The organism is Ornithinibacillus proteolyticus (genome assembly GCF_039581225.1).
Taxonomy (GTDB): domain Bacteria; phylum Bacillota; class Bacilli; order Bacillales; family Amphibacillaceae; genus Ornithinibacillus; species Ornithinibacillus massiliensis.
Map to the genome: position 1 here is coordinate 1 of NZ_JBCPXV010000007.1, position 108,481 is coordinate 108,481.

Genomic DNA, 108,481 nt, shown 5'->3' on the forward strand with positions numbered 1-108,481 from the left:
ATTTTTGAAGGCTAATTTGCGCTTCACTCGAATGTCAGTGAGGGGCAAATCCAAAGTAGAAAATGAATTAGGATTTGCGTTAATGGCGGTGAATCTAAGGAAGTACACCGCCTCTAAAGCGAGTTAAATTAAAAAAATGACAATAGCCTAATGAAAATGGTTCCAATCATCCAAAAACGATGATCGGAACCATTTTTTTATTATTCTTGGCTAGTTATGTCCCAGCCCCTTTATTTAAAGTATTCTGTTTTCCTCGAATCTTGCTACTTATTTTCTTCATTGTAGTTCCCCTAATTCATTTGGCAAATATTATCTCTAGAAAAGTATCATTTATTAATGGCGAAATCAGGTAATCTAAATCTCTTAATATAGTGTTCGACTTTTTTAGTCAGTTTCTGTCCAACTTTTTTAGTACTGAACAATACTTGCGAAAACTACAAGCAAGGTCATTTGACAATTTCAGCATAACCAGATAAAATATACTTAATTAAAGATATTTAAATTCATAATAATTAAATTAAAAATAAGAAGGTGTAAACATGAGCGAGAATCTTTCATTAAAAGCATTTGTTGTTCTAATGAAGGCTTCCAAGTCTCTACAAGAGGTTATTAAGCACGATATTAGCAATCATGGAATGCGTACCTCTGACTTTGAAATTCTTGAAGCACTTTATCATAAAGGCAGACTTACCGTAAAGGAAGTATCCGATGCCGTTCTCATAAACACAGGTTCCATTACCTATGTCATTGATAAATTAGAGAAAAAAGGATTACTAGAAAGAAGTCATTGTAAAGACGACCGAAGAGTAGTCTATATCCATATAACAGATGAAGGAAAAAAACTAATGGACGAAGTATTTCCACAGCATCAGCAAGTAATAGAAAGCTTATTCGAGGGCATCTCTGATGAAGACAAAGAGACACTTATTAGCGTACTAAAACAAGTCGGACAAAAAGCAGGCCAATGAAAGGCGGATGATGAACAATGAAAAAGACAGCAGGAATTCACCATATCACGGCAATCGTAGGACACCCTCAAGAAAATGTTGATTTTTATGCTAGTGTTCTTGGCTTACGGTTAGTTAAAAAGACAATAAACTTTGATGATCCAGGCACTTATCATCTCTATTTCGGAAACGATGGCGGTCGACCAGGGTCCATTATTACATTCTTCCCTTGGGCAAATGCATACCAAGGAAAGATAGGGGATGGCCAAGTAGGTGTCACTTCTTATGCTATTCCTACCGGCTCCATGGATTTCTGGGAACAAAGACTAGCGAAATTTAATATCACATACACGAAATCCAATCGCTTTCACGAAACCTATCTAGCATTTGATGATGTTCACGGTTTAAAGCTTGAATTAGTAGAACGTGAGGATGGCGAGATTAATAATTGGACTATTGGTGATATAACTCCTGACGTTGCAATTAAAGGTTTTGCTGGAGCCACATTATTATCCTCCCAACCAGAAGAAACAGCACGTTTACTTGTTGATGTCATGGGGCTTGAAAAAATCGGGGAGGAAAATGACCTTATTCGATTCCAATCTCATGGAAGCCTCGGAAATATCATTGACCTAAAAAAGACTACGACTGGTAAAGGGCAGATGGGAGTTGGCACGGTTCACCATATCGCCTGGAGAGCAACAGATGATGCAGATCAACTGGATTGGAAAAAGCATGTAGAGAGTAATGGTTACGGGGTGACCCCAGTACGAGATCGGAATTACTTTAATGCCATTTATTTCAGAGAACATGGCGAAATTTTATTCGAAATCGCAACAGACCCACCAGGCTTTGCACATGATGAATCGTATGAAACGATGGGGACAGCGTTAAAACTTCCTTCCCAATATGAAATGTATCGGGAAAAGCTAAATGATCATTTGATTCCAATTCAAGTTCGAAATTTAGATAACTAATTTGGGGGGATTGTTGTGCTTTCCTTTTATCCAGAAAGCCAATCAGAACGCGAGAATTATAAATTGCTTATTGGCTCCATCATTCCAAGACCTATTGCATTTGTCACAACAAAAGCAGCAGATGGGACAATAAATGGAGCGCCATTTAGTTATTTTAATATTGTATCCTCCAACCCACCTATCGTTTCATTAGCCATACAGCGTAAGAATGGCAAGATGAAGGATACAGCACGAAATATAACGGAAAATGGGGAGTTTGTTATTCACATCGTCGACGAACAAAATGTTGATAACATTAATAAAACCGCCGCCACTCTCCCACCAAATAAGAGTGAAATTACTGTAGCCGGCCTTACCCCTGTCCCAAGTGAAAGAATCTCTGTACCTGGTGTACAGGAGGCAAAAGTAAGATTCGAATGTAAGCTAGAACAAATCATCGCACTAGATGCAGCAGATGGCGAAAAGGGTTCCGACCTAATCCTTGGTAAAATCATTACGTATCATATTGACGAGGAAATCTATGAAGATGGGAAAATTAACCCGGTAAAGTTAGCAGCGATTAGTCGATTAGCAGGGGCTAACTATGCTAAAGTCGGGGAGATTTTTTCCATCGAAAGACCAAAATAAAAAGGAGCTTTTCATATGAAGCATATTTTCCAAAAGGGAACAAATTCCGATAAACCAACTTTATTATTACTGCACGGAACTGGCGGGACTGAACAAGATCTTCTTCCACTTGCAGAAATGATTGATAAAGAAGCCAATATCCTAAGTGTTCGTGGTAATGTACTGGAAAATGGTATGCCACGATTCTTCAAACGGTTAGCAGAAGGTGTCTTTGATGAGGAGGACCTAATATTTCGTACAAAGGAACTAAATGAATTCTTGGATGAAGCCGCGGAAAAATATGGCTTTGCTCGTAACAATATAATTGCTATCGGGTATTCTAATGGAGCAAATATTGCCGCAAGTCTTATGTTCCACTTTCAAGATGCGCTACGTGGTGCAAGCCTCCACCATCCAATGGTACCAAGAAGAGGAATAACATTACCAAATCTAGCTAATAAAAGGGTATTTATTTCGGCTGGCACGAATGATCCTATTTGTCCTGCCCAAGAATCAGAAGATCTTCAATCATTATTAGAAAATGCTGGTGCAGATGTTACGTTACACTGGGAAGACAAAGGTCACCAATTGACCATCAGTGAAGTAAGAGCAGCAACAGATTGGTATCATAAATTATAAGTTGAAAAATGAGATCTACGCTTTTAGTAGATCTCATTTTATTATCCACAGGTTATTCACTAATGCGTAAATGAATGGTATTAGACGCAGGGTCTTTTACCCCATAGTAATCTTCTATCCGAACAACCTCGGCCCCGATATTTCGAAGACTGTCGATTCTCTTCTGTCTTGTTTCTTCATCTGGCAGCACTAAAGTAAAGTAATGTAGTCCAACACTATGAGTGCTAGGCGCTGGTGCACCCACGCCATTCCATACATTTAATCCGATATGATGATGGTAACCACCAGTAGAAGCAAATAACGCTCCCGGATATCTCGTCACGATATTGAATCCAAGCCCGTTCACATAGAAATGTTCAGTAGCTTCCAAATCGGCAACATGTAGATGGATATGCCCCATTACAGACTCCTCTGGTATGCCATCCCACTCCTTATCACTTTCCGCCAACAGACTCTCCGCATCTAAAGCGACCGTACCCATGTCCACTGTACCATCATCCCAATTCCAGGAAGCAGACGGTCTATCGCTTGCCACCTCAATACCATTACCATCTGGATCATCAAAGTAAAGCGCCTCACTTACATAGTGATCTGAGGCTCCTAGCCGGATATGGTGCCCCTCTGTTTGTACTAAATGCTTAAGAAAGTTGGCTAAATCTCTCCTTCTTGGTAATAATATGGCAAAGTGATAAAGTCCTGTTGTCCGAGCTTGCTTTCCCCTTACCTCTTCTGGTTGTTCCAAGATAAGAATGGGACGAACACCATCTGGAGATAAGACTACCTTACTGTCCGTCTGCTGCATGATTTGAAATCCAAAGACACGTTGATAGAAGTCCAAAGACTTCTGCAGGTCACTAACATATATGTTTACTTCCCCAACGAATGTGGTTGGCTTTTGAAAAAATTTCTGTTCCATTTTACAACTCCCTTTATGTTACTTTTTAAAATCTAGTTACTTTATGTAAGTATAATATCTATTTCTGTTGATTGTCAATAAAACCATGTCATCGCTATTATTAGTTCTAAGACTAGAACCATTCCATACTATAGAAAAGTAAAATTAACTTTCTATTTTTGCGGAGTTGTACTATACTAGATAAGTTGCTTGGAAGACGTGGTTCGAAACCATCCCACGTAAAAAAACTAAGGGAGAGATTAATATGAAAGCAAGAACATTAGTTGTAAATGCTCTGATTGCAGCATTGTACATTGCTGTTTCAGCGCTAATCGTTCCATTCGGATTTACGAATGTACAGTTTCGTATTTCCGAGGTGTTCAACCATCTTATTGTTTTCAATAAGAAATATTTCTTCGGGATTGTGATAGGGGTACTGTTATACAACCTATTATTCTCACCTCTAGGTTGGTATGATTTAGTATTTGGTGTTGCCCATTCTGCCATATCACTTGGTATCATCATCCTATTAGGGAAATATGTGAAAAACATCTTAGCGTTATTAATAGCAAATACATTGGTATTTACATTTAATATGTTTATTATTGCATTTGAACTCAATTTAGCATTAGAGCTACCATTCCTATTTACATGGTTAACAACCGCAGTAGGAGAGTTCGCTGTACTAGCTATCGGTATACCAATTATTTATGCACTTAATAAGCGAATCAATTTCAACAAGCTTATATAATATAGAGAAAGACCTTCACAATCACCTAGACTGTGAAGGTCTTTTTTTATTTAATCTTATCTTGTAATGCTCGCATTTCTTTATCTAATTGTTGCATTAAAACTTCCATACCTTCTTTTTTGGACATACCTTCTGGAAGCTGAATCGGTTCCCCGTAGATTAATCTCGGTTTAATTCTTTTGAACAAATCTTTAAAATTATTTGGTCCGACATAAGCAGCAGGCACAATTGGTACATCAGAATGCGCAGCGATAGTCACTGCACCACGTTTCAAAGGTACATCCTCACTAGATCGTGTACCGCTCGGGAAAATCCCAACAACCTTCCCTTCCTTTAATAGCTTACGTGGTGTTTTAATGGCACTCGGACCCGGATTCTCACGATCGACTGGGAATGCGTGTAAGTTCTCCATTAACCACTTTGTAAATTTCGTTTGAAAAAGCTCTTTCTTTGCCATATAATGAATTTCTGTTGGCAAAGTCGCAATACCAAGCCATAAAATATCGACAAATCCAGTATGTGTACATGCAATAACATAACTACCCGACTTCGGGAGATTTTCTTTTTGATATACTTTTATTCTTCCGAAAAGGCTCAGAAAACCCTTTACAACATTTGCAGCAAATTTATACATTTCTTCATCCTCTATTCTCAATCAACTTACTTTTATTATATTTTACCACAAACTCATATTACCTGATACTAATTTCATTAAATTTGAATGGTGAATTTCCAACTTTACAAGTCTTTAATAAACGTAATCAATCGTCCAGCTTCTTTAAAGCCAAGGCTCATATGAAATGGATAACTATCTTGATTATCAACTTCCATATCAGAGCCTACTTGCGTACAACCATGTCTTTTAAACCATTTCTTCCCTTCATGAAAAAGCTTAGTTGATATTCCCTTTCTTCTGTACTCTTGCTTCACATAGACTCCCTCTATATAACCTGTAGGGCTGGTTTCCGAACCTTGAACATAATCAGTACGTATGGACAAATGCATAAACGCAATTGGTTGCTCATCCTCTACATACAATAGAAATCTATGATTAGAATTTTCTAACATTTGCTTTAACTCATTTTCAAGTGCCTCAGAATTATTTCCGTTATATAGTTCTGACGCTAGATTGGTAAGGTCTTTCAGTTGTTCCGTTGTAGCTTCTATTATGGTTCCCATGCTTTTTCACCCCTCTATTAATCATATTATTTAAGCTAAGAATAGCTTTTTATCGTTAGTTAATCCATCCTCTATGTTTTATTTGTAATATCTATCAAAAACTGGATTATTTTATTGCATACTTGGTAAGCATAATTACTGTGAATAAAGTACATATGAAAGAGGCGATAGAATGGATAAATCCAATGAAACACCAGAAACGAATATTGAGCACGATGACACACTGACTACCAGACAAGGACATCCTGTCACCAATAATCAAAACATTCGTACAGTCGGTAATCGTGGACCAGCTACATTAGAAAACTATGACTTTATCGAGAAGATTAGTCACTTTGACCGCGAAAAGGTTCCAGAAAGAATCGTACACGCTCGCGGGGCTGGTGCTCATGGGTACTTTGAAACATATGGAACAGTTGGTGATGAGCCTGTGTCTAAGTACACACGTGCAAAAGTGTTCCAAGGAAAAGGAAAACGCACACCGGTATTTGCTCGTTTTTCCACAGTTGTTGGTGGGAATGACTCTCCTGAAACAGCACGTGATCCAAGAGGATTTGCCATTAAATTCTACACAGAGGATGGGAACTGGGATTTAGTTGGAAATAATCTAAAGATCTTTTTCATCCGAGATGCGATGAAATTCCCTGATATGATTCATGCCTTCCGTGCTGATCCGGTAACGAACATGCAGGATCCACGAAGATTTTTCGACTTTTGCGCTAATTCTCCAGAAACCTTCCATATGGTGACCTTTGTTTATTCACCTTGGGGTATCCCAGCTAATTACCGGATGATGCAGGGGTCTGGGGTTAACACGTATAAATGGGTCAACAGCGAGGGAAAAGCTGTATTGGTTAAATACCACTGGGAACCAAAGCAAGGCATCAAAAATTTAACCGTAAAGGAAGCAGCAGAAATCCAGGCAAAGAGCGTTAACCACGCTACCCAGGATTTATATGAAGCGATCGAACGTGGCGATTACCCAGAATGGGAACTATTTGTTCAAATCATGGAGGATGGCCCACATCCTGAGCTAGACTTTGATCCGCTGGATGACACAAAGCTTTGGCCTGAAGACCAATTCCCTTGGCTACCGGTTGGGAAAATGGTCTTAAATAAGAACCCAGAGAACTATTTTATGGAAGTAGAACAGGCTGCTTTCGGTACCGGGGTACTTGTAGATGGTCTGGACTTCTCTGATGACAAGATGCTTCAAGGTAGAACCTTCTCCTACTCCGATACCCAGCGCTATCGTGTTGGAGCAAATTATTTACAATTACCAATTAATGCAGCTAAGAAACGTGTAGCAACAAACCAAGAGGGTGGTCAGCTTCGTTACCACAATGATAAGGCACCAGGGCAGAACCCACATGTTAACTATGAACCGTCCATCTTAGGTGGACTAAAGGAAGCCGAGCAGATTGGAACCGAGCACACCCCACATGTAGAAGGAAATCTTGTAAGAGAATCTATCGAAAGACAAGATAATACAAAACAGGCTGGTGAAACATACCGCCGTTTCGAACAATGGGAAAAAGATGAGTTAATCAATAATCTAGTGAATGATTTAGCTATTTGTGATAAACGAATCCAAGATAAGATGATTGCCTTAGCAGAAGAGGCTGATGAAGAATATGGACGTCGCCTTCGTGAAGGAATCGCTGCCAAAACAAAAGAAATGGGCGACATGAAAATGGAAGCCGGCGAGGAATTCCGTCCTTTAGGTAAAGCAAACGCACCAGAAGCAGTAGATGATGCCATGAAAAAATCCCACGATGCTGATCCATATTAATTTATTGGAGGTACTAGTTTAGCTAGTGCCTCTTTTTTGTTTGGTAGGATAGGGAGGCAGCCTTTACTTGGGTTGGGCGCATCTCTCTTTCACTCGGGCTTATCTCCCTCCGCTTTTGGACCATCTCCTTCTCCCTTGGGCGCATCTTTCCCTGGTTTGGGCTCATCTCCCTTTCTCTCGGGCTTATCTTCCTCCGCTTTTGGACCATCTCCTTCTCCCTTGGGCTCATCTTTCCCTGGTTTGGGCGCATCTTTCTTCCTTTTGGGCTCATCTTCCCTCGCTTTGGGACCATCTCCCTTTCTCTCGGGCTTATCTTTCCCTGGTTTGGGCGCATCTCCTTCTCCCTTGGGCTCATCTTTCCCTGGTTTGGGCTCATCTTCCCTCGCTTTGGGCGCATCTCCCTTTCTCTCGGGCTTATTCGCCTCCGCTTTGGGACCATCTCCTTCTCCCTTGGGCTCATCTTTTCCTGGTTTGGGCGCATCCTCCCTCCCCCTCTCCCCCCTCCCCAAACCCAAAAAAAGACAAGGATCCAATGACCCTTGCCTTAAGTAATTTTAATGATGATGTCCTTTTTTAGGATTAGTGATTACTAATTCTTCCTGCGGAACATAGAAATACTGAATCCATACACCATCTAACCACTCATTATCTTTTTCCAAAATGATATCAATATCTTTATCCGTTTTCACTACTTCATCATTTTCTGAAGGTGTGTCTAATCGAATATCGTAATGAGCATGATCACCATGTAGATGGGTTACGAGCACTCGAATCATTTTTCCTTGTGCTTCTTCTGTTTCAAGCATTTTCTTCAAATACTTTGCTGCATTGCGATTTATTTTACATTGCATAGTATGTGGCCCCTTTTATTTAATGTTTACTACTATATTGTTTCAGTTTTCTCGAAAAAAGACAAATTAAACATCTTGGAGACAAATCAACATATTCATAAAAGTAGTTTTCATGTATACTGGAAATAAACAGTTTTTTTAGAGGAGGGGAATAATTTGCCGGTACCTGCAAATCATTCTAAGCCAGTTCGAACAACAGCAAAGGAAAGCGCGTACAAGCAAATCCTTCATTGGATAATTGATGGAACTTTATATCCTGGGGAAAAGTTAAATGATACAGAGCTAGCAGAAGCACTCGGCGTTAGCCGTACACCGATACGGGAGTCTTTACAATTACTTGAATCACAAGGATTAGTTAAAATGTATCCCGGTAAAGCTACTCAAGTTACCGAGGTAGAAAAAGAGTCCATTAAAGATTTACTACCTCCTTTAGCCGTATTACAAGCTTTATCAACAGAGCTTGCCATCGATCATATATCAGATAAAACGATATCTTCTTTAAAGAATATTAATCAAGAATTCGCCAATGCTCTTTATCAAAAAGACTACCACGCCGCGTTAAACATTGACGAGCAATTTCATCAACTAATTGTTGATACTGCCAATAACTCTTACATAAGTGGGATAGTAGAGAATCTACAGGCACATGTGCGAAGATTGTTCTTCCATAACTCCATTATACTTTCCGAAAGCTCCATCGAGGTTCATGACACTATCATTCATCATATAGAGAATGGGGATAAAGAGAAAGCCTCTGCCTTAATGAAACAAAACTGGCTCGATATTTCAAAGGATTTCAATTTATCCAATACCATTAATCAACAATAAAGAAAGTCGGTCTCCTAAGTAAGGAAACCGACTTTCTTTATAGATTTACAGCTACTTTTCTCATTCTTGCAATGATTCCTGTTATGAGAATGACAATGATAGCAGGGACAAGCCATCCTAGTCCTTCATCATAAAAAGGTAACCAATTTTTATAGAAGGATACAACCGGTTCTAATAGTCTAAAGCCATCTATTCCAAGAGATTCCTGTAGTACTTTCCAACCATCAAAAATACTGATTAAAAATGTTATGGAAATGGTAGACATGTATACGATTCTTGAATGATTAAATAATGGTGATAAAAATACCAAGATCATCAAAACAATGGCAAGTGGATATAACAACATCAACACTGGTACAGAGTACGTAATAATATTCGTTAATCCAAAATTAGCGATGATAAAAGTTATAACCGTAAAGAACGTCACAAGGGTTTTATAACTAACCCTTGGTATCAATCGTTGAAAATATTCTGCACACGCCGTCATTAGACCGATATTGGTAGTTAAACAAGCTAAAATAATCACTACACCGAGTAAAATCGTCCCCACTGTACCAAAATAATATTTTGCAGCACTACTCAGGATCAATCCCCCAGTGTCCAATAGCCCAAATTCCTCTACACCGACAGCGCCCAGATATGCTATACCAACATAGATTAAGCCTAAAAGTATAATCGCCACAAAGCCCGTTTTAAAGGTTGCGGATACAATTTCTTTCCTAGATGATACGCCTAAAGCCTTTATCGCATTTATTACGATAATCCCGAATACTAACGAGGCAAGTGCGTCCATCGTATTATATCCCTCTAGGAAACCTGTGACAAAGGCATTGCTTTGATAGGACTCTAATGGTGCTTGTGCATTCCCCATTGGATTGACAATAACCATTATTAAAAGGATTGCCAGTAGCACTACTATTCCTGGCGCTAATAACTTTCCAACCCGATCTACAATCTTCGCTGGATTTAATGAAAACCAAAGGGATATAGCAAAGAAAAGGACCGTAAATAGGAACAGGGCAAGCGAAGATTTGTTCTCCAAATGAGGTGCTATTGCTATATCAAAGGCCACTGCTCCCGTTCTAGGTGCGGCAAAGAAAGGACCGATTGTTAAATATAATACGGTTGTAAACAATACACCATAAATAGGACTGACCCTACTTGCAAGGTCCTGTAGGTCTTTACTCCCTGAAAATCCCATCGCAATAATTCCCAATAAAGGCAACCCAACACCTGTAAGGAGAAACCCTACGGCAGCTGGCCACATATTCGTTCCTGCTGCTTGTCCAAGTTGAGCAGGAAAGATTAAATTGCCCGCTCCAAAAAATAGAGCAAACAGCATGACTCCTATTATTATATATGAAGAATTCGGTAACTTATCCTTCAATTCTCTCTCTCCTCGTTATAAAATCATAATTATCAGACTATTTTTTTTTTACTGTGCTTCATTTTGCACGAGAATTCATCATACTATCTTTCCGGACAATATGCAATATATTGCAATAATTTTTTAGACAATTTTAAAATAATAGTTACTTCCCAAATAAAAAAGCTAAACAAAGAAAGGCTTTTACCTTCCCCTGTTCAGCCTAGTAATCCTTTGGTACTTCTGTCAACCTTCTTAGCCGGTACGCATTCATAGCTGTCTCTCCTAAGTGATCTAAGAGGTTATAATTTGCATACGCCCCAACAATAGCTCCGAAGCCCGGAATTAACTGTAACATTTTTACTAAATCAATATAATCCCGATATTCTTGCTGAAATACTCTCCAATCCATATCCATTAACTTTTCTTTCTGTTCGTCCCAATGATCAATCACAAAAAAGGTTTCCTTCTTTTTATCATCACTTGAAAAAGCTAACTGAAACACATGTAATAGAAAAAGTCTTTCTTCATATTCTTTCGTATCAAAACCATAAATGGATGCTGCTTCAAATAGAAATTTTATCTTGATTGATAACAATAATGGGAAGTCAGCAAGACCTAAGAAAATACCACCTGCTCCAGTCCCAGCACCTTCTACGGTCGCTGTTTTCCGATACTTCGACAACTTCTCTTTTAAAAGTTCATCTCTTTCATATAAAGTCATGCCACTTTTAGGCTTCTTCGTCGTCATATCTGATCCAACTAAGGTGGCCTTCACCATATTTTTAATTGCTTCCGTCATAACTAGATGTGCTTTTTCTGGAATCAATCCATTGATTTTATTTTGGGCTTTCTTCCCCATTCGGTTTACAAAACTCGGTGACTTCAGTAGCTTCATCCGCCATTTTTGTAAATCATGATAAACCTTGCTTTCATATTCTTTCATAATCTATATATAGCACACCCATCTATAGGTTCTCGATTTCATCTTATTACTATCATACCTTACTAACTTACGAAAAACGATACTAATTTATTCAAGAAACTACACGAGTTGGCCTGTTTAGCTTGGATAGTAAACCATGCTTCGGTGAGCCTATAAAGCTACATAAGAATACGATTCCTGTTGCAAATGCCATCGATGCCGAGATAGAAGTATCTATCCAGGCAGCGATATAATAGCCACCGACTGCAGAAACTACGCCAAATAGTGCACTAATCACTAACATCATCGACAATTTATCTGTCCATAAATAGGCTGATGCGGCAGGTGTAATAAGCATTGCAACAACCATAATAGCCCCAACAGCATCAAAAGAGGCAACTGTAGTAATCGATACAAGGCTCATAAAGAGATAGTGTAAAAACACTACCGGTATTCCTAAGCTAGCAGCCAGTGCTGGATCGAAGGAGGTAATCTTCCATTCTTTATAAAAGAAAATTATACAAATCAAAACAATTATCAGCACTAGTGCTAAAATAGCGGTGGCTTCCGGGACCTGACCAACTATAGGAAGTGTCATCGTATTCCAGGGGATAAAGGTTATTTCTCCCATTAATGCATGCTGAACATCTAGGTGAGCATTGCCAACAGATGTCGAAATCAAAATGACACCGATAGCAAATAAAGTTGTAAAAACAATCCCAATTGAAGCATGCTGTTCAATATTTAATTGATTCAACCATTGCACGAATAAAGCTGTTAGTAGTCCTGCAATAATTGCACCAATTAACATATGGGGACCATTTAACTCCCTTGTTATCATAAATGCTACAACAATTCCTAATAAAACCGTATGACTGATAGCATCTGCCATCATCGCCATCTTTCTTAAAATAAGAAATACACCAATAAGACTACACGAAAGCCCTACAAGAGCAGCAGTAAGGATAATCCATGCTGTATAGGCCATACTAGTTCACCCCTTTTGTATCCAGTTTAGTTGGATTGTGCATTTTCTTACGCTCAGCATGTAACTCGAGACGCAGGACTAATATACCTTTTTCTTTACCAAATACTAATGAAACTATAAAAAATATAGCTGCAAAAATAACGATAAACGGACCTGTTGGCCACCCACTACCAATAGCACTTATATACGTTCCAAGTACACCAGAGAGACCACCAAAACAGGCCGACAAGACTAACATCTTTCGAAAGGAATTCGTCCAATACCTAGCACTTACTGAAGGGATAATTAATAATGCCGCAATAAGAATAACACCAACAGCTTGAATGCCTACAACAATCGTAGTTACTAATACTATCGTATACATTACATGCATCCCTCTAATCGATAATCCGATTCCTTTAGCAAATTGCGGGTCAAATAAATAAAGCTTCCATTCTTTGAATGCCACAAATACGATTGCTATAACCACTATTGCTAATGCTAATATAGTAAACACATCGGATTTCACCATGGAAGCTGCCTGCCCAAAGATAAAGCTATCTAATCCACTTTGATTTCCTCCAACCGAACGGTTTACCACTGTAAGAAGCATAATTCCTAATCCGAAAAAAATGGATAATACCATCCCCATCGCGGTGTCTTCTGTTATTCTTGTTGTAGACTGTATCCCTTGAATAAAGAAAGCACCAATCAGTGCACTGATAGCAGCACCAATAATTAGAACGAGTACATTTTTCTCACCAATTAAGAGAAAGGCAATAATGACTCCAGGTAAAGAGGCATGACCTAGTGCATCACTCATCAAACTTTGCTTTTTCCAGTAGGCTAAACATCCAACCAACCCAGCTGCTATCCCTAGAATCATCGTACAAGCCAAAACCCACTGAAAGTTACTACTACTAAGGATGGGCCACATGAGACCCCTCCTCTAATGTCCAACGCATATTCCCACCATAGGTTCGTGCAATATTTTCCTTCGTAAACACAGTTGGTGTTTTCCCGTACTCCATCACTCTTCGATTTAGAAATAGTACATGGTCAAAGTACTCTGCCACTGTTTGTAAATCATGGTGCACAACCATTACCGTCTTTCCTTTTCCTTTCAATTCCTTCAAGATCGCCATTATCGCTTGTTCCGTTGCTGCATCTACTCCAGCAAGTGGCTCATCCATAAAGTAAAAATCAGCATCTTGTACGAGGGCACGAGCAAGAAAAACACGCTGCTGTTGCCCTCCTGATAATTGACTAATTTGTCGGTCAGCATAATCGGTCATTCCCATTTTGTTTAATGCTTCATATGCGAGCTTTTTGTGGGAACGGGATGGCAATTTTAGCCATCCGATTTTCCCATATAATCCCATTAACACTACATCTAATGCATTCGTTGGGAAATCCCAATCCACCGAACCACGCTGCGGTACATAGCCAATCGCCTGCTGAGCTTTCTTAAATGGTTGACCAAAGAAGTCGACCGTTCCCGATAAAGTAGGATGTAAATTTAATAGGGATTTAATTAAAGTAGATTTCCCTGCACCATTCGGGCCAACAATTCCTGTTAATGAGCCTTGCTCTACTGTGAAACTCACATTCTCTAGAACGGTGTTTTTACGATAGGATGCAGATAACTCTTTTACTGTAAGCACTGTTTTAACCATCTAATTTCCATCCCCCATTAATGCTTCGTAAATAGTCTCTACATTATGTCGATACATTCCTAAGTATGTCCCTTCTACCGTTCCTGCTTCCCCCATTGCATCTGAGAAGAGCTCACCACCTAGTGCGACCTTAACTCCTTCACCCTTTGCCCCTTCGATTACAGCTTTAATTGAGCTGTCATTAATGCTACTTTCGATGAAGACAGCTGGCACATTGTATTCCTTTATAATTTGAATGGTTTCTTGAATATCTGATACTCCAATCTCACCATCCGTACTTAAACCTTGTAATCCAACAACCTCTAAGTTATGCATTCTTCCAAAGTAACCAAACGCATCATGAGCTGTTACTAAGTATCTTTTGTTTGACGGAATTTCGGAAAGCTTCATAGCCTCATCTTTTACTTCGTCCATCTCAGCAAAGTATCCTTGCTTATTCGCTTCAAAATCATCCGCAAAATCTGGAGCATACTCCTTTAATTCTTCTACAGCGGCTTCTAGTCCTTGCTTCCAAAGATCAAGATCAAACCAGACATGTGGATCGACTGCACCTGTTTCGTCTTCCAGTAGCTGATTCTCTGGTAGTACTTCTCCTATCGCAAGCACAGGCTTTGAAGCTGATATTTCATCAAAAATATCCACCATATTTGCCTCTAGATTCAGTCCGTTATAAAATACCACATCTGCATTCGTAATCTTCGTAATATCACCATGTGTTGCGTTATACAAATGCGGGTCTACCGATGGCCCCATTAAACTCTCTACCTCAACATGCTCCCCACCAATAACGGATAACGGTTCTGCTATTTGGGCAATCGTCGTGACAATCTTAATTTTCCCATCAGGATTTGCAGAAGTTTTATCATCTGCCGAACAAGCTCCTAAAACAAAGCTAATGCTAAGTACAAACCAAAACCACCTTTTCATGAAAATCCCCATTTTTACCTCTCCCTTTTATTTTTCCCTAAGGAAACTTTATTAGTTACTAACAATATAATAAGTATAGTTTGTATAAGTCAAGTGTTTTTTATACAAACTTAAATTTTTCCTAAGGGAAACTTTTTAGGCGTTATTAGGATAGTATGTAAAAGGAGTTAAATTGTTCATTTAAACTATAACTCTAGTACTCGATTACAGATTAAACCCCTCTATTGTTTAGATAATGCTGAATCACTAAATGATTTGGTTGAAACCATTTCCATCATAAGTTACCATTTAAAGCCCAATAACAAAAACACCACAGTGACGTTCACTGTGGATAAGCTTTTACTTTGGAAAAGCAGCCAAGGCAATAATCACCTTGGCTGCTGCTAAATTATATTTGAATAGTAGCCTTACGTTTTTGAAAATCAACGTCCTTGTAATAAGCGTTCTTAACTAGGAGATTTGGCCCTAAGCACTTTACAGCTGGACAATGACAGTTTAAACTTTTAGCAGTCTTAGAACCCATCCACTTGTCATAGGCACTTTCAAGTGTTGTATCTTGTATATTTCCTAAGGATGGCTCTTCATCACCAAAATCCGTAACGATAATATCCCCGGTGAAAATATTTACATTTAGGCGCGACCTTCCGTCCGGATCATTCCGAACGGTTACATTCTTCTCCTGATATAACCGTTTGATTAAGGCTAATTCTTCCCGTGAGGAACTACATGCATAAAAAGGTAACGTACCAAATAGCATCCAAATGTCTTGATTTCGATGGTCTAGTAATCTTGTAATCCCATCGCGTATCTCATCAAGTGTTAAGGTTTTTAGCTTACTAGCAAAATCTACTGGGTACATTGGGTGAACCTCATGCCGTGTACATCCCATTTCAATAATATGATCATGTATCTTCTCTAGGTATGGGTAGGTACGCTTATTTAACATCGTTTCCGCTGAGACCATTACACCTTGTTTAGATAGAGCTTGTGCATTTTCTACCATTCTTGCAAAGTATTTTTTCCGATTTTCTGCTGTAGGCTTCCGCTCCATATGTGCAAAGCCTACTTCAGCAAATTCATCCTCGGTTCCCCAATTGTGGGAAATATGTAACACATCTAAATATGGGATGATCTCTTCATAGCGTTCATATGGTAATGTTAAATTAGAATTAATCTGTGTTCGTACCCCACGCTCATGAGCATATTTCAGTAGTGGAACAACATAGCTCCGGACTGACTTTTTATTCATCATCGGTTCGCCACCCGTAATACTCATTGTTCTTAGGTGAGGAATCTCCTCTAATCGTTGGATTAACAAATCAATTGGGAGGGCGTCTGGGTCCTTATTCTGAAGCATGTATCCAACTGCACAGTGTGCACAACGCATATTGCACATATAAGTAGTAGTAAATTCTATATTCGATAGTGTCATTTTTCCATGTTCTTCTACATCATAATAAGCTTCCCACGGATCATACTTTGGTGTAATTTGTTTTTGCTTTGTGTCATTCATAAAGAAACTCCTCTCGGTTATTCCTGCTAGTTCATTCCATTTAACCTTTATGACGACTATTATTCTATCACTTTCTGTAGAAAAGTACGAAGCCCTGTAGCAAATCAATTTCGCAACAGGGCTTTTTGCTATTTAACCTTGTATATCTCGCTTACGATATCCGACAAAGCCTATAATCATAATTCCAACAGCTGTAACGATTAATAGAATACTAGAGACCCAATCCATCTCCTCAATAGGTAACTGTGGAATATATCCAAATGGAGATAGCTTCCCTACCCATTCAGAAAACTGAAAGAGATTCCCTAGATATAGTACAAAGAAGGAATAACATACATACAACCAAATTAGACTCGTTCTTCTTGGTAACCAACCAATTAGGAATACTGCCACACTAATCATTACTAGAATGGCTGGGTAGTAGACAATTGCTGCCCCGTAGATCGTAGCGAAGTCTAACCCACCTTCAACTACTGCATCTCCAGCAATCCATAACCCTATGCCAGCAAGAGATAGCATGACAAAACCATTAACGATAGACGTGATAAGATAACTCGCCATAAGTTTCGTACGGGAGACAGCGCGACTTAGTACATGGTCCATTCGCTGCTTTTTCTCTTCTCCATATAGTTTATTCATAGACATAACAGCAGGAACTGTAGCTAGAATAGCCATGACCATCATTAACATCGGGATAAATTGCTCTGTTAAGGTATACCCTTCCGCTGCCACTAGCATATTCTGCATTTCTTCGCTACCGGCAAAGAATGCCTCTAAATCACCTAAGACAGAACCATAAGAGGCTCCCATTACGAACATCCCAATTGCCCAAGCAATCAAACCGGTTCGTTGTAGCCGTAATCCTAATCCAAGTGGAGATTGTAACAATACACTTGCTTGTTTTCTACCTGGCTTTGAAGGTAAAAATCCTGCTCCCATATCTCGGACGGCATTCAGATAGTTTGCGATTATTATTAATATTACCGAGGTTCCAAGCATAATCATAACCGGTAACCAGTTATTCGAGGAATAAACATCAGCCTGTGTAACCCAACCAAACGGAGATAACCAACTCAGTACTTCATTACTTACATCCCCGATGGCACGAATTAAATAAGCCACGATAAGTAGGGCAATGGATAATCCAATCGTTCCTCTAGAACTTTCTGATATTTGTGCAAACACCGCTGTTAAACCAGTAAAGAAAATTCCAGTTGCACCTAACACCGCCCCGTATAATAGTGACCCTTCCAAATCTATACTCGTTATATTTAACGCGTATAATCCAAAGCCTACACATAACGCAAGAATAATATTTATGACAACATATACCATCATCGTTGCATGTAATTGGGATAATCTCCCAACAGGTAACGAACGTATTAACTCTATCCGCCCGTCCTCTTCATCTGCCCGTGTATGTCTGGATACAAGCAGTATACTCATTAACCCGACAACAATTGCCGTAAAAATTAACATTTGATGGGCGGTCATGACACCGATTGTGTAGTTTTCAAAGTCAGCTGGGCCTACCATAGCAACCATAGCTGGATTTTTCATTGTTTCTGCCATCATATCTCGTTCTGCCTGTGATGGGTATAAGTCTGTAAAAGCTGCTGGAATTAATAATGTAAAAAACACTATCCCGATAAACCATAATGGAAGGCGCACCCGATCCCTTCTTAAAATAAACCGAGCTAATCGACCTGATTTACGAAAAGTAGTTGATGTCATTTATGATCTCCCCCCTACTCCTTTTTCCCCTTGTGTTTCATAATGGCGCATAAATAAATCCTCTAATGTAGGAGGTGTACTTTCTAGCTTTACAATTCCAAATTGACTTATATGTTTTACGACTAAGTCCAATTGTTCCGAATCTACCTGGAACGATACAGCATAATCCGTTCCTTCTAGTTCGTGTACGCCAGGTATGTCATGAAGATTCGTAATTGGCTCTTTCACTTCAACTCTCAAGTTCGTTCTTGTTAAATGGCGCAATTCATCTAGTGTACCAGTTTCAATTATTTCCCCCTGCCTAATAATCCCTACTCGATCACACAGCTTCTCCACTTCTGATAGAATATGACTCGATAACAATATGCTTTTGCCATTTTGCTTAGCCTCTAGTACACATTGTTGAAAAATCTGTTCCATTAATGGATCCAGTCCTGAAGTAGGTTCGTCTAAAATATATAAATCCGCATCAGAAGCAAACGCTGCAACTAAAGCTACCTTTTGTCGATTTCCTTTCGAGTAAGTCCGACATTTTTTTGTTGGATCTAAATCAAATCGCTTAATTAGTTCCTCCCGTTTTTGTTTATCAATCCCACCTCGAAGAGAACCAAATAAGTCAATGACCTCTCCCCCGGTAAGATTTGGCCATAGATTCACATCTCCCGGTACATACGCCAGACGTTTATGAATCTCTACAGCATCAGGCCATACATTTTTACCAAATATCGTCGCCTTACCATTCGTTGCCTTTAATATTCCTAGTAGAATACGAATGGTTGTTGATTTACCCGCCCCATTAGGACCGATAAACCCAAAGACCTCTCCCTCATTTAACTCCATATTGACACCATTTAAAGCAGTAAATTTGCCAAACCTCTTCGTCAAATTCGTTATTTCCAAAACTGCCATGTTTCTTCCTCCCTTTTCCACCCCATAAATATGGAAACATTAATTTTGAAATATTTTATCCTTATGAGTTCATAATATAAAAAATGATTCATTATTGCAATGATTTTTGAACTATTTTTATTGTTATGTTTCAAAATTTCTATTAAACTAATAGTGAGGTGAAATACATTGGATGGATTTAAACGAAGAAGTGAATTGAAAAGGACTAATATTCTACAATCAGCACTAGATCTTTTTATGAAATTTGGAATAAGTAAAGTATCCGTAGCTGAAATCGCAAAGAATGCAAATGTATCACAAGTAACTATATATAATTACTTCGGTAGTAAGGATAAATTAGTAGATGAGGTAGTTATTTATTATATGGAAGAAATTTGGAGTGAATTCCAGAAAATTATAGATAGTGATATCCACATCTCGGAGAAAATTAAGCAAATCATCTTTAACAAGACAACATCCGCGAGTTCTATAAACGAGGAGATTTATAACTATATTATAAAGGACTTTTCTTCTGGTACAGGAAGTTATATCGAAGAATTTTATACGAATAAAGCACTCCCAGAATTAATTAATTTATTTGATGAGGGGAAGGAACAGGGGTATATCGATTCCACCATCTCGAATGAAGCCATATTAATCTATATCCAAATGTTCCGGGAATATTTACAGCAAAAACATGTTTATGAACAGGTGCTCCCATATACGGAGGAATTAACGAAAATGTTCTTTTATGGGATTGTTGGTTATAAGGAAAAGTAATGCCTATTCGTCAAAAGGGGTAGAGACTATCCATGTCTCTACCCCCCAATAATTATTTTCTCACCGTAATACTGCCGTTCACCGTTTTTAGTTTAATTTTATGCGCGCCTTCGCCAAATACTGAATTCTTAGAGTTATCGCCTAATATGTCTACCTTTCCATTTACAACACTAACCTCAAAAGCCGCGTTCGTAGGTTCTTGCATTGTTTGAATTTCAATCTTCCCATTCACTGTTTCAAGATCAATGGAACGATCTAAATCATTGGTAATAAGTGTCGTTCGACCATTAACAGCATTACTAGTTATTTCACCATCAACATACGTTAATTCCACCCTACCGTTTTCAGACGAAACATAGGTAGTAATAGTGGTTAAATCCTCCAATTCAATTCGGCCATTAATAGTTTGCACATTGGCATGTTCTACTTCCAGACCTTCTACATTAACTCTTCCGTTTATTACATCCACTTTTAGTTCAGCATATTGCTTTTCAGGTAAATAGATGACTAAACTTGGACCTTGGAAGCTAAAGTCAAACGATATAAATTGAAGAATTCGTTTTTCCTTTACTTCTACTGCAAGCGTGTCACCATCTTCTTCTACAGTAAACTTATACTTGTTTTTACTTGTAGCTGGCGATGTAAATTCTACTGTAATTTCCTTCTCCGATGTGGGTAGGACTTCAACTCTTGCATTGTCTGTTTTAACATTCAGTGTCGTAATACCTTGATTATCAATGACTTCTGTTTCTATTACATCTTCAGAAGATGCACCTGCCGTTTTATACGTTAGGAGACTACCAATGACGCCGACGACGAATAGACAAGAAGCAATGATTATCCATAACTTTTTCCTAGGCATTTCCTATTCCTCCTTTAACCATACGAACATTAAATTGTAAATAGCGTATAAAACCTTTACTTAACCATCTTGTCACATAATACATCCCAATAATCACAAAGATTCCGATTCCAGCAAACGTAATCGATATGAATAATTGATAAAGTTCAAATATTTCTGGGTAAATGGCTACATTAATTAAATACAAAACTGGACTTGCTATTCCGGATAATCCTACTGCCCAACCAGATAATACAATTCCTACTAAGGCGATAAATGGCCCTAGTACAATAACTAAGTTAAAAAAACCAAGTCCAATTACTGCCCATACGGCACGAAGGACATTTCCCGTAGTTGCCGTTTCTTGGACCTGTTCCAAATGGAAAGAAGCCGTTATTTCTTTGGCTATTTGCTGTGGGGTTCCAAGCCCTTTCGCAATTTCTTCTTCTGATTTCCCTTCACTAACTCCAACTTCAAAATGTTCCCTAAAGTCTTGTATAATATCTTCTCGTTCAGAAGAAGGTAGACGCTTTAAAGCACCCTCCAACTGTGTTAAAAACTGTTCCTTATTCATTTCGAACACCTTCCTCGATTAATTGATTCACACCCTCGGTGAACTTCTGCCAATCCTCTAATAGTTCTTGCAAGTAAATTCTACCCTCTTCTGTTAGCGCATAATATTTTCTAGATGGTCCCTCTGTAGATTCTTTTAAATACGTAGTAAAATATCCTTCCTTCGTTAACCTTCTTAATAATGGATAAACAGACCCTTCTGAAATGGCAATCTGATCGGAGATTTTCTGAACCAATTCATAACCATATCGATCTTGTTTATCTAATAAGACGAGCACACATAGCTCCAATACACCTTTCTTAAACTGTACGTTCAATACTTCCACCTCTGCTCTACTACTATACATTGTATAGTACCAATTTATAATTAATTCCTTTAGCTATAATTTAACATATACTACTGTTCAATACAAGGTACTATTTAAATAAAATACTTAACAAGGTAAAATGATGGTTATCAATGAAATACAGGGATGAACGAAGACAGCAGGGTTAACCAAGCTGTCTTCGTTCATCCCTGTGATAGTTTGCTTCGGAATTTCAAGAAGACTTCTTCATATTAAGTTGGTGTGGGAACATCTTAGCAGTATGTTTGTAGAACCGATACAAAATAAAAGCAATTATTGGGATTAACATAATATATACAGTTAATGCTCCTAGCAAGGCCGACTGTAATTCTTCTATAGACGTAAGGGGCAAGCTAGGTAAAAAGGTTGTAAAACTAGAAACTAGATTCGTTAACGAATGTAAAACGATTGGAACGATTAATCTCTTCGTTTTTAAATAAACCAAACTATAAAATATTCCACTAGCAAAATAACCCAGAAATAGCATAATATCAAAATGAACACAGGCAAATAACAAGGAGCTCATGATTATCGCTTTTCCCAGCCCTATTTTAGCTCCCCATTTATTTAATAGATACCCTCTAAATAACAATTCTTCAAAAATAGGTACGAATGTAAAACTAATGATCAACATCAGAATACTATTAACGTCAGCACTTACATGGGTATGCTCTGAAAGTAACAGCAACACTTCTGTATATATTTCCGGATAAACTAACGAAACCAGTGGCACACCTACACTTTGTGAAAGCCAGGAAAATAGGATCAATAGAAATTTTATACTTATTAATAAGATCCACGGTACATGTTGAACGGATGGCTCTCCAATCACTTCAGCATCTATACCATTCATGCGTAATGAGCGTATCATGATAAAAAGAGCAAAAATATAAAACGTTGCGATCCATACAACATTCAAGTCCATTCCGAGTATACTTTGCATGATATTATGTAGTATGTGGCATATTAAACCTAAGACGAATAATTGCACTATAACATTCCATATCTTTAGTTCACCAAACTTTTCCCCCATAAAACAAGGCACATCTCCTTCTATTGTAACCATTACCATATCTCGTAATTTAAGCTTGAGAATGTATGTGCACTAAATCTCTTTGCTTAATGCTCCATAATTTTACATCCTAATGCTATAGCATGTATACTAACATAAAACACAAAGATATTTAACTATTCGAAATTCAATTTAGAAATGAAATTGGTTATTCCTTAATGAAAACAGGAGGCTACCACTGTTAGCCTCCTGTTTTCATCATGTACTTTTTACCCAAACCAATTCTGATCTCGCTCTTCTAAAGCAACTACTACCGCCTTCTGTAATAATTAATTCTCCTATTAAACATATAAAACATATATAAATATAGCACGATTACAACCCCATCAATTCCGAGTAGTACATACTGTAACCAAAAGTCATTCCAAGTTACAACTATTCCTATTTGAGAAATAAGGAAAAGGAAGAAAACGAGTAAATAAAAGCCAATCATTCGTTTATAAGAATCTTGTATGGACTCATTATCAGAGTACAATTTCCGGATAGATGGATTGGAGGCATCTGTTCGGAAGTAGTGAAAGACTCCCATTGATCCAATGACATATTCCCACCCTGCATCTTCATATAGCTTGAAATAATCCATCTGAGCATTTTGGCGAAAATCGATTTGATACACATATGATTTGGTTGGATCTTCCTCAAATTCATACCATAGTAATTTATGATGTTGAAAATGTAGTCCCTTTTGAGACATTTCCGTCAACCACTGCTCTTCCTTTTCAATGTTAAATGATAATGATATCCTGAGTTTTCTTATTGTCATCCTACTCTACCTCCAGTTCTGTCATGATATCCTTTGCATTTTCCACTAACGATTTCAACCTTCTATACTCTAAACGTAAGACTTCTTTACCTAAACTAGTTAACTGGTAATACTTCCTTCGTTCATCATCTTGCACAACTGCTTTCTCAATAACTTGTTGTTTTTCCAATTTACTGAGCGCCCCATACAATGTTCCTGGACCCATTGTCACTTCACCCTTACTAACCGCTTCTACATCCTGCATAATTCCGTATCCATGTCGGACTTCCCGTAAAGATAATAGAATATAGTAGGTAGCCTGTGACAAAGGGAGAAAAGTTTCTGCTTTTTTCGTCATATTTTCACCACCATTATATATCACCTATCGATGTATCGATGTGCGATATATCATATGTCGATATAATAACATGAACACCTTCTTTTGACAATACATGAATTATTTTTTTACAACATACAACCGGGAGAGCGACTTCATCATATTTTAGTAATAAAGATTAATTATGATGATTTCCGAGAAAGATAAATTGAAGCAATAATGATTTTTCATTATACTAGTGGCAGTGAAAGGGGTATATACCATGGAACAAACAAAATTAGAATCGAAAGTAATATCCGTACTTAAGGATAAAATACAGACAATACCAACAACAGAAGGCGCTATCTATTTAGTTGGACCCATTCGCCTTCCTGTTAATCTATACGGAGAAACCGTTGAATTCAAATGGTATAGCTGGTTAAATTCAACGGAAGCAACTGATGATTATCAGACCATCATCGATAATCTATCGTCACAAAACTTAGCAGACTATCAACAGTCTAGTGTCTTAGTTTATGGTGATTTTGAAAATGATGACGATGCCTTAATCCGAATGCATTCCATTTGTCATACTGGTGATATCTTTGGAAGTAAACGTTGTGATTGTGGCTTCCAACTGAAAGAATCCATGCACAAAATTACCGAGCATGGTACTGGAGCTATTTTCTACCTTGCTAATCATGAGGGTCGGGGTATTGGTTTATTTTCTAAAGCAATGGCCTATATTTTACAGGAGAATGGTCTTGATACCGTTCAAGCCAATGAAGCACTTGGATTTGTGAATGACTCTAGAAATTATGACGATGCTATTCGTGTCTTGAAAAGATTACGTACAAAGCCGGTAACATTAATTACGAACAATCCATTAAAGCTTGAAGCAATGAAGAAAGCCGGATTAACCTTAACAGGGCGCGTGCCACTGTGGGGCGATGTTTCTGAATATAACGAACGCTACCTTAAAACAAAGGTAGAAAAATCTGGTCACCTGCAAGAGGAAGGAACCTGTTCCAATGAGTAATCATGAGTTCTATATGGGACTTGCCATCCAAAACGCTAAGGCGATGAAGGGACAGACGGATCCAAACCCGCTTGTAGGATCTGTTATTGTCAATGACAATCGGATTGTTGGTGTCGGCACACACCTAAAAGCAGGAGAACCGCACGCAGAGATTCATGCATTACGTATGGCAGGCGAGAAAGCCAAGGGTGGGACGATTTATGTAACGTTAGAACCATGCTCCCACCATGGTAGAACCGGACCGTGCGCGGAAGCTATTGTTCAAGCAGGAATCAAGAGGGCGGTCATTGCAACATTAGATCCGAATCCAATTGTGGCAGGAAACGGTGTGAAACTACTACAGGATGCCGGCATCGAGGTCATTATTGGGGTTTTAGAACAAGAATCCATACAAATGAATGAAGTTTTTAATAAATTTATTGTGGAGAAAAAACCATTTGTCACGCTTAAGGCGGGGGCTTCATTAGATGGTAAAGTTGCAACCCATACGTTTAGTAGTAAATGGATTACTTCAGAAGAAGCACGACGAGATGTACATCAGCTTCGGAGTGAAAATATGGCTATTCTCGTTGGAATAAAAACTGTTTTAACAGATAATCCATCGTTAACAGCACGGATTCCTAATGGACGTAATCCAGTTCGAGTTATAATGGATTCCACCTTAAAGATTCCAATGAATGTTAACGTTATAACCGATAACCAAGCAGAAACATGGATTTTTACTAGTAAAAACCATGATGAAACAAAAAAGCTTCAGCTTGAGGAGCGCGGCATTCGTGTATTTGTAACATCAGGTGAAACATCGGTTAATCCAAAAGAGGTAGTTGCGATTCTTGGCGAGCATCTTGTCTCCTCCCTATTCTTAGAGGGCGGCGGAAATATCCATGCTTCTTTCTTAGAACATCAATTAGTTGATAAAGTTGTACTTTACTTCGCTCCAAAATTAGTCGGAGGGAAAGAAGCACCTACATTTCTAGAGGGAACTGGAGTAGTAGACATGCAAGATGCCCTAGATTTAACGAATACAAACATCGAAAAGATTGGCAAAGACTTTAAGTTTACGGGTTACCCAGTTTATAAAAATTGAGGGATTATATGAGATTTGGTTTTGATATCGATGACACATTAATAAATTTGCGCGAGCATGCCTTTCATATCTATAGGAACAAACTAAAAAAGCATGTTCCAATCGAAGAATTCTATGCTTTAAAGCGTGTGGAAATCCACGAACCTTTTGGATTAACAGACGAAGAGGGAAGCACTATGTGGAATAGTTCACTTGAAGATATTTATTACACGGACTGTCCACCATACCAAGGTGCCGTGGAGGCATTAAATACACTAATAGATTCTGGGCATGAAATCTTTTATATTACCGCAAGACCAAAAGAACACGGTGAGCGGACAAAAAACTGGATGAAGCAGCAAGGTTTCCCAGTAAACGATGAACATTTTTTCTATGGCATGCAAGACCATGAGAAAATCCATATTATTAAAGAGCTAAAGCTAGATTATTATGTAGACGATAAACCGACCATTTTAGATACGCTATCAAAAGAACCGATTGAGCTTTTCTTAAAGGATCAGTCTTATAATCGAGCTGCGACATATAACCGGGTTTTAGATTGGGAAGAGTTTTTGGGGAAATTAAAATAACCGTAACAATAGACTACTCTCTTGCATCGGAAATATACGTTACTTTCTATCAGCTACTGGATAGTAATGCTACTAATGATCCTAGGAAGCCCCTGTGTGCGAAATGCGAGGAACAGGGGCTTCCTAGGGATTACATTTGTCCTATTTCGGAGTTTACGTATATTTTCGGCGCTAATAGTTACTGCTTAATTTATGAAATAAGCTTCTACCGCTACTCTAGATTATTTGCATAAAGACCTAATCGCTTCACTAAGTCAATAGCCATTTTCTTTTCTTCCACAGTTAACCCATCCATAATATCACGTATGGCTTTTGCATGATGTGGGAAAATCTCATCCATTAATTCCTTACCAGATTCGGAAATAACAGCAAATGTAACCCTTCTATCTGTTGGGCATGCTTTACGAGTTAAGTAGTTTTTTTCTTCTAATTTATCCACAACGTACGTAATACTGCTGCTTGCCAGTAAAACCTTCTGACCGATTTTCTGTATTGGTTGTTCTCCTTTATGATATAACAACTCTAAAACAGCAAATTCCGTTAGATTCAATCCATACCCCTTCACATTTTTGGTAATCTGTTTCTCGATTGCTTGAATTGCTCTAGACAGTACGACAAAAAGTTTAAGTGAGGCGGCTTGGTTTTCGTCGAAATGATTCGCATTATCCATGAATATCAATCCTTTAAGTAATAGTTATGAAGTTTAATTTAGTATATCGCAAAATTCCAAGATTTTCTATTCATAATGGGTAATATTTACTAAAATTGCCATTTATGGAGGGTTGTAAAAAGATCATGGCATATTAATGTGGAAGTATATCAAAGCAGAGCTATACATATAAAAAATAGAAACTACCGAATTAGGAATCGGCAGTTTCTATAGAGGGTGGATTAACTAATCGCTATTCCTGCATGGCTTTTCTAATAATGTCTGGTATCATCACAGCCTAACAGAAAAATCTACTTTTAAATAATCTTTATCAATACATTCCTCCCAATATTGCAAGTGTTTTTTATCAATCCAATGATTAGATTCGTTGACTTCTTGTCCACCATTCCCCTGAACAAAGTACCAATACAAATACTCACTGCCAGCAATTTCTTCCCTCAATATAGTTTCAACATACCTCTTCTCATCCGTTAATGTGACAAGTACTTCTTTCATATTGTCATTCAAAAACTTCATCCATTCATCTACTTTTTTTGTCTTTCCATCTTTCACTTTGAATCTTGTTAATTCTATATTCATATTAGCCCCCTTATCTTACCCAGTATTCTGTACAGTCTTTACTGCGGTCCATAAAGCCATATTCAATGAGGTATCTTCTGATGGTTACATAATCGGCGTAAATCATCTTGAGAATGCTATTAATTTCCTTTTCCGTGTATTTTCTATTCGGTTCAAATCGCTTCATAATATTTTGCAACACAATCAGTTTTCGTTTTTCTTTACTTGGAAAGGAATCTAAACTACCATCCAGCCCCTGCTTAAAATACGTTGATAGAATCTTTTGCTTTTCTTCTTCTGTCGTTACATATCGCTCATCCACCATTTTCGCCCCCTTATGAAAACTAACAAAATTATTTCTATCTTTTTCATTGGAATTCCGGTTTAGAAGCTCCATAATAGCAAGAAATACTTTCGCTTGTTTTTCCTTTTCTTTCAGTTTGAATCGATGATTTCTAACCGTAGAAGGACTGCCCCCATTCTGTTGTTTGATGATTTCCTTATCACTTAAGCCTCTTTTGAAATAATGCAGTAATTCTTTTTGATGATTGGATAATCCAGTGTACTTTTTATCTAGGTGTAGTAAATACTCAAACACGGACTCATGACGATCCTCTATATGTTGAACTATCGCTTTTTTAGCTTCGTATAACATTCCATCCATTGGATAGATAATGCCATCTTCATAACTTTCCCCACACAGGAGGCATATGTATTCATCATTGGATTGGATATACCCTAACGAGAGCTCTTCTACTGTTGCATTCCAAAACCGTTCATCTATACTCATTATAAACATTACCCCTTTTTGTTTATTTATATATAAACATATTATAATATTGTTTACAATAAAATCGACACCAAACAAAAAAGCTTGAATACCAAGCTTTTTAAGAGTACATTTATATTACCTCTACTCACTATACTTCCTTCAATCGATCACTTTCTTATTCCCTTTTTGAAAATGAATGATACTTATAATAGGAGTCATTACTTCTCCATCCCAAAACAATCCGCTACCATTTTGGATGGCATAAATATCCTGCTTTTCCGATAAATGGATTAATTCTTCATCCATTCCATCACGATAATGAACCTCTACACTGAAGTCCACTAGACCTAACCCTTTAATGACCAAGGTTTCTGGATAATCCTCATCCTTGGTAATAATACAGTCCTTACTGAAAGCTAAAGCACCTGCGCTCACACCTATCAACAACCCCGAATGTCCTCTAATAGATGTAACTAATTCTTTATCTATCAACCTTTCCATCAATTTCTCCGGCCTACCACCAGTAAAGTATAGCACTTCATGTTCCTTGATTTTTGATTGCATCTCTTGACTCGTTAGTCTTTGGTTGAGAATGTCGAGATGACTAACTCCAATATCCTCAAAAGTTTTTTTGGCAGAATTATACCAACTATCCAGTCTGTTTTCTTCTGTAGCGAAAGGAATGATTAAAAGTTTACTATCCTTCTTAACGTGATGGCTTATAAATTTTATTACATCATTAAGCTCTCCCGTTAAGGGGTTTCCTCCTCCAATAAAACAGAGTTTCATAAGCATCTCCCTTACTATCTCAAGTATGTAGTTACTCTTGAAGTTGTATCAAAACTATGCAATTTCTAGCTATATCTTAACATAGGTGAGCATCAATTCTTCCTACTACTCTCCAAACCAAAAAGCATACCAACAATTAGTTGATATGCCACGTTTTCCTCATTCTATAAATCTTTTTTCATTAGTCGCATCGAGTTCAATACGACAATAAGTGTCGCTCCCATATCCGCAAAAATAGCGATCCATAATGTTAGCCATCCTGGAATAACTAATAGCAAAGCTAATACTTTTAGCACTAGAGCGAAGATAATATTTTGCTTAATAATCGTTAAGGTTTTACGGCTTAGAGAAATCGTATATGGTAATTTCTCCAAGTCATCGGCCATTAATGCTATGTCTGCTGTTTCTAAGGCCACATCGGTTCCTGCGCCTCCCATGGCAATTCCAACATTAGCTGATGCAAGTGCCGGTGCATCATTAATTCCATCACCAACCATGGCTACACGACCATACCTATCCTTTAATCGACTTATAACGGTTAATTTATCCTCAGGTAATAATTCCGCTTTTACTTCTGTTAACCCGAGGCTTGAGCCTATTGCCTCTCCGGTTAATTGGTTGTCTCCTGTTAGCATAATGGTCCGCTTCATACCTAACTGATGGAGCTTCTGAATAATGGATCGACTTACTGAACGGATTTGATCAGCTACTCCGATAATCCCTATCACTTCTTGAGACGTACCTAATAGCATTACCGTTTTCCCTTCCGCTTGTAGCTGGCTAGTTCTCTCCAGTAGCTCAGCATGTAAGGGCAGCATCTCTGAAAACAATGCCGGGTTACCAATGAAGTACTCTGTCCCTTGTACCGTGGCTTTAGCTCCTTTACCTGTATAGGATAGGAAATCCTCCGCTTTATAATCTACGGCTTGAAGACGGATTGCTTTTCGTTTAATAGCTGATGCAAGTGGATGCTGTGAATATTCTTCAATAGCTGCAGCAATACGGATCAAGTCGGCTTCATCTTTATCTGTAAGTGGGATAATGTCTGTTACTTCCGGCTTTCCTTTCGTTAAGGTACCGGTCTTATCAAAAGCTACCACATCGATATGGCCTGCTTCCTCCAGATGGATGCCACCCTTAATTAGCACACCATTTCTTGCAGCATTACCGATAGCCGTCACAATTGCAACAGGTGTCGATACAACTAATGCACACGGGCAACCAACTACTAATACCGCTAGACCACTGTAGATCCAATTAGACCATTCCCCACCGAAAAATAGAGGTGGGATAACTGCGACAAGGAAAGAAAGAAACAGAATCGCAGGCGTATAATATTTGGCAAATTTATCTACAAACTGTTGGGAGGGTGCTCGTTCGGCTTGTGCTTCCTCCACTAGATGAATGATTTTAGCAATCGTTGTATCTGCTACTCGCTTAGTAACTCGTACCTCTAATGAACCTTCTTCATTGATTGTTCCCGCATATACCTCATCACCGCTTACCTTATGAACTGGGATTGATTCACCAGTTATCGCTGCTTGATTGACAGAGGATTGCCCTTTTACAACTTCCCCGTCCATCGCAATTTTCTGTCCAGGCTTAATGATTAAAATATCACCAATTTGTACATCTTCTACATCAATTTCCATTGTTTGCGAGCCATGACGAATAGTAGCCTTCTTCGGTGCGATATCCATCAGTGATTTGATTGATTGCCGCGCCTTATTCATAGCGTAACTTTCAAGTGCTTCACTTAGCGCAAACAAGAACACCACGACCGCACCTTCTGCCCATTCTCCAATAATCGCTGCACCAATAATGGCAATTGTCATTAATGTCTTCATATCAAATTCAAGCTTCATTAAATTTTTCAATCCGACCTTAAATAAGGAAAGTCCTCCTACCAATATTGCAGTGAGAAAGGCTCCTATTGTAATAGGGTGGCTTTCACCCATCCTAAAGTAGAATACGTACCCTACTATGGTGAAAAGTAACGATATAAAAGTGGTTATAGTCTCCCTTTTTTTCCATCGTTCTGGTTCATTATTCCATTCCGGTTGGACCTTAATCCCATCAAAAGCACCTGCAGCTTCCAACTGATCAACGGATGCCGCACCATGTACAGTTAGCTTTGCAGCACCAAAGTTCACCTGAACATCCTCTACCGTATTAATATTACGGATGTTCTCTTCAAATTTTGCAGCACAGTTCGTACAAGACAAGCCTTGTAATCGATAGACTTGTTTATTTTCCTCCAAGTCCAGCACCTTCTCTCGAATGTTCCATAGCAATCGATACTAACTGATGAACATGCTCATCCTTTAGTGAATAGAATACTAACTTCCCTTCTTTACGATACTTTGCGAGCCCCATATTACGGAGCAGTCGTAAATGATGGGATGCTGTTGCTGTCGTAGAACCGATAATATTTGCAACATCACAAACACACAGTTCATCTTCAATTGTTAACGCATAGGCGATTTTTAACCGTGTTAAATCTGATAATGCCTTAAATATCATTTCTACCCCACTAACTTCTTCTATCTGTGGTTTTATTCGATTCACTTTTTCTTCTTCAAAACAAAATACCTCACAAGTATCGTGGTTAACCTTTTTCACAGTACTTCCTGCCATTTTATCGCCTCATTCAAATAATTGTTTGATTATAATATCATCTTATGCTATAGATTAATGTGATGTCAACAATCAAACGAATATTTGAATAAAGAATTTCGGGAGGGTTTGTATGTACCATACGATTGTCATTGGGGCCGGACAAGCAGGATTAGCTATTGGGTATTACCTTGCCAAACAAACAGATAATTTCCTGATACTAGAAAAGGGGAATCAGATGGGACATGTGTGGAAGGCACGCTATGATTCACTAATACTATTTACGTCTAAGCAGTTTAGCTCCTTACCTGGACTACCTATTGAAGGAGATCCTAATTCTCTACCAACTAAAGACGAGGTTGCGGATTATTTGCAGGATTATGCACGTAATTTTTCATTACCGATTAAATTCAATACGGAGGTAACTCAAGTAGTACGACTAGGTAATGCATATTCCGTCTATACAAAAGAGCAAAACTACATTGCCAAGAATGTTGTGATAGCAACCGGTCCATTCCATAGCCCAGCTATTCCTGCCTTTGCAGCTAATTTGTCACCAGATGTTCTACAATTACATTCAACAGACTATAAAAACCCCAATCAATTACTGGAAGGAAGTGTCCTTGTAGTTGGGGCAGGGAATAGCGGTGCCCAAATTGCTGTAGAAGTTTCACAAACAAGAAAAACATTTCTATCAACTAGTCAAAAGCTTAACTATATGCCTCTTTCTCTTGGGAATAAAAGTATCTTTTGGTGGTTTAGTAGATTGGGTATTCTAAACGCTAGCGTCAACTCGTTTCTAGGGAGACGAATTCGATCAAAGGGAGATCCTATTTTTGGCTATGAATTAAGAAAAGCTATTCAAGATGATAGAATCACTCTAGTAAATCGGGCTATAAATGCGAATAAAAACTCGATTTCCTTCTCAGAGCAAGGTCAACTTGAATTTCATAATGTGATTTGGGCTACTGGTTTTAAATCGGATTATCGGATTATCCAAGGTATACCTGGTGTTCTAAATCAAAATGGGGCGCCTATCCATAATAGGGGAATTACTAGTAGTGAAGGTTTATTTTTCTTAGGGTTGCCATGGCAGTCAAGGAGGGGATCTGCGTTACTTCAAGGGGTAGGCTATGATGCTGAGTACTTGATGCGTTATTTAAGATAGTAGAGTTTGTAACTTAGCACAATCAGGGCAACGTCTTCGCGAGAAAATGACTACTAGGAAAATTAGGGACATCCCAGGTAGCGCTGGGTGTCCTAGCCTCTTCCTATTCGGAAAGTATCTACATTCACTTATATACCTTCAACGCCTCTATCTGAAATCCCTCATAGTGATAATTTTGTTTCCGGTACATCTCTCTTGGGGTATCCTCCCCATCTGCAATTAAAATAACGATTCTATCGCGGAACAGATCCATAACAAATCGTTGAATACTACTACCAATTCCTTTCCGCTGATACGAATCTTGCACAAATAGATTGTCCATTTCTGCCGTAAGATCCTGAAGAATAACGTCCACCGCACCAACAGGGATATCCTTATCGTACGCAATAATTTGAACTACTCTATCACTTTGAAAATTAGCATGATGAAGTATCTTCTTTGCTTCAGCATAGCTTTCACCAAACTGTACATCCTGCTCATACTGTAATGTTAAATAGTCCTTATAAGTACTAGAATTAACCTCTTCCACCTGAATATCTGGATTAATAGACACCTCAGGAAAATCTTGAGGCTTTATGCTGTACAACTCATTAGTCCCGATTGTATAGTTCTGTTCTTGTACGTATTGATAAAGTTCATCCGTCAGCTTCTGATCTGGAGGAAATTCAAATTTCACATGGTCTTGAGCCTTTTTCTGATGAAATTCTCGTAGATAAGCTTCTGCCTCTTTAAACTCATCTATCGTAGGCATTCGTTTAAATCCGATAAAATTACTATCATATCGAATCAGTATTTCTGAATAATGATAATGCTTATAAAGCTCGTTCTCTGCTATAACATGACCTACGATGTCAATATTATCAAATGTTATCTTCACATAATCCCCCACCTGTCTAGCCCGAGCATATCATGATGATGTTCTCATCTGGGTCACGAACTGTAAAAAAGGACAAATCATCAAATCTTATAATTTCGGATGCTATATCATAATTTAGTTGTGTCACAAATTCATATGCTTGGTCTATATCCTCTGTATGGAAGTTAAATAGAGGATATCCTAATCCTCCGGCACCCTTTTTCATATTTTCAGGGCCAGCATCTAATGTAATACCTACTTCTTGATTTACCGGTAGATTGTAAACTGGTCTTGCTACGGTAGATAAGTCGTACGGTTGGCCAATTAGTTCACTGTACCACTTTACAGAACGCTTCAAATCACGCACATGTATAAAGATGGTGTTGACTTTGTTTTGAATTGGGCTCTTCATCTTCTCACACTCCTTCTTACCATATTCGACAGTAACACGCAAAACCCTTCCTTATTCTTCATTATTCCATCGGTATACTAAAAATCGCTCATTCGGATTATTTTCATAAGGTAGTCCTATTTCTTGCTCCAATTGAAACACGGTCTGATTCTCCAAATAGAAGATATATTCCTTTGAAGGATAGTACAAGATAATATCCACTTGCCTTGGGAATGCCTCTACGGATAGAAGAATCCGGTTAATGACACGCTGGAAAATGTGAATAGAAAATGGATTAAAGAAGTAGAATCGATTATCTGCTTCGCTAATTTCATAGTCTTCGGCCAGGCAATGTTTAAACGATATATTATCTGTAGATTTCCTCGCCTTTTTTCTATAGCTTTCTAGATTTTCGATTGCTCTATGATAGAAAGCCTCATTCATTTCGATTCCTGTAGCCTTAGCATGATAATGGTGATGGATAAAGAAATTCATCCGCCCTAACCCACATCCAAAGTCTACAAATTGATCGGCACTCTTCACCTCATATTGGCCAAACAGCACCTCTAATGCTTGATATGGGGTAGGTTCATACGGATAGTAGTGATTGATATGATTACTAGCTACACGTTTGCCAGTTGTATGTATGTTAAGGAGCTTATCATAGTAGTATTCTTTCATTATCATTCTCCTTGTTGGTTTATATGGTAATCTTACGCAAGTTTGACTAGTGCTGCAAGGTTCAAAAGATGCCTTATAAGCTTAGTTGACATATTCTTCAGGCTTTGCAGGATTTGGGAGGGGGACTTCAGGATTTGGGCGCCTATCTTCAGGATTTGAAGGAGGTGTTTCAGGATTTCAGCTATTAGCTTCAGGATTTAACAAATCTCCACCTCTCATATATCTAGTGTTCAAGCCACACCCCCTGCTGGATAGACATTCTAACACATAAGAAAAAGCAGACACATGTTTGAAGTGCCTGCTTTTTCTTGTTAAGCTACATCATAGCCTTGTTCTTCTACTGCCTCTTGCATTGCTTCTAACGTTACTTTCGACTCATCGTAAGTCACGGTAACTTTGCCAGTAGCTAAATCCACCTCTACATTAGATACACCTTCTAATTCGTTCAGTGCACCTTCTACTGACATTTTGCAATGCCCACAAGTCATGCCTCTTACATCTAGTGTTAAAGATTGCATCCTATATATCTCCTTTCAGATATGAAAAGTAAGTATTGGGGACAGGACTATCTACCGTCCCCAAAGATAATTTATATTTTTACTCGTTTTAGGCGAAGTGAATTGGTTACCACACTTACCGAGCTAAATGCCATGGCAGCTCCTGCTATCCACGGAGCAAGCAACCCAAGGGCAGCAATTGGAATACCCGCACTATTATAAGCAAATGCCCAGAATAAGTTTTGACGGATATTTTTTATCGTTGCTTTACTAATTTTAATGGCTTTTGGTATTAATAGTAATTCTCCGCCTAGGATAGTTACATCAGCAGCTTCAATAGCAACTTCTGTACCGGTACCGATTGCAATACCAATATCAGCTACCGCAAGGGCTGGAGCATCATTTACGCCATCCCCAACCATCGCAACCTTTTTCCCTTGTAATTGAATCTCTTTTACTCGGTTAGCCTTTTCCTCTGGTAATACTTGGGCAATGACACGGTCGATTCCTACTTGTTCAGCAATAGCTTTGGCGGTGCGTTCATTATCACCGGTAAGCATAATCACTTCGAGTCCCTGCTCTTTTAGCTCTTTTATAGCATCTTTAGCAGTGTCCTTCACCGTATCGGCTACCGCTACGATTCCTTTTAACTCACCATTTACTGCAATTAACATCGCTGTATTGCCCTTCATTTCATAATCCACTAGCTCAGCTTCTACCGCACTAGTAACGGTAATATGGTGGTCATTCATTAATTTTCTAGTTCCTACTAACACGGTCTTGTCATGAATTCTAGCTTCTATACCATGTCCAGGTATTGCGATAAAAAACGCCGGCTCAACAAAAGGTACGTTTCTTTCAGTAGCATAGGCTACGATTGCTTCTGCCAAAGGATGCTCAGACCCTTTTTCAGCACTAGCTACAAGCGATAACGTTTCCTCATCAGCTGTAAAATAGGTAACCTCAGGCTTACCCTTCGTAATCGTACCGGTTTTATCCAGTACAATCGCATTAAGTTGATGGGTACGCTCTAGATGCTCCCCACCTTTAAATAGGATTCCACTTTCTGCCGCTCTACCAGAACCAACCATAATCGAGGTTGGCGTTGCGAGACCTAATGCACATGGACAGGCAATAACTAATACTGCAATTGCCGTTACCAAAGCTGTCTCTAATTCACCTGGAGTAATAAACAAAATCCAAACACCAAAGGTTACGAGCGCAATTCCCACTACTATCGGTACAAAGTAACCCGAAATGACATCTGCTAATCGTTGGATAGGCGCTTTTGAGCCTTGGGCATCCTCCACCACTTTAATGATGGATGCAAGAGCGGTATCCTTCCCAACTTTCTTCGCTTCCATTTCAATCGTTCCATTTTTATTAATAGTCGAACCAATGACACTTGCATTGATATCTTTCTCAATCGGTATAGACTCTCCGGTAATCATGGATTCATCAACCGATGTTCTCCCTTTCACAACAATACCATCCACGGGTATTTTCTCACCGGGTTTTACTATGAGACGATCGCCAACCACAACATCCTCCATTGGAATCATCATTTCCGCGCCATTACGCACTACTCTTGCTTGTTTTGCTTGTAAGTTTAGTAGCTTAGAAATGGCAACAGTAGTCCGACTTTTTGCGCTTGTTTCTAAATATTTTCCAAATAAAATTAAAGTAATTAAAATGGCACTTGTCTCAAAATATAAATGTGGCAGATGCCCTGGATGACGAAGCGTAATAAATGCCTCATAAAGACTATAAAAATATGCTGCACTAGTACCAAGTGCGACAAGCACGTCCATATTGGCCCCACCATTACGCAGATTCTTATATGCTCCAACATAGAACTGCCAGCCGATAATAAACTGTACAGGTGTCGCAAGTGCAAACTGGAACCACGGATTCATAAAGATATCTGGAATGGATACACCAGCTAAATGAACGAGCATGGTTAATAATAATGGTGCAGAAAGAATCGCAGAGATGATTAATTTCGTTTTCATTTTTTGCAGCTGCTTTTCTTTCTCAGTTTGTTTTTCTTCTTTATCTGCCTTCACCTTCGCATCGTACCCTAGCTTTTCAATTCTTCCAATCAAATCTAATTCTTTAACAAGTGCAGGATTAAATTCAATGGAGGCACTTTCGGTTGCAAGGTTTACGGTAGCCTGTTTAACACCCTCTTCTTTATTTAGCACCTTTTCAATCCTAGTTGAACAAGCCGCACAGGTCATCCCGAAGACATCAAGCTCTAACCTTTCAAGCTGAACACCGTAACCAAGCTTTTCAATCTTGGTTGTAATATCCTCTACGGTGACTGCATCCGGATTGAAATGGACACTGGCCTTTTCTGTTGTTAAATTAACTTGGGCTTCCACGCCGTCCATTTTATTCAAAACCTTTTCAATTCGATTAGAACACGCTGCGCAGGTCATCCCAGTGACACCAACCGTAATTTGTCTGGACTCACTCATCTCGGATACCCCCTCATTTAGAAAGTCGTTTTAACACTTCCATTAATTCATCAATTGACGCTTCTCCTTCACCAGACTTCACGGCATGGCTTACACAATGCTTCACATGTCGCTCGGCAACTTGGAATCCAACCTTTTTCAAAGCTGCATTTATTGCACTGATTTGTACTAAAATATCGACACAGTAACGGTCTTCTTCAACCATTTTCTGAATACCCCGAACCTGTCCTTCAATTCGCTTTAAACGATTAACTACCCCTTGCTTCTCTGCATCTGTTCTAGGGGTAATTGGGTGATCATGTAAAAATTGATCCATTCGAACACCTACTTTCCTTCGCTTCAATCATACTATACCCCCCCACAGTATAATTGTCAACAACTTTACTTTTTCCTTGCATTCATTATAAGGATACCCCCAAAGGGTTTCTTATACTCGTTACTTCCCTTTCTTAAACAAGTACCCTTCCCTCTAAACATACCCCCACTAGGTAATAAATTCCCCAAAAAAAACCACGCTAATTAGCGCGGCAATTCCAGTTGACTATTTCTTACAAATCGCTATTCCAAGAGGAAATTCCCTCTCCTCCGCTGCAAATGCAGGCTGAATCAATGCTCCCTTTTGATAATAAAACTCTGTAGATTGGTATTCCTTAAATAACCCCTTAAACTCGTCTACTGTTAACTGATGGACATGATACTCCTGTCCACTCGGTATCCCTCTACCTTCCCCAAATGGGGTGGACAACATCAACGTGCCACCAGGCTTTAACATCGTATAGATATTAGTCATAAACTGCTCTTCTTCGCGAATATGTTCTATGGTCTCAAAACTTACGATGCAATCAAATTGTCCTAACTCATCTGGTAATCCAGGATCCACTACATTCCCTATTTTAAACTTCGTCAGTGGATGATAATATGTACCCCTTGCATACTTCACTGTTTCTTGATCAATATCGACTCCGATTACTTCCTGCACCTTATTCTTACACATCTTGGCCATAATATGACTTCCATATCCAGAACCACTTGCGAAGTCTAATACTCGACCATATACATATTCTGTAGCAAAGTGATATCTTGCAATATGTTCAATCAATAAACCATTTAATACTTTCATTTTATCCGGGATAACTCGTTCTCCTGTATCCTTCAACATTCTGTTCACCGCTTGTCCATTAGTATTATCAACATTTTACCGTAAAAAACAAGGAATCAACAGTAAGAAGGTATTGTATACCATTTTTTGTAAATACTATAAGCAAAGATAGACGAAGGAGTGATTAGATGATTGAACTTCAATCAGAAATAGAAGGGAAAACTGCCTATTTCGGACAAGCACGTATCATAGCAAAGCAGTTCGGGCTAAGCCTGTGTGGTAGTTGGGAATATGATGGGGCGTTTCTTGATGCAACACTTCACCGCGATGGAGGAGAGACCATCTATTTAAGAATGCCATTTCATGTTTTAGAAGGAGAATTGGATCGGGATGGAGCCTTTATTGAATTCGGCAAACCTTTCGTTATTAAACATATTGTACATATTGGGCTAGACAGGAACGAGAATTCATTACTTGCGGCTACTGGCATTAATCAATTCCAGGAGCCTCTTGATAAGGATGGGCAAATACGTAACAAAACGAAGTGGGAAGATATTGGCGAAAAAATAGCTAATCAGTTCGCCAGTGCTATCGCTAGCCGTGGTAAATCAATATCTTAATAAACAACCAACCAATCAAAGTAGACGATTGGTTGGTTGTTGTCTTATATCAAAAACTCTGGCTCAGTAAAGTGTACCATATTAACAAAAGGTGTTTTTACATCAAGTTTTCCTTTTACTTTTCTTACCATCATTTTATCGCCAGCTAACCACTTTTTAAAATCAAATAAAATCGGATGCTGGTCTCCACCTAATGAGAACCATGCTTTTAGCTCATGAGGAAAGTACGCTGCCGTATGTAACGTACCGGCCCATGCACCATATTTAGAAGAAAAAACTCCCTTATCTGTATCATTCATCATTTGAAAAGCTTGATATGGGTTGAGCAGATTCTCCCCTTGATTCATTATGGCACGTTGCCTTGCTACCGATTCATCCATTCGGTATCGGTTCTCCTCTGAAAGCAATTCAAAATGATTCGTACAAGCATTCCCATGGTGGACATCAACTCTTCTCGGGGATGCCTCGATTACATAGGTTTTACCCTTTTGATCTAATAGGACATAACTGAATGAATGCCGATGGGGAATTTCTTTTAGTACTTCTACTGCTTCTTCCACTGTTGCGCATGTCTCTAAAATGATCCTACCAACCATATTACAAATAAAACCACTACCAGATTTCTTACGGTTAACAAAATTATATCCCATAGCAAGCCCTTTTTCGTTTATTCCATCAATCCGACCAGTTATTTGCATGGATGGCCCTACCATGGAATACCCTTGATCTGTAGGTTGGTAAAACACATACCGTCCTTCATAGGAAGCAGGATGATTATCATAATTCCTTATCAAATAGTCCTTCCCAGTGAAAATAGAGCATCCACTTCTCCCATATTCTAAATAATACCCACCAAACTCACGAATTGCATCATGCCTATTCCATTTCAACGCATCTGCTAATCCTTCTATTTCATCCCATACTCCTGGAACTAAACGCTTTATCGCAGCTTGTACCTCTTGTTCATCTATCGCAAAGTGATATTTTCTTTTTGAACCCCACTGCTTTTCCCTATTCTTAAGTATAGGAGAATCCTTTAGTAATTCTCCTTGATAATAACCAAAATCATAATGGCTTCCGCGAAACTGAATAACATCGCTATATACAGGTAACATAAGATCCCCTCATTTTCAGTCGTATTCCCAGTCTAAATTATTTTCAAGTTGAACGAAAAAAATATGCTCCTGGAATAAAACTTATCCTATAAGAGAGGATATTACTAAGAGGTGATGGTCATGGCAAACGAAACTGGAAAACGTAAATTCAATCTGCCAACCGAGGCAAACGTAGATGGGAAAATAAGTGCGCAAAATGGACTGAGACAGAATTATCCATTTGATTCTTTAAATACTATGGTCGGTAATTCGGTTAAAGAGCATAAAGAGTTAGATGCTGCGAATGAGATTTTGGCTGAGAAGGAAATCGGACAGACATTTGAGAACTCATAACATTAGGTAGTAAGTCTAAACCGTAGAAAATCTATCGTTCTTAATTAGAGCCAGTTTGCTTTATGCTCACTGACTCTAATTAGGAATTCTATAAAATAAATCTTTAAACGGCATCAAACCAATCGTGCTTAACGATACCCCCATTAACCGTTCATGGTATAACGCCTTCTGATACGTTGAATATAACGGCATGACGATATGGTGATTTAGTAGAATACTTTCCATTCGCTTAATTAATTCCATTCTATGCTCCTTAGACTCTTGCTGAAGGCATTGTTCATATAAATCCTGAAGTATACTACCATACTCTTGATCTAGTACATTATGTAGAATACTAGTCTCAGATCGGAATAAGTTTAATAACGCTACTTCTTCTACATCTTCCGTGACATATTCGGATAATACCAAGTCTGCTTCCATTGCCTCCTCCATGAAATTGGCATAGGCAACGACCTTCCATTCTATTTTAATCCCGTATTTAGAACATTCGCTCTCTATCCACTTGATATCTGCTTCATGTGGAGCAAGCTCATAGGATAGGATTAATAACCGCTCATTAATGTCCACCTGACTAGGCACATGAGGTAGTACTTTATCTGCAGTTCCTGTGTTTTCATGATAAAAGGCATCAGCCTGCTCATACCTAGGATAGCCAAGCGTCTCTATCATACGCTGTTTATGTAAAAGCATCGCCAATTTTTCTCTCAGTGAAGGATTAGACCTGATTTTCTCCTTCCGCATATTCCACATGAGATACTTGATGGATAAATGTCCCTTTTCCACATTCTTATACCCCCTGTCTGTATTTGTATTCCAAGTAAATGGGATATAAAAAAGTGGCTCTTCCTCAATCTCTTTTATATTCATGAATCTTTCAACTGATGGCATAACATGAATGAAGATTTCATCAATATGAGCCCTCTCTTTAAAATAGGTTTGATGTACCGAAAGCGAAAGAAGATTCGTATTGTGAGACTTCACCTTGTACGGGCCTGTTCCAATTGGTTCTCGAGAGAACGCTTCTACCGTTTGTTCCGCAAACCCCCTTGGAACAATAGACGCTTTAGGTGAACATAATATAAGTGGCCAATTTACAATCGGAATCGTAAAGTGAAATTGTATGGCATGTGAACCAATACTATTCACCTTTTCTAAATATGCGACAATCCATTTTGCTGGCGTATCCTTAAGTCTTTCGAAAGTGAATTTTACATCCTCAGCATCTAACATCTTACCATTATGAAACGGAATTCCTTTTGTAAGGTAAAATGTCCATACCTTTCCACTCTCATCCCTTTCCCAATAATAGGCAATACTCGGTTCTACTTTGTCCATATCTTTATTAAACGTAACTAAGGTATCAAATAGTTGTTGTACCAAATGCCTTTCCGTTTGCCGCTCTACTTGTGATGGATCTAAAGAATGAAATGGCCGAAAATACGGAATATGTAAATACTCCTTATCCTCTAGTTGCGTAATATCTTTCCTCGCACCAAACAATTTCTTTAGTATAGTATCCAACACGTGATGATGGTTACGTAATATATCATGCCGTTCTAAATATGTGATTAAGCCATTAAAATCTGTAGCTTCCATATACGTCAGCATATCTATAATAGATTTCGTAAAGGTAATAACGGTTGGATTTCCTCTTCCTTTCCCATGCACTCGAATAATCCATTCTTTCTCTTCCATACGATTCAGAATATGAATAACATTTCGCTCAGTACATTGGAGGATGTTGCTTATGTCATTTCTGGTCAGCTTAATAGGTTGATTTGTATTGTTGTTCGAACATTGAACAAATAAATGGATGTAATAATAAAGTAATTGCATTAGACCCTCCGCTAAAAGGTGAAATATATACTAACAACTTACACTTTTTCTTCCCCTTTAATCAACTACAATGAAAGGTATATAAAACATGAGGGGGAGTAGGAGTATGACTAATACCCAAAAAGGGCATCTATTTAATTTACTATCCGTTCTAACGATGGCAATTGGTCCATTAATTTCTAAATTTGGATTGGCACATATGAGTCCTGCAAAGGCGTCTTTCATCAATGTGGTAACCATTATTGTGGTAAGTATATTATTTGGTATTATTACGAAACAGCATGTGACGTTTTATTTTGAAAAGGAAATTATCCTGTTAGCATTATTCAATTCATTAGGTGTTATCTTTCTTTTTTTAAGCATGAATTTGCTTTCACCAGTGGAGGTTGGTTTTTTAGGTAGGTTTTATACCGTATTCGCTATTCTTCTATCTATTTTTTTATTACAGGAAAAAATCTCCTTACGAGAATCTATCTTCATGACCCTAGCAATTCTCGGGGGCTTTCTTTTTGTCGATAAAGGGGATAACACAACTAACCTACCCGGTGTTATCTTTGCGCTTCTTTATACTTTTTTCTTTGCGTTAACTAATATTTATATTAAGAAATCAATGTCAAAGGAAAAGAGCTCCAATTCTATTCTGTTCACCAATAATGGTATAACATTGGTCTTTGTCATGATTTATGTGATTTTTTCAGGAGAGCTTACTACGAACTGGGGGAATGTTAATGGGGTTAGCTTTATTGTATTATCCTCTTTCCTAACCGGTTTTCTGGGGACTATTTTATTATATCAAGCACTCAAGTATTTACGATTTGCAATTGCTAACGTAATGAGAGCAATCAGTCCAGTATTGCTTGCCATTATCTCTTTTCCATTCTTCCCGATTGAAATAACGATTTGGAAGATTGTTGGGGTTATTCTATTAATCGGATCAATCTTCATGTTAACGATAAAGAAAAGTACGAATAAAACTACTAAGCCACTAAAAAATGGTGACTAACCATCCAGTCACCATTTAGTTTAGCTTTTGCTATTTTGGAGGACTTGCCACCTTTTTTATTTTCTACTTAAGGGGTGGGCTGTCCTTTTTAGCTGTAAATCCAGAGTAAAAGGAATGGGCTTTCTTCAAATTTATTCCTGTTCATAAATACTCAAAAGCTTTTGCGCAACCACTTTTATATCACGCTCTAAAGCCATGTTATAGCCCTTCTCGGTTAAATCTGGTAGTTTCCCTTCCAGAATTTGAGTTATTAATTCCTCAAACTCCTCTATGCTTTTTCCCTTATAAACCGTTTCCCGGTCCTTAAACATATTTTTATATATCGGAATGTCCCGAACTAAGATTGGAATTTTCGCTGCCAACGCTTCTAGTAATACGATGCCTTCTGTCTCCTCATGGGTAAGGAACAGAAATAAATCACTACCACAATAGGCGTCCCGTACTTCTTCTCTGGTCACATAGCCAGGAAAATGTAAGTTTGGTAGCTGCTTTTTTATCGCTTCTTTTATCATATTTGGAATCAGGTTTAAATTCGTATAACCAAACCAATAAAACTGATAGTTAGGCATTCTTTCTGCTAGCTTAACAAAATCTAATATTCCTTTGCGTTCAATATAATGACCAACAGAAATGACGACCTTATCCGTATCTGGTATTTGATATTTATCACGGAATCTCCTACGCGCTTCTTCATTTCTCTTGAAAAAATCAGTGTCAATTCCGTTTGACAGACTAACAATCGGGCGCTTAAGTCCATAACCCTCTAGTAGCTCTTTTGAATACTCTGTTGGCGTAATGATCAAATCTCCACTGTTATAACAATAGGTAATCCACTTCTTAAACAATGGAGCTATAAGATTAGATCCTCGAAAAGAATTACGAAAGTCCTCCATAGTTGAGTGCGCATAGTAAATTACTTTTTTCCCTTTTCGTTTTGCCCGTTTACTTTTAAGTAAGGAATCAGGAAATATAGTGTTCAGATGGATAATAGAATACTCTTCCTTACTATTCATCGTGAATGGGACACCGGCTAGCTTCAATGCTTGCATCTGGTGACGAACTGCTTGTCCTACGCCACTTTTCTCTACTAGCTTAAGTGACCCTGCATATAGTAATACCTTATTCTGTTTCATTTGCATGGTGTAAAAGTTTCCCTTCAATTCTGTTAAATTAATATCGATAGTTTTCGCATTATAAAATCTAATCCAAACGTATACATCGCTATTGCAAAAGGCTTCCCTAATAAGATAATGATAGTAAAATGTCGTAACTTCATCTTAGTTGTCCCTGCCAAATAACATAAGAAATCATCCGGAGCTAACGGGAGAAAAATAGCAATGGCGAAGTACTTAGTGAAGTTTTTATGTTCAGTCACATTCGAATACTTTTCTTGCATTTTTTTACTAAACAACACTTTAATAACGCTCTGTCCATATTGCTTAGCTATTAAGAAAGCGATAATAGATCCTAAGCAGATACTAACATAGTTATAAACAAATCCCATTGTCGTCCCAAAGAGGAGTACTCCTGCAAGTAAGCCTAATCCTCCTGGGATTACTGGGATAATAACTTGAATTGCCTGAAATATAATAAATACTAACGGAGCCCATATTCCAAATTGACTCACAAAGTCCACTAAAGCATGCTCCGAGTAAAAAATATCTGTCTTCAATCCATAGATTAAGAAAGCGATCGCTGCTATCGTAAAGATAATTGTAAGGATGTTAATCAATTTCCGCATTCTTGGTTTTTCCATTTTCGTACCTCAGCTTATTTTACTTTATTGATACCGACACTTCTTCAGCGTGTAAATAGTTTTGTATAGTATGTTCATATAGTCTCTCTAATGTCTCAGCAAAATTCACCGAGGAATATTTTCGAACCGCACCTTCCTTAGCATGATAACTTAATTTCCTGTATAAGTCTTGATCACCTAACATAGCATTCAAGACCTCTTGAAATTGTTCAAATGAATCATATTGCCATCCATTCTTGCCATCTTCAATCACATCTTCTAAACATGCATCTCTACGACATAATGCTGGAAGTCCATTAGCTAATGCCTCAATATAGGTCAATCCTTGTGTTTCCGAATTGGACGCACTGACAAATACATCCCCTAATTGGTAATAGCTAGCAATTTTCTCTGGGGGAATCATTCCTACAAAAATGACCTTATCTGTTATACCAAGCTTAGATGCGATATTCTCTAGTTCACTTCGGTATGGACCGTCCCCTACAATCAATAGGGTTAAATTATCCTTTTGCATAGTTGACACAAAGGTTAAGATTTCCTCTAAGTTCTTCTCTTTTGCTAATCTACCAACGGAGAGTAACACTTTATTCTCTATCGGTATGTTATGTTTTTCACGTAATCGCTTCTTCTCATCACCTGACAGTTGAAGATTGAACCTTTTCAAATCAATTCCTGTTGGCACTACTTCAATAGGTTGATGTACACCATAACCAGTGAGGATAGAATACACTTTTTTCGTTGGTGCGATAACATACGATGCTTGATTTAGGACTCTTTTCGAGAATAACGCCACCATTCGTTTCCCCCACTTCTGATTAGGCGAAAAGTAGTGGGTATAATCCTCATAGACCGTATGGTAAGTGTGAACAATCGGAATTCTACATTTCTTCGCTATATGTTTTGCGATACGAAACGTACTAAATTCACATTGAGAATGGATAACATCCGGTTTCCATGCCTCCAACTCTTCAATGTATCGATTAACCTTGGAAAAAGTAACCCTTACACCTGGATATATTTTTCCTGCACTAATCGAACGAATATATGTAACATGATCTCTTCTATAAGATCGGTTTCGATCTGATAACGTAAGAATTCTTACCTCATGACCTAATCTATTTAACTCTTTCTCTAAATTAACTATTGACGTAACTACACCATTAATGGTAGGTGCGTACCATTCGGTTGTAATTAATATTTTCATAGTTATCTCCTCTTATTCCCCTATAACTCTTACTTATTTCAGTATACAAGAGTAAACTTGTATGTTTTTTTGAAAAAGTTAGATTTAACATAAATTTTACAGTATCTATATCCATATTTGAACAGATATTTATACACTTTTCTCATCAAAATAAATGATACCTCGGATTATGAGATACCATTTATTTCCTATATTAATACCATACCATAAATTCTTTTCTAATGAACCCATTTTTTTATATCAATATGCAGTTTAAAAGATGGATATAATAAAAAAACCAAAGATTACAATTCCTAAAAAAGTAATCCTTGGCCCAAATTTCCTTCAATTATCCTTCTAATACCTTTAGTAACGTTTCTTTAAACCCTTCTCTATTTACTACTTCACAAACCCTAACATTTGCCTTTTTACCACTTCGGTTATTAATATCGACCATACTATAGCCCCTCGTGATATTACCAGCTGTCTCTATGTCCACATAATATTCCCCATACTTCGACATCAGCTCTTCATGCGCAGCAATTGCCACTAATAAGGTATCTGGATGGGTTGTTCCGTTGATTTTATGTACCTCTCGATTAAACTTCAATACAACACGATTAATATCGATAAAGAACTTAGAAAGGTCCGTATTCAGTGTTGCAATTTCTGCATGGTCCTCATCCCCCATAACCGAATACTTTGTACACATATCCCAGCCTACCATGGTAATCGGTACACCAGAATGAAGCACAATCCTAGCCGCTTCTGGGTCCACATAAAAATTATACTCCGCAGCCGCGGTAATATTTCCAAGCGAATTATTTGTTCCGCCCATGATATAGATATGTGGAATATCCTTCACTATAGTTGGATCCTTTTTCATCGCCATCGCAATATTAGTGAGTGGTGCAATGGCTAGTAAGGCTATTTCCCCTGGATTTGCCTTGACAGTTTCAATGATAAAGTCGACGGCATGCTTTTCTTCTGGGCGTTGGGTCGCTTTAGGGAAAAATGAATCTCCCATCCCATCACTACCATGTACATCTTCCACCGTCACATGTCCTTCCTGACTTCCTAAAATTGGTCCTTCATACCCTTTAAAAACAGGAACATGATAATCCGGCTGGAAAACTTGGATCGTGTACAATGCGTTTTCTACCTCTTGATCAAAATCCACATTTCCTCCCGTTATCGTAACCCCTTCCACCTTAAAGTGATGGAGTGCCGTTAAAATAGCAATCGTATCATCACCCGCTGTATCGGTATCAATAATAACTCTCCTCATCTGTCTCCCTCCTATGCCTGTTTTGCTAAATCTGTGATGTAATCAAAAAATGCATCCCGATCTGCCTCATACACTAATTCAACAGCTCGTCCATTTTCTGATAGCTCTGTTTTACCTTGGCTTGGACCATCTGCGTGTACGATACTTTTTACTTCTTTTCTTTTCACTAATTCTTCTTTACCAATTGTTGCAGTTGTTAATACATCCCATAGGAAGTAGGTCGAATTTGTCTGGAAATGAACTAATGGTGGTACGGCTGCATAGCATTGTCCAAGGAAATCTACCCCTAGATGGTTTCTCTCTCTTGCCCAACGGTTTCTGACATCTAATGTTAAAGGAACCATATTGGTACTTTCTAACGCAACCAGATCAATATGGATAGTAGAATCCCATACTACCTTCACTGCCTCCGGGTCCCAGAATGCATTCCATTCCGCTGTCCCATCATGTTCTGGCTCTTCGACGTTACCCATTTCAAGGAAGGTTCCACCCATCCAGGCTAGTCTTTCAATTTTTTCTTCAATATCAGGTGCTTCTTCTAGCGCGCGAGCTAAGTCAGTTAATGGTCCGACAAATACTAGTGTTACTTTTTCTGTGCTGTTACGTAATGATTCAATTAAATGCTTATGTGCCGGCAGCTTTGATTCTTTCGTTTTCACTGGTAAATGCTCATTTAAAATTGGTAAGGCATCTACTACAAAGGCATGCATGCGCCATTCCTTTGGAAAAGGATTCTTACCACGTGAGTTAGAGGCCGCTACCTCAATTTGTTTTCCTTTCCCGAAACGGTCTATTATCTTTCTACTTGCTGAAACAGCAGGTTCTAGGTAACAATCAGCGGGAATTACGCCAACTCCAATTAAATCCACATCTTCCATTTGTAATAATAGGAATAGAGAGACTAAATCGTCTACTCCACCATCATGGTTTAAGTATACTTTTCTTTTCATAGAAGCACTTCCTTTTTTTATGTCATTACTATTATTATAAGCTAGTTCTATTTTTAAGTGTTAGTGTATATTACCTATCGAAAAATAAAGAGAAAAAGTTTATTACATATATAAAATTATTTCATAGCCTGCTCCGAGAAATATATTGTTTACCTAGAAAGCTTGTTCCGGTTGCATTTAAAAGGAGTTACACTAAGCAACCCTTTCCTACCAACAGTAGTCTACATATATTTCCGGAGCAGGTGAACATACATCAGATAGCGTCTTTTTATCAGTCCAGTTCTTCTTCTCCTAATGCAATAGCCTTTGTTTGATGAACGGTTCCGCGTGGATGATGTGGTGGAGAATAAATGGAATATAATTTTAATGGGACATTACCAGTATTGATGACATTATGCCAAGTTCCAGCTGGTATCATGATAGCAGAATCGTCTCTTACTTTTTTCTCTATTGTTACGTTATCTCTTCGATTCCCCATTCGAACTACACCCTTTCCTTGTTCAACACGTAGGAATTGATCAGTATTCGGGTGAACCTCTAACCCTATATCCTCCCCTACCCCGATACTCATTAAAGTAACCTGAAGGTGTTCGCCTGTCCAAAGCGCTGTTCGATAGTTTTTATTTTGCGTTGTCGCCGCGTTAATGTCCACGACATAAGGATTCGGACCATAGTCTCTTAGCGAAACTCTTGCTTTTAATTTTTGGGTTTGCCAAACTCCCCATCTTTCATCAGGCAAGTAGCCATTTGTCTGCATTCTGACATCATAATTTGGTGGTACATAATAGGGTACATAATATGGATATGGGATATAGTACATTTTCTCCCATCCTTTCATAGAATTTCTAAATTATTCTATGCGAGGAACTAGGTAAGTGTACTTAAGGCATTTATAGGAGAACTTTATAATAAATACTGATTTCATTCGCCAGTCCTATTTAACCGTTGCAAAATGGACGGAATCTCTCCCAAATCCTCCACTACAAAATCAGCGTCCTCACTAGTCCATGCTTCATCTTTCTTCCATACACCTACCATTCCGACATTTTTTGCACCTATTACATCATTTTCTGGATGATCACCTACGTATATTGCTTCATGAGGCGATACATTCAATTTGGCTAATGCCTTTTGAAAAATAGCAGAATTGGGCTTCTTTATTCCTTCCCATTCGGAAACAAGGATACAGTCCACATAGCGTTCAATTCCTAGCGACTTCATATTATCCATTTGAAATTTCCCGATACCGTTCGTTATGATTCCAAGTTTTACGGATTCATTTTTTAGCATGCTTAATAAATTCGGGAAAGGGATACAACTTTTGTGAAATTCTTCTATGTAGTCTTCCAGTAATGCCTGCCAAGAGATATCATCAATCTTACATTCCTGTGTAAGTTGCTGATATACTTTATCCTTCCAAACATAACCCTTACCGTCTAACTCTATAAACCTTGTACAATATGTTTCCTTTGCGATATTGCTTATAGGTCGAATTAAACGTTCATATTGATTGCCTATAAAATGTTGTACCGAAGCATCTCGATTAAGCAGCGTCCCATCTAAATCTAGAAACACTGCTTTTATCATTGCTTCGGCCCCTTAACTTCCCAAGTCTCATAGTGAACGGATTGTAGTCCAAGATGATTTGTTTCAAGCCATTCGAATGCCTTCCATACTAGTGGAGATGCATTTTCCTGTGAAATTTCTTCCCTACCTATCCAAACAGCTCCAAGAGAATCCTGCCCCTCAAAGCTTTCCGGGATTGAAATCTCCCCACCTATTTTCCTCACTAGATAATAAACAGCTATATGATGAACACCGGTAAACTCCTTCCACTCCCACGGAAGGAAGAAATCAATAACCCCAATGCTTCGCTAATAGCTATATCTATACCTGTTTCCTCTTTAAATTCTCGTACCATCGCCTCGGTCAAACTCTCCCCTTCCTCCAAGCTTCCTCCAGGCAGATCGTAACGATATTTATATGGTCCACCATTTTTGTTTATGAGCAAGAGCTTATGATCATCTACATATATTCCATACACACCAAACGCCCGGTGGTATCTTTTTTCTGCAAGCATTATACTCCTCCTCGTAACCTTTTTATTATTCTACCTATAATAGGATTGAAAGCTGTGAAATTCTAATAGAATCAAGGTCAATCTCTTTTTTCAAAGCTATCCTTAGTGTATGTAAACATATAACTTCCTCCAGTTGTGTATATGTTAATCGAAAATTGAATCAAATAGCAAATTAATGGTGAATATTTCGAACACTTTTGGAATAAAGGTGTTCTCTGTTACCTTTTTCTCCGTTTCCTCCTCTTTAAGGTAACTGATATCCTTCCTCTGTTACCTTTTTCTCTGCTTCCTCCTCTTTAAGGTAACTGATAACCTTCCTCTGTTACCTTTTTCTCCGTTTCCTCCTCTTTAAGGTAACTGATAACCTTCCTCTGTTACCTTTTTCTCTGCTTCCTCCTCTTTAAGGTAACTGATATCCTTCCTCTGTTACCTTTTTCTCCGCCTCTCCCTCTTTCAGGTAACAGATGGGATGCTCTATACTACTTTAGGATATTTTTCAAAGCCTAATCCAAGTTATTCCAACTATTTAAAGAGTATCTAACTCATAATGGGGAAAAATAACTCAAAAAGGATGTGATCTCCTTGAATACGTTCATTTACTTTCTCGTTGGACTTGGAAACTTTATTTTATTGGTCTGGGGGATTTCCCTTGCAAGAAAATATGGATTTTTAACTTTTGCTAATGTCATACTTCTTGTTTTACTTGGATTAGTATATGATAACGTCATGATTGCATTGGGGAAATATATTGGAGAAGGACATACTTTAGAAAGCTTAAACCTTCTACGTTATTGGCTACATGCCTTCATCACTCCTACCCTTATTTTATTTGCTTGGAGTACATATTATCGAACTGGATTACCTACAGCGAAAAAAACCGGGTGGAAGGTCTTAGCGGCAATTTTGACAGTCGGATTAATTTTATATGAATTGTTGACCACCTTAGTGGGACTTGAGCTTAGTCCAAATTGGAAAAATGGGGTGCTAACGTATGAAGGTTCGGGTAGTGCCTTAATGGTCATTGTTATTACATTAGTTATTGGTGTTGTCGGCTTTATTTTATGGAAGAAATTTCACTTTCCATGGCTTTTTATTGGTACGTTTAGTATGGTATTAGGTGGTATTTTAGCTGGGTGGTTAAATAGCTTTCCTATAATGAATATACTCGAACTACTATTTATGGCATCTATACTAATGACCAAACAATTTCAAGACCAGAATCAATGAACGAAAACCGATTCAGCTGCTAACAAACAAAGAGGCAAACCTTAAAAGCAGAGCGCTTTAGGTTTGCCTCTTTCGCTATTAGCCGTTTGTCTTCTTAAGAGAAACATATATCCAGTTAATCCATGATTGGTTAGGGTAGATTGATTAATTAGGATTGAATATATAAATTAACCTCATATTCCTCCACTTGAAAGCTTCTCATCATTGGTTTATGTTCAAAGTGAACCGCCTTTATAATAAGATTACGTTCTACTAATGGAGCAAATTTCACCAATACTTCTTGTAGCCATAAATCTGTTTGAATATAGAGATCTACACGTAGATCAACAGGGAGATTTAATTCCTTACGATAAGATTGAACTACCCGAATAAATTCCCTAACCAATCCTTCTTCTTTTAATTCCTTCGTTACGGTTGCTTCTAAGAGAATGATAAAATTAGTTCCTTCCGCTAAGGCATATCCGTCTTTAGCCGTTTTCTCTAGTAGAATGTCTTCCTTTGTAAGGTTGACCAGTTCGCCTGATTGTAAAGTTAGCTGCAATTCTCCTTCTTCCACAAACCTTCCCTTTAGGTGGTCATCTAGTTTTTCAAGTATATTTTTCACTTCACCTAATGACTTCCCTAGCTTTGGTCCTGCCACAGCAAAATGTAATTTAAGCTGAAGCTGTAACAAATCATGAAAATCCTTCCTAAACTCTAACCCTTTCACATTTACTTCCTCTTTTATAATTGGGGAATAATGGTGTAGATCGGTTAAGGTAGCGTTTTCGGTCGGCAAGACAACCAAGTTTGCTAGTGGTTGTTTTGTTTTGATTCCTGTTGTATTGCGAGCAGACCTTGTTAATTCGATTATTTCCAATACCGCATTCATATCATTCTCCAATTGTATATCAATTAGAGATTCTTCTGGCTTAGGATAATCGGATACATGCACACTATCATTCACTAAATTCGTATAAATATCGTCTGAAACAAACGGTGTATAAGGTGCCATAAGCTGTGATAATTTCGTTAATACCTCATACAATGTGCTAAATGCAGCCCGTTTATCATCTGTCATTCCGCTACTCCAAAAGCGCTGTCTAGAACGCCGTACATACCAATTACTCAATTCATCAATAAATACTGTAATAGACCTTGCACCCCTAGTAATATCATACGCATCTAAGCTCTGAACTACTTCTTTTACCACCGTATTCAATCGGGATACGATCCATTTATCCAACGTTGTCTGGACACCGCCTACATCACGACTTGGGTCAAATTGATCGATTTCCGCATACATCGTATAAAAGGTATAGACATTTAACAATGTATCGATCACTTTTGATTTCGCTTGGCTTACCGTTTTTTTGGAAAATCGCTTATTATTCCAAGGAGAACTATCTGCAAGCAGGGCCCACCGTAATGCATCCGCTCCAAATTCCTGTATTAATTCTGTTGGGTTCAATGCATTTCCTTTACTCTTAGACATCTTCTGTCCGTTTTCATCTAAAATATGCCCTAAGGAAAGAACACGTTTATAAGGGGACTGTCCTGTATACAATGTAGAAACTGCTAATAAGCTATAAAACCAGCCTCTCGTTTGATCCACACCCTCTATTACAACATCAGCAGGAAATTGCTTATTAAACATATCTTTGTTCTCAAAGGGATAATGATACTGGGCAAATGGCATGGAACCACTATCAAACCATACATCAATGACTTCGCTTGTTCGTTCCATCCTTCCGCCGCAGGAGCAGACTAATTGTACTTTATCAACATAGGGCTTATGCAATTCGATGTCAGCAGGCACTTCTTCTGCTGAAAGCTTTCTTAATTCCTTAATAGAGCTTGGCGCCTTCTCTTTCCCACAAGCCTTACAGATCCATACATTTAACGGTGTTCCCCAATACCTGTTTCTTCCTATATTCCAATCCACCATATTGTCTAAGAAGTTTCCGAACCTTCCATCCTTCATATGAGAGGGAAACCACTCTACTTCTTGATTATTGGCTTGCATTGCTTCCTTTACCGCTGTTGTCTTGATAAACCAGCCTTCCATTGCGTAGTAAAGCAGTGGACTGTCACATCGCCAGCAGTGGGGATAGCTATGTTCATATTTCTGCTTAGCAAATAATCGGTTTTTCTGGGAAAGCATCTTGATAATATCGACATCACAATCTTTGACAAATTTCCCAGCAAGCGAGGAAACCATTTCCTTATAGCGTCCTTTTGAATCTACTACATTCACATAATCAAAACCATGATCATGAATTACCTTGTAATCATCTTCTCCATGGGCAGGATTTAGATGGACAATGCCCGTTCCACTTGAATCTGTAACAAAATCAGCACCAAGGACTTTATGTCCTTTTTTTACGGTGACATAATCAAATGGAGGCTCATAGGAAAGGCCAATTAAGTCTTTACCAGCAACTACTTCTAGAATCTCATAATCCTCCTGAAGCACAGTAGTTACCAAGCTTTCTGCCAGAATATATATTTCCGTCCCCTTTTTTACTCTTACATAATTCATTTTCGGATTAACCGCCAGTGCAACATTACCCGGCAATGTCCACGGAGTCGTTGTCCATCCTAGAAAATATTCATTTGTTTTACCCATTAAGCGAAATTTTGCTGTAACGGATAAATCCGAGACATCCTTATATCCTTGGGCAACTTCATGGGAGCTAAGAGAAGTCTCACAATGGGGGCAATACGGAACAACCCGATGCCCTTTATATAAGTATCCTTTTTCATGGATGGTGGACAAAATATTCCAAACGGATTCGATATAGTCATTCGTTAACGTGACATACGGATCATCCATATCCACCCAATAACCTAGTGCTTTTGTGAATTGTTTCCACTCGTTTTCATAGGTAAAGACACTTTCTTTACACTTCTGAATGAAGTTTTCGACACCGTATTCCTCAATTTGATCCTTTCCGCGAATGTGTAACTGCTTTTCTACCTCTAATTCCACTGGTAAACCATGGGTATCCCACCCTGCTTTTCTCAAGACCTGATACCCAGACATTGTCTTATACCTTGCTACAAAGTCTTTGATCGTTCTTCCAAGCGCATGCCCTGCATGTGGCAAGCCATTCGCAGTCGGCGGCCCTTCATAAAAAACGTAGGTTTCTCTTCCCTCTCGGTTAGCTATGGACCGCTGAAACGTACCATCCTCCTCCCATTTTTGCCGAACCCTTCCTTCTCTTTCCACACTGGTTTCCTTCAACACCATCACCCCTTTTATATAAAAAAACTCGCCCCATCTAGTACATAGGGGCGAGTTTATATCTACATTATCTAATTTTTAACCAAATAAAAAAAACCATAGTAGTGGTTTTTATTAGATTCTGACACTACGTACTATCATACGCGTCCTGGATATCGGTAGAATGCCGTCAAAGTTTAAGATTGCTTTCAACTTTGCTTCTCGGAGAGGATTTTCATTATGGTCTTAACGTTGACTTTCAGCACATGGTCAACTCTCTGTAGATAAGATTTACATAACTACTCTTTCTCGTCATCGAATTTACTATTAAATTATGTTTAATAATAACGAACCTTACTATGAAAGTCAATTTGATTCTTCTCGAAAAAACTAGCACATTTACAACAAACAAGTGAGTGTGAGTTTTTAGAAAATATTGTATACTAATTGTATTCTGTACCTTATGTGAATGATAATTTGTATTTTTCACATCACGTATCATAACTCCCTCCATTCCCGGGCTACCTGTACTGCTTCTCCTAGTCTTCGGGCTGTTTCAATATGGAATCTTTTGGTGGGAAGAAAGAAAATATTATAAACGGGAGACAGAGGAGGTACTATCTTGAGTGTTTATGTTGCTTATATCATTCTTTTTTTACTTGGAGCTACACCGTTTTTTGAAGTAGTTGGTGTCATACCAATTGGTGTTGCAGCAGGACTTCCAGCACTTCCAGTTACCATCGTAGCATTTGCTGGGAATATTCTTACCATCTGGCTTTTAATCATTATGATGGACCGTGTAAAAGTATGGCTACAAAAGCGTAGAGAAAAAAAGGGGAAAAACATACCAGAAAAGAGACAGAAACGAGCAGCAAACGTTTGGAAGAAATACGGTCTTCCTGGTCTTGCATTACTATCCCCATTCTTAATTGGTAGCCATCTTGGCGCAATTTTAGCGATGAGCTTTGGTGGAACACGTAGGAAAATTACGGTTTGGATGACCTTTAGTATAGTTGGTTGGACCATTGTGATGGGAATTGCCTCCCACTATGGCATTGATTATTTTTTTCAGCGGACAGGACGAGAAGGCTTCCTAACGGATATAATTCATTTAGATTAAAAACATCCACTTAATAAAACGACATAAGCGATAGCTAATCACTAGCCCTCGCTTATGTCGTTTTCATGATTCTACTATTCTTTCTTTGCTTTCGCTTGTTCAAATGCTTCTTTTACTTCCTGTAATAAGTCTTTATCTGTTAACAACCGATATCCTGTATTCGCAAGGGCCTTTGCACCTTTAATAAGTGCTGCATCACCCTCTGGAGACTTCGCAGCTTCCCTAAACTCATTCGTATGCGCAATGAGGTCGTCTGGGCCAATTTTTATATAAGGGTGAGCAGTTGGCACTTCATAACTGATATTCCCAGCATCTGTTGAACCTTTCCCTTTTCCTCTTACTGTCCAAACCTTCTCTCCCACAGCTTCAAGCTCTTCTTTTAAGACACTATCTAGCATGGGATTGGGCACGAAGTCTTTCACTTCATTTTGGAAACGTTCAATTTTCACCGTTGCACCAGTAGCAAGTGCTGCACCTTCTGCAATTGCCCGTACCTTAGTCGATACCTCTTCTGTTTTCTTCCACGATTCCGCACGGATGAAGAATCTCGCTGATGCATAATCAGGGATTATATTAGGCGCATCTCCACCATGGGTTATGATTCCGTGAATTCGCACATCTGAAGGAAGCTGCTGACGTAATGCATTAATACCAACAAACAGCTGGATAACAGAATCTAATGCATTAATTCCTTTTTCAGGAGACCCTGATGCATGGGCAGCTTTTCCATAAAAGTGAAAATCTAATGGATCAACAGCGAGTGATTCTCCTGTTAAGGATGTTTTTCCTGCTGGATGGATCATTAGTGCAGCATCGATTCCGTTTAAATAACCATGCTTAACAAAGCTACCTTTCGCACTACCGTTAGGTCCGCCTTCTTCAGCAGGGGTTCCGAGCACAACGACACGGCCGCCTGTTTCATCTAACGTTTTCGAAAGTGCGATTGCTGCCGCTACACTAGTTGTTCCAATAATATTATGACCACAAGCATGCCCTAAGCCCGGAAGCGCATCATACTCAGCAAGAAAGGCAATAGCTGGACCAGGGATTCCACTATCCTTCACAGCGTAAAAAGAAGTTTCATGCCCCGCAACTGCCGTTTCCACGGTAAATCCCGCATTGGTCAAAATATCTACATGTTTTTCACTTGCAAAAAACTCCTGATTTCCTATTTCTGGGTTTGCATGTATAGCCTGACTAGTTTCAATATATAGCTCCTCGTTTGATTCAATGGATGCTTGGATTAATTCAACTCCAGTTAACGTTTTACTCAATATCATCTACTCCCTCTGTTTGTCTTTTCCCGCTTTCTTCCTCTTTTAGGTCACTGAGGAGATCCCTCTGTTACCTTTTTTCGCTTTTCTTCCTCTTTTAGGTCACAGAGAGGCTCCCTCTGTTACCTTTTCTCGCTTTTCTTCCTCTTTTAGGTCACTGAGAGGCTCCCTCTGTTACCTTTTTACGCTTTCCTTCTCCATTTAGGTCACTGAGAGGCTCCCTCTGTTACCTTTTTAAGCTTTCTTCCTCTTTTAGGTCACTGAGGGGCTCCCTCTGTTACCTTTTTACGCTTTTCTTCCCCATTACGGTCACTGAGAGGCTCCCTCTGTTACCTTTTCTCGCTTTTCTTCCTCATTAAGGTCACTGAGGGCCCCCTCTGTTACCTTTTTACACTTTCCTTCTCCATTTAGGTCACTGAGATACTCCCTCTGTTACCTTTTCCCACTTCCCTTCCTCATTTAGGTCACTGAGACATTCCCTCTATTACCTTCTCCCACTTTCCTTCTTCATCTAGCTCATGGAGATGCTCTTTATAGTCCTTCAAATTGCTCTAACAACTCAGCTTTTTCTATATCAACTACAATGGAACCACCGTTTGTATCCGCTTCGACCGCCTTCACTACATCCTCTTCGTGATATAGCTCCACTATCTTCTGATAAGTTTCATTATCCTGTTCAGCTGAACGTGCGGCGAAAATGTTTACGTATGGTAATGCATTGGGATCATTTGCGTCCTCTAAGTAAATTGGATCTTCCACTGGGTCAAATCCTGCTTGCCCTGCAACCCCATTATTGATAACAGATGCTGCTACATCCGGTAATACGCGTGGGGTTTGTTGCGCGACGATTGGTAGAATTTCTAAGTTTTTTGGATTATCGACAATCTTACTTGGGTCACCAAATAGGCCAAAGTCATCTGCTAACGTAATTAATCCTGCTGAATCTAATAATTTCAGTGCACGCGCCTGGTTGGAAGGATCATCTGGTATAGCGATCTTATCGCCTTCTTTAATTTCACTTACATCTTCCAGCTTTTCGGAATATAATCCCATCGGGGCAATCACTGTAGCCCCAATTGGTACTAAATCAAGGTCATTCTCTTCATTAAATTGAGATAAAAATGCAATATGCTGGAATGAATTAAGATCAATGTCACCATTTGCTAACGCCTGATTCGGCAATGTGTAATCAGAGAACTCCACTAATTCAATTTCAATACCTTCTGCTTTCGCCTTCTCTTTTAGAATTGGCCATACTTCACCATCTGTTCCTGTTACACCAATTTTAACTACTACTTCATCTCCATTACCTGAAGTAGTATCACTTCCACAAGCTACTAATGTACTTACTGCAATTAATACGATTAACATACTAAACCATTTTTTCATCATTCCATCTCCTTTTATATTTTTACTTTGAAGTAGTCTATCGTCTCATAATCTTTCTTGATACTGTATTGCCAATCCACTGTGCGATCTGTACTAGAATAATCAGTATAATGACGGTCACTAGCATGACACTGCCATCAAATCGTTGGTATCCATAGGTCATTGCCACATGACCTAAACCGCCTCCACCAACAGTTCCTGCCATTGCTGAGAAGTCGATCAAACTTACGGTTACAAAGGTTAATCCTAAAATTAGTGGTCCTAACGCCTCTGGAATTAGTACGGTGAAAATAATTCGTAAAGGACTTGCTCCCATTGCCTTAGCCGCTTCAATTACCCCGGAATCAATACTCACTAAGTTGTTCTCTACTACCCTTGCAATTCCAAATGCTGAAGCAATCGTCATTGGGAAAATTGCTGCCCACGTCCCGATTGTTGTCCCAACTACCGCTCTAGTTAATGGACTAATTGCCACTAAGAAGATGATGAACGGAATAGGGCGAATAATATTAATCAAGACATTCAGTAAATTAAACACAATCTTATTTTCCAAAATATTACCTGTTCTTGTTACAAATAAAAGTAAACCTATCGTTATACCCAGGATGGAACCTAGAACAAGTGTCATAATAACCATTAAAACTGTTTCCCCAGTAGCTTCCATTATTCGCGGCCAAAATGTACTCCAATCAACCTTCATTTACATTCAACTCCTCTACTGTTACATCTTGCTGTAGTGCTGAAAGAACAGAAGATATATTTTCCTCCTGTCCCTCAAACGAGACAAGCAAGTTTCCGTATAATTTCTCCTGAAGTTCTCGGACAGATCCGTATACAATATTGACATCCACATCAAATTTTCTAGTTACTCGAGATAAGACTGGATCACTGGCAACTTCGCCTTTAAAGATAACGCGATATAAATGTTTTCCACCTTTTCTTCTCCATTCCCTTAATAATGAAGCCGATGGTCTGTCTTGCTGTACGGATTGGATGAAGCGCTGTGTCGTAAGATGCTGTGGATTGGTAAATACATTAAAGACTGAATCCGTTTCAATCACTTCACCATTCTCCATCACCGCAACTTTGTCACAAATCTCCTGTATAACATGCATTTCATGGGTGATCAGCAAAATCGTAATCCCTAATTCTTTATTTACTTTTTTGAGAAGACGAAGAATTTCACTTGTTGTATCAGGATCTAGGGCAGATGTTGCCTCGTCACAAATTAATATATCTGGAGAGGTAGCTAGTGCTCTCGCAATCCCAACTCGTTGCTTCTGCCCACCAGATAACTGCTCTGGGTAATCTTTCGCCTTATCGGTAAGGCCAACAAAGCTAAGTAGCTCGCTTACTCTTTTATCGATTTCTTTTTTAGACCAACCAGCAAGCTTCAGTGGATATGCCACATTTCCTGCGACTGTTCTAGAAGCGAATAGGTTAAAGTTTTGAAAAATCATGCCAATTCTACTGCGAAGCTTTCTGACATCCTTTTGGGAGAGTGATCCGATATTGATGCCTTGCACTTCAATTACACCATTGGTCGGCGTCTCCAATAAATTCACTAGTCGTAACAAGGTACTCTTCCCTGCACCACTAAAGCCTATAATTCCGAATATCTCTCCCTGTTGAATGGAAAGAGATACATTTTTAACGGCATTTACTTCACGATTGCCAATTTTAAAGGTTTTTGATATATTCCGAAATTCAATCATATACTCACGCCACTCCTTTATTCATTCACAACGAAAAAGACCTTCCTTTTTTCTTATCCATAGAAAAAAGGAAGGTCTCAAAATATAAACTGAAACGACTTCCTTCTCATCTTTCAAATGTACGTACATTTGCAGGAATTGGCACAGTGTTAATTTACATTAACCCGCTGCCGAGACTTCATAGGGCCTGATCCCTCGGTCTCTCTGGATAAGAAGAAAATTCAATATTTATGTAGTTGTAAGTTATGATAAATACTATAGTACCTAATGAATTAGATGTCAATCTTTTTTAATAAAATTGTTCAAAGAATCTCTCGTCCCTGTCCTACCATGTAAACGTGGCAGCACTATTCGGTTCGATTGTGTAAGTGAAGGATTCGGTTTGGTAATTGACTTGAAATGTTTCAGAATGATCACTTGTATTGGCTACGATTAGAACCATTGAATCGTCAGGATTTTGAAACCCAACTGTTTCTAGTTTCCCTTGATAATGTGTAGTACTTATTCGGACTGCACCGGGGTTTACAAATTTACTAGCATGACCAAGGGCATAATATTCGACGTTTTTTGACACCTCATTTGCTTCTTTATTTACTGTCACAACACCGCGACAATCACTACATCCCCCATTCGTTGGTCCGCCATTAGAATCAAGTGCTATATTCCATAGTAGTACTGCTTCCGCCCAATTCCGAGGTCCACCAATAATAAGATTCGACATATACCAATTTAGGTTATCGCCAAAATCTGCGCTCCAATCACCACCACTACACTCTGTCAAATAGATATGCTTGTCCGGATATGCTTCATGCACCTTCGACATACTTTCAGGGTCTCCCTCATAGCAATGAAACGCGATGCCACTCGTATATGCATTAGCCTCTTCATCACGAAGAATCTTGTTCGAATAATCAAAGGCATTCTCCCAGTTATGGTCGTACGCTAAAATTTTGGTGTGAATATCATGTTGTGAAAATGCCGGTTGTAAATATTGTTTAATAAACATCGCTTGCTCCTCAGCATTCATACTCATAGTAGGGTAGGACTCCGAGGTATGCTCTGGTTCATTTTGAATCGTAATAGCATCAATTGGAATCTGGTTGTCTTCATAGGCTTGAATGTATTTTACAAAATAGTTCGCATACGCTTCATAAACACGCTCATCTTCATAATTCAAATAGGAACCGTTTAACTGATTACTATATTTCATCCAAGCTGGTGCAGTCCAAGGCGTACCCATTATTTTAACCTGATTATCAATCGTACGAATATCTTGTATCAGACTGATAACATCCGCATCGTTGTCTATAGAAAAATGCTCTAATTCATAATCCGTTCCTGACTCCATATCATTATAGGTGTAGCTTAGCGGGTTACCGTCCCTATCAACTGAAAAATCAGAAGCTCCTATGGCATGACGAATAAAGCTTAAGCGAATACCCTCACTAGAAAATAAGTCATACAGGAGTGCTTCTCTTTGCTCTGAGCTTATTTCATGATTGATCAAGTAAGCAGAAGACCCAGTAACCGCCGCCCCAAAACCTTCCATTGTCTGAAACGAAACATTGGGATCAACTTGAATAATAGGTACATCTGTTTCCTTGATGTCCTCTAACACTAATGGTTCTTGTTGAGTGAGTAAGTTCCTTTGATCTGATGTGGTTAACCATATATCAACACTATTTGCCGAAGGAGCATTTAGCATAACGATTAAAATGATCACTACTAAGATACCGGTTAATAGCATTAGTATCTCTATCTTTTTATTACGCATTATAACCCCTCCTATCTTAAAGAATGATAGCTATAAGAAAAGATTCCCTTTTAAAAGCTGATTGTCTCCCTTGTTTTCCTTATTCTCCCTAGCATATAAAGAAAAGCTGGGGTATGAGATACCCCAACTTCAGATTATATTACTTAATCGTAATCGTTGTTTTTAGTTGTATATCCTCTGAAGAGCTACCTACATAAATTGGGACTTCTCCTTTAGGTGTTACCCATTCACCCTTGTCTTCATCCCAATAAGAGAAGGCTTTCGGATCAAGCTCTATTTTCACTCGTTCTTGTTTACCAGGTTTTAACGCTACCTTTTTAAAACCTGCTAACTGTTTAGTTGGAGTTTCCACATTCGTTGGTAATGCTCCAGCGTATACTTGAACAACTTCTGCTCCAGCTACATCACCAGTATTGCGTAAATTAAGGTCAACGGATAATGTTAAGTCTTTATCCTTTCCTTTTCTTTTCGCCTTCGCTTTTACATTACGATAATCAAATGTTGTATAGGATAACCCATGGCCAAACGCATATGCTGGTTTAATACCTTCTTTTTCATAACCTTTGTATCCAACAAATATGCCCTCGGAGTAATCCGATTCCCCATTCACCCCTGGGAATTGGTTTTCATTTGATACAGGGGTACGATCTTCATTAACAGGGAAGGTGATTGGTAGTTTACCAGATGGGTTCACCTCACCAAATAATACATTTGCAATAGCATTCCCTTGCTCTTGACCTGGGAACCATGCTTGAACAATAGCAGGTACTTCGTCATCCCACGTATCCATTTGTACGGCTCTACCACTCATTTGTACAACAACAGTATTTGGATTTGCTTTCGCAACTTCCTTAATTAATTGTGCTTGGTTATTAGGTAAGTCCAGACTAGAATTATCCACGTAACCTTCACTATCATACGTACGAGTTACCACTACAGCAACATCGGATTTTTTCGCTAATTCTACTGCTTCTTGTATCTTCTCATCTACTACATTAGTTGGTGCTTCCCAACCAAAGCGAATCATGCCACCAAAGTCTTGCTGTCCACCAGAATCACCCGTGCTATATTCAATTCGGACATCAAGCTTTTCCCCTTTAACAAAGGAAAGTGTCTTCTTAGATGTTGTTAATTTCTTGCTTTCATTATCAATGACTAACGTATCATCGATATATAATTTACCTGTACCTAAGCTTGAAAGAGAAAGTGTATAGTCTCCTGTTTCAGGTACGATGAACTGACCTGTCCAGCGTGCAGACATTTCACTGTTAAAATCACCTGGAGTAGTTTCTAGTTTAGGTGATTGTGCATTAAATCCTTCATAATTATAGAATCCAAGATTTAAGTTTACTTGATTATCTGTACGAACTAATGAAGGCTCCCCTTCAAAGTTAATATTGTTCCAGTATTCTGCAGTCAACCCATTTTGATCGCTATCAAACGGGCTTAATAAAGAAGATGGTACTGCGGAAGGTCCTGGTAATATATCACCAGCACTGATAGGATCACTACCTGGTGCATACGATACTTCCACATCTTCTCCTACTTTATTTTTGATTCCTTCTAATGGACTCACTGTATAAGTAGGGTTTACCATAGAGCTTCCTCCACCAGCTGCTGAAGCATTATCAGCGTCTGGTCCGATTACTGCAATGGAATCTAAAACATCCTCGTCTAATGGTAAAGCATTATCTTCATTTTTCATTAGTACCATGCTTTGTTCTGCTAACTCTCGAGCGATTTGTCCATGCTCTTCAACCGGAAGTGGATTATTTCCAGCAGGCTGATCAAATAACCCTTTACTAAACATTTCAGTTAGAATACGGGTAGCCATATCATCAATTCTTGCTTCACTAACTTTTCCTTCTTCAACAGCTGTAATTAGCTGACTTCCCCAGTATCCATTTGGTTCACCAGGTGTCTCTAGGTCTAATCCAGCATTAGCAGATTCAACTGTTGTGTGGTTGGCACCATAATCACTCATCACAAAGCCGTTAAAGTTTAATTGATCCTTCAACAGCGTTGTCAGTACTGCTTCACTTTCACAAGCATTGACCCCATTGACCTGATTAAATGAACACATGACAGAACTTAAATCAGCATGTTCAATAACTTCTGCAAATGGACGAGCATACACCTCATGAAGTGTTCGTTCACTTGCAATGGAATTAATCGTAAAACGCTCTGTCTCTTGGTTATTCAATAACCAATGTTTCGCTGTTGCCATAACAGGGTAGCTTTGAACGCCATTCACATATGGAATGGCTAATTTAGATTGTAATAACGGATCCTCACCTAACGATTCAAAATTACGTTCTCCCCATGGGAAACGGGCAATATCAAGGCCTGGTCCTAATAAAATATTATGTGTCGTGTTAAATGCTTCATTTCCTAAAAGCTCTCCATACTCTTTTGCAGCATTGATATCCCAAGTCGCTGCTAAAGCAATTGGCGCTGGTAAGGCAGTTGATTTTTTATCTTGAATATCCGGATTCGCAATACGAACGCCTGCAGGGCCATCTGCCATTTTTAGAGCCGGAATACCTAATTCCTGCATTTCTTCATTGTAAAAACCATAGTAATTATTGAGATTTCCTGTAATAAATTGAACCTTTTGTTCTAACGTCATATGCTCGAGCAACAATGCTGTACGTTCATTTGCAGTAAGCGACTTATTCATCCAAGGCTGAGATGTTTCAGCCATAGCCGTACCAAAAGGTGTTATGAAAAGCCCAACTAGTAATAGCGTAATCATCAAATGGATTTTTATAGATTTTGTTGATCCTGTTCGCTCCTTTTCTAAGCTGTATTTCTTACGTTGCCTAACCTTAATCCACCTTCCATGTAGTTTTTTGCCTCTTTCACTCTAACCGCATGCGAAACTTGCCGTCAATGCGCGATTATTGGCGAATAAAACAGGGTCATATGACTCACTACCCCGCTACGACACACGTAAAGAAAACGCTAACCAAAAAGGCGAAAGCGTTTGTAATTATTTTCTAAAATCCTACAAAACTATCATGTATTTCTTTATTATTACAGGATTGCAATCCATTTGCACTATCTATTGTAATCTACTATTCATTCGTAACCGTCCCATTACAAAACTGCCATTTAGGGTGGTCCATTTCTCCTAATTATTTATATAGATGTAATATAAATGTTTAAAAATTGAGTTGTATTTAGTCTTTTTCCTATTATTACCTTTATTTTTCCCTTCCTCCGCAATCTAATGGGAGGAACATTCCCTCTCAGGAACTGGTATAAAAAAGGAGCGAAATCCCATTCGATTCCGCTCCAAATATAAGCTAGCCGTTTCCTCTAGAAAAGCCCTTATTTAAGCACATACAGTAATCCGATTATACCATTACACTAAACCTTACACCCTCAACGAACCCCGAAATCCCCTAGATCCATAGTAAGAGTCCGCCCCGTTGTGATACACAAAGACATGGCCAAAACGAAAATCACAAAATAGTGCACCACCAAGTTTTCTAATATCAGCAGGAGTTTGCACCCAGCTCGATGTTTTCTGATCAAAACGTTCCAGCTTCTGCAATTCTCGGTATTGATCTTCTGTTAAAATCTCAATCCCCATAGCAGCCGCTACATCTACAGCACTATTTACTGGCTTATGTTTTTTCCTAGCCTCTAGTGCCTCCCGGTCGTAACAGAGACTCCTCCGACCTTTAGGACTTTCTGTTGAACAATCATAGAAAATATATTGATCCTTTTCGACATCATACCCTACAACATCTGGCTCACCACCTGTTCTTTCCATTTCATGAAGTGACCATAGTTTTTCTGGATTTCCCTCTAGCTTTGCTCGAACATTATCCCACTCCAAACCTTCGTGGCGGTTCATATATTTGATAAATCTACCTTCTAGTACTCTAAGCAAGCCTTCCTGCTGTTCGGGTGTTAACTCCATCTTACCGCTAACTACATCTGCCATATTGCTTTCCTCCTTATCCTAGACTATATTGAACGTTAATTAAGTCCTTATTTTAATTTATTATACCCACTGGAAGCATCTTGGTACAATGCGTATTATGAAACCGTTCATGGTGCCACGTCATAATGCTTACGTTTACTAGGGGCTAAACAAATTATGAATAATACAATCGTTAAAATAAACATAGAACTAGCACCCGAAATAACGACTAACTTTATCGATAAGACTTGAGCTCCTACCGCAAATATCGCAGTAAGTACAATGACCAACAAAGCTTCTAAAAACCCATATATACTACTGATTCTGCCGATAATCTCTACTGGAATATTATTTTGGTAGAAAGTATGAAAACCTGTGTTAGCAAAGGCAAGGGAAAATGCTAATACAAAGAAACCAACCGATGCCATTGTGAAGTTACTAGAGAAAGCAAAGATAAGATAACCCACTGACACCATGACAGAACCAAGACCGATAATGAAGCGAATAGATAATTTCTTTGCGAATACCGCATTACACAATGCACCGATCAAAATCCCCGCCCCTGCCGTACTGACAAGAAAGCCATACGCTCCCTCCGATAGTGAAATCACTTCCCTTGCGAATGCTACTTCTAGTGAATCAACTGCCGTCTGCAGGACTACGAATGCAGTAAAAAGAAAATATACGATCATTACATACAGGTATCGCCTACTAAACCGGATGACTACCATGAAATCCTTCTTTATGACATGTAATGATAATTTTTGATTAGATACATGGTCCAATGGCTTGTTCTTCTCCACATTAGGCATCCACAACGTAACGAGAGCAGAGAAGAAAAACGATAATCCATTAATGAAAATGGCATATAGTGGTGTTCCCAGTATAAACAACATCCCCGTAATAGCTGGTCCAAGGATAAAGGCCCCAGAGTCTAACAAACTTCTTAACGAATTAAACCGTTGTCTTTGTTCTCTAGGAATTAATCTTGTTATATAACCGATAGAGGTCGGGTCATATAAAGAACTAACCATATTGATTAGAAACACAAACAAATAGATTGCCCATAATGTATTCGTTGAAAATGCTAAACAAGTAATAAGCACCCCTTGAATTAAATCCAACACAATCATAAAGTGCTTTTTATTTACCCGGTCCACTACACTCCCACCCCAAAGGTTCGTAAACAACGTCGCTAATGGGTTAATGATATAAAGTGCTGCTACAGCAAGAGGGGAACCTGTCATATTAAATACGATGACATTTAGGGCAATAAAATATATCCATGATCCAATACTAGAAATTCCAATGCCAAATAAAAGAATAGCAGGATACTTCCAATAATCTACTATTTTTCTACGCTCCATACCGAAACCTCCCCTAATCATTACTTAAACAAATAAAAAATCCCACCCCCAAGACTTTTAGCCTTGGGGACGAGATTTTGAATCATTTCCTGTTCGCGGTGCCACCCCAGTTTGTTAATATGTCGCCATATTAACCTCTTTAAGTACGGCAATTTACTAATTGCTTATACTCTAGCTCTATAACAGGAGCTCCTGTCACGCCATCATCTTATGATTCCAACGTGCTGCTCAGAGTCTTGCTTCAATGAAATAAATCATACTCCTTTTCAGCATCCGGAGCTCTCTGTTATGAATTACATTTCATTTACTCTTCTCTTCATCGCATTTGTTATTTAATTTTTACTATTCTATCACTTCAGAAATCCGAATGCAATATCGTTTTCGGTTAAATAATTGACTGGAGAAGATTTTAGTCTAGAAGGCAACATGAAAAGACCTCTGGTAACACCATAGAGGTCTTTTGTTATAGAATTTATAACCGTTTGGATATGTTAAATTTAAGTTAAAGACACCAAGGTCATTCCCCTAATTACTACATTCTGCCCTTTCACTATTACTCGACTACTTGATAGCCATATCCTTCTAAAAGTTTTTCAACTGATTCAAGGGAATATGTGCTATCATAGGTATCCGAATACTTATTCATTTCTGCAACATTTGCCATATTATCCTCGTCTAAGATAATATCGGTAAACCCATAAATTGCAGTAAACGTATCTTCCACTTTCCCGTCTGAATCATATTTTTTAATGGTATATACATTAACTAATGTTCCATTACTAGGAGAACTTCCCCAAGAACTTGCTTCGTCATCTCTCTGAAACTGTCTATAATATGTATTTCCTTTTATAATTTCATATTTGTAAAAGCCCCATGAGGAATCTTGATATTCCCTATTTATTCCTTCACTAATAAATCGTTCAATATCTTCCATATTTGCAATTTCTGAAGGGTTCTCTGCTACCACATCTAGACCAGATGCTTCGAATTGTGCCTCTCCTTTTCCTGTTAGAACATAACCAAGCGATGCTAAAGACTCTCTAGAACCTTCTGTCAGACTAACAACTACTGTATCGCCATTTTTAATTTCTCCATCTCGAGATGATTCAAAGGTTAATCCCCTTAAGTCATCACTAAATGTGGTATCGATCATGAGTGTTCCTTTTCCACTAACACCGTTGAAGTTGACAACAACATTCTTTTCAATTTCTTCATCACTTAATTCTTTCGGTTCTTCAAGACCTGATACAGTTACCTTAACTTCATCTTTAGTCTTTAGTTTTTTCGTTTTCGAATCATCTACCGTTAGTTTAACAACAACTTGCTCCCCGTTAGATAAATCATTCTCCTTATCTAGCTCAACACTGTACGCAGATAACATAGCATCTATCTCATTTAATGTCTCAAGATCAAGGTCAAAAATATTATCTGATACTTCAAATGTATCCATGATTAATTGATCCTGATCTATCTCGTAAGTAGCGGTTCCCATTGTATCATACCCACTAAAATCAACCTCTAGATAATCTGATAATTCCGCTTTAGAACCGCAGGCTGCTAGTAGCATAATGACCCCAAAACCGAGGACCATTTTCATAAAGTTGTTCTTCACTTTTCTTCCTCCTAAATAATAATAGTTATAAAGACCTAAATTCACGGAATATTATACCATAAAAATGCGACATTTTTCTCACTTTTGTAGTTAATTAATCTGCTTGGTCTTATCTACATATATCTAGAACCCTAGTGCTGTGATGGTATACGCTTATCAAAATTAAAAATCCCTACTCTAGTATTTTTCTACTAGACTAGGGATTACTATTGAATATCCGATCAAGGTTACGCTTCTTTATAGCTATCTTATCGGTTAATTAATGTTGAACACGCGGAAAGAATAACGAGATAGTCAATCCTGAATCAGGCTCTGAATTAGCATCTAGCTGAATAGCTAAATCATTAGCCATCTTATGCACTAAATAAAGTCCCATACCTGTCGATTCTCTTGTATACGTGCCTTTCCTTCCAGTAAAGCCTTTATCAAAAATAAATGGCAAATCCTCTTGAAACACACCAGGTCCATTATCCGTAATATGTAAAATAGTTTGATCGCGTACCTTATCATAAACCGTTTCGAATTTTAACATGGGACTTTCTTGATCTGGTAACATATATTTCGTACTATTAGCAATTACCTGTTCAAGTATAAATGCTAAACCCTTTCTGTCCGATAAGACTTTCATCTCTTCCCCTATGAACTGTATGTGAAAACCAGCTTCATCTAATAACGATTGCTGATCTTCCATAGTCCGTTTACAAAATGCGATTATGTTTATAGGCTCAAATATATAATCTTTATGAGCTGATCTCAGTCTTGCAAAGTACAAGATTCGTTCTACATCCCCTTGCATTTGATCTCGAATATGAACCATACGCTGCCTGACTAGAGGAGACATTTCATCTCGGCGGTTATCTAACACCAACGTCATTAATGAAAGAGGTTTTTTAATTTCGTGCACCCAGCCTTCTATATAGCTTTCATAATCAGCTAACTTGGTCACTTGCTCATCTAATTTCATCTGATTTGCTCTCATAACGCTTCCCATTCTACGAATAAACGACCTATGGGTCTTAGGAGAAACTCGACATAGTATTTCTTCATTCGTTTCATTTGCCTCTACTAAAAAATTCTCAAATACCACTTCCATTTCCCGTTGCTTTTTTACTATAAAAAATAAAGATATGACGACCATTGCTAATGTAAACATAATCATGAGTCCTACTAGTACCATAAAAGTTTCTGGGTAAGCTAACCAGGCCAAAAAGATAAAGAATACATCTGTAACTAGTAAAATGAGAAAGCAAAGCTTATAAGCTTGAAAACAATCATAGATTTGTTTTAACCATTTCATGCTCCTTACCCCCTAAGTCGATACCCTTGACCTCTTATGGTTTCGATTTGATCATCCAGATGTAACTTTCGCAATGTTTTCCGCAATCGAGTGATATTGACTTGAAGTGCATTTTCGTCTATATATTGGTTTGTTCCCCATAGATATTCACTCAATGTTGACTTAGATACCATCTCAGATTTATGTTGCACTAGCGCTTTTAATATCTTCCCCTCATTAGCTGATAATAACAGCGATTGTTCTCCCTTATACAAGGTAAACGTATTAGGGTCTAGAGTAAAATTACCGCCCTCTAGTAAATCTGGTTGTCCCTCAAACCTTCTTAATAGATTTTGAATGCGTGCTAACAATCTATCGCGATTACATGGTTTGGTCAGATAATCATCTGCTCCTAATTGCAGGCCATGTAATTCATCTTGCAGCTTATCTCTAGATGTCAAAATTAATATGGGTCTAATACCTTTTGATTTCAGACTTCTACATATATCAAACCCAGACTGGCCCGGTAAATTGATATCTAATAAAACTAAGTCTGGGGGATTGGCTACTATAGGGGTAACAACATCATGGAAGTCTGAAATAGCGATTACGTTAAACCCCGCTTTTAGCAAAATATCCGTTAGCTCTTCTCTCATAAAAGAATCATCTTCTACAATTGTAATGGTCGCCATTTCAGCACCCCCTATTGTGAAATTACTAATCCATATTCGGCTTCCATCGTAATTTATCGATCTCATGACCCGCTGACCGAGCAACTGCTGCTCCATATATAATAACAATCACGATTACTACACTTGCAAAGAGAAGGAGCATCGGATATAGCATGGCACTTTCTTCGATATACAGATAATGGAAGGACAACATTCCCTTGATACCAACCGCTGCACTGATACATGCAAGAGACATAGGCAATAAAAAGGTGTACAGTACTTGCCTATACATCGCTTCTTTCATTTGCCCCCGCTTCGCACCTAGCATGGAAAGTGTAATGTAACGTTGAGCAGTCTGTCTTATTTGTGTTAAAAATTGTAAAGCTAATACGGTACAAGCAATAATCAGAAATAAGAAACCCAAATATAATTCGGTGTAGCTTCCTGAAACAACATAAAAGAGTTGTCGTCCATAATTTTCCAAAAAACTTTCAAATTCAAAGCCTGATGTTTTTAATATATCCCTAGCTTCCATCATTGGTTTCATTAAACCTTGTTCTTCTTGCAACTTCTGTGGGATAAGAAAGTTCCAATAGGACCTGTAAGTTTCTGTATTCACTAGTTGCTCAAACATTTGATTCGGGACAATAAACGCTGAACGAATTTCTACCGAACGATCTGCTACTAATCCTCTCATAGGGACAGAAGTTCGAATGGAAATTGGTTGGTCACCAATGCTTACTAAAGTCTGCCCTTCTATGGAAGCTTTTTCTAAAATAGTGTCCAATACAGGCATATTTCCCCAATCATCCGTATACAAAAGCTCAGGATTGAAGTATAGAGCCATTTCATCTGCATGAAGGTTCAGTGGCTCTTCTCCTATAGCTTGTAACAGCCCATTATAAGATGATTCTGGAATTAGATAAGGTGTTGTTGCATCCATTTCTAAGGCACCTAGCAGATTAAGTGCTTCCGGGTATTCTCGACTAATCGAATACCCTTGCATTTCCCACGATAAATATTCCTCCTTTTCCTCGCTTGACAGAAACATAATAAGTTGCTCTTTTAATTTAGACCAATCCACCAATGTCTTCTGCTGACCATCCTCCGTGTGCACATCTTGATTATCAAGCTGAGCAATTTCTAGCAAATTTAAGTGCTCTACATAAGGCGCCATGGCATCAGAATGAAGGAATTCCTCTACCTTATGATGATCCCCATTAACAGTAAAATCATATAACGAGGAGCTTTTAACAGAAGTACTATCAAACCCTATAATAGTGGAAGCACCATTTGCTAATAAAATGATAGACAGCGTGATGAGGATTGACGTTACAGCAACAGAATCGGATCGATTAGCCACATTTTCTTGAAACTGCCTTAATGTAAATGTGCGCAACCCTTTCGTAGACTTTCGTTCAGATAAGCTTGCCATTAACCCTAAGAGTCTGCCAAATCCCCTCATAAAAAATACCGTTCCTACACATCCGAGAATCAGTGCCACAAGCAACAGTAGACCCCCGAGATCCTCAAAACGATAGAGTACAATCCAATACGCGATTCCTAAGCATACAGACCCTACCAATATATGAATAATATTACCTTTAACATGCCCCATATCTTGTTTCTTTTCCATTTGTCCCTTAAGCAATTGTTGAACCTCTTGATTAAATAACCTTCCACCAAGAATGAACAATGCTATGAACTGGATGAATAGAAAACCTATAATGGTAAAGAACACTGCACTTAAGGAAAAGCTCATTTGATGGCCAATAATGCCCTGACCAACTAATTTAGAAACCGTCAAGCTAATTATTTCGGCCAAAAATCCGCCTACTAATATCCCCCCAATAAGTGCTAATACAGAAGTAATAAATCCTTCTGCTAAAAGCTGAAGGACAAGGCGCTCCTTCCTCATTCCCGATAAGAGATAAACGCCAAACTCTTTACTTCTTCGATTTAATTGATAGCGATTAGCAAATAAAATTAAGAAGAATAATAAAAACAAAGCAAAGCCATAGACAATCGGCATTAACTGTAACAGTTTATCAATTGCCTCACTTTCAAATTCCCTTAAAAATATAATAACATCTTGTCTACCAAGGGAAAGAATAATATAAAACGAAGCTATTGCGGTTACGAGTGTGGCAAAGTAAATTAAATTCTCCTTACGACTTCGTTTTGCATTACGAAAAATCAACCTAGAGAACATTTGCACTTCCCCCTCCAAGCTGAGCCATTACCTTTAGGATCCTATCATAAAATTCTTCTCGAGATTCATCTTGTTTACGACGCAGTTCATGAAAGAGCACACCATCTTGAATGAACAGAATTCTGGAGCAAAAGCTCGCTGCATTTGGATCGTGACTAACCATTAAAATCGTTCTTTCCTTGTTTTGATTTATCCCTTCTAACTTATTCATTAATGTTCTCGCAGAGCGTGTGTCTAAAGCCCCTGTTGGTTCATCCGCCAGAACGATATCCGGATCAGCTATCAAGCACCGAGCTGCAGCTACCCGTTGCTTCTGTCCCCCGGACATTTGGGATGGGAATTTATCCAGTATATCTATAATTTCTAAAAAGCCCGCTAGCTCATTTAACTTTGCACGTGCTTTTCCAAAGTCCACCCCATGTATAGATAGTGGTAAGAGGATATTTTCTTTTCCAGTTAGATTATCTAGCAACTCGAAGTCTTGAAATAGATATCCAATCCGACTACCACGATACTCGGCTAAATCCTTACTATCAAAAGCACTAATATTTTCCCCATTTAAAAGGACACGTCCTGAGGTTGGTTTTATAATCGTTGCAATACAGTTTAACAATGTAGTTTTCCCAGAGCCGCTTGGACCCATGATTCCTAAAAATTCTCCTGGAAGAATATCAAAGCTGACACCATTCAAAGCTTTAGTTATATTGTTGTTCTTCCCGTAGCGCTTTTGTAAGTCTTGAACCTCTAATAATTTCCCCTGTTTAACCATATATAACTCTCCCTTTTCATTATCTTTTTCTGAAATATAATAGACTGAATCGAGTTATACACATTATACCCAGTACAAAAGCTCAAAAACACTTACAAATGGTGTAAGGAAATTAAAAACTAGTAACAATATACCACTTTCTGCATGACTATATTTCTATTATAGTTCCTTCGTTTCTCTCCTACCTTTTCTACCATACGAAAGTCCTTACATATATTTAGAACATTTGACGAATATCTTACTGTTCCTTCCCATGTTAGTATAGTTATAGACAGCTAGATTCATATAACTCAAGCGATTCAATCCAAAGTTTGAGGGGGTGTTTGTTTAAAGGCGAACTTTCATAAGCTCTGTTCTGTTCAGAACCGTTTGAAGCGTCTTGGATTCATTTCAACACTATCTCTAGCAAAGCTTCTATTATTCAAAGTCATAAGGACCTAAGCAGATTAAAAGACGGGATCAAACCGGACAAGTGTTAATGGAAAAAGAGCCTTATCAATTGAATAGAAAATATGGATTAAAAGCTTTGTAATGTTCCATTAGCCTTTCGGGATGCAACTACCAATTTAGGAGGTATGTAATGTGAAAAACGCTTTTAAACAGTTTATTAGTATTGTTGGTTTTGCTTTCATGATTACACTTGCCATGACCTTTATCAGTACAGATGAGGCTTCTGCCTATAACTGGACCCGCACATTACAAGAAGGTTCCAGCGGATCAGATGTAAGAGAATTACAAATAAGGGTAGCTGGCTGGGCTGCCGATTCCCCTACCCAAACATATATAGCTGTCGATGGTCAGTTTGGTCCTGCGACAAGAGCTGCCGTCATGCGTTTCCAAAGAGCCTACGGATTAGCTGCTGATGGTATTGTTGGACCTGCTACCCAAGCAAAGTTAAACGATTTAGAAGGTTCGAATGGAACGAAACACTTTAATTATAGTGAGTTTTATTCCAAGGATGGCAGTGTCTTTAACGGCGGAAGAGTATCCTCCACTACGGTTAGAGAAAATGTTCGCAGAATGATGTATAAACTAGAAGCAGTTCGCGTTAAAATAGGAAACCGTCCGATTATAATTAACTCCGGCTTCAGAAGTATTTCCCACAACAATAGCATTCCTGGTTCTTCATCAAACAGCCAGCACACATACGGAATTGCGGCTGATATTCGCGCTTCAGGTGTCTCCCTAACCACTCTCAGAAATGCAGCTAGGTCATCCGGATTTAGTGGCGTTTACAATGGAAGTTCCTACACCCACGTAGATAGTAGAATAGAATATCCATACGGTGCACAGTATTGGTACTGGAATTAATTGACGTAACTTATACCAAGAAGCTACCGCATCAATTAGATAAACTGTGATTTTATCCAAATATAGATTAAAAGGCAGTTAAAACACGTAGTGGAGTAACTGCCTTTTTACCGTCCACTCGTAGGTTCCAAAAGCATGGATAAATATCCATAATCACTCTAAATCTAGAATATTCATTTTGTCTATCTGCTTTTTCTTTATAATTTTTCCTCTATGAGTAAAGTATATAACTATTAGTATTGTTGTCAGGATATTAGATACTAAGAAGGTTATAATGACTTCGATGATGGAAGGATTAAGTAAATTAAAACTAATAATCATGGAAAAAAATAGGCTAATGATTGGTAATATTAAACCAGGCCATTTATTCACCTGCTTAGATAGAGAGATTTGAAGTACTATTATCCCAACTATAATTAATAATCCAATCAGTAAAAGAACCAACTCTTCCATTTCATTCACACTCCAGTTCTTACTTTTTTATATTCATTTATTAATATTTTTGCCGTATCAAAATCTAGTTTTTCATTTATTGCTAACCTCTTAATGAGTGAAACATATGGATCATTTGAAGTGTCTTCAGCTACTTGGATTTTTTGAATTAATCGATCTAACCTTAATCTTACTGTAGGATACGTTACTCCATAAGAACTTGCAACTTCTTTAAGTGAGCCTGAAGATAATATGAACCTCTTTATAAAACTAATATCTTCATCATCTAAGGATGCTAGCCAGTCTGGGATTACATCTATTGACATTAACTATACACCTCCATTACAAATGCTAAATCGAACTTAATGATTGACTTTAATATAATTAAATGTAATCTTTAACTTTATTAAAGTCAATCATTTATTAATTCTACATTATCAATATAGTTGATTTCTTTCATAGTGATATTTTGGAGTATATTATCTATTAGATATTTGACTTATAGACAAACAAAAAAGAGGCCGTAACACTGCTGGTTTGGTCTCTTTCATTCTTCTATAATACTCTTGTTTGCTTTATAAGATACGAAGTATGATAAGGGGGGTGATCATGATACTAAATGCTTTAAAACTGTAGAATTTTATACGTTCTTTCCTTATTCCCCTCGCCCAAATGCTTTCGTTTCAATAGCTTTCTCATCAAGGAAATCCTCTATTTTCTTCTGCTCTCTTCCATTCACCACATTGGTTTTATTCATTATAGATTGGATGTCTACTTTTGGAAAAATTCCTTGATATAAGTCATCTGCCATATTAATCATTTCATAAAGAATCTCATTTGACATCGTAATATACTGACTAATTCTTTCAGACTCTTCTTGATAAGCTTCCGGTAAAGTATTATTCGTAATATAGTTAGAAAAATTCTCATCATTTTCTATGGTAAGCTTGCTAATGGCTTCAAATTTCTCTAATTCACTTTTAGTTAATTCCTTTTCTTCGTCGAAAATAGCAAAGAATGGAATAACTAGCATTAGTTAAATCTTCATAGCTATCTAGGTAGGTTTTGATACTTAATTTTATTTCTTCCTCGTTAATTATACTGTTTTGTTTTTCAGAAATGAAAATAGTACTAGGAACCTTTACGTTCTCCATGGAGAGAATTTCATCTTCTTCCGCTTCTATATTTGGATTCTGCGTACAAGCGCTTAATATAAATAGAATGAGGAAGCAATACAAAAATCTTCTCATAATAATTTCCTCTCCTTACAATTGATATGACTAGCCTTTTTAAATCGGTAGGTACCCATATGATATTTCTTATGGTAAATAACTTAATAATTTCTCGAAAGAATTGATTTCGGCAAATGGTGTTATTTCGGTATCATTCTTAATACTATGTGGATTAAACCAGATGCCCTTTATATTTGCATTTTGACTACCGCCAATATCCAATTCTAAGTTATCTCCAACAAATAATGCAGATTTCGGTCGGACATTAAGCCTATTTAAAGCTAATTCAAATATGCGTTTGTCAGGCTTACTAAGTCCCACTTCTTCAGAAATAATGATTGTGTCAAAATAACTATTTAAATTAGTGTTAATTATCTTTGCTTTTTGCCTCTGTGTTGATCCGTTTGTTATGATGGCAACTTTAACTTGCTCCTTTATACTATTCAAGATATTAATAGTGCTTTGGTTTACAGAAAAACACTGAGGAAAATGATTATTCCAAAAGTCTTGAAGGTCTTGGCTTGGCAATCTATATTTTGGTGGAAATTCATTAAACAATCCCTCCAAGACTTTTGTTTTATTACTATTGCCATAGCTTCTTTTATCATAATCCTTGAATCTTTGGAGCATTTCTTTTTTGGTTGTATGTTTAACATCTTCATAACACTTTTCAAAAATAATAAAGAACATATTATCTACTGCCTTGTCTCTATCAAGTAAGGTATCATCTAAATCAAATAGCATTGCTTTAAAACTACGCAAATAACTTCACATCCTATCTCACATTGTATTAAAGAACTATTACACCCATAAATAGCTAAGATTGATAATCACCTATTATTCTATAATTGTATCAATGGTCGATTATACCCCTAGCAGAATAGATGGGAAATTCAAATAATTAATTTTTAATAACATTTCTTACTAGCAATACTTGTTTTTCAGGGTCATGATGTGCTCCAGCCTTTACCTCAGGAACTATTTCGTCAATTACGCCTAACTCTTTTAAATCAATTTATGTATACATTCGATATTAATCTCGTAATATCCTCTATTTCATTTCATTTTTCGAGCTATTCTTATTCAACAATCCTACTCATCCCAATCTCACTTCAACTAAATTATAACTATCAATAGTTTCCACTAATTTCAACTGTTATTATAAGACGGTTGTTCAAATCTTCTTAGTAACTTTCCAACAAACGGTAATAATAAAAAACCGCATTTGATTAAAGTGTTCAACTTCATCCAATACGGTTTAACGATAGTAGGACTATCTATTTTTATTAATAAGATCTATATACTGGGAATCGCCATATCCTATAGTTGGGAACAGACCAAGTAACCTATTGACTAATTCTGATGTTGGTAGGTCTTTATTTTGAGAAATATACTTTACTACTGCATTATTCTCTTTTAGCATATCTAAATATATATCTATTGCCTGGAACATTACTGGAAGTAGTTCTATAGATGGTCTTTTATGATTGATCAGCACTTCCTTATATACAGAAAAATAGTTACCTAATGTAAGCTCTGTTTGGCTTACTTTAAATTCATCCTCTCTAAAGCAATTTAAGAAAACTCTCCCGTCATATTGGGACTGCTCCAGATAGGCAAGGATGGTCAGCAGGTTCATTTGACAAAACATATCCTCACCAAACCACAAAACGATATACTTGTATTCTTTATGAAAGAGATTATCTAATGGCTCTATTACTTTTTGGATATAATCCTCTACTGAAACACGATGTCCTAATGCTCGCGTTTTAATAAACTCCTTATCGAAGACTTGTTCAGTAGTCGTATTTACACACATTGCTTCATTGAATGGAACATAATCGGAATCACCCATTATTTTTTCATTGTTAAACTCTTCATACATCACCTGGCCATTTAATATATTAAGTACATCCTGGTCAAACAATTCCTTATTCCCACTTTGTAACTTTTCAACCTCTATTTTTCTAGAAACATTCATTCTATACCATTCCTCTTTGTTATTAATAGTGAGCTTGAAAAACGATTGAACAGGCAGCTGGCGAAGTTGAAATTCCCTTGGATTGATACCAAAAACAGATTTAAACGCTCTACTATAAGCTTCTTGTGATGAATAATCGTAATCAAAGGCGATATCAATTATCCTTTTGTTATTGGCCAAATCCTTCGTAGATAAATACAATCTTCTAAGAAGAACATAGCGCCTAATACTGATACCTGTTACTTGGTGAAATTTAAAAGAACAATAATAAGGGGAATATCCCATATAATGTGCAAGCTCGTCTAAAGAGAATTTATTTGTTAAATTATCTTCAATCCAATCAATCATAAGTTGTATATGTTCATTCATTTATCTCACTCCTACTAACATTATAAGAATGATCCATTTCTTTCTTTTGACATTTCTTGTGCTATATTTATAAAAATATCCGAGGTAATATGTATGTTAAGACTAACACAATAGGATAATGAGAAACCGTAATTATAGATAAAAAAAGGACGCCTACTCATTAAAGAAAAGCGTCCATAGAATCTATGTCATATTTACCTAAAATCGTTTTGCTTAAATGGATAGATCAACTGATAATAACTCAGACCGTTGTTGTTCATGCTTATCGAGCATAATCTGCTCTGGCTTAATGCCATGCTCACGCAGTACTTCAATATTCTGCACGATGAACTCGTCACTGCCGACAACATAGAAAAGTCCATCCTTGTCTTCAGCAAGATTTTTCACTTCTTCATAGTAGTCTTTACGATTATCGACGAACTGTGCTGTGAACTTCTTGTCAGGTGCTGATTTAAAGATATTCGTGAATAAGAAATCTTTTGATGAATCGATGTTCAGGGAATGAATTTGATTAACATTGTCAGCACGTTCCAAATAATCAAGTACAAGCGGTCTGAAGGTTGCTAGTCCGACACCTGATGACAACAGGTAAACATTTTTGCCTTCTCTTTTAAGTGGAACATTCGAATGAGTTTTAAATATTGCCACCTTATCGCCGACTTTATGATTTCTTAAAACTGCTTTAAATTCAGAGCACTGCTCTCTTATACGTGTTGTGATCCCGATTGTATTTTCATTTAGTAAAGTGGAGATTGACATATGACGGATCAGGCCGCGGTTTGGTTTATCTCCGGCATTAAAGCCTTCCAATGCGAAGTGGGTATGGGAACCTTCCTCCCATGTAAATTCTTCCGGACAGTCAAGCAAGTACGTTCTGACCTCGGGCGTTTCTTCAATAATCTTATTGATAGTAGTCCAGTATATTTGCATTATATATTCTCCTTAGTCCATTATCTGTATCGTTACTACTTAACATATCACAATTGATAACAATTATCAATTAGATGGATTAGATATATCAGATAATTCATGCAACTCGAATTTAGTAACGACTGGGGGAAATTTCCTGTGGCTCAATAAGATGTCATCAATTTCGTGATTTTTAGCGATTCCTACTTCTGTAAAACATCTGTTTCTTTATCTATATATGTTCAACATAATTATGCACTTAACTGCTCTTCCTCAGCAAAATTGTAAGATAAAAAAACCTTTGCTAACCGTAGTAGCAAAGGATAGAATAATTAATTGTTTTATTTTTCAAAGTATAGAACTGTTATCAAGACATTTAACAAAGGAATTAATTAATCTATTTAAAAGCTCTCCTCTAATCACTTTGTTGCCTCTTCCACAGAGCCAATGTATGTTGTTTTCACATCAGCTGGGATAGGTGTATTTCCAAATATTTGACCATTTATCGTTTTGTTGTATGTAACCGTTAGTGCCATCCATGCATCGTCATAAAGATTATACACAGCATTTCCTGAAGCTAATCCAATCGTTTGCTGACCAAATGTTTTAACGTTTTCTAATCCCATTAACGTCATTAAGGTTGCTTCACCAGAGCTTGCTGTCATTGTACTTATTAAAACTGCAACAGGAACCTCCATCTTAAATGGTTCTATACTTGGCTTAGTCCCTAATAAAGTGCCCCCAATAGATACCTGTCCATCCTTTAGTATAACGGGTATATCTCCATTCCGGTCAGTAAAATATAATATGTCACCATCAGGTAATAGTGGTGATATAGCAGTTATCATTGGAACCATATTCCCACCATTGTTAGACCGTAAGTCTATCATAACACCTTTTACATCACTATTTTCTTTTAACCCCTTTAGTACAATTTCTGCATACTCTTTCCCATACTTTTCGCCGTCAGCAATACCAGGAAGCTTAATAGATAATATGTCACCCTTTCTCTCTACTACCGGCATGACCTGCTGAATGGAATCATAGTTTTCTTTGTCTGCATAAAAGAGCGAATGCTTTCCGCCACCCACTTTTACCGATTCCGCTATAATAGAATGTGCTTCTTCGTAGCTAGAAATATTTTTGATCTCACGTAATGCTTTTTCTTTTTGCTCTTGCCATCTTTCATCATAAGCGTAATATCCAATTTTCATCTATAATTTCAATAGCTAATTTACCATATCTCTCTGGAGAAGGTGGAAAAATATAAATTGGTTTTCCAACTAATTGTGTTCCAAGAGTTGGACCATAATGATTAATTAGAGAAATACATATGATGATAACGAAAAATCCTATCAATGCTGCGATTTTAAACGACTTTTTCAACTATCTTCCCCCTCCGTCATTATTGCTAGATGTCCCAATATGTACTTCTTTTTAAGAGACGCTATCCCCAATGCTGTTCCAACAGTCATTCAACTAAACTGATCCGTTAGAAAAAATGGTAATACTCCTCTGAAGTCAATTCACTCGTTCGTTCCGTAACTAACTCATTCTGCTTTTACTTGATTTAACTTCCTAATCAGCTTAAAAATCAAATAAGTTGAGAAAAACAAGACAATCCCTGTGATATTAAACTCTAAATATACTTTTACTAAATCCACAAAAGAATTTAGAGGATAATAACCGCTAAGTAGTAGAGTTGGAAAAACCGTAATCAACATTGCACCATAATGAGCAAGTATTTGTTTTGAAAACTTCCAATGATTGATTTCATATATGACACTGGTCAGACCTAAGAAAAAAACAACTACACCATAAAACAAGAAAGCATTTGATTCTTCAACTGACCCTTGTAACCTATTCCATAGAGAAATTATTAGCAATAAAACAAACGGAATCACACCTCTAATCAATCCCTTTAATAATAAGTTCAACGGTAGCCTTACCTCCTATTAACAAAATTAATCGGTTATACTAAAGATATACGTCTTCACAAGAAAAAGTTTCAAAATAGTTAAATAAATGGTACCATTTAAAGATTTGCAATCAGTTTAATGATCACCTTTTTCACCATAGGGCTAGTTACTCGAAATTCTCAAAGTTCTACACTAAAACAGAGACGCATTTTCATAAGTTTAATATTTATAAATATCGTTTAACGGACTATACACAGGGTTGTATGTAAATGGAATTAGGGTCCCAAAAACCCCTATTCCCTCAATTAATGTTCTACGCCCTTCTTCATCTTCAAGGATAATGCCCATCCTATTTGCCAAAATATAATCGTCAATAGTTCTGTGTACAACTTTTTCCTGTGATTTTTTATACAAACAATTATCTCCAATACAATCGATATCATAATTTTTCACTAACCACTTATTAAAAGTATCTGGAGAAGGTTTTGATAATAATAAGGTTAGAAAAAATAATATAATGAAAGTGAAGGTGAAGATTTTTACTCGTTTTCTTTTCATAGATTACCTCTCCCAGCACTTAATATTCAGAATCCTATATGTATTTTAACATTATTATCGATCTGTTTAACAACCGTGTTAAAATAATAAGAGGTTGTGATGAAATCCACTAATAATAACGAAGCAAAGGAATGGGATTAGGAAGATTGAAAGGAAAGTAATCCTCAGATAAGGAGGTTTAAAGGTGAACTTATTACTCTGGATAACTATTGGTTTCATTTTAATCGGATTTGTTGCTCTAACTTCTATGAAAAAAGGAATGGAAAGAAAACTCGCTTTTATACAAGCAAATATGGAAGATGAGGAAAGTTCAACAAAAGCTAAATCAATAATTTGGTGGATAGTGAGTACCACAGCTTGGGGAATCATGAGTATGACCCTTATTGTTTGGTGTTTTCATCATTACTTTGGATAACTGTTGGTTTAAAATGTACTTAAACAAACAGGGGCGTTAATTTAAGTGGACTAAAGAGGCAAAAAAGTTGAAGAAAGAAGTGTGAACCGTGAGAAAGGTTGAAGTGTGTTCATATAGTGAAAAATGGCCTGCCATGTTTTTAGAAGAAGTGGAAAAACTGAAACTCATTTATAGAGATGAAATTATAGCCATTCATCATATTGGTAGTACATCCGTTCCGGGGCTAAAAGCAAAACCAATAATAGACATAATGCCTGTTGTAAGAGACATTAACAACGTTGACAAATACAATCAGGAGATGCAAGAGATTGGATATATGCCTAAAGGTGAGAACGGAATACCTGGAAGAAGATACTTTCAAAAGGGCGGAGACAATCGCTCCCATCACGTACACATTTATCAGGTAGGAAGTTTTGAAATAAAACGACACCTGGCTTTTCGAGACTACTTGCAAAGGCATCCAGATGTAAGGAACCGTTATGGTGAGTTAAAAGAAAGATTAGCACAACAGTTTCCCTATGATATTCAATCATATATAAACGGTAAGGAACGTCTTGCTAGAGAAATAGAAATAAAGGCATTGGACTGGTATAGATATTTCGGGAATAACTTTGTTTATACTGATAATAATTACTAAGGTTTGAACTAAAAAAAGAGATTTATTACCAAAAGGCAATCCCTTTTTTCACGTTAATCCAAAAGAATCTATACAGCTCTTATTGTCAGTTATTTATAATAAGTAATTCCCTTATTGTGAAATCTGTAGATAACATCCCATACACTATGCTATCTGTCCATTCACCCTTACTCCAAAAATCTTGAATGAAATGGGCTTCCTTTCTCATACCTATACGCTCACATAATCCTTGTGACGCTTCATTTCTTGCATCAGTATTAGCTTGTATACGATGCACACCAAACTCAACAAATAACTTCTTGACTAAGCTACTCACAGCTTCTGTTGCATAACCCTTTCCTGAAACAGCCCTAGAAAAACTAAAACCAATTTCAACAGTATCTCTCATATCTGTATACCATATAGATAAATCACCAATTACTTTAGCATCATTTATTACCGCTAAGCTTAACATTCTTTCCTTTGTGAGTGCGCTATTCTCTAGTTTTTTATTAAACTCTTCCTGCATATTTTCATGTGTCCATGTATCATGCAAGAGATATTTACATGTATCCTCATTACTAAACATGTTAAATACATCATATAAATCATTACTCACAAACGGCCTAATTGTTAATCTTTCAGTGCTAAATTCCAAAAGAACACCCCTTTAGACAATCATATCCAAAGGGGTAAAGCTTCGCAACTTTTTATAACGCTGCGACTTTATTATAAAACTACAATTTGTTAGAGAAAAAATAGTTCTATACTAGAATTCGTTACTAACGCACAATACCGTTCCCAATCCAGATCAATAGGATAATTATGTTATAAACTCTTATTACAGCTATTGGAACTCCATTAAATAGACATTAAAAATACGTTCTATACTAAGTTACCTTTATTAACCTACCTTGTAATTTAAAACCGTATTATTTATATTATCTTGTTAAACTAAAGTTTGTGAGAAAAATACTAATTTTTTTCAATTGGCCTTTGGTGGCTAGAATCAGATTCAAAAATGCCTTTGAAGTTTCGATTTTGAATACCAATACATAACAAGGCCAAAAAATAGTCCTGCAATTACACAAGAAAAAAGGTTCGCCCAACTGGCATCCATTTCACCAGTGGATAAGTAAGGGAATAGATACTGATTGAAAACCAACAAGGTAAGCCCCATTAGAATTCCGACATACGTACACTTTTTCCTTAAATATTTCATTTTTTCCTTATATTCCTCGTTGGATGCACAATCTGTACTATCCAGCCCTTTTTTTCTCATTCGTAAGGTAATATAAAAAGCGTAAATCATATTAATAACCAAAAGTGCCGGGGTTGCGATTGACAATGTGTTTTGAATGGTGTCCACCACAATACTTACAAGCATTAGTAACATAGATAATGACCATAACAGCATACCCGAAAAAGCTAATTCTCTATAGATTTCCTGTTGTTGGTACTCGTCCCGATTGTCCATTACACCGATAAAGTGATTAAGCATTTTATTCTTCATCATCCGTCTCCTCCCAAAATAGCGTATTAAGATCTGTATTGAGTTCCTTCGCTAATGATATACATAAAGACAAGGAAGGGTTGTATCTATCGTTTTCAATTAGGTTAATGGTTTGCCTTGCCACCCCAACTCTTTTAGCTAACTCAATTTGAGTGAGCTTCTTTCCTTTCCTATATTCTTTGACTTTGTTCAAGTTAACCTCTTCCTTTCCATCACCTATAAGTACAATATATATGACATTTTATGTTTTGTCAATTATATATGACATTTTTTATTTAATTAATTTCATTTTCCGGTCTAACAAATAATGATTTTTCAATAACTGGAGATAGATTTACTTGGGGATGCCCACGTTGTATGAGTTCATATAAGTCTTGAATTATATACATATATTTTCTGGGGTAATAATCATTGATTTTAGTGTGTGTTTTTGCCACTTGAAAGCAGGGTGATGAACATATTGGCGATTTAAGCCAAACAATATTCCCATTATTTTAGTTTGAGCGTCTACCATTACTTTATATAGCATTAACCAGTCTTTGCGATTGAGTAGAGATTCACGATTATTCCATCTGTTTCCTAAATCCATATTTTCTTTGATCATCGCTACACTTAATTCTTTAGGACATTTATTAACTATTCCTTCCATCCTCTTAATAACCCAATTATCACTAAGCGAAATCCCATTATGTACCGCAACTACTATACATTGTTTAATCAAATCTGTATCAAAGGATGACATAACATCTCTAACAATTAGATAGACTTCTGTTATTAAAAGTTTCAAAAATATCATTAATCATAAAAAACTGTAGAGAAAATACACCTACTTTCTCTACAAGCTGACCCTCTGTCCTATTGAAGAACAGAGGATTTAAAATGTTTCTATCCACTTTATTGTAAATTTACGAACTATAAAGTTACTGGACATGAGTGTTTCGAAAAAAATAGTTCTATACTAAGTTACCTTTATTAACCAAATTCGTAATTTAAAACCGTATTTTTTTGTATTATCTCGTTAAACTAAAGCATCCATAAGTACAATAACTATGTGATGCAGTTAGTGTTTAGTTAGTTGGGAATAGCAGCAATCGTTGTAGAAAGAAAAACAAAAAATAACATTGAAAAGAATCGTATTATCGTATTCACATTTGCTAAGCCCCTATTATTGTCCTTTGACTCTTCATGTAAGATAATCATTTGTCCATAAGACTCTGCACCGTATTTAATTAGTAGCCACATTTTTAAAGCATTTTGAAAAGTACTTCGGACAAAAAATAATAATGTAAGCAATTGAAAGCACATAAAAATTCCCTTTGTCATAAATAGAGCTTTACTACTCTTTCGTTCATAACCTTGTAAATAAGCCCATTCAACAGCAAAATAAAGTCCCAAAGGCTTTTTAAAAACAATGGATAACAGAAAAATCACAGCGTACCCAAATCCTAAGTAGACCTGATTCCAAAGCATGCTTTCTGCTGAAGAAGATACTAAATTAACTGCGGTATTAATAAAGAGTGAGCTAATAACGAATAACCCAAGGGTATTAAATTGCTTTTCTACCAAAAAACGATAAATAGTATAAATAAATCCAGGAACAGTCGAAAACAGGATTGCCCAATAATCTCCTAGTATTTCTCTTCCATAGTTCCAAATTATAAAGGGAATTGCAGCATAGCAAATCAAGTCAAGGAGAACTAGCTTTTTATTCATCAAAATCACCTGCTTGCTTTTGACCGAAGTAGTACGTTTGGGCTTTCCCAATAAAACGAATAATTTCAGAACCAAAATCATAAAATCCTAGATCCTCTTCTTTATTCCGATAGATTTTCCATACTTTTTGAGCAAGCTCCCAGTTTCCTTTATACATAGTTTCTACTAGGTTCAGCCATCTGGAAGCTAATTCTTGGGCTTTCTTTGATGCTGGATCTTTATGTAAATTACACTTTATATCTTTAATAAGCTCTTCCCATTTTAATGCTAACTTATCGTCGCTTCCCATCCGAGGTAATTTTTCTATAATTTTTAGTTCATCCTTAGTAAAGTAATTTTTCCGTATTTCTTTTAATAATTTTTCATTATTCTTTGGCTGCAGAAATGTCTTAAAGATTGGCTCCCAATCGTTTGTTCCTTCCACTTCCATCAACCGCAGTATTTTGCGAATTCTTTCTTCTGATTCAATTAATTGTTCTTTTTCAACTTTAATGATTTGTAAACGCATATGAAGTAATTCTTTGGTGGACTTAACTTGGTTGGCAAGTATTTCGTGGATGGTTTCTAATTCAAAGCCAATTTCTTTTAACAAAATAATATTATGTAGTATTAGGGCAGCCTGAGAATCATAGTAACGATGACCACTTTCATCAACTCTAGTTGGTTTTAACAAACCTATTTCATCATAATACCTTAAAGTCCGAACGGTAATATTGTTTAGTTTTGCCAGTTTTCCAATTGAATACATGTATTGAACCTCCATCACCTGTATTATTTATCATTATACAGGCTTACGTAACGTGAGGTTCAATCTTTTTTTGAAAATTACATTTATTATGTCTTGTTAGAATTACAATATTTAATAACATCCTGAAGGGAATACTTGGGAGGGAGAAGATATCCATCAACATATCTTGAAAAAAATAGGCGATACTTGAAAGCTTAGGACTATTGTTGCTGTGATTTCAGTCGCCTCCTTTAATGTTAAGCTCGATTCTGTATTAGAAAATTCCCTTATCTTATTTTCAATAGTTTTCTTTTCCAGAGACACAAACAAGAAAAGTACATTATTAGAAAGATACTGACATTTAATTAAAAGGCAATCATAGTGGTGTAATATTCACATATACAGATGTTGTTTGCTAACTGCAATTTGGATTTAAACCCGTATTAAAATACGATGTGAGGAAATCGTATGATTATTATATTCTTTAAATCCTCTCCTGCTGGAATGTTTCCTTTAAATCATTCATTTCTTCATGGATGCTTTCCATTTTTAACTAGTGCAGCTGCAGTCACTGCTGCTGCATTTTCATAATTATATTTATAGTAAATTTTGTGCTCTAGACTAGCCCAAAAATTCATGGCGATGGTGCGAATAGTTCCAGGCGTCTTGACTCGAGATTTTGTTCTATTGGATTATAGTCATGAACAAAATGAAAGCCTTGCTTTAATATACCGATTTTTGTATTCATTTCGTCTAAAGCAAATTTATAAGACATCATAAATCATGTGAACTCTGTTTTTAATTCCTTTAGCTGCTTCACATCGATAGGGGGGTTATTCCCCCCCTTTGTAGTATCCTCTCTTATTTAGCAAGTTAGTGTGTAGTATCATACTCATTTACTAGGCTACCCTCTGTTGATTTATTTTTTTCCGATTGTAAATCTTTTGGGTAATTTGTGGGGCAAATTGGAATAATATTATCCCTATCATTGCTGATAGTAGGATGAATACACTGCTGAATGCTTTAATAGGTCCTACAGCAAGAGCAGCAATTATAATGGAAAATTCCCCCCGCTGGGTCAAAGAAAGACCTGCTTTTAAAGAGACGCGTTTTGACAAGCCGTACCATTGACCACCAAAAAATCCAACCAAAATTTTGGCAGTAATTGACCAAATGAGGACAAGAATAAGCAAACCGACCATCGGTATTCCTTCACTAAAGCTAATTGTTGTACCGAAGTAAAGAAAGAACAGCGGCAGGAGTAAGTCTTTAGATTGCACCACTATTTTTTCTAGCTCATGTGTTCTTCGTACTTCTGCTAGCATAATTCCGGCTAAAAATGCTCCAAGTACTTCTGATAAATCAAGGAATAGAGCTAAACCACCATAAGCTAGCGCTAAACCGACGACAAATAAAATGAAAATATCTTTATTCATATGACGATCGAAGAATGGCCCAAGTTTGCTGAATAGAAAATACCCTAGTATTATAGCTCCAGCTACTAATGCAACTACTTTTAATAGTAATATAGACATGGACATGGTTGTAATAGCAGCACCCGCAGTTATTCCTACGAGGATAGCCACTAGAATTGGCGCTACTAAATCCTCAAATATAAGAAGGCCTAGCATAAATTCTGATTCTGGATTTGCTATTCGCTTGGAGTTTTCTAACATTTTGGCTGTAATGGAAGAACTGGTTGTATAGACAACACCACCGATAATTAAAGATGGGATGATATCTACACCCATCACAATACAAAGGATTGTTGTCACACCAAAGCTTAGTAGTACATCTAAAATACCAGCTTTCATTACTTTTTTGGTTACATTTAATAACTGTTTAATAGGGAATTCCATGCCTAACATGAAAAACAAAAGGACTATTCCAACCTCTCCGGTAAAATGGAGGAGTTCGTTACCGTATAAAAAACTACTGACAACAATTCCTAATAATATATAAATTTATACAACAGGAATTTTTATTTTTAAACCTATGAATCCTGTTACAAATAGGATGAGTAGAACTAAGCCAGCACTTAGAAGTTCAGGTATTTCCATAATCAAGTATCTCCTCTTTCAACAAGATTCAAAAATTCTTCGATTGAGTCTTTTTTCCCAACAATCATAAGTGTATGATTTTTTTGGAGAGTCAAATCCTTTTTAGGACTTACGTCGAACTGCTCATCGTGAAACAAACCAACAACTGTAGACCCTTCTGGCAGTAATTGCTCCACGTCAAAATATGTTTTTCCCTTAAAAAATGGTTGCTTTTTGATCTCGACCCACTCAAAAATAACTTGATTTCGAAGAAGCTGTAGTCGATCAAGCTTTTCATTCATCTCTGGTTCCAAGGTTGCATTTAAAAATTGCGCTCCCACTTGTTTTGTTTCCTCTGATGAAAGACCAAAGGTAAAAACAGCTTCATCATCATCTGCATCTTGATAGAAGTATAATTCCCGTTTACCTGAATGATATATAATCATTGCCATCATTTGATTTGCACCATTTATAAACGAAAGTTTTTTTCCTATACCTGGTAAATTAGTCAATTGTGTTTTCATATTCTGTTATCATCCTTTTCAATTGATAGATTGTAAAATAAAGTTCCAACATCCACTTCTAAAGAACATAATAAATTTTATTAACTGTAAAATAGCGATTAATGTACTAGCTACATTTAATACCTTTCCAACTCCCCTTTCTTTCTATTAGATATCTTTCCCAGCACAATCTTCTTCGCCCTGCTACTTGCATTAAACTCAACTGGTAAGGTTAAGTACAGCACCGGAGAAAAGAGCAATACCAAATCCTATTAAGTTCACCCAATCTAATAAGAAGCCCCAAATAACGAGAATCGGCGCCAATTGCGAACCTAGATTAGCAACGGAACGAGACGATTACGTAACACAAGCGCTGGGTAATTATATTTATGTTGATTGGTATGACAGCTTCGTGGGCGGCAACAAATAATGCAGTAATGGAATTATAATTTTAGATAGGCTCTGATAATCGAACCATCTTTGCTGTTGGATCATAATGATCAGAGAGGGTACCGTTACGGGATAGTTCTACTCTTACGTCATGTAATCCCTTCTGTCTAAAATTTGCCCGGCAGCTTATGCTCCAGTTAAATTTGATGGGGCTTTCTTTTTTGACATTGCTCAAAGGTTCCTTTTACCTTTGTTTGAGTCCATAGTGCTAATCCAAATGCAATGATTATTAAGAAGTACATTGGATAAAAGAACATAGTAGATTCTTCATTAAGTAACAATTTATAAAACGGTCGGTCAATATTAATATTAACCGACCGGTCATCTACGATTATAATACCTTATTTACTCTAAAAAAACAACAGATTGACTTGCTTCATTTAAAATAATATACTTACTATGACCGTTGGGTCACATCGTGTAATACAGAATGAATATTCAACAGGAGGTTCCAATAATGCAAGAAAAAGAGAAACTGATTCTAAATGCTGCTATTAAGCTTTTTTCTATAAAAGGATTTGAGGCTACTTCCATATCTGATATTTGTAAGGAGTGCGGAATCGCCAAAGGTTCCTTTTACTCTTATTTCAAATCAAAGAATGACCTGTTATTAGAAACAATAGAACAGTATTTCTCTACTATTCAAAATAGGGTGGAGTCCGTTACTGATTTAAATTTGCAATCGAGAGAGCAATTTATTATGGAACTTGCCTACTTTTTTGAGGGTGTATTTGAGCACAAAGAATTTTTTGTTACTTTGGCATTTGAGCAAGCGATTCCTATAAATGATTCCTTAAAAGAAACACTTTATAAGAAGCAAAGTCAAACCAGGGAGTTTTATCGTGAAGGACTTCTATCCGTTTACGGTGATCATGTTACTGATTATTTATGGGATTTGGCTATTATGTTGGAAGGAATATTTCAAGCATATATTCGTATTTTTCTCATCGATGAAGAAAGTTTAAATATTCATATGCTTGCTGAATTCATTTTAAATCGTATGGATGATATAGTAAACGGGCTAGTTAGCAGTAAAGATGCCCCTATTTTAACGGAGAAAGAAATGATTCACATAGCAGATTTAGCTGGCTTTTCATTAGAAAGCAATAATTCAAAAATCCATGAACTTTTACATCTCCTGAAGGAAGAAATAGAAAAACTTCCAAATAACAACAACTATTTAATTTCCCTAGAAGTAGTTGGAGAGGAGTTAGAAAGGGATGTACCTAGAGAGGCAGTTATTCAAGGAATGCTTAATAATCTTGAAGGGATATCTGAATTGGAGAAGTTTGTTACAGAGTTAAAACATCTACTAAAAGGGATCTTCTTTCAACAAAAGTAAAATAATATTCGCAACGGTTTGGGGTCACTTCATTTATTTATCATGGTACATTACATTCCAATTAGTTGAGTTTTATTAAAAGATTAATGAATGCTTTGAAATAAAGTTTAATCAAAAATACCTCTCAAGCCCATACATTACCGTAAATAGGAAGAATCATTTTTGAAAAAAGATTGATCAAAATAGATTCTTCCTTTGTGAAATATTGTTCAATTTTTATAAAAAAGTTTAATCATTTTCCACTTTTGATATTAAACAATCTGCCCGTCCTAGACCCTCTGGCAATACATCAATAAATGCCCGAATTGCTTTTAATTCTGTATATTGCTCTAATACCTTCAAAACATTAATAAAGTCATCATAACTATTGTGAAAATATCTCTATTTTATCGGTAAACAATACAGGTGGATCTGATTCTCCAACATCACTATAATAGCCAACAATTCGTTTGCCTATTTCTAAATCTAATTCTTCATATTCTTTTTGGTTAAGGTGGTAGAACACACCATCCCACTTTCACTGATACAAAAATAGGTTATAACATTTTTCTCCTTACCTTTAATATCTATATGTTTAATATTCTTTCAGAAATCCAAGACAACGCTTGTAAAGCCATTCTACCTTTGTGTAGTAAGTTTGAGAGCCACTTAGATTCTCAAAATTTTGTTAACCAAAGTACGACTAAGAAGGGCTTACATGAATAAAAGCATTGGTGACTTCTTCCTCGACAGACCAATTTGAATAGGCTTTGATTACAACAGCATATCCTTTACCCTTAAAATAGTAAGAAGGTAATAGCATATCTATTGCTTCTATCAACGAAAGTCTACATCTACTAGAATTAATTAAGGCATAGTTATTCCAATATCACTACGATTAAATAGTAATTCCTAAAATCAAAGGAGTTACAAACAGGACATTTTGCTATATTATTTTATTCCTTATTTCCGCGTTTTTTGTCAAAAACTTTCCAACTTTCCTTATTACGATACAAAATGGTAAAAAAACACCGAATTTGTTATGTATATTTCCCAACATTTCAAATTTAACAATATGTTATAATGACATTGAGTAGTCAGACTCCTCTGATTATTATTGCGTGAAAGGAATGATTCAAAGATTGGGGTTATAGTTTAATCGTTTTTTATTTGTAACTACAGGTGATTAATTATTAGAGCATTAAATTACAACGCCTACACTCATAGAGGCAGTGTAAAGTACAATTAATTAACTAATTGTGAAATCCTTCTTTAAGAATTAAAAACTATTAAAAAAAGGAGATATCAAAAATGAAAAAGTTGATTAAAAGGCTAATGGTGGGTTTTATAGTAATGGCAGGTTTAACATTTAGCTTCTCCACGGTACAAGCAGATGATCTACAATTAGGTGATGTACTACCTGATGATATACAACTAAACTCCGCTAGGACAGAAACATATTTGACTCCAAAAAGTTTTACTCAAAAACAGAATTATGAAAAAAAGATTACAGTTAGTACTAATAACAATAATGGGAGAAACTCATTAAAATTTGATCCCGGTGATGGTACAAAAACAAAAGAAAGAATAGTTAGCACAACTCTTTCTCACACCTGGTCCCATTACTGGAAATCACATGGAAACTATACCTATTGGGGACAAGCTACAAATGAAATAGGTGGCCCTGGTCCAACGGTTTATGGCAAGGCGACTATAACATACTAATGGGAATGAATAAGTATGATTAGAATTAATAAAATAAAAACGATGCTTGTGATAATGGCTGTGTTAACCATTACGATTAGCACAGTCTCTTATACTTTATCAATATTAGCTAAAGCAAATGAGCAGGTGACACAGAATATAACAGACTTTTCTCGGGGTTCCTACGATATCTTGATTCGTCCGCCGCATGCAAAAACAGATCTTGAACGGCAACTGAATCTTGTGGAGGAAAACTACCTAGGTATTGGTGATGGTGGAATTTCAATGGAAGAATGGCAAGAAATAAAAAATCACCCTCAAGTAGAAATAGCAGCACCAGTAGCCTCGATTGGTCTATTCACAGCACAAGAACGTACCTTTATGATGGATAGAAATCCAGAAGATGCGACATATTATGAGGTGGAATATCGAACTAGTGATGGGGTAAATACCTATGCCTCGGACAAGGAGTACATCTATGATTTTGGAAATAAAGGAATAGATTCGCCGAAATATCCAACCTCCATTGATTTACTTAATAATTATCTAGGTAATGATGTTGCGGTATTTAGTTTTCCAAAGTCCTACCATCAAGTAGTTGCCATTGATCCGGAAGAAGAGGGGAAACTCACTGGATTTGACTTTACACCTTTAACAGAAGAACCCTATCATACGAATTCCTATAAAGAAAGCAGGTATTCAACACCAGTCATGAGTTTACAAGACGTTTCTGTACCAGTTACTGTTCAGTTTACAATGGATGGGTTAAAGGATATCACTTCTGAAGAACTAGAGGTATTAGAGCAAAAATTTATTGCGGGGCAACCCATTGCCACTCTTGCTGAGGACCCAACTCTTTACTTTCATATCCTTGATCAACATATTCATACGAAAAAGATGTTGAAAGAAGAGAGCTACGAGCTTGTACCAAATGCCGGCCATTCACCTTTTCTTAGTCATAGGCTCAAAATTAATGACAATATGACGACGTTTAGATTAATTGAAGGGATTGACGACCTTGAGGAGGATGAAGGGTATGCTGAGACTTATGATGTGCATAGTCAACGGATAGGATACCTTCTTGAGCCTGTTATCTATGAAATAAAGGAAGATAACACACTATTCGTAAAGCAGACTGGTGTGGATAATGTGTATAAGGTCCCAACCTATCGCAACCTGGAAGAAGTGGAGTTATATAAATTAAATAAAGATAGATTATATGAAGCGGAAAATGATGAAGAGTATTTTGGGCTAATTGAAAATGGCACGTTTTCAATCAAAGAAAATACGGAGTCACTCGCCTCAGCCCCCTTAGGTATTTATGGGCGAGAAATGCCTTACCTAGCATCCGATGAATCTATCAAACTACAACCAACAGCTGTGCCAGGCAGCTTCATCACAACCCCTGCACATGGATTAATTGCGATAGAAGAGGCTGAAAGGGTGAAGAGCGATGCGCCAATTGATGCCATCCGTGTAAAAGTAGCAGGACTTACTGGTTATGATAAGAAAGCCGAAAAGTTAATTGAGGAACTAGCCAATGAGTGGAGAGAACAAGGATTTACTGTTGATATCGTAGCCGGGGCTTCTTTACAGGACCTAACGGTAGATGTAGAAGGGATCGGTCAAGTTGTTCAATCCTTTACGACACTTGGTGCTGCTGGCACAGTCGTATCCAGCTGGAATATGATGCAAGTTGTGTTAACGGTTCTCTATGGATTGGTAGCTTTAACATTTGTCGGGTATACGTATTTTATTGTATTGGCTGATAGAAAAAACGACGAGCAATTACTCGCCCATTTAGGTTGGTCTGAAAAACTTATACGTAGCATTCGATACAAAGAATTCTCGTTCGTTCTCGGTATCCCAATTGTCCTCGTTTCCATCGGATTTATAAGCCTTGGAATATGGAACGATCAGTGGCTGCCTTTCATTATTTCCATTATTGTTAGTGGAGTTAATGTTTTATTATTTTTAATAGCTGACAAAATGAAAAAGGATAAAGTACGTTTAATTAAGAAACAAGCGAAGTCGGTTACTATACAAAACATTCGATTCTATCGAAATAATTTACTTGCATCTAGTATTCAACTTTTCTTCATGGCAATTTTAACTTGTTTTCTACCATTCTTCTTAATTCAAAATGTAGAACGAACGACCAAAACAAGATTAGGTTCTTTTATTCACGGTGAAATAGAGGGGATATTCTTTTTGGTTATCATTTTATTATATGTACTAAGTTTAACCACCGTCTTTCAATCATTAAATCGCATGTGGAATGCACGAAAGTCAGAGATACAGCTATTTCAAATTCTTGGATGGGGTAAAAAGGCTATACAAGGCTATTTTCAAAAGGAAGTTCTTATTTGGGCAGGACTCTCTACTTTGGTTGGTTGGATTACAAGTTTAATCATTACAATCCTAGTAACAGAAATTACAATGATGACCGTTCTTTTAGGATTTGTAGGCTTCCTGATTATTTTGGCGGCTACAATAATTGGATCGACAATATCATTGTATCGTGTGAATGTAAGAAGGGGTGGTAAAATTGCGAATCGAGCTTCATAATGTGAATAAGTCATACGAAACACAGGTTGAGACCGTACATGTTTTAAAGAATATTAATCTTGTTATTGAATCTGGGAAATGGCTGACGATTACCGGTCCATCTGGTTCTGGGAAAACAACGTTATTACGTTGCTTATCTGCGATTGAACAAGCGGATTCAGGGGAAGTTTTATTAGATGCGTTAAATCCTAAATCCGCCTCAGAAGAGGAAAGACGTAAATTCCGAAGAGACCATATCGGATACGTTTTCCAGGACTTTCAATTATTTGAACAGTTTGACGTCCTAACCAATGTGGTTGTTCCTCAACTACCGATTAAATCAAGGAAAGATGGCGAAAAAAGAGCAAACGACCTACTCCATTTGGTCGGCCTAAATGAAAGAAATCACCATATGCCATCTCAATTATCAGGGGGAGAAAAACAACGTGTCGCAATTGCTAGGGCATTAATGAATGACCCTAAACTGATTCTTTGTGATGAACCAACAGGAAATTTAGATGTCGATAATCGAGATAATATTATGAATTTGCTTAAGGATATACAGAAAAAAGGAGTAACCATTATTCTAGTTACCCATGACCTTGAGTTGGCCAAATACGGAGATTTACAGATTGAGTTAAGGAACGGAGAATTATCAAGTAAAAATATACCCGTTTTATAGTTAGTACCACTGTATATTTGTAAAGTTTGATATCTATAAAATAACATACCACTGATATAACATTTGCGATTTGGGACTCTAACCCTATATAACGTGCGCATGCTTGATGAATGACTCTGTCTTTGACTGTAGGATTTCTACCCTTAATACAGGTTGAGGTCGATACTTTCTCTGGCGAATTTGGGAAATTATATCATTTTTGTTTTTCAACATATAGAATCCAATTTCGTCGACAGTCATTCCATCCACACCAGCTGCGCCCTTATTTCTTTTCACCTGCTTGAATGCTTGATTCAGATTGTCGTAAGTATCTTCTGCAGTATCCTTTTGAAGGCGATTAACTAATAGCCATTCTATGTCGATAGGAAAATTATTATATATAGAAATAATTGTATCAATTTGATGGTTTATATTTATCCTTTTCAAGTTTACTTAATGTACCCTATGATACACCAATAATTTTTGCAAAGTCAACTTGATTAAGCTTATTTGTTCTTCTAAAATAGTTTATTCTTTCCCTAATGTCGAGATCGTATTTCGTCCTTCCAATAACTCCTAAATTATTGGAAGGACGAAATAAAGTTTACTTTATAATTCGAAAATGTTATAACAATGAATTAGAATATTGTTCACCCTGATACACCATTGGTTTGAATACAGAATAAAGATTACGACAAAATCAAATATAATTTTAATACCATATTGTATTTAACTTTGTTAGATTACGTTTCAATAATTGTGAAGTAAAAAACTTTTAAAAAAAGTCCCCGAATAGCAACAGTTACCACTCGAGGACTTTTATTTTAATGACAATATTTAATTCTATTAGCGACAAGATTAGTTATAGCCCACACTACAACAAGTGTTACATGAAAAAATAGTTTTATACTAAAATGCGTTACTAACACACAAAATACCATTCCCATTTCAGGTCGATGTCATAATAAAGTTATAGACTCCTTTTACAATTTTTAGAATCCCTTTATGTAGACATTGAAAAAAATGTTCTATACTACGTTAGCTTAACAAGTAAACACTAATTTTCAACTATCTTATTTTCTGTTCCGTTTACAATTCTCTTTACATTTTGTCGATGTAGAATGATTATTGACACGCTTATTAGTAGAGAAAGTGCTATGATAACTTTATCTTCAAATATAATACTATAAATGAATAATGCTATACTAGCCAACATTGAATTTAGTGATACATACGTAAGCGTAAAATAGTCCACACCTATTAATCAGATGCGGACTATATTACGCTTACATCCGTTATCATATAAAGGGCACCTCTTCTGTATGATAATTGTGATTCTCGACAAATCAACATATCAAAGAATATTTTTAGTAAGAACTGTATTTAACCAAACTATCTAGGTGCGAAGGTTGAGTAATTACAGAAAGGCACAATAAGCAGAATAAGTCTGCTTATTGTGCCTTCTTTCCGTGCAAAACTTCCGATTGTTCTTTTAAAGAACCGTCCCCATGCTTACTCTTCAAACCTAATCAAAACTCCATATCCAAAGGTTCTAGTTTTCAATACTAACCCATAATTTTCTACATCTTCAGGTACTTTAAATTCTAGAACGGCACGCATTTTTCCATCTTCACGTTCAAGCAACCATTCTTCGTTCTCCCAGCCTTCTACTTCTAATATGGTAACTTTTTCTGGAGAATAGGATTCTTCACCATGAATTAGTGTAAAGTTGCGCTTTGGATGAATATCGTAATCCGTATCACGTACTTCAAACGTAAACTCAATTGCGACAGCTTTCATTCCAGATTCAGCTATAGCTAACGTGCTCTCCACTTCTTTTGCTGCGTAGAATAACTGATTACCCCATCCAACATCTTCACTAGTTTGACTAGAGTTAAACTCGAACAAATAATCATCAACACCTATTAGGGTAATCTCGTCATCCGCATCATCAGTGTTTACATTTTGCTCACCCGTATCCTTTGGTTCCGTAACCGAAACTTCTCCTTCTGTTGGGTTGAATGCATGCTCAATTTCACTTGCCTCTTTGGCTTGTTCAATATTAGGAGCAACCTTGATCATCGTCATCAAAAAGGTCCCCACTAATAATACAGATGTTGAAATGACGACCCATTTTAAACGTCTTTCCACCGCTTTCCGATTGGTAATATTTCCTCCCATCCCTTGATTTGGAGTCATTCGAACGGCTCGCTCCGCTGGGAAGATTGTTCCAATAATCCCGATTACCACTGGGATTAATCCAGTTGTTAAAATAAATCCAATTTCTTCTGTAGGGAAAGCTCCATATAGTCCCCACATGATTAAAAATGCAAGGCTTAGACCGATTAATGCAGCAAATAATCCACTAAAGACTCCTTCGGCCAAGATTAACCTACGAATACTCCACCTTTTCCATCCAATAGCCTGTAGTAGTGAGATTTCCTCGCGCCTTTCGGATACATTTTGCCACATGATCTCCGCTGTCGTTAAAATGGCAATACTCAAGGATACGAGGATCGCAATATAATGGGCTGGTCCTATTTCTAATGCAACATATTCTCCTAGTAACGAGGTATACATAATGCCTCGTAATCGGAATGTAATGTATAAAAACACAGCCAAGAGCGCCGTTGGTAACGCAATCGAAATAACCGATAAAAAACTTCTCTTCCATTTTCCAATAAAATGGTTAAAAGCCATTCGATTAATTCCTTTTGTTTGAAAAATCCGCTTACTCTTACTCGATATTTCTCCCGTTCGCATTGCTTCGTAAGGGGAAATATTACGGGTTAATAGCATTGGTATGAATGATCCGAACACATATACAATAAACCCAAATAACCCAGTCCACAAGAAACGATTAAAAGATATGGTTGCATCACTCGAAATATAAACAAATCCGAGCATCATCCAAGAAGTTACCGCTACAAAAATACCGATTATACTAGATTCAAAGAATAACAACCGACTCAACTGCCTTGGTCGCCAGCCAATGGAAAGTAATACAGCAAATTCTTTTCTTCTAGCAAGTAAGTTGACAATTCCAGAAGCCCAAACATAGACAATTGCAACAGCAATGACACTGCCAACGACACCGGAAAAGCCAATTTTTGTTTCCTTAAATATTGAAATGGAAGAACCTATATTTACCCATGGTTGCTGTAACCACCCAATGTCCTCCCCTCCATTTAATCCCGGAACATAAGAGAGTGCTAATTGTGGGGATGAACCAAGCGTGATATCTGTTATAAGCCCTGTTCTATTCTCAATCTCGCTAGCAACTTGTTCTAATATTGCTTGACTTTCATCACTTAAATCCGCAACTCCTGCAACTTTAATGCGGATTGCCGAAATCGGCTTTTCACCAAGTATATTTGCAGCTGCCTCTATCGTCGTTAACATTCCCGGTGGGTCTGTTAAAAAGCTATATGGATCCCCTGTAGGCTTTAATTGTTTTGGTGGATTGATTGGATTTCCATTGACGTCCATGACATACTCAGCGCTTGCCGGACGATAGGTTTCCATTGGCAATTCCGTTGTTGGATCCATCGAAATTGCTAAATTACTGGCTTCGTAAAATCCTATCCAGTTAGGCTTCATACGTGGTTGATCCAAGAAGTTCTCTGCGATTAATATTGGCTCTCGAAATGTGTCCTTATTCTGATAGACCCCCACAGCATCATCACTATTTTGGAAAGGAACGACTTGATAGGTATACGGCCATCGATCAGCATAAGGACTTGAGATTTCTTGATACTCTAGTGGGCTCGGCTTAAATACAATTCCTGTAACATCTTCATCTACTTGAGTAATAATTTCTAGTGGATCCTCATCTTCACTCTTTTCCTCTTCGTTTTCCTCTAATACGATAACTTCTCCCGTTTCCCAGTCTACTCCAGTCATCCTGTTAATAAATGAATGGAACGTCTCTTTTCCAGTAATGGAAAATGTATCGACTACTTCACCACTTAATGTGTCCAGATAGTTTTCTCCGCCATTTTCCTTTACTTTTTTCATTACGGCATCTGCATTCTCTTCATTAATTTCGATGTCCAACTTTTCAAATGTAATATGTTCCATTTTATCCACGTAGGCTGTTTGATTAACAATAATCGGAATTTCGTGGTATCCTTTCCCTTCATCGAAATAATACGTATCCGTATCACCAAAATACCTACTCGTTCCTAATTCAATGATGGCTTCATCTAATCCAACTAACTTCGCTTCCTGTTCAGGATCAATTCCAGCCAAAAGGGAATGGCCATTAACTAATAAATCTAGATATGGGGCAGCAACCCCATATTCCGACCCCTTATTCATAAGATCCCATACATTAATTGGGAAGTAGTAATTATTTATTGCTGTTTCCTCACCTATTCCATTATTTACCGTTGTCTTCATCATTCTTCTATAAATACCTGGCTCAGATAACTCAACTTGGCCATAATTGACGGAATATGATGCATATCCAATCATCGCAATCGGAGCTGCAACCTCTATACCTGGGATAGTTTTAATCGTTTCATATTGTTCAAGACTAATTCCCCCACTTAAGCCACTTAAGTAGTTTGGTTCTAATAACTTCTTCTCCTCTGTAATACTACGAGTTCCTTCAGGTCGAACCACAATATCGTATGATGCAGACCAACGCTGTTGCAGCGTATCCACAATGGTTCCTTTGTTCGTTTCTGAGAGACCAATTAAGTAAGTTAAACCAGCACTAACAATAAAAGCTCCGATAATAAGTAGAATAAACCGTTCCTTCCGCCTCCACCAATTCTGCCAAATAAAGCGAATCATGAAGTAACACCTACTTTATCGGAAAGTACCACACCATCCTTCATGGTGATGATACGATTCGCTTTGGCTGCTAAAGCTGGGTCATGGGTTACGAATAATACACCACAACCTTCTTGTTCATTTAATTCTTTTAATAAATCATAAATCCGTTCCCCTGTTTCTGTATCTAAGTTACCAGTAGGCTCATCCGCAAGTAACCAGCTTGGTTTATGTACAATTGCACGAGCAATGGCCACTCGTTGCTGTTGTCCACCTGATAATTGAGATGGAAGTGAATTCATCTTATCTTGAAGCCCTACTTGTTCAACGACTTCTTTTGCTCGTTCTAATTTGTTGTATGGAACTTTTCTGGAAAACAATGGAGTAAGTACATTTTCTAATGCAGTTAATGTAGGAAGTAGATGAAATTGTTGAAAGATAAACCCTATTTCTTGGAAGCGAAAGTCTGCTATTTTATTTTTACTCTTTTTTAAAATCTCTTCACCATCATAAGTGATTGCACCTTCGCTAGGCTTGTCTAGGGTACCAAGAAGGCTTAACAAAGTAGATTTCCCTGAACCAGATGGACCAATGATCGCCGTGAATTCCCCTTTTTCAAATGCTAAGTCAACATTTGTTAAAGCGATTGTTTTTGTACCATCACCTTTAAACGATTTCTCAACATGTTGACATATTATCTCTTGTATCAAATTGCTCCCCCTCTTTCATACATAATCTTTTTCTTATTTATTATTACATTAACTATATTACAAAAATATGTCAATTTATTATTTTAACTTTTCGGATAATTAGTAGAACATCTTAAATGGAAGGAGTTAACATTTTACAATTCTAATACGGGCTCAATTAAAGTTTATGTTAATGTAAGCTAAAAAACTAGAACTTCCAATTATCTGGAAGTTCTAATACGTAATATAGCCTTATTCAAAATATCCGTTACGTTAAAAACGAGAGTTTGTTTGTAACAATATGTGAATGAATAAATTGCATATAAACGAATACATTTAGCTTAAGAAACAAGTTAGGTAATTGCCAACATTAGTCTTCGATATTTAGGTGTTTTTCATTCTTTTTAATCGTCAACATATGTTGAATTTGAAAAACTAAACCATATGGAATTCCAATTATCAAAATAGCCACGCTAAATATTCTGTTAAATCCATTTTTACTCAAAGTTACAATATAAAAAGGGATAAAGTTTATTACTCTATCCCTTTAGTTACTTACCAACTTTATTTGTTACTTACCAACTTTAATTGTGATTTCCCATCTTTATTTGCAATTTCCCAACTTAATTGTAAATTAACACAAGATTTCCAACTAAAATCTATCCTACTCCACCGTAACACTCTTAGCCAAGTTACGCGGCTTATCAACATCCGCTCCACGGTGTAGGGCTGCATAATAAGCAATAATTTGTAATGGAATTACTGTTGCAAGTGGTGTTAATAATTCATGTACAGTCGGGATGACAAATGCATCATCATCTTGCTCAAGACCCTTCATGCTAATGATAAGGGCGTTTGCACCACGTGCCACAACTTCTTGAACATTTCCGCGAATAGAATAATTAACATTCTCCTGTGTTGCAATCGCAATAACTGGTGTACCTTTTTCAATTAATGCAATAGTTCCATGTTTTAATTCTCCACCTGCAAAACCTTCTGCTTGGATATAGGAAATTTCTTTCAGCTTTAATGATCCCTCTAAGGAAACAAAGTAATCCAAGCTACGACCAATGAAGAATGCATTACGAGTTGTTTCTAAATAATCTCTAGTTAGCTGTTCAAGCTCTTCTTTTTGTGCAGTTAATACGTCCATCGCATTAGCAACAATGGCAAGCTCTTGCATTAGGTCAAAGTCTAATGTAATACCTTTAGCATGCGCCGTATCTACAGCTAAAATTGCTAATACTGCAATCTGTGCAGTGTATGCTTTTGTAGATGCAACCGCAATCTCAGGACCTGCATGTAGGTGTAATGTGTAATCCGCTTCACGAGAAAGGGTGGATCCTGGCACATTGGTAATCGTTAGTGCTGGATATCCCATTTCTTTAATTTTAACTAGTACCGTACGGCTATCTGCTGTTTCTCCACTTTGAGAAATGAAGATAAATAATGGTTTTTCTGATAGCAATGGCATGTTATATGAAAACTCACTAGAGACATGTACCTCTACTGGAATCTTCGCGATTTTTTCAATTAAGCTCTTGCCCACAAGTCCAGCATGGTAGCTAGTTCCAGCCGCAATGATATAAATGCGATCACAAGCCTTCATTGCTGCACGGATGTCTTCATCCAATTTAAGCTCATTATCTTCGTTTTGATATTCTTTGATAATTTTGCGCATAACAATTGGTTGTTCATCAATTTCTTTAAGCATAAAGTGTGGGTACGTACCTTTTTCGATATCGCTCGCATCAATTAATGCTGTATAAGGAGTACGCTCTAAAACCGTTCCATCAAGCTGTTGGATAGATACAGATTCACGTTTTACAATAACGATCTCTTTATCATGAATTTCAAGATATTGATCTGTTACCTTTAATGTAGCCATAGCATCACTTGCTACCACATTAAACCCTTCACCTAATCCAACTAATAAAGGACTTTTATTTTTAGAAACATAAAGTGTATCACGATCTTCATTGTCGATCATCGCAATTGCATAAGAACCCTTTAATAGCTCCATTGCTTGGCGGAAGCTTTCTAACGTACTTTGAGTTGTTTCATAAAACTTCTCAATTAATTGGACAATAACTTCTGTATCTGTCTCACTCTTAAATGTCACATCTTGTAGATATTCACGCTTTAAATCCAAATAGTTCTCAATAACACCGTTATGCACAAGCGTAAATCTGCCATTGGTGCTTTGATGTGGGTGAGCATTGTTAACACTTGGTTCGCCATGTGTCGCCCAGCGTGTATGACCAATCCCCATTGTTGCGTGAATAGACTCATCCACTGATTCTCTTAGAGCAGCAATACGGCCTTTTACTTTGAATAGGTTTAAACCACTTTCATTTAATACCGCAATACCCGCTGAATCATATCCGCGATACTCTAATTTTTCAAGTCCATTTAATAATACTTCTTTAGAATCCTGTTGTCCGATATAACCTACAATTCCACACATTAGTAGTTGTTCCTCCTCGTAGGGGCAACAAACGACCATGAAAGGATTTCATTTAAAATTCTTTGGGGCGTTTTATTGCCCCTTTCTCGTGTTTTTTTAGTCTGTTTATGATGACACTCTACTCTTTTCCTTTGTGCAATAGGTCACCCTATTGTTTTTCGAAAAAAGCATAACGACTGGAGTGTGCAACCGGAAGGCACCCGCCGATAAATCTCGATAACCTTCATCCTCGTCAACTATTTTCTTTTTACCGTTCAGAAAATAGCCCAGGCGCTTTATTATTATTTACCTCTACCCTCCTAACTATTTCGATATTAGTCACCCTATTCTTGGCAGAAAATTCACCAAAGATAAGATACCAACTTATTTTACAAGATATTACTATCATTGGTCAATCATAAACGTTGAAAAAGGTGACATGTAAATAGTATATGTCACAAAAAGTTACTTGTTAACAAGTAAAGGACACATGGATTATCAACTCCCATGTGCCCTTCATTTTTCTATCCTTGATGCTTCTCAAGGAAATCAAGCATGACATTATATACTTTAATTTCATTTTCTTTCTTAGAGAATCCGTGCCCCTCATCTTCTAAAACAAGGTATTCGACCTCTCGACCTAATCCTCTTAGCTTCTCTACAATTTGATCTGATTCTTCCTTCACAACACGAGGGTCTTTCGCACCTTGAATAACAAGCATTGGCTTCACCATGGACTCAAGATAGGTGATTGGGGAATCGTTAACAAAACGTTCCTTATCACGTTCTGGATCTCCTAACCAACGCTCCATCATTGGCTTCCAGTGTGGAGGAACAGAGTTGACGAAGGTAAACAAGTCAGACGGCCCAAAGATGTCTACTACCGCTTTGAAATACTCTGGGTGGCGACCATGTAATAGTAATGCCATATAGCCACCATAGCTCCCTCCAACAAGGAACAACTTATCACGATCTGTTATATTATTTTCAAACAACCATTCAATTCCCGCTACACAATCTAATCGCGCACCATGTCCCCAATCTTGTTCCACCAGCTTGACAAAGGAAGAACCATAGCCTGTGCTACCTCGGAAGTTAGGTGCAAATATCGTATATCCTCGATTTAATGCACTTTGGAACATAGCACGGAACATTTTACGTTCTGATGCTTGTGGACCACCATGTGGCCAGAAAATAGTGTGTCCATTATCATTCTCTGGGTTGGCCCGGAACAATAATGCCTCTATTTCCATTCCATCAAATGATTTATAAGTGACGACCTCAGGCTCTACCATATCTTCCTTACTGACACCGAGTACACGATTATTAGTTAAGGCTTCCCAATTAGTACCATCGGTTGATTTGTAAATGTTAAATGGAATTGTTGCCGTACGACCAAGCACATATAAATTGCCAGCTTTTGTAACAACTAATTTTTCCACGACATCAAATGGAGTCGATAGCTTCTCTAATTTATTTGCACCTAAATCATAACGGTATAACATATCTTCTACGCCCTTTTCCGTTACAACGTAAAGGTAGTTATTTTCCTTATTATATTCGATATGATCAATGCTCTCATCGTCAATTTGAAGGACTTTGTCAAACGTTTTAGAATCCAGGTTAAATTTGGCTACATAACTATATTCTTCTTCAAAGTTCGTCGTGAAATAGATATCTTTATCGCCAACAAATACCGGGCCAGTTGCTACATGAACCTTTTCCGGATCTGGTGTTAAATGTACGATTTGATCGCCTTCTTTCACAAACAATTGAATATATGTGTTTGCAAATAGACGCATATAAACGAATACATCTTCCTTCTCTGATACACCTGCCAAATAAGTAGAACCATCTGCCCCTTCATGTAGCAACGTATCTGTATTGTCTTCTAGGTTACGAACACGCGTATTTAAGAAGTTCGGATTTCCTACCGATGTGACATAATAAAGCCGTTTTCCATCATCGCTTAAATGAGCAAAATAGTATTTTTCATTCGGTTCACCCGTAATTAGTTCCTGTGGCATACCACCTTCACTAGGGACAGCGTAAATTTGGTAGTTCTCATCTCCATCATGATCATAACCAGTTAAGACATAACGTCCCTCTGGATCAACCTTAATGAAATTAGCTGTTTGATCCTTCTGAGCAAATAAATACGGATATGTATCTGGAAGATCCATTGCCCATAGATTCATTTTCCCATTTAGGTTTGTGTTAAATATAAGCCGTGTCTCATCTTTACTAATTGCAAAATTATTAATAACATACGTACGCAAAAATTGTTCTACGGTTGGCTTCGGAAAGTTTATCATATTTCTCCCCCTCAATATAAAAACTGTAAATTTAAATTCCTAAGAATAGTATAACGCATTTCTAACAATCTGACAGTTGATTGGTATGCACTGATTGAGTCAAGTATTTGTGGGAGATTTTTAAAGTCCCTTATTTTGTATTGTTTTAATTCCAAATTTGACAACGGTTTCAGATTTATATCTTTCCATCTGTTTCCGCTTTTTTACTTTTTTAAATTC

Annotated in this window: 106 protein-coding genes, 4 pseudogenes, 2 riboswitches and 1 other annotated feature; of the genes and pseudogenes, 26 read left to right on the plus strand and 84 right to left on the minus strand. The window is 37.3% G+C overall.

The window, feature by feature from the left end:
* The first annotated feature begins 539 nt into the window (after positions 1 to 539).
* From AAIB49_RS05050 to AAIB49_RS05065, 4 genes are read left to right on the plus strand one after another with little or no spacing between them, the layout of a single operon-like run.
* Complete coding sequence (locus AAIB49_RS05050) at positions 540 to 968, plus strand: MarR family winged helix-turn-helix transcriptional regulator (protein WP_339217308.1); 429 nt, start codon at positions 540 to 542, stop codon at positions 966 to 968.
* 17 nt (positions 969 to 985) lie between these two features.
* A complete protein-coding gene (locus tag AAIB49_RS05055) occupies positions 986 to 1,924 on the plus strand; it encodes a ring-cleaving dioxygenase (RefSeq protein ID WP_343457386.1) in 939 nt (312 codons plus the stop codon).
* Positions 1,925 to 1,939: 15 nt separating this feature from the next.
* Positions 1,940 to 2,551, plus strand: coding sequence for a flavin reductase family protein (locus tag AAIB49_RS05060; protein WP_339217312.1), 612 nt, complete (start codon positions 1,940 to 1,942; stop codon positions 2,549 to 2,551).
* A 15-nt stretch (positions 2,552 to 2,566) separates the two neighbouring features.
* Positions 2,567 to 3,169 (plus strand): alpha/beta hydrolase, encoded by a 603-nt coding sequence (locus AAIB49_RS05065; RefSeq protein WP_343457387.1) that lies wholly within the window; start codon positions 2,567 to 2,569, stop codon positions 3,167 to 3,169.
* A gap of 52 nt (positions 3,170 to 3,221) precedes the next feature.
* Here the strand turns inward: AAIB49_RS05065 and AAIB49_RS05070 are convergent, their stop codons facing one another.
* Positions 3,222 to 4,085: a VOC family protein gene (locus AAIB49_RS05070; RefSeq protein WP_343457388.1), complete on the minus strand. Its 864-nt coding sequence runs from the start codon at positions 4,083 to 4,085 to the stop codon at positions 3,222 to 3,224.
* A gap of 192 nt (positions 4,086 to 4,277) precedes the next feature.
* Positions 4,278 to 4,322, plus strand: a riboswitch (PreQ1 riboswitch).
* Between the two features lie 7 nt (positions 4,323 to 4,329).
* Here AAIB49_RS05070 and AAIB49_RS05075 point away from each other — a divergent pair.
* The gene (locus AAIB49_RS05075) at positions 4,330 to 4,815 is read left to right on the plus strand and encodes a QueT transporter family protein (protein ID WP_186869517.1); all 486 of its coding nucleotides are present in this window, start codon (positions 4,330 to 4,332) and stop codon (positions 4,813 to 4,815) included.
* A gap of 46 nt (positions 4,816 to 4,861) precedes the next feature.
* Here the strand turns inward: AAIB49_RS05075 and AAIB49_RS05080 are convergent, their stop codons facing one another.
* Positions 4,862 to 5,449 carry a lysophospholipid acyltransferase family protein gene (locus tag AAIB49_RS05080; protein WP_186869516.1) on the minus strand — a complete coding sequence of 196 codons (588 nt, stop codon included), beginning with the start codon at positions 5,447 to 5,449 and terminating at the stop codon, positions 4,862 to 4,864.
* 104 nt (positions 5,450 to 5,553) lie between these two features.
* On the minus strand, positions 5,554 to 5,994 hold the full coding sequence (aac(6'), locus tag AAIB49_RS05085) for an aminoglycoside 6'-N-acetyltransferase (RefSeq protein WP_343457389.1): 441 nt from the start codon (positions 5,992 to 5,994) through the stop codon (positions 5,554 to 5,556).
* A gap of 172 nt (positions 5,995 to 6,166) precedes the next feature.
* Between aac(6') and AAIB49_RS05090 the strand changes: the two genes are divergently transcribed.
* Positions 6,167 to 7,786 (plus strand): catalase, encoded by a 1,620-nt coding sequence (locus tag AAIB49_RS05090; protein WP_339217321.1) that lies wholly within the window; start codon positions 6,167 to 6,169, stop codon positions 7,784 to 7,786.
* Positions 7,787 to 7,875: 89 nt separating this feature from the next.
* On the opposite strand, the gene AAIB49_RS05095 is transcribed toward AAIB49_RS05090, so the two are convergent.
* Entirely contained in the window at positions 7,876 to 8,301 is a 426-nt protein-coding gene (locus AAIB49_RS05095) for a hypothetical protein (protein WP_343457390.1), read from the minus strand.
* Between the two features lie 39 nt (positions 8,302 to 8,340).
* Entirely contained in the window at positions 8,341 to 8,637 is a 297-nt protein-coding gene (locus tag AAIB49_RS05100) for an iron-sulfur cluster assembly accessory protein (protein ID WP_186869512.1), read from the minus strand.
* A gap of 156 nt (positions 8,638 to 8,793) precedes the next feature.
* Between AAIB49_RS05100 and AAIB49_RS05105 the strand changes: the two genes are divergently transcribed.
* The gene (locus AAIB49_RS05105) at positions 8,794 to 9,465 is read left to right on the plus strand and encodes a GntR family transcriptional regulator (protein WP_343457391.1); all 672 of its coding nucleotides are present in this window, start codon (positions 8,794 to 8,796) and stop codon (positions 9,463 to 9,465) included.
* A 37-nt stretch (positions 9,466 to 9,502) separates the two neighbouring features.
* Here AAIB49_RS05105 and brnQ read toward each other — a convergent pair whose 3' ends face one another.
* The 9 genes from brnQ to AAIB49_RS05150 all read right to left on the minus strand — a co-directional run bounded on the left by brnQ (position 9,503) and on the right by AAIB49_RS05150 (position 19,482).
* A complete protein-coding gene (gene brnQ, locus AAIB49_RS05110) occupies positions 9,503 to 10,852 on the minus strand; it encodes a branched-chain amino acid transport system II carrier protein (protein ID WP_343457392.1) in 1,350 nt (449 codons plus the stop codon).
* A 202-nt stretch (positions 10,853 to 11,054) separates the two neighbouring features.
* Positions 11,055 to 11,777 (minus strand): EcsC family protein, encoded by a 723-nt coding sequence (locus AAIB49_RS05115; protein ID WP_339217331.1) that lies wholly within the window; start codon positions 11,775 to 11,777, stop codon positions 11,055 to 11,057.
* Positions 11,778 to 11,868: 91 nt separating this feature from the next.
* The gene (locus AAIB49_RS05120; protein ID WP_343457393.1) at positions 11,869 to 12,744 is read right to left on the minus strand and encodes a metal ABC transporter permease; all 876 of its coding nucleotides are present in this window, start codon (positions 12,742 to 12,744) and stop codon (positions 11,869 to 11,871) included.
* 1 nt (position 12,745) lies between these two features.
* Positions 12,746 to 13,660 (minus strand): metal ABC transporter permease, encoded by a 915-nt coding sequence (locus tag AAIB49_RS05125; protein ID WP_343457394.1) that lies wholly within the window; start codon positions 13,658 to 13,660, stop codon positions 12,746 to 12,748.
* On the minus strand, positions 13,644 to 14,399 hold the full coding sequence (locus AAIB49_RS05130) for a metal ABC transporter ATP-binding protein (protein ID WP_339217336.1): 756 nt from the start codon (positions 14,397 to 14,399) through the stop codon (positions 13,644 to 13,646). Before AAIB49_RS05130 ends, AAIB49_RS05125 begins: the two co-directional genes overlap by 17 nt.
* Positions 14,400 to 15,326: a metal ABC transporter solute-binding protein, Zn/Mn family gene (locus AAIB49_RS05135; RefSeq protein ID WP_339217337.1), complete on the minus strand. Its 927-nt coding sequence runs from the start codon at positions 15,324 to 15,326 to the stop codon at positions 14,400 to 14,402.
* Between the two features lie 388 nt (positions 15,327 to 15,714).
* Positions 15,715 to 16,839 carry a radical SAM/CxCxxxxC motif protein YfkAB gene (yfkAB, locus tag AAIB49_RS05140; protein WP_343457395.1) on the minus strand — a complete coding sequence of 375 codons (1,125 nt, stop codon included), beginning with the start codon at positions 16,837 to 16,839 and terminating at the stop codon, positions 15,715 to 15,717.
* A gap of 132 nt (positions 16,840 to 16,971) precedes the next feature.
* Entirely contained in the window at positions 16,972 to 18,573 is a 1,602-nt protein-coding gene (locus AAIB49_RS05145; RefSeq protein ID WP_339217340.1) for an ABC transporter permease, read from the minus strand.
* Positions 18,574 to 19,482, minus strand: a complete 909-nt coding sequence (locus AAIB49_RS05150; RefSeq protein WP_339217341.1) for an ABC transporter ATP-binding protein — start codon at positions 19,480 to 19,482, stop codon at positions 18,574 to 18,576.
* A 168-nt stretch (positions 19,483 to 19,650) separates the two neighbouring features.
* Here AAIB49_RS05150 and AAIB49_RS05155 point away from each other — a divergent pair, with 168 nt between their 5' ends.
* Positions 19,651 to 20,241, plus strand: coding sequence for a TetR/AcrR family transcriptional regulator (locus tag AAIB49_RS05155; protein WP_339217343.1), 591 nt, complete (start codon positions 19,651 to 19,653; stop codon positions 20,239 to 20,241).
* 52 nt (positions 20,242 to 20,293) lie between these two features.
* On the opposite strand, the gene AAIB49_RS05160 is transcribed toward AAIB49_RS05155, so the two are convergent.
* From AAIB49_RS05160 to AAIB49_RS05185, 6 genes are all read right to left on the minus strand, one after another.
* Positions 20,294 to 21,103 carry a DUF4097 family beta strand repeat-containing protein gene (locus tag AAIB49_RS05160; protein ID WP_339217345.1) on the minus strand — a complete coding sequence of 270 codons (810 nt, stop codon included), beginning with the start codon at positions 21,101 to 21,103 and terminating at the stop codon, positions 20,294 to 20,296.
* Positions 21,096 to 21,656, minus strand: a complete 561-nt coding sequence (locus AAIB49_RS05165; RefSeq protein ID WP_339217347.1) for an HAAS signaling domain-containing protein — start codon at positions 21,654 to 21,656, stop codon at positions 21,096 to 21,098. Before AAIB49_RS05165 ends, AAIB49_RS05160 begins: the two co-directional genes overlap by 8 nt.
* Positions 21,649 to 21,972: a PadR family transcriptional regulator gene (locus AAIB49_RS05170; RefSeq protein WP_343457396.1), complete on the minus strand. Its 324-nt coding sequence runs from the start codon at positions 21,970 to 21,972 to the stop codon at positions 21,649 to 21,651. The genes AAIB49_RS05165 and AAIB49_RS05170 overlap by 8 nt, the downstream gene beginning before the upstream one ends.
* A gap of 223 nt (positions 21,973 to 22,195) precedes the next feature.
* Complete coding sequence (locus AAIB49_RS05175; protein ID WP_343457397.1) at positions 22,196 to 23,068, minus strand: CPBP family intramembrane glutamic endopeptidase; 873 nt, start codon at positions 23,066 to 23,068, stop codon at positions 22,196 to 22,198.
* 256 nt (positions 23,069 to 23,324) lie between these two features.
* Entirely contained in the window at positions 23,325 to 23,837 is a 513-nt protein-coding gene (locus tag AAIB49_RS05180) for a DUF2812 domain-containing protein (RefSeq protein ID WP_343457398.1), read from the minus strand.
* Between the two features lies 1 nt (position 23,838).
* Complete coding sequence (locus AAIB49_RS05185; protein WP_339217354.1) at positions 23,839 to 24,174, minus strand: PadR family transcriptional regulator; 336 nt, start codon at positions 24,172 to 24,174, stop codon at positions 23,839 to 23,841.
* Positions 24,175 to 24,415: 241 nt separating this feature from the next.
* Here AAIB49_RS05185 and AAIB49_RS05190 point away from each other — a divergent pair, with 241 nt between their 5' ends.
* Genes AAIB49_RS05190 through AAIB49_RS05200 form a run of 3 tightly spaced genes read left to right on the plus strand, consistent with a single transcriptional unit; the run spans position 24,416 to position 26,827 of the window.
* On the plus strand, positions 24,416 to 25,171 hold the full coding sequence (locus AAIB49_RS05190; RefSeq protein WP_343457399.1) for a GTP cyclohydrolase II: 756 nt from the start codon (positions 24,416 to 24,418) through the stop codon (positions 25,169 to 25,171).
* A complete protein-coding gene (gene ribD, locus AAIB49_RS05195) occupies positions 25,164 to 26,258 on the plus strand; it encodes a bifunctional diaminohydroxyphosphoribosylaminopyrimidine deaminase/5-amino-6-(5-phosphoribosylamino)uracil reductase RibD (RefSeq protein WP_343457400.1) in 1,095 nt (364 codons plus the stop codon). The genes AAIB49_RS05190 and ribD overlap by 8 nt, the downstream gene beginning before the upstream one ends.
* Positions 26,259 to 26,266: 8 nt before the next feature.
* Positions 26,267 to 26,827 carry a 5' nucleotidase, NT5C type gene (locus tag AAIB49_RS05200; protein ID WP_339217358.1) on the plus strand — a complete coding sequence of 187 codons (561 nt, stop codon included), beginning with the start codon at positions 26,267 to 26,269 and terminating at the stop codon, positions 26,825 to 26,827.
* A gap of 211 nt (positions 26,828 to 27,038) precedes the next feature.
* Here the strand turns inward: AAIB49_RS05200 and AAIB49_RS05205 are convergent, their stop codons facing one another.
* From AAIB49_RS05205 to AAIB49_RS05230, 6 genes and pseudogenes are all read right to left on the minus strand, one after another.
* Complete coding sequence (locus AAIB49_RS05205; protein WP_339217360.1) at positions 27,039 to 27,497, minus strand: MarR family winged helix-turn-helix transcriptional regulator; 459 nt, start codon at positions 27,495 to 27,497, stop codon at positions 27,039 to 27,041.
* A 232-nt stretch (positions 27,498 to 27,729) separates the two neighbouring features.
* A pseudogene (locus AAIB49_RS05210) lies at positions 27,730 to 28,076 on the minus strand (DUF6176 family protein).
* Positions 28,077 to 28,086: 10 nt separating this feature from the next.
* Positions 28,087 to 28,845, minus strand: coding sequence for a DUF2087 domain-containing protein (locus tag AAIB49_RS05215; protein WP_339217362.1), 759 nt, complete (start codon positions 28,843 to 28,845; stop codon positions 28,087 to 28,089).
* A 141-nt stretch (positions 28,846 to 28,986) separates the two neighbouring features.
* Positions 28,987 to 29,616 (minus strand): Type 1 glutamine amidotransferase-like domain-containing protein, encoded by a 630-nt coding sequence (locus AAIB49_RS05220; RefSeq protein ID WP_343457401.1) that lies wholly within the window; start codon positions 29,614 to 29,616, stop codon positions 28,987 to 28,989.
* 164 nt (positions 29,617 to 29,780) lie between these two features.
* Entirely contained in the window at positions 29,781 to 31,877 is a 2,097-nt protein-coding gene (locus AAIB49_RS05225) for a heavy metal translocating P-type ATPase (RefSeq protein ID WP_343457402.1), read from the minus strand.
* Complete coding sequence (locus tag AAIB49_RS05230; RefSeq protein WP_186869488.1) at positions 31,864 to 32,253, minus strand: ArsR/SmtB family transcription factor; 390 nt, start codon at positions 32,251 to 32,253, stop codon at positions 31,864 to 31,866. The genes AAIB49_RS05225 and AAIB49_RS05230 overlap by 14 nt, the downstream gene beginning before the upstream one ends.
* A gap of 112 nt (positions 32,254 to 32,365) precedes the next feature.
* Between AAIB49_RS05230 and AAIB49_RS05235 the strand changes: the two genes are divergently transcribed.
* Positions 32,366 to 33,400, plus strand: coding sequence for a flavin-containing monooxygenase (locus AAIB49_RS05235; protein WP_339217367.1), 1,035 nt, complete (start codon positions 32,366 to 32,368; stop codon positions 33,398 to 33,400).
* Between the two features lie 124 nt (positions 33,401 to 33,524).
* Here the strand turns inward: AAIB49_RS05235 and AAIB49_RS05240 are convergent, their stop codons facing one another.
* The 7 genes from AAIB49_RS05240 to AAIB49_RS05270 all read right to left on the minus strand — a co-directional run bounded on the left by AAIB49_RS05240 (position 33,525) and on the right by AAIB49_RS05270 (position 39,464).
* Complete coding sequence (locus AAIB49_RS05240) at positions 33,525 to 34,277, minus strand: GNAT family N-acetyltransferase (protein WP_339217369.1); 753 nt, start codon at positions 34,275 to 34,277, stop codon at positions 33,525 to 33,527.
* A 16-nt stretch (positions 34,278 to 34,293) separates the two neighbouring features.
* Complete coding sequence (locus AAIB49_RS05245; RefSeq protein ID WP_339217371.1) at positions 34,294 to 34,668, minus strand: VOC family protein; 375 nt, start codon at positions 34,666 to 34,668, stop codon at positions 34,294 to 34,296.
* 51 nt (positions 34,669 to 34,719) lie between these two features.
* A complete protein-coding gene (locus tag AAIB49_RS05250) occupies positions 34,720 to 35,328 on the minus strand; it encodes a class I SAM-dependent methyltransferase (protein WP_339217373.1) in 609 nt (202 codons plus the stop codon).
* 311 nt (positions 35,329 to 35,639) lie between these two features.
* On the minus strand, positions 35,640 to 35,846 hold the full coding sequence (gene copZ, locus AAIB49_RS05255) for a copper chaperone CopZ (protein WP_339217375.1): 207 nt from the start codon (positions 35,844 to 35,846) through the stop codon (positions 35,640 to 35,642).
* 71 nt (positions 35,847 to 35,917) lie between these two features.
* Positions 35,918 to 38,305, minus strand: a complete 2,388-nt coding sequence (locus AAIB49_RS05260) for a heavy metal translocating P-type ATPase (RefSeq protein WP_343457403.1) — start codon at positions 38,303 to 38,305, stop codon at positions 35,918 to 35,920.
* A gap of 13 nt (positions 38,306 to 38,318) precedes the next feature.
* A complete protein-coding gene (locus AAIB49_RS05265) occupies positions 38,319 to 38,621 on the minus strand; it encodes a metal-sensing transcriptional repressor (protein ID WP_186869481.1) in 303 nt (100 codons plus the stop codon).
* 225 nt (positions 38,622 to 38,846) lie between these two features.
* Positions 38,847 to 39,464, minus strand: a complete 618-nt coding sequence (locus AAIB49_RS05270; protein ID WP_339217378.1) for a class I SAM-dependent methyltransferase — start codon at positions 39,462 to 39,464, stop codon at positions 38,847 to 38,849.
* A 128-nt stretch (positions 39,465 to 39,592) separates the two neighbouring features.
* Here AAIB49_RS05270 and AAIB49_RS05275 point away from each other — a divergent pair, with 128 nt between their 5' ends.
* Positions 39,593 to 40,024, plus strand: coding sequence for a YugN family protein (locus tag AAIB49_RS05275; protein WP_339217379.1), 432 nt, complete (start codon positions 39,593 to 39,595; stop codon positions 40,022 to 40,024).
* A 44-nt stretch (positions 40,025 to 40,068) separates the two neighbouring features.
* On the opposite strand, the gene AAIB49_RS05280 is transcribed toward AAIB49_RS05275, so the two are convergent.
* Positions 40,069 to 41,139 carry a C45 family autoproteolytic acyltransferase/hydrolase gene (locus AAIB49_RS05280; protein ID WP_343457404.1) on the minus strand — a complete coding sequence of 357 codons (1,071 nt, stop codon included), beginning with the start codon at positions 41,137 to 41,139 and terminating at the stop codon, positions 40,069 to 40,071.
* Positions 41,140 to 41,259: 120 nt separating this feature from the next.
* Here AAIB49_RS05280 and AAIB49_RS05285 point away from each other — a divergent pair, with 120 nt between their 5' ends.
* Entirely contained in the window at positions 41,260 to 41,472 is a 213-nt protein-coding gene (locus AAIB49_RS05285; protein ID WP_343457405.1) for a hypothetical protein, read from the plus strand.
* 75 nt (positions 41,473 to 41,547) lie between these two features.
* On the opposite strand, the gene AAIB49_RS05290 is transcribed toward AAIB49_RS05285, so the two are convergent.
* The gene (locus AAIB49_RS05290; RefSeq protein WP_343457406.1) at positions 41,548 to 43,308 is read right to left on the minus strand and encodes an ABC transporter substrate-binding protein; all 1,761 of its coding nucleotides are present in this window, start codon (positions 43,306 to 43,308) and stop codon (positions 41,548 to 41,550) included.
* 106 nt (positions 43,309 to 43,414) lie between these two features.
* Between AAIB49_RS05290 and AAIB49_RS05295 the strand changes: the two genes are divergently transcribed.
* Positions 43,415 to 44,311, plus strand: coding sequence for a DMT family transporter (locus AAIB49_RS05295; RefSeq protein WP_343457407.1), 897 nt, complete (start codon positions 43,415 to 43,417; stop codon positions 44,309 to 44,311).
* A gap of 131 nt (positions 44,312 to 44,442) precedes the next feature.
* Here AAIB49_RS05295 and AAIB49_RS05300 read toward each other — a convergent pair whose 3' ends face one another.
* From AAIB49_RS05300 to AAIB49_RS05335, 8 genes and pseudogenes are all read right to left on the minus strand, one after another.
* On the minus strand, positions 44,443 to 45,450 hold the full coding sequence (locus tag AAIB49_RS05300; protein WP_343457408.1) for an LTA glycolipid anchor biosynthesis glycosyltransferase, IagA/BgsA family: 1,008 nt from the start codon (positions 45,448 to 45,450) through the stop codon (positions 44,443 to 44,445).
* 26 nt (positions 45,451 to 45,476) lie between these two features.
* A complete protein-coding gene (locus AAIB49_RS05305) occupies positions 45,477 to 46,067 on the minus strand; it encodes a TVP38/TMEM64 family protein (RefSeq protein WP_211742266.1) in 591 nt (196 codons plus the stop codon).
* A gap of 19 nt (positions 46,068 to 46,086) precedes the next feature.
* The gene (locus tag AAIB49_RS05310) at positions 46,087 to 47,271 is read right to left on the minus strand and encodes a glycosyltransferase family 4 protein (protein WP_343457409.1); all 1,185 of its coding nucleotides are present in this window, start codon (positions 47,269 to 47,271) and stop codon (positions 46,087 to 46,089) included.
* Positions 47,272 to 47,599: 328 nt separating this feature from the next.
* The gene (locus tag AAIB49_RS05315) at positions 47,600 to 48,538 is read right to left on the minus strand and encodes a nucleoside hydrolase (protein ID WP_343457410.1); all 939 of its coding nucleotides are present in this window, start codon (positions 48,536 to 48,538) and stop codon (positions 47,600 to 47,602) included.
* 11 nt (positions 48,539 to 48,549) lie between these two features.
* Complete coding sequence (locus AAIB49_RS05320; RefSeq protein WP_343457411.1) at positions 48,550 to 49,488, minus strand: nucleoside hydrolase; 939 nt, start codon at positions 49,486 to 49,488, stop codon at positions 48,550 to 48,552.
* A gap of 271 nt (positions 49,489 to 49,759) precedes the next feature.
* Positions 49,760 to 50,308, minus strand: a complete 549-nt coding sequence (locus tag AAIB49_RS05325) for a cupin domain-containing protein (protein ID WP_343457412.1) — start codon at positions 50,306 to 50,308, stop codon at positions 49,760 to 49,762.
* Between the two features lie 101 nt (positions 50,309 to 50,409).
* Positions 50,410 to 51,075, minus strand: coding sequence for an HAD family hydrolase (locus AAIB49_RS05330; RefSeq protein WP_343457413.1), 666 nt, complete (start codon positions 51,073 to 51,075; stop codon positions 50,410 to 50,412).
* Positions 51,072 to 51,568: pseudogene (locus AAIB49_RS05335) on the minus strand (NUDIX hydrolase). Before AAIB49_RS05335 ends, AAIB49_RS05330 begins: the two are co-directional and overlap by 4 nt.
* A gap of 582 nt (positions 51,569 to 52,150) precedes the next feature.
* On the opposite strand from AAIB49_RS05335, the gene AAIB49_RS05340 reads away from it, so the two are divergent.
* Complete coding sequence (locus AAIB49_RS05340) at positions 52,151 to 52,795, plus strand: hypothetical protein (protein WP_339217397.1); 645 nt, start codon at positions 52,151 to 52,153, stop codon at positions 52,793 to 52,795.
* 148 nt (positions 52,796 to 52,943) lie between these two features.
* On the opposite strand, the gene ileS is transcribed toward AAIB49_RS05340, so the two are convergent.
* Positions 52,944 to 56,021 (minus strand): isoleucine--tRNA ligase, encoded by a 3,078-nt coding sequence (gene ileS / locus AAIB49_RS05345; RefSeq protein WP_481857837.1) that lies wholly within the window; start codon positions 56,019 to 56,021, stop codon positions 52,944 to 52,946.
* Between the two features lie 601 nt (positions 56,022 to 56,622).
* Here ileS and AAIB49_RS05350 point away from each other — a divergent pair.
* Positions 56,623 to 57,120, plus strand: coding sequence for a small multi-drug export protein (locus AAIB49_RS05350; protein ID WP_339217399.1), 498 nt, complete (start codon positions 56,623 to 56,625; stop codon positions 57,118 to 57,120).
* Between the two features lie 74 nt (positions 57,121 to 57,194).
* Here AAIB49_RS05350 and AAIB49_RS05355 read toward each other — a convergent pair whose 3' ends face one another.
* From AAIB49_RS05355 to AAIB49_RS05415, 13 genes are all read right to left on the minus strand, one after another.
* A complete protein-coding gene (locus tag AAIB49_RS05355; RefSeq protein ID WP_343457415.1) occupies positions 57,195 to 58,400 on the minus strand; it encodes a M20 family metallopeptidase in 1,206 nt (401 codons plus the stop codon).
* Between the two features lie 525 nt (positions 58,401 to 58,925).
* On the minus strand, positions 58,926 to 59,783 hold the full coding sequence (locus AAIB49_RS05360; RefSeq protein WP_339217401.1) for a MetQ/NlpA family ABC transporter substrate-binding protein: 858 nt from the start codon (positions 59,781 to 59,783) through the stop codon (positions 58,926 to 58,928).
* A 37-nt stretch (positions 59,784 to 59,820) separates the two neighbouring features.
* Positions 59,821 to 60,483 carry a methionine ABC transporter permease gene (locus tag AAIB49_RS05365; protein ID WP_339217402.1) on the minus strand — a complete coding sequence of 221 codons (663 nt, stop codon included), beginning with the start codon at positions 60,481 to 60,483 and terminating at the stop codon, positions 59,821 to 59,823.
* A complete protein-coding gene (locus AAIB49_RS05370; RefSeq protein WP_339217404.1) occupies positions 60,473 to 61,498 on the minus strand; it encodes a methionine ABC transporter ATP-binding protein in 1,026 nt (341 codons plus the stop codon). The genes AAIB49_RS05365 and AAIB49_RS05370 overlap by 11 nt, the downstream gene beginning before the upstream one ends.
* Before the next feature lie 103 nt (positions 61,499 to 61,601).
* Positions 61,602 to 61,713, minus strand: a riboswitch (SAM riboswitch).
* 110 nt (positions 61,714 to 61,823) lie between these two features.
* Entirely contained in the window at positions 61,824 to 63,272 is a 1,449-nt protein-coding gene (locus tag AAIB49_RS05375; protein WP_343457416.1) for a glycoside hydrolase family 30 protein, read from the minus strand.
* A 139-nt stretch (positions 63,273 to 63,411) separates the two neighbouring features.
* Entirely contained in the window at positions 63,412 to 66,027 is a 2,616-nt protein-coding gene (locus tag AAIB49_RS05380; protein ID WP_343457417.1) for a glycoside hydrolase family 3 C-terminal domain-containing protein, read from the minus strand.
* A gap of 624 nt (positions 66,028 to 66,651) precedes the next feature.
* Positions 66,652 to 67,227: a DUF4256 domain-containing protein gene (locus AAIB49_RS05385; protein WP_343457418.1), complete on the minus strand. Its 576-nt coding sequence runs from the start codon at positions 67,225 to 67,227 to the stop codon at positions 66,652 to 66,654.
* Between the two features lie 107 nt (positions 67,228 to 67,334).
* Positions 67,335 to 68,573, minus strand: coding sequence for an MFS transporter (locus tag AAIB49_RS05390; RefSeq protein ID WP_339217414.1), 1,239 nt, complete (start codon positions 68,571 to 68,573; stop codon positions 67,335 to 67,337).
* Positions 68,574 to 68,635: 62 nt separating this feature from the next.
* Positions 68,636 to 68,902 (minus strand) — a binding site (T-box leader).
* 224 nt (positions 68,903 to 69,126) lie between these two features.
* The gene (locus AAIB49_RS05395; protein WP_343457419.1) at positions 69,127 to 70,185 is read right to left on the minus strand and encodes a hypothetical protein; all 1,059 of its coding nucleotides are present in this window, start codon (positions 70,183 to 70,185) and stop codon (positions 69,127 to 69,129) included.
* 259 nt (positions 70,186 to 70,444) lie between these two features.
* Positions 70,445 to 71,482 carry a sensor histidine kinase gene (locus AAIB49_RS05400; protein WP_343457420.1) on the minus strand — a complete coding sequence of 346 codons (1,038 nt, stop codon included), beginning with the start codon at positions 71,480 to 71,482 and terminating at the stop codon, positions 70,445 to 70,447.
* Positions 71,483 to 71,487: 5 nt separating this feature from the next.
* A complete protein-coding gene (locus AAIB49_RS05405; RefSeq protein WP_343457421.1) occupies positions 71,488 to 72,153 on the minus strand; it encodes a response regulator transcription factor in 666 nt (221 codons plus the stop codon).
* A 25-nt stretch (positions 72,154 to 72,178) separates the two neighbouring features.
* A complete protein-coding gene (locus AAIB49_RS05410; RefSeq protein ID WP_343457422.1) occupies positions 72,179 to 74,344 on the minus strand; it encodes an ABC transporter permease in 2,166 nt (721 codons plus the stop codon).
* A complete protein-coding gene (locus tag AAIB49_RS05415; protein ID WP_343457423.1) occupies positions 74,334 to 75,113 on the minus strand; it encodes an ABC transporter ATP-binding protein in 780 nt (259 codons plus the stop codon). The genes AAIB49_RS05410 and AAIB49_RS05415 overlap by 11 nt, the downstream gene beginning before the upstream one ends.
* A 582-nt stretch (positions 75,114 to 75,695) precedes the next feature.
* Here AAIB49_RS05415 and AAIB49_RS05420 point away from each other — a divergent pair.
* A complete protein-coding gene (locus AAIB49_RS05420) occupies positions 75,696 to 76,424 on the plus strand; it encodes a D-Ala-D-Ala carboxypeptidase family metallohydrolase (RefSeq protein WP_339217425.1) in 729 nt (242 codons plus the stop codon).
* Positions 76,425 to 76,882: 458 nt separating this feature from the next.
* Here the strand turns inward: AAIB49_RS05420 and AAIB49_RS05425 are convergent, their stop codons facing one another.
* The 11 genes from AAIB49_RS05425 to AAIB49_RS05470 form a co-directional block, all read right to left on the minus strand.
* Positions 76,883 to 77,182, minus strand: a complete 300-nt coding sequence (locus AAIB49_RS05425; protein ID WP_339217429.1) for a DUF2089 family protein — start codon at positions 77,180 to 77,182, stop codon at positions 76,883 to 76,885.
* 329 nt (positions 77,183 to 77,511) lie between these two features.
* The gene (locus AAIB49_RS05430) at positions 77,512 to 77,889 is read right to left on the minus strand and encodes an NDxxF motif lipoprotein (RefSeq protein ID WP_343457424.1); all 378 of its coding nucleotides are present in this window, start codon (positions 77,887 to 77,889) and stop codon (positions 77,512 to 77,514) included.
* Complete coding sequence (locus AAIB49_RS05435) at positions 77,837 to 78,106, minus strand: NDxxF motif lipoprotein (protein WP_343457425.1); 270 nt, start codon at positions 78,104 to 78,106, stop codon at positions 77,837 to 77,839. Before AAIB49_RS05435 ends, AAIB49_RS05430 begins: the two co-directional genes overlap by 53 nt.
* 69 nt (positions 78,107 to 78,175) lie before the next feature.
* Complete coding sequence (locus AAIB49_RS05440) at positions 78,176 to 78,832, minus strand: HAD family hydrolase (RefSeq protein WP_343457451.1); 657 nt, start codon at positions 78,830 to 78,832, stop codon at positions 78,176 to 78,178.
* A gap of 157 nt (positions 78,833 to 78,989) precedes the next feature.
* On the minus strand, positions 78,990 to 79,103 hold the full coding sequence (locus tag AAIB49_RS19950; RefSeq protein ID WP_481857839.1) for a hypothetical protein: 114 nt from the start codon (positions 79,101 to 79,103) through the stop codon (positions 78,990 to 78,992).
* 258 nt (positions 79,104 to 79,361) lie between these two features.
* Positions 79,362 to 80,438, minus strand: a complete 1,077-nt coding sequence (locus AAIB49_RS05445; RefSeq protein WP_343457426.1) for a helix-turn-helix domain-containing protein — start codon at positions 80,436 to 80,438, stop codon at positions 79,362 to 79,364.
* A 213-nt stretch (positions 80,439 to 80,651) separates the two neighbouring features.
* On the minus strand, positions 80,652 to 81,368 hold the full coding sequence (locus AAIB49_RS05450) for a dihydropteridine reductase (protein WP_343457427.1): 717 nt from the start codon (positions 81,366 to 81,368) through the stop codon (positions 80,652 to 80,654).
* Between the two features lie 398 nt (positions 81,369 to 81,766).
* Positions 81,767 to 82,561, minus strand: coding sequence for a S41 family peptidase (locus AAIB49_RS05455; RefSeq protein WP_343457428.1), 795 nt, complete (start codon positions 82,559 to 82,561; stop codon positions 81,767 to 81,769).
* On the minus strand, positions 82,536 to 82,733 hold the full coding sequence (locus AAIB49_RS05460; RefSeq protein WP_343457429.1) for a hypothetical protein: 198 nt from the start codon (positions 82,731 to 82,733) through the stop codon (positions 82,536 to 82,538). The genes AAIB49_RS05455 and AAIB49_RS05460 overlap by 26 nt, the downstream gene beginning before the upstream one ends.
* Before the next feature lie 164 nt (positions 82,734 to 82,897).
* Positions 82,898 to 83,284, minus strand: a complete 387-nt coding sequence (locus AAIB49_RS05465; protein WP_343457430.1) for a DUF3021 family protein — start codon at positions 83,282 to 83,284, stop codon at positions 82,898 to 82,900.
* Positions 83,285 to 83,485: 201 nt separating this feature from the next.
* Positions 83,486 to 83,824: a hypothetical protein gene (locus tag AAIB49_RS05470; protein ID WP_343457431.1), complete on the minus strand. Its 339-nt coding sequence runs from the start codon at positions 83,822 to 83,824 to the stop codon at positions 83,486 to 83,488.
* A gap of 184 nt (positions 83,825 to 84,008) precedes the next feature.
* On the opposite strand from AAIB49_RS05470, the gene AAIB49_RS05475 reads away from it, so the two are divergent.
* Entirely contained in the window at positions 84,009 to 84,239 is a 231-nt protein-coding gene (locus tag AAIB49_RS05475) for a hypothetical protein (RefSeq protein ID WP_343457432.1), read from the plus strand.
* A gap of 88 nt (positions 84,240 to 84,327) precedes the next feature.
* On the plus strand, positions 84,328 to 84,876 hold the full coding sequence (locus tag AAIB49_RS05480; RefSeq protein ID WP_343457433.1) for a GrpB family protein: 549 nt from the start codon (positions 84,328 to 84,330) through the stop codon (positions 84,874 to 84,876).
* Positions 84,877 to 84,961: 85 nt separating this feature from the next.
* On the opposite strand, the gene AAIB49_RS05485 is transcribed toward AAIB49_RS05480, so the two are convergent.
* The 6 genes from AAIB49_RS05485 to AAIB49_RS05510 all read right to left on the minus strand — a co-directional run bounded on the left by AAIB49_RS05485 (position 84,962) and on the right by AAIB49_RS05510 (position 88,829).
* On the minus strand, positions 84,962 to 85,513 hold the full coding sequence (locus AAIB49_RS05485) for a GNAT family N-acetyltransferase (RefSeq protein ID WP_343457434.1): 552 nt from the start codon (positions 85,511 to 85,513) through the stop codon (positions 84,962 to 84,964).
* Between the two features lie 357 nt (positions 85,514 to 85,870).
* Positions 85,871 to 86,371 carry a DUF3278 domain-containing protein gene (locus AAIB49_RS05490; RefSeq protein ID WP_343457435.1) on the minus strand — a complete coding sequence of 167 codons (501 nt, stop codon included), beginning with the start codon at positions 86,369 to 86,371 and terminating at the stop codon, positions 85,871 to 85,873.
* A complete protein-coding gene (locus AAIB49_RS05495) occupies positions 86,358 to 86,561 on the minus strand; it encodes a helix-turn-helix transcriptional regulator (RefSeq protein WP_343457436.1) in 204 nt (67 codons plus the stop codon). Before AAIB49_RS05495 ends, AAIB49_RS05490 begins: the two co-directional genes overlap by 14 nt.
* Positions 86,562 to 86,747: 186 nt before the next feature.
* The gene (locus tag AAIB49_RS05500; protein ID WP_343457437.1) at positions 86,748 to 87,155 is read right to left on the minus strand and encodes a DUF4037 domain-containing protein; all 408 of its coding nucleotides are present in this window, start codon (positions 87,153 to 87,155) and stop codon (positions 86,748 to 86,750) included.
* A 284-nt stretch (positions 87,156 to 87,439) separates the two neighbouring features.
* Positions 87,440 to 88,081: a VC0807 family protein gene (locus AAIB49_RS05505; protein WP_343457438.1), complete on the minus strand. Its 642-nt coding sequence runs from the start codon at positions 88,079 to 88,081 to the stop codon at positions 87,440 to 87,442.
* Entirely contained in the window at positions 88,074 to 88,829 is a 756-nt protein-coding gene (locus AAIB49_RS05510; protein ID WP_343457439.1) for a MerR family transcriptional regulator, read from the minus strand. The genes AAIB49_RS05505 and AAIB49_RS05510 overlap by 8 nt, the downstream gene beginning before the upstream one ends.
* A gap of 121 nt (positions 88,830 to 88,950) precedes the next feature.
* On the opposite strand from AAIB49_RS05510, the pseudogene AAIB49_RS05515 reads away from it, so the two are divergent.
* Both AAIB49_RS05515 and AAIB49_RS19955 read left to right on the plus strand, forming a co-directional pair.
* Positions 88,951 to 89,016 (plus strand): annotated as a pseudogene (locus AAIB49_RS05515) (hypothetical protein); the annotation flags it as partial.
* A gap of 260 nt (positions 89,017 to 89,276) precedes the next feature.
* Positions 89,277 to 89,399, plus strand: a complete 123-nt coding sequence (locus AAIB49_RS19955) for a hypothetical protein (protein WP_481857838.1) — start codon at positions 89,277 to 89,279, stop codon at positions 89,397 to 89,399.
* Between the two features lie 308 nt (positions 89,400 to 89,707).
* Here the strand turns inward: AAIB49_RS19955 and AAIB49_RS05525 are convergent, their stop codons facing one another.
* From AAIB49_RS05525 to AAIB49_RS05535, 3 genes and pseudogenes are all read right to left on the minus strand, one after another.
* Positions 89,708 to 90,772, minus strand: coding sequence for a cation:proton antiporter (locus AAIB49_RS05525; RefSeq protein ID WP_343457452.1), 1,065 nt, complete (start codon positions 90,770 to 90,772; stop codon positions 89,708 to 89,710).
* Positions 90,773 to 90,870: 98 nt separating this feature from the next.
* Positions 90,871 to 91,371, minus strand: a complete 501-nt coding sequence (locus AAIB49_RS05530; protein ID WP_343457440.1) for a cation:proton antiporter regulatory subunit — start codon at positions 91,369 to 91,371, stop codon at positions 90,871 to 90,873.
* Positions 91,372 to 91,389: 18 nt separating this feature from the next.
* Positions 91,390 to 92,057 (minus strand): annotated as a pseudogene (locus AAIB49_RS05535) (zinc metallopeptidase).
* 200 nt (positions 92,058 to 92,257) lie between these two features.
* Between AAIB49_RS05535 and AAIB49_RS05540 the strand changes: the two are divergent.
* A complete protein-coding gene (locus tag AAIB49_RS05540) occupies positions 92,258 to 93,142 on the plus strand; it encodes a TetR/AcrR family transcriptional regulator (RefSeq protein WP_343457441.1) in 885 nt (294 codons plus the stop codon).
* Positions 93,143 to 93,506: 364 nt separating this feature from the next.
* Here the strand turns inward: AAIB49_RS05540 and AAIB49_RS05545 are convergent, their stop codons facing one another.
* Positions 93,507 to 93,647 (minus strand): hypothetical protein, encoded by a 141-nt coding sequence (locus AAIB49_RS05545; RefSeq protein ID WP_343457442.1) that lies wholly within the window; start codon positions 93,645 to 93,647, stop codon positions 93,507 to 93,509.
* 785 nt (positions 93,648 to 94,432) lie between these two features.
* Here AAIB49_RS05545 and AAIB49_RS05550 point away from each other — a divergent pair.
* Genes AAIB49_RS05550 through AAIB49_RS05560 form a run of 3 tightly spaced genes read left to right on the plus strand, consistent with a single transcriptional unit; the run spans position 94,433 to position 98,054 of the window.
* Entirely contained in the window at positions 94,433 to 94,846 is a 414-nt protein-coding gene (locus tag AAIB49_RS05550) for a hypothetical protein (RefSeq protein WP_343457443.1), read from the plus strand.
* A 15-nt stretch (positions 94,847 to 94,861) separates the two neighbouring features.
* Entirely contained in the window at positions 94,862 to 97,393 is a 2,532-nt protein-coding gene (locus tag AAIB49_RS05555; protein ID WP_343457444.1) for a hypothetical protein, read from the plus strand.
* On the plus strand, positions 97,374 to 98,054 hold the full coding sequence (locus tag AAIB49_RS05560; RefSeq protein ID WP_343457445.1) for an ABC transporter ATP-binding protein: 681 nt from the start codon (positions 97,374 to 97,376) through the stop codon (positions 98,052 to 98,054). Before AAIB49_RS05555 ends, AAIB49_RS05560 begins: the two co-directional genes overlap by 20 nt.
* A gap of 84 nt (positions 98,055 to 98,138) precedes the next feature.
* Here AAIB49_RS05560 and AAIB49_RS05565 read toward each other — a convergent pair whose 3' ends face one another.
* From AAIB49_RS05565 to AAIB49_RS05590, 6 genes are all read right to left on the minus strand, one after another.
* The gene (locus AAIB49_RS05565; protein WP_343457446.1) at positions 98,139 to 98,480 is read right to left on the minus strand and encodes a hypothetical protein; all 342 of its coding nucleotides are present in this window, start codon (positions 98,478 to 98,480) and stop codon (positions 98,139 to 98,141) included.
* Positions 98,481 to 99,090: 610 nt separating this feature from the next.
* Positions 99,091 to 99,288, minus strand: coding sequence for a glycerol-3-phosphate acyltransferase (locus AAIB49_RS05570; protein WP_343457447.1), 198 nt, complete (start codon positions 99,286 to 99,288; stop codon positions 99,091 to 99,093).
* A gap of 257 nt (positions 99,289 to 99,545) precedes the next feature.
* Positions 99,546 to 102,833: an ABC transporter permease gene (locus AAIB49_RS05575; protein WP_343457448.1), complete on the minus strand. Its 3,288-nt coding sequence runs from the start codon at positions 102,831 to 102,833 to the stop codon at positions 99,546 to 99,548.
* Positions 102,830 to 103,522, minus strand: coding sequence for an ABC transporter ATP-binding protein (locus AAIB49_RS05580; protein WP_343457449.1), 693 nt, complete (start codon positions 103,520 to 103,522; stop codon positions 102,830 to 102,832). The genes AAIB49_RS05575 and AAIB49_RS05580 overlap by 4 nt, the downstream gene beginning before the upstream one ends.
* A gap of 643 nt (positions 103,523 to 104,165) precedes the next feature.
* Positions 104,166 to 105,968, minus strand: a complete 1,803-nt coding sequence (gene glmS, locus AAIB49_RS05585) for a glutamine--fructose-6-phosphate transaminase (isomerizing) (RefSeq protein WP_339217442.1) — start codon at positions 105,966 to 105,968, stop codon at positions 104,166 to 104,168.
* A gap of 503 nt (positions 105,969 to 106,471) precedes the next feature.
* Entirely contained in the window at positions 106,472 to 108,262 is a 1,791-nt protein-coding gene (locus AAIB49_RS05590) for an alpha/beta fold hydrolase (RefSeq protein ID WP_343457450.1), read from the minus strand.
* Positions 108,263 to 108,481: the final 219 nt, after the last annotated feature.

Bases quoted from the DNA above. Each gene is read 5' to 3' on its own strand.
- AAIB49_RS05555 (WP_343457444.1), top strand. From the start codon at position 94,862: ATGATTAGAATTAATAAAATAAAAACGATGCTTGTGATAATGGCTGTG.
- AAIB49_RS05385 (WP_343457418.1), bottom strand. From the start codon at position 67,227: ATGGCAGATGTAGTTAGCGGTAAGATGGAGTTAACACCCGAACAGCAG.
- AAIB49_RS05325 (WP_343457412.1), bottom strand. From the start codon at position 50,308: ATGTACTATATCCCATATCCATATTATGTACCCTATTATGTACCACCA.
- AAIB49_RS05135 (WP_339217337.1), bottom strand. From the start codon at position 15,326: ATGAAAAGGTGGTTTTGGTTTGTACTTAGCATTAGCTTTGTTTTAGGA.
- AAIB49_RS05120 (WP_343457393.1), bottom strand. From the start codon at position 12,744: ATGGCCTATACAGCATGGATTATCCTTACTGCTGCTCTTGTAGGGCTT.
- AAIB49_RS05415 (WP_343457423.1), bottom strand. From the start codon at position 75,113: ATGGTTAAACAGGGGAAATTATTAGAGGTTCAAGACTTACAAAAGCGC.
- AAIB49_RS05375 (WP_343457416.1), bottom strand. From the start codon at position 63,272: ATGCGTAATAAAAAGATAGAGATACTAATGCTATTAACCGGTATCTTA.
- AAIB49_RS05260 (WP_343457403.1), bottom strand. From the start codon at position 38,305: ATGAGTGAGTCCAGACAAATTACGGTTGGTGTCACTGGGATGACCTGC.
- AAIB49_RS05100 (WP_186869512.1), bottom strand. From the start codon at position 8,637: ATGCAATGTAAAATAAATCGCAATGCAGCAAAGTATTTGAAGAAAATG.
- AAIB49_RS05230 (WP_186869488.1), bottom strand. From the start codon at position 32,253: ATGGCAGGAAGTACTGTGAAAAAGGTTAACCACGATACTTGTGAGGTA.
- AAIB49_RS05455 (WP_343457428.1), bottom strand. From the start codon at position 82,561: ATGAAAATTGGATATTACGCTTATGATGAAAGATGGCAAGAGCAAAAA.
- AAIB49_RS05050 (WP_339217308.1), top strand. From the start codon at position 540: ATGAGCGAGAATCTTTCATTAAAAGCATTTGTTGTTCTAATGAAGGCT.
- AAIB49_RS05235 (WP_339217367.1), top strand. From the start codon at position 32,366: ATGTACCATACGATTGTCATTGGGGCCGGACAAGCAGGATTAGCTATT.
- AAIB49_RS05410 (WP_343457422.1), bottom strand. From the start codon at position 74,344: ATGTTCTCTAGGTTGATTTTTCGTAATGCAAAACGAAGTCGTAAGGAG.
- glmS (WP_339217442.1), bottom strand. From the start codon at position 105,968: ATGTGTGGAATTGTAGGTTATATCGGACAACAGGATTCTAAAGAAGTA.
- AAIB49_RS05440 (WP_343457451.1), bottom strand. From the start codon at position 78,832: ATGCTATTTGATTTAGATGATACCTTACTTGATAGAGACAAGGCAGTA.
- AAIB49_RS05405 (WP_343457421.1), bottom strand. From the start codon at position 72,153: ATGGCGACCATTACAATTGTAGAAGATGATTCTTTTATGAGAGAAGAG.
- AAIB49_RS05435 (WP_343457425.1), bottom strand. From the start codon at position 78,106: ATGAGAAGATTTTTGTATTGCTTCCTCATTCTATTTATATTAAGCGCT.
- AAIB49_RS05065 (WP_343457387.1), top strand. From the start codon at position 2,567: ATGAAGCATATTTTCCAAAAGGGAACAAATTCCGATAAACCAACTTTA.
- AAIB49_RS05330 (WP_343457413.1), bottom strand. From the start codon at position 51,075: ATGATAAAAGCAGTGTTTCTAGATTTAGATGGGACGCTGCTTAATCGA.
- AAIB49_RS05245 (WP_339217371.1), bottom strand. From the start codon at position 34,668: ATGAAGAGCCCAATTCAAAACAAAGTCAACACCATCTTTATACATGTG.
- AAIB49_RS05215 (WP_339217362.1), bottom strand. From the start codon at position 28,845: ATGAGTATAGATGAACGGTTTTGGAATGCAACAGTAGAAGAGCTCTCG.
- AAIB49_RS05505 (WP_343457438.1), bottom strand. From the start codon at position 88,081: ATGAATAAAAAGCTAGTTCTCCTTGACTTGATTTGCTATGCTGCAATT.
- AAIB49_RS05550 (WP_343457443.1), top strand. From the start codon at position 94,433: ATGAAAAAGTTGATTAAAAGGCTAATGGTGGGTTTTATAGTAATGGCA.
- AAIB49_RS05490 (WP_343457435.1), bottom strand. From the start codon at position 86,371: ATGATGAAGAATAAAATGCTTAATCACTTTATCGGTGTAATGGACAAT.
- AAIB49_RS05445 (WP_343457426.1), bottom strand. From the start codon at position 80,438: ATGAATGAACATATACAACTTATGATTGATTGGATTGAAGATAATTTA.
- AAIB49_RS05220 (WP_343457401.1), bottom strand. From the start codon at position 29,616: ATGAAACTCTGTTTTATTGGAGGAGGAAACCCCTTAACGGGAGAGCTT.
- AAIB49_RS05400 (WP_343457420.1), bottom strand. From the start codon at position 71,482: ATGAAATGGTTAAAACAAATCTATGATTGTTTTCAAGCTTATAAGCTT.
- AAIB49_RS05380 (WP_343457417.1), bottom strand. From the start codon at position 66,027: ATGATTACGCTATTACTAGTTGGGCTTTTCATAACACCTTTTGGTACG.
- AAIB49_RS05200 (WP_339217358.1), top strand. From the start codon at position 26,267: ATGAGATTTGGTTTTGATATCGATGACACATTAATAAATTTGCGCGAG.
- AAIB49_RS05270 (WP_339217378.1), bottom strand. From the start codon at position 39,464: ATGTTGAAGGATACAGGAGAACGAGTTATCCCGGATAAAATGAAAGTA.
- AAIB49_RS05285 (WP_343457405.1), top strand. From the start codon at position 41,260: ATGGCAAACGAAACTGGAAAACGTAAATTCAATCTGCCAACCGAGGCA.
- AAIB49_RS05575 (WP_343457448.1), bottom strand. From the start codon at position 102,833: ATGATTCGCTTTATTTGGCAGAATTGGTGGAGGCGGAAGGAACGGTTT.
- AAIB49_RS05185 (WP_339217354.1), bottom strand. From the start codon at position 24,174: ATGACGAAAAAAGCAGAAACTTTTCTCCCTTTGTCACAGGCTACCTAC.
- AAIB49_RS05160 (WP_339217345.1), bottom strand. From the start codon at position 21,103: ATGCCTAGGAAAAAGTTATGGATAATCATTGCTTCTTGTCTATTCGTC.
- AAIB49_RS05180 (WP_343457398.1), bottom strand. From the start codon at position 23,837: ATGACAATAAGAAAACTCAGGATATCATTATCATTTAACATTGAAAAG.
- AAIB49_RS05590 (WP_343457450.1), bottom strand. From the start codon at position 108,262: ATGATAAACTTTCCGAAGCCAACCGTAGAACAATTTTTGCGTACGTAT.
- AAIB49_RS05165 (WP_339217347.1), bottom strand. From the start codon at position 21,656: ATGAATAAGGAACAGTTTTTAACACAGTTGGAGGGTGCTTTAAAGCGT.
- AAIB49_RS05305 (WP_211742266.1), bottom strand. From the start codon at position 46,067: ATGGAAAAACCAAGAATGCGGAAATTGATTAACATCCTTACAATTATC.
- yfkAB (WP_343457395.1), bottom strand. From the start codon at position 16,839: ATGAATGACACAAAGCAAAAACAAATTACACCAAAGTATGATCCGTGG.
- AAIB49_RS05130 (WP_339217336.1), bottom strand. From the start codon at position 14,399: ATGGTTAAAACAGTGCTTACAGTAAAAGAGTTATCTGCATCCTATCGT.
- AAIB49_RS05075 (WP_186869517.1), top strand. From the start codon at position 4,330: ATGAAAGCAAGAACATTAGTTGTAAATGCTCTGATTGCAGCATTGTAC.
- AAIB49_RS05250 (WP_339217373.1), bottom strand. From the start codon at position 35,328: ATGAAAGAATACTACTATGATAAGCTCCTTAACATACATACAACTGGC.
- AAIB49_RS05280 (WP_343457404.1), bottom strand. From the start codon at position 41,139: ATGTTACCTGTATATAGCGATGTTATTCAGTTTCGCGGAAGCCATTAT.
- AAIB49_RS05510 (WP_343457439.1), bottom strand. From the start codon at position 88,829: ATGTATTCAATTGGAAAACTGGCAAAACTAAACAATATTACCGTTCGG.
- AAIB49_RS05090 (WP_339217321.1), top strand. From the start codon at position 6,167: ATGGATAAATCCAATGAAACACCAGAAACGAATATTGAGCACGATGAC.
- copZ (WP_339217375.1), bottom strand. From the start codon at position 35,846: ATGCAATCTTTAACACTAGATGTAAGAGGCATGACTTGTGGGCATTGC.
- AAIB49_RS05355 (WP_343457415.1), bottom strand. From the start codon at position 58,400: ATGATATTGAGTAAAACGTTAACTGGAGTTGAATTAATCCAAGCATCC.
- AAIB49_RS05430 (WP_343457424.1), bottom strand. From the start codon at position 77,889: ATGCTAGTTATTCCATTCTTTGCTATTTTCGACGAAGAAAAGGAATTA.
- ribD (WP_343457400.1), top strand. From the start codon at position 25,164: ATGAGTAATCATGAGTTCTATATGGGACTTGCCATCCAAAACGCTAAG.
- AAIB49_RS05450 (WP_343457427.1), bottom strand. From the start codon at position 81,368: ATGCAAATATACTGGACTACTATCAATAAGATTATTGAAGAAACGCCC.
- AAIB49_RS05275 (WP_339217379.1), top strand. From the start codon at position 39,593: ATGATTGAACTTCAATCAGAAATAGAAGGGAAAACTGCCTATTTCGGA.
- AAIB49_RS05540 (WP_343457441.1), top strand. From the start codon at position 92,258: ATGCAAGAAAAAGAGAAACTGATTCTAAATGCTGCTATTAAGCTTTTT.
- AAIB49_RS05470 (WP_343457431.1), bottom strand. From the start codon at position 83,824: ATGAAAAGAAAACGAGTAAAAATCTTCACCTTCACTTTCATTATATTA.
- AAIB49_RS05365 (WP_339217402.1), bottom strand. From the start codon at position 60,483: ATGAAGGTTGATTGGAGTACATTTTGGCCGCGAATAATGGAAGCTACT.
- AAIB49_RS05205 (WP_339217360.1), bottom strand. From the start codon at position 27,497: ATGGATAATGCGAATCATTTCGACGAAAACCAAGCCGCCTCACTTAAA.
- AAIB49_RS05315 (WP_343457410.1), bottom strand. From the start codon at position 48,538: ATGAGGAGAGTTATTATTGATACCGATACAGCGGGTGATGATACGATT.
- AAIB49_RS05080 (WP_186869516.1), bottom strand. From the start codon at position 5,449: ATGTATAAATTTGCTGCAAATGTTGTAAAGGGTTTTCTGAGCCTTTTC.
- AAIB49_RS05320 (WP_343457411.1), bottom strand. From the start codon at position 49,488: ATGAAAAGAAAAGTATACTTAAACCATGATGGTGGAGTAGACGATTTA.
- AAIB49_RS05290 (WP_343457406.1), bottom strand. From the start codon at position 43,308: ATGCAATTACTTTATTATTACATCCATTTATTTGTTCAATGTTCGAAC.
- AAIB49_RS05265 (WP_186869481.1), bottom strand. From the start codon at position 38,621: ATGGATCAATTTTTACATGATCACCCAATTACCCCTAGAACAGATGCA.
- AAIB49_RS05530 (WP_343457440.1), bottom strand. From the start codon at position 91,371: ATGAAAACACAATTGACTAATTTACCAGGTATAGGAAAAAAACTTTCG.
- AAIB49_RS05115 (WP_339217331.1), bottom strand. From the start codon at position 11,777: ATGAAAGAATATGAAAGCAAGGTTTATCATGATTTACAAAAATGGCGG.
- AAIB49_RS05190 (WP_343457399.1), top strand. From the start codon at position 24,416: ATGGAACAAACAAAATTAGAATCGAAAGTAATATCCGTACTTAAGGAT.
- AAIB49_RS05125 (WP_343457394.1), bottom strand. From the start codon at position 13,660: ATGTGGCCCATCCTTAGTAGTAGTAACTTTCAGTGGGTTTTGGCTTGT.
- AAIB49_RS05300 (WP_343457408.1), bottom strand. From the start codon at position 45,450: ATGCAAATGAAACAGAATAAGGTATTACTATATGCAGGGTCACTTAAG.
- AAIB49_RS05150 (WP_339217341.1), bottom strand. From the start codon at position 19,482: ATGGCAGTTTTGGAAATAACGAATTTGACGAAGAGGTTTGGCAAATTT.
- AAIB49_RS05145 (WP_339217340.1), bottom strand. From the start codon at position 18,573: ATGACATCAACTACTTTTCGTAAATCAGGTCGATTAGCTCGGTTTATT.
- AAIB49_RS05370 (WP_339217404.1), bottom strand. From the start codon at position 61,498: ATGATTGAATTTCGGAATATATCAAAAACCTTTAAAATTGGCAATCGT.
- AAIB49_RS05070 (WP_343457388.1), bottom strand. From the start codon at position 4,085: ATGGAACAGAAATTTTTTCAAAAGCCAACCACATTCGTTGGGGAAGTA.
- AAIB49_RS05390 (WP_339217414.1), bottom strand. From the start codon at position 68,573: ATGGAGCGTAGAAAAATAGTAGATTATTGGAAGTATCCTGCTATTCTT.
- AAIB49_RS19955 (WP_481857838.1), top strand. From the start codon at position 89,277: ATGATTATTATATTCTTTAAATCCTCTCCTGCTGGAATGTTTCCTTTA.
- AAIB49_RS05055 (WP_343457386.1), top strand. From the start codon at position 986: ATGAAAAAGACAGCAGGAATTCACCATATCACGGCAATCGTAGGACAC.
- AAIB49_RS05175 (WP_343457397.1), bottom strand. From the start codon at position 23,068: ATGGTTACAATAGAAGGAGATGTGCCTTGTTTTATGGGGGAAAAGTTT.
- AAIB49_RS05310 (WP_343457409.1), bottom strand. From the start codon at position 47,271: ATGAAAATATTAATTACAACCGAATGGTACGCACCTACCATTAATGGT.
- AAIB49_RS05295 (WP_343457407.1), top strand. From the start codon at position 43,415: ATGACTAATACCCAAAAAGGGCATCTATTTAATTTACTATCCGTTCTA.
- AAIB49_RS05360 (WP_339217401.1), bottom strand. From the start codon at position 59,783: ATGAAAAAATGGTTTAGTATGTTAATCGTATTAATTGCAGTAAGTACA.
- AAIB49_RS05425 (WP_339217429.1), bottom strand. From the start codon at position 77,182: ATGTCAATAGATGTAATCCCAGACTGGCTAGCATCCTTAGATGATGAA.